Below are 110,549 nucleotides of genomic sequence, written 5' to 3' on the forward strand. Positions count from 1 at the left end.
CCGGCGACGCCCGGCCCGGCGACCCGCGTCCGGGTGAGCAGAACCCGGTCGACTTCCGTGATCGCCGCGACCCCGAGGACCCCGCAGAGCCCCCGGCGCTGAGCCGTTCGGCACCACCGAGGATGCCCCGCACGGCTGCCGCCGTGCGGGGCATCGCGTGTCTCGGGTGGCCGATCCGGCGGCCTCGTGTGTGAGAATGGCAGTCGGCCCGCGCTCGTGCGGCCGACAGCCGACACTGCCCCGAAGGAGGTGCTGTGCGATCCCCCATTCCCGACTTCCTCGATGAGACGCTCGAGCGTCATCGCCACGACCGCAGCGGTGCGATGGCCGACTACATCCCCGACCTCGCGGCCGCGGATCCGAACAAGCTCGCGATCAGCATCTCGACGCTCGACGGCGTCCTCTACGACTCCGGCGACTCCGATTTCGAGTTCTCGATCCAGTCGATGTCGAAGCCCTTCATCTACGGCATCGCCCTCGAGGCCCTCGGCATTCCTGCCGTCCTCGACAAGGTCGGCGTCGAACCCACCGGTGAGGCGTTCAACGAGCTCTCCCTCGACAAGACCTCGGGCAAACCGCTCAACCCGATGATCAACGCCGGGGCCATCACCATCCACTCCCTCCTCGGCGGGGAGAACGCGACCCTGGCCGAGCGCACGGAGATCGTCCGCGCCGGACTCTCCCGGTTCGCCGGCCGGCAGCTGCGCGTCGATGAGCACATCGCCGCCGGGGAATGGCAGCAGGCCTACCGCAACATAGCGATCGCCAACATGCTCCGGTCCTACGACGTCATCACCGACGATCCCGACGAGGTCGTCCAGGGCTACATCAACCAGTGCTCGGTCCTCGTCAGCGTCCGGGACCTCGCGATGATGGCCGCCACCCTCGCCGGCGGCGGGGTCAACCCGATCACCGGCGAGCGGGTGCTCTCCCCGAGGGTCAACCGGCAGGTGCTCGGAGTGATGATGACGTGCGGCATGTACGACGCCGCCGGTGACTGGATGACCGAGGTCGGGGTGCCCGCCAAGAGCGGCGTGTCCGGCGGCCTCTTCGGTGTCCTGCCCGGCCAGGTGGGCATCGCGACGTATTCGCCGAAGCTCGACAAGCACGGCACGAGCGTGCGCGGAGCGAAGATCTTCCGCTCGCTGTCGGCCGACCTCGGCCTCCACATCATGAACGCACCGGAGCCCGCCCGCTCGATCATCCGCCGCGATCGGCGCTTCGTCGATGCGAAGGGCGACATGGTCCGCATCGTCAGCCTCCAGGGGCTCATCCAGTGGAGCGGCGCGGAGAACGTCATGCGCGAGATCGCCTCCCCCGACGACGCCATCGACGTCTTCGCCCTCGACCTGCGCCGGGTGTACTCGATCAACGAGGTGGCCCGCCGGATGATCGTCGAGGCGCTGCGGCGACTCGGCGAGGAGGGCAAGCAGGTCGTCCTCCTCGACCCGGAGAACTCGATGGGCTGCAGCGGACCGTCCTCGGCGCTGCCCGGGGTCGAGATCCTCGAGTCGCCGAAGCAGCTGCGCGATCTCGACCTGCGCGGGCTGCGGCGGGTGCGCGACGACTTCGCCGATCAGGTGTCCTGACCGCCTCGCCGGCTTGCGGTGGCGCGATGCCGGCGACCACCTCGGCGGGATTTGCTAAGGTGAACCTAACTCCACCTACAGCGAAAGGCCCCCGCATGTCGACTCCCGCCCCCGCCCGGACGAAGCGCCCGGATCGCCCGCAGGCCATCCTCTCCGTCATCAGCACGGAGACGGTGAGCCCGCATCTCGTCCGGATCGTCGCCGGCGGCGAGGGGTTCGACGCGATCAGGAACAACGACTCGACGGACAAGTACGTCAAGATCATGTTCGCCGATCCCGCGCACGGCCTCACCCCGCCCTACGACCTCGCCGCCCTGCGGGAGACGGCACCGGAGACCCTGCCCCGCAACCGCACGTACACGGTCCGGGAGATGGATGTCGCGGCCAAGCGGGTGACGATCGACTTCGTCGTCCACGGCGACGAGGGCATCGCGGGCCCCTGGGCGAAGGCCGCGCAGCCCGGGGACACGCTCGTCCTCATGGGTGCCGGCGGGGCCTACCGCCCCGTTCCGGCATCGCCGTGGCATCTGCTCATCGGCGACCACACGGCGCTGCCCGCGGTGAGCTCGGCGATCGAGGCGATGGACGCCGAGGCGACCGGCCACGTCCTCCTCGCCGTCGCGCACTCCGCCGACCGCCTCCTCCCCGCGGTCCCGGCAGGACTGACCGTGACCTGGGTCGACTCCGATGAGGACCTCATCGCCGCGGTGAGCGACCTGCCCTGGGCGGCGGGGACGCCGCAGGTCTTCGCTCACGGTGAGCGGGAGACGATCAAGGCGATCCGGCGGATCCTCAAAGAGCGGGAGGTGCCCCGGGAGGCGCTGTCGATCTCCGCGTACTGGGCGCGCGGACGGGCCGAGGACCAGTTCCAGGCCGAGAAGCGCGAACCCATCGGCCAGATCGAGTGATCGACCCGGCCGATGGGCGGGATGGGGTTCTCAGCGCGTCAGTCGGATGTGAACGCGCCCTTGAGTTTTGACAGGGCCGCGGCGATCTCGGTGAGATCCTCGGCGGAGAGCCGCTCGAGGTAGCGGTCGACGAGGAAGTCCTCGTAGCTGACCAGCGCGTCGCGGTACTTCCTGCCGCGGTCCTGCAGCTCGAGGACCTGCACGCGCCCGTCGCGCTCGCTGCGGCGGCGGGCGATGTAGCCGCCCGCCTCGAGGACGCCGAGATGCTGGCTGATCGCCCCCTTCGTCACTCCGAGGTCGGCCGCGAGCTCCCCCGAGGTGATCTCGGGGTTGTTCGCGATCCGCTCGAGGACCGTGTGCTGCTGAGCGGTGAGCTCGAAGTCGTCGTACTGCGGACCCTCCCCTTCGGAGACGCGCCACAGTTCGACCAGGAGCGTATTGATCCGCGCGGCGGCCGCGCGGGCCTCGGCCTCATCCGGCATGACGCGCCTGCCTCACGGCACCGACCACGGCGGGCTTCGCCGCCGGGGCGTCGGTCGCCGTGTCGCTCGACGTGTCGGTCACCGTCTCGGCCGTCGTCTCACTCACCTCAGTCGCGGGCTTCTTCTTCCGGCGGAGGATCTTCGCCTTGATCGCCTGGAACGCCTCCTTGCCGACGCACGCGATGGCGAGCAGCAGGACGCCTTCCCCGGCGGCGAGGACGCCGGCCACGAGTCCGACCTTGCTGCCGGCGTCGATGGGCAGGAACGGAGCGATCGGGATGATGAGGAAGAAGAGCGGATAGAGGATGAGCAGGGCGATTCCGAACTTGAAGCGGAGTGGTTTCTTCGCTCCCTTTGCGGGAGCCTTGCGGGTGCGGGGTTTCGTTGTCATGTCATTTAGTTTAGTTGACTAAACTAAATGAGTCAACTCGGGTCAGCGCTTCCTCCGCGTCACGACGAATGCGACGACGCCGATGGCGATGAGTCCGACCGCAAGCGCCCCCATGAGCAGGTACTGCCCGAGGTCGGCACCGGTGCGCGGCAGCGAGCCCGCGTTCTCGTCGCCGTCGTCGGCAGAGTCAGCGCTCGCGTCCGGATCGGCGCCCGCTGCCGCTGAGGCCGATGAGCCGCTCGCGTCCGCTTCGGCGCCCTGTGCGTCCGCGCCGCTCCCCTTCGCATCCGATCCGTCGGCGTCCTGGCCGCCTGCGGTCGACCCGGTCGCCGCGGTGGTGCCCTCAGCGCCGGCGTCCGCCTCGGCGCCTGCGGTCTCGTCTGCGCCGGACGCATCCGCGTCGGACCCGGCGGTGCTGTCAGCCCCGGCGTTGTCGCCGGCCCCGGCATCCGCCTCGGCGCCGGCGTTGTCCCCGGCCCCGGCATTGTCATCGGCGCCGGCATTGTCATCGGCACCGGCGTCCGACCCGCCACCGCCGTTACTGAGATCGGCGATCGAGTAGATGCTCGTCGTGCCGGACACCTCACTGCCGACGACGAGGGCGGCCTCCCCGGACGGCGATTCGTCGGGGCTGAGGAACGTGATGCCCTCCGGGCCGAGGTCACCGGCGCTGGCGAGCAGGGCCGTCGGATCCTCGGCGGCCTCGATCTCGTCCTCGACGGAGACGGAGAAGTCGCGGTTGTTGAAGTAGGTCGCGAACTTCGGCTGCGCGGGATCGGTGAGGTCGTAGGCGGCGATGCCGCCGACGCGCTCGAAGCCGATGAACGCATACGTCGTTCCGCCGACCTCGCCGATCGTCAGCGCCTCGGGCTCCGGACCCTTGTCGTCGCTGCGTCCCTCGAGGTTCGACTCGGAGTGGTTGGAGTTGAAGAAGTCGGGATTCGCCTCGGCGGTGAGCCGCTCGAACTCGTCACCGGAATCGGCGACGAGCTCACCGTCGGTCGTCCACACCGCGAACGAGCGGGCGCCGAAGGAGTAGAGCTCCTCGTAGCAGCTGCCGTCCTCGCTGAGGCCGAGGTCGGTGATGACGTTGAGGCGTCCGAGCTCGTCATCGCCGAGCCGGTCGGCCAGCGGCGAGGACTCGCAGACCGGCGCAAGGCCGTCGTCGCCGAGATCCTTGGCGCGGGCGGCATCGGAGAAGTCTCCCCATTCGCGGGAGTCGCCCTCATTGGCGGTGACGAGGTAGTCGGTGCCGCCTGCGGAGAACGTCGAGATCGTGTCGGGCATGTAGGTGCCCTTGAGTCCCGGGTATTCGGCGATGTTGATCGTCGGGGCGTCCTCGGGATCGCGGTCGGAGGGATCGAGGCCGTTGCCCGGCTGCCCGTGGTCCTTGAAGCCGAGAGGGAGGATCTCGGTGACCTCGGCGGAGGCGATGTCGACGACGGCGACCGAGTTCGCCTCCTGCAGCGTCGCGTACGCCTTGTCGCCGGCCACGGTGATGTACTCCGGTTCGAGGTTCCGCGACACCGGCAGGTCGCCGTCGGGGTTGGGGCCGAAGACCCGGACGTCGGCGGGCAGGGTCTTGGAGCCGCCCTCCTCGAAGTCGTTGAAGTCCGCGATCCGCACCGCGTCCTGGGACGGGGCGGCCACCTCGGCGGGGAGATCGACGACGCCGATCGACCCTTCGGGGTCCGTCGAGAAGTCGTCGGCGGGTTCGCCTTCGTTCGCCGTCAGCGCCCGGGTGCCGTCGGGGGTGAGGGCGACCATGTCGGGCAGGGAGCCGACGGTGACCGAGCCGAGCACCGTCGCCTCGGGTGAGTTCGCGTCGAAGAACAGCAGCGTTCCCGGCTGGGTCTTGTCCGCGTCTTCGAGGGCGATGACGCCGAGGCCGTCGTCGCGGATCGCCACCGAGTTCGCGACCCCGGTCCCGGTGATCTCGCCGGTCTTCGTCGGGTTCGTCGGATCGGAGGCGTCGATGATGTCGACGGTCGCCGCCTGGGCGTTGACGGTGAAGACGGTGTCGCCGTAGGTCGCGGTGATCTCTGCGGCGGATTCGTCGAACTGGCCGGTCTCATAGGAGCCGAGGAAGCCGAGTTCGACTTCAGCGTCCGGTGCCGAGGAGCTGATCGGGTCGGGCACTTCCGCCGCACTCGCCCCGGCACCGCCGGTGACGGTGAGCCCAGTGGTGAGACCGGTGGTGAGGAGAAGTGAGGTGAGGGCGGCGGTGATCGTCTTCGTATGCGTCATCGGGTCTCCGAGTCGTGGCGGCGGCAGGCGGCAACGGCCCGCCCACCTCCATATATGGGCAGGGAGTTGTCTCCGGCCGGAACCTCAGATGGACGGCAGGTGAAGAGCCGGGGTCGGTCTGCGCGCCGGTGACGCTGTGACCGGCAGGCTCAGGCAGGGCCGGTTGCCGGTGTCTGCGGACCAGCTGCCGGCGGGGACCTCAGCGCAGACCGAGGGCGTCGACGACCTCGGCGGCTGCGCGCTTGGCCTCGGCGTCGAGCCCGTGCAGGGGTGCGGGCAGGCTGTCGCCGGTGACGAGGCCGAGGTGCTCGGCGATCGCCGCCCCCACCCGGAGGCTCCCGCCGTGGGCGGCGAAGAGGTCCCACAGCGGCTGGAGCTCGGCGGAGAGCTCGCGGGCGAGGTAGGCGTCCCCGGACTGTGCGGCGCGGGTGATCGCGAGCATCGGCTCGGGCAGAGTGCCCCCGATCGCGGAGAACCACGCATCGCAGCCGGCGAGGAGGCCGTCGGCGCCGTACGCGTCGACGGAGACGCCGATCGCTGTGCCCTCCGCGGTCGCCTCCCGGATGTCGGCGACCCGCTGCGTCCACTCCCCCTCAGACAGCGGCAGGCCGGGGATCTTGATCGCGGCAACGCCGTCGAGCTCGCTCAGCCGTCCGTAGAGGTCGGTCGTGAACGTGAAGTGCGTCGTCCCCGGATTGTCGTAGACGATGACGGGCAGGTCCGTCGCCGAGGTGACGGCGCGGAAGAGCTCGACGACCTCGTCCGCGGTGAGCGGGTGGTAGCTGATCGGGGCGAGGAGGAGTGCTGAGGCCCCGGCCTCCTCGGCCGCGGCGGCGTTGGCGAGCACATCGCGTTGGCTGAGCGCTCCGATCCCGACGATGACGGGGATGCCCTGGGCGCGCTCCACGGCGGCGCGGGCGACGAAGGCGCGGGTGCCGACGCTGAGGTAGGGGCCCACCCCGGTCGACCCGAGCGGGGCGATCGAATCGACGCCGGCGGTCACGAGGCGGTCGATGAGCCCGTCGAAGGCGACCTCGTCGAGGCTGCCGTCGCGGATGGGTGTGAGCGGGAAGGCGCTGAGGCCGGTGAGGGCGATCATGACGATGTCCGTTCTCTCGTCGTCGATGGGTCTCCGTCGAGGGTGGCGATGAGGTGTTCGAGCGGCGGGAAGGACGGTCGCGCGTCGGGACTGGCCACGGCGATCGCCCCGACGGCGTTGGCGACGCGCAGGGCGTCGGCGGCGGGGATGCCGGAGCGCAGGGCGATGGTCAGGGCCGCGCAGAAGGCGTCGCCGGCCCCGACGGTGCTCACCGGGGTGAGTGTCTCGGCGGGTGCGAACGCGATCTGCTCACCGTTCTCGAGCAGGGCCGATCCCTGCGCCCCGTAGGTCACGGCCACCCGGCGAGCCGTGGCCAGCTGCGGCAGCGCGGCGTACTCGGATTCGTTGACGATGATGAGATCAGCACGGTCGACGACCTCGGCGGGCAGAGGAATCGCGGGGGCGGCGTTGATGACGAACCAGCCGCGCACGGTGCGGGCGAGGTCGCTGATGACCTCGAGCGGGATCTCGAGCTGCGTGAGCACGGTGTCCGTCTCGTCGAACCTCAGTCCGGCGGCGCTGACCTGGGCGTTCGCCCCTTCGCACACGGCGATCGTGTTCTCGCCGCGGGCGTCGACGGTGATGAGCGCGGTCCCCGTTTCGGCGTCCACCTCGGCGATGGCACTGACGTCGACGCCGGCCTCACGCAGGTCCGCGGTCATCTCCCGTCCCGTCGGATCCGCGCCGACGGCCCCGACCATCCGGGTCACGGCGCCGAGGCGGGCCGCCGCGGCGCCTGGTTCGCGCCCTTCCCTCCGGGGCTGCGTGACAGCGTGCCGCCGCCGACGGTCTCTCCGGGGCCGGGCAGGCGGTCGGTGACCGCGGTGATGTCGGCGTTGATGCTGCCGACGACGGTGAGCGGGAGGGCGAATGCGGACACACCTCACTCTAACCCCCGCCTCGGACACGGGAGGTGTCCCGGCGCAGGGAGGTGTCTCGGTGCCGAGGCCGGGGTCGTGGGATGACGTATATTCGGGCCATGGCCGATGATTCGACGGAAGCGCGCCCGACGGTTCGGCGCTACGGGGCGGGACAGTGGATCAGCGGGGCGGCGCAGACGCTCATCGTCCTCACGTGCGTCCTCTACCTCGTCACCAACACCCTGTGGGCGCTGCTGCTGTGGGAGGCGGTGACGGTCGTCTACCTCGGCGTCGGGCTCATCGTCGTGTGGAACGGCAGCCGACAGCCCGAGGCCGGAGATCGCACGGAGGCCCGAGCGGTCGTCAAGTGGCTGTGGATTCCCCCGCTGCTCGCCGCGGTCGTCGGGGCGAATGCGGCGATCACCGCGATGGTCACCCAGGACTCCGCGGACGGCGGCGCCGACCAGACGACGATCCTGTTCGCGGCGAGCGCGGGCATCATCCTCTCGTGGCTCATGCTCCACATCGCGTTCGCCGAGATCTATGAGGTCACCGAGGCGGCCAATGACGAACGGGAGCTGCGCTTCCCGACAGCCGACCTCCCGACGACCCTCGACTACCTCTACTTCTCCTACACGATCGGCACGTCGTTCGCGACCTCGGACGTCGAGGTGTGCGGGATCGCCGCCCGCCGCATCGTCCTGCTCCAGAGCATCATCGCGTTCTTCTACAACGCGCTTGTCGTCGCCGTCGCCTTCCAGGTCCTCCAGAAGCTTGTGACGATGGCCTGAGGAGCAGGAGACTCAGGCGACGAACACGCAGAAGGGGTGGCCTGCGGGATCGGCGAGGACGTAGAGAAGCTCGTCAGGGTCGTCCGCGCGGTCGAGGAGCTGGCGCGCCCCGAGGTCGAGGGCCCGGGCGCGGTGGGTCTCGAGCGCTGCGGTGTCGGGCACCGTGAAGTCGAGGTGGAGCTGCATGGGCACGGCCGGATCGGGCCAGGTCGTCGGGGTGAGCTCGTCGGTCTGCTGGATCGCGAGCGTGCGCCGGCCCTCGGCGTCGACGAGGACGAGCCAGTCGGCGTCGTCGGGTCCGCCGTCGACGGGCGGCTCGTCGCCGCTGCGGTAGCGCAGTCCGAGGAACTGCCGGTAGAACTCGGCGAGGGACCGCGGGTCCTCGGCGTCGAGGACGGTGTGGAGCAGGCGCGGGAAATCGCTCATGTCTGAGCCTAACTCAGGAGGCCTCGTTGAGGAGGCCCTGCTCAGGAGGCGGGAACCTCGAAGTCTCCGCGGAACTCGGGGATCGTCTGGTCCTCGCCGAGGACCTTCGCCTCGGGGCGGACGTACGCGCCCTTGAGCGTGTCGGCGGTCTGGCTCACGTAGACGGGGATGAAGCCGGTGTGCTCGCCGTCGCGGCGCGGCGCGCGTTCGAAGTAGGTGAAGCCGGCGGCCGTGAGCTCGTCGTCAGCAGTCGAGGCATAATTGACCTCCTCGCCGGCACTGTCGAGGTAGAAGTCCGAGGCGCTGATCGTGCCGCCGTAGTCCTCACCGGGAACGACCTTGACCTCGAGGTAGACCATCTCACCGTCGGGGTTGTCGGAGGCTTCGTAGTATTCGGTGGGATTGTTGCGGACCGCGGAGACGATGGTGATGACATCGCCGGTCTCACTGTCGGTGAGCTCCTGGCCGATCTCGACCTGCGTGCCCTCCCCAGCCGGAGCAGCCGCCTCGGTGGACGAGGCTTCGGGGGCGGCTTCGGTGGTCTCCTCGACGGCGACGGAGCCGGCTTCGGAATCGGCCGACTCCTCCGCGTCTCCGGCGGCACCGCAGGCCGAGAGAGTGAGCAGGGCAGCGGCGGCGAGAGCGGCGGAGCGGGCGACGAGTCTGGTGGGGCGGTTCATGATGTCCCTTTCACGGAATGGTCGTCACCGGCTCTCGGCAGGCGACTGATCGAACGAGATCGACGTTAGCCGCGCACACCCTGCCCACAGGTGCTCAACAGGGCACAGACGGTGACAGGACTGGAACATCGGACGCCCGAGGCGACCACCTCGGTGCGGGACCACCTGGGCGTGGGCACGCCTCGGCACGGGACCACCTCGGTGCGGACATGCGAGAAGCCCCGTGGATCCAGATTCCTCAGGATCCACGGGGCTTTCCCATCGGGGTGAGTAACGGGACTTGAACCCGCGACATCCGCGACCACAACGCGGCGCTCTACCAGCTGAGCTATACCCACCACACAGCCCGCACAGAGGTGCAGACAGCAAGATATAGCTTAACCGCCCAGGCCGCTGCCGGGCAAACCAGCAGGCACGGACGGGAATAATGAGACGCAGATCTCCTGACGTGCAACGATTCCGTAGAGATGTATAACGGTTTCGGAAACTCGGTGGGAGGTGCACGACTCATTCACTAGGATTGTCACCGCCCTGCCGTCGACCTGCTCAAGGACCCCTATTACATGCCACGTGCGCTGATCTCTGTCTCCCAGGACGGGTATGCCTACCTGTCCCTCGATGGGGCGACGAGTCGCTACACCGACACCGGTCAGGCCATGGCGTACCTCGGCGACTATGCGCGCGCCACGGAGACTCCGGTGACCGTGACGATCGGCGACGGCGCCCAGGGAGTCGACGTCGAGATCGACGTAACCGGCAGGATCGTCCCGGCGCAGACCACGGAGACCGAACTCGGCGCGACGAGAAGCGCCGCGCCCGAGCCGACCCTGGGGACCACCTCGGCGCGGGCCGCCGACGACACCCAGCCGATCACCGTCCCCGCCAGGATCGACTCCGAGGTCGACTCCCCTGGTCAGGGGTCCACTCCGGACGCCTCCCCCGCATCCGCCCAGTCCTCGACGTCCGCGCAGTCCCCCGCCGAGGCGGACGCCGCCCACCGCGCGACCGACGGCCACGACCGCGCCACCGATAGCACCGGGCCGGCGACGACCGATGCGGGCTCGACCGCGGATGAGTATCCGCTCGGCACCCCGTACTCGGGTCCGGCCGCACAGGCGCCTGCGGCACCGAAGCAGAAGCCGCCGCGCAAGCAACCGCCGCGCACACGCGGGCCGCGGTCGGGAAAGACGCGACTGGGCAGGCTCACGGTTCCCGGCCTCGTCCTCATCGGCATGGCCATCCTCATGATCGGCGCGTTCGTCGTGCCCAACATCGTGCCGACGAACGCCACGGACTCCCCGCAGACCATCGCCTCCGACCAGCAGCTCAACCCCGCCTCCGACATCTCGGTGGAGAAGACCGACGACATCGTCCCGAGCTTCGCGAACACGCCGACGTGGCAGGCGAAGATCCCGGGCACCGCCTCGGTGACGGCCTCCGACCGCGGTGTCCTCGTCGTCGACGGCGGCAACCTCGAGGTCCTCGACGCCGCCGACGGCACGGTCCGCTACTCCGGACAGACCGATGAGGCCCCGACCTTCGCCGTCGACACCCGCATCGACGGCCGCGCCGCCCTCCTGTGGCAGGTCGGCGACTCCGCGCAGGCGCTCTTCGACGGCGAGAGCACCCCGAAGACCTACCAGCTGCCGACGAACGCGCGGATCTCCTCCGCGGGCACGAGCGTGCTCGTCAAGTCCGGCAACAAGCTCGCGACCTTCGGCCAGGACGGCCTCATCGACATTCCCACCCCCGACAGCGGGTCGACCCCGATGGCCGTCGAGAACGGCGAGCTCTACAGTGCCGACTACGACGGGCCCGTCGTGGCGACGAACATCACCAGCGGCGACGAGCGCAGCATCGGGCTCGAATCCCCAGCCGACGGCCTGCGCATCATCAAATGGATCTCCGCCGGCCACGGCAAGGTCATCGCCCTGTGGGGCGAGCAGGGGGCGTCGACGAACAGCGGTCACCGCATCCAGCTCGTCGTCCACTCCCTCGAGGACGGCTCGATCCTCTCGACGGTGACGACGACGACCGACATCGTCGGCGAGATGTCGTGGGTCCGCGGTCAGGGCGGGCAGCGCGCCTACATCGGCCCGTACCTCTTCGACCTCGAAACGGGTCTGCTCCTCGTCGACACCTCCGGCCGCGACATCAACCTCTCCGAGCCCAAGGGCACGATCGTTCCCTGCACGATCGACAGCGAAGCGGCATGCCTCCTTGCCGGACAGGCGGCGTACCGGTCCGACACGCGACTGCTCGCCGTCACGGACGCGGGCAATCTCGCCATCGTCGACGGCCCCGACTCGACGATCCGGGCCTACCCGAAGAAGCCCGCGACCCCGGGCGGCTGACCGCGCGCTTTTACAGCGTTCGCTCAGCCACTATGATGGTGGCCGGCGCGCCTTCGCGTCATGCCACCCTGAAGGGACGTTGACCGGAATCTCCACCCGAAGGACCACAGTGTCGATCACCACTCGAGAGCTCAGCCGCACCGTGGCCGCTTTCGGCACTGCTCTTACCCTCGTGGCGCTGCCGTTGACGCTCGCCCCCACCCCTGTGCATGCAGCTCCGGCCGTCGCCGAGGCGGATGCCGGGTCAGCGGCGACCGCTGACTCCGATGCGGGTGCGGATGGGGCGAGCGCGGAGTCCGGCGCCGAAGCCGATTCCGGCTCGGGAACCGACGGCACCGCCTCATCGGGCGGGTCGGCCGACGGCTCCACCTCGGCGGACGGTTCGACCGCGAGCGCCGATGGCACAAGCCAATCCGACGGCGTCATCCCCGGCCCCGATGCGGACAGTGACGGCGCTGCCGACGGCGGCGGGACCGATGACCCCAGGTGCGAGGACCCGACCACCGCGCCGGACGGCGAGCCCTGCGCGGCGAAGACCGTTCCGCTGCGCGCCGGTTGGGACACTGACACGAAGCAGCTCAAGCTCCCCGACGGTGACGCCGGCATGCCCGAGAGCTGGGTCGGCGCCCAGTTCTCCGGTCCCCCGTCGCGGGCTCGTGTGCCGGCGCAGTCGACCGAGGCGCCCTCCGATTCCGATGCCGGGTCGGACTCAGATGCCGGGTCGGATCCCGGTGCCGCCGGCGACTCCCCGGACACCGACACCGGCGCCGAGGCGAACGGTGAGACCGATGACAGCGGCAACCCCATCGACAACCGAGCCCCCGCCGCAGTGCCGACGACGTTCTCGCTCAACGCGGCCGGTGAGGTCATCGACCCGGCGACGGACCGCCCGGTGACGTTCGCGAACTTCACCAGTGATCCGGAATGGGACTTCGAGGTCAGAGACGTCAACGGCACGAACACGATCACCGTCACCGGGACGCCCTACCCTGATTCCGACGGCGGATCGACGGGGTCGAACGACGGTTCCTCGACCGCCGGGGGCGGCGGCACCTCGAGTGGCGGTTCCGACGGCGGCCGCTCCGACGGCGGCGATTCCTCGACGTCGTCCGACGCGAACTCACCGGGCGACGACAGCGGCGCGGGATCGGAAGGCTCCTCGGGCTCGGACGGATCCGGGTCCCGCGGGGATTCGTCGGCGACTGCGGACGGACGCGCCGAGGCGGGAGCATCGGCTGAGGGATCAGCGAACTCCGCCGCGAACGGCGGTGACGAGCGCCCGAGCCCGTCACCGAGCACCGGTGCCGACGGAGCCGACGCGAATGCCTCGTCCGGTGCCGACGGAGGCACTGGCGCCGGCGACGAGGAGAACACCGAAGCCCCGTCGACGGGCAACGGGCAGGGCACCGATCGCGATGTCATCCCCGGCGATGCGGGCGACAGCTGGGTGCCCGGCGGCGGAAGCGCACCGCACCCGGACTATTCGGACCCGGTCCCCCGCAATCCCGATGTCCCGACTCCCGAGGACGACACCGACCTCATCACCGGCGGCGACCAGACGGCACCGCGCGGCAACAATCAGCCGGCGAGCTCGTTCGGCGAGTCGCTCATCTCGACGATCGTGAGCTCGTGGCCGGTCCTCGTCCTCGCCGCGTTCGGCATGGCCGCTGTCGGCTTCATCCTCTTCCTCGTCGGCCGCCGCAACAAGCAGCAGGACTGAGCGGTGGAGCCCCAGGCCGCTGAGCTGCGCGTCATCGCCGCAGCCGAGGACCTGGTGACGATGCTCGGTGAGGATGCCAACCACACCGTTGCGGCAGCGGCCATGGACACGCGTGGCCGCATCCACCTCGGCGTCAATGTCTACCACTTCACCGGCGGACCCTGCGCTGAGATCGTGGCGATCGGTGCGGCGGCAACCGCAGGCGCGGGTCCGCTCGTGACCATCGCCGCGGTCGGGGATCGGGATCGCGGGCTTCTCGCGCCCTGCGGTCGATGCCGTCAGACGCTTCTCGACCTTCACCCCGACATCCTCGTCGCCCTCCCCGGCGATGATTCGTCGCACCGATCAGCCGCCTCGGCGACGGTCGTTCCCATCGCTGCGCTCCTTCCCACCTCCTACCGGCATCCTGATGCAGGTCCCCTCCGGGTGCTGAGGTTCAATGCCCGCTACGCCGAGGCGGTCGAGAACGGCAGCAAGACCGTCACGGTCCGCTGGGGAGAGTCCCCCGTCGTCGGACCCGCGCTTGCGTACTTCGAAAACACCGACCGCGATCCGGTGCCCATCGAGATCCACTCCGTCGAGCCGACACCGCTGACCGAACTGACGGAAGCCGGTCTCGGCCTGACCGGGACGACGACCGCCGACGACTATCGCACCAGTCTGCGCGGGCACTATCCGGACATACCGCGCGATGCCACAGTCGACGTCGTGAGATTCCGGCACTCCGAGCCGTGTATCTGACACCGGGAGAAGTCAACGGCTAAGCTGGACGGCAAGGTCCTGTGACGCCCAGTCACAGGTGAACAATGCATTCGCGACTCGGAGGATTCGACCCGATGACTGACAACGTCTACACCTCAGATGTGACCGTCGACAACGCCACCCAAGCACAGCTGGCCGAATCGATCCGGCTGCGCGAGGAGCGGCTGACCGGCAACATCGACGAACTGGTGGGACGCCTGCACCCGAAAGCCCTGCTCAACCGCGCCGTCGACAAGGCGAAGTCGACCGTCATCAATGAGGACGGCTCCCCCAAGACCGAGGCCATCGCCCTCGGCGCCGGTGCCGTGCTCGGCGTCGCCGCCCTCATCGTCGGGTTCTCCGGTCGGGACGAGCGTGCCTGACACTGCTCTGCCGATCCGAATGCTCCACGACCGGATCCTCGTCGATCCGGGTGAGGAGGCCGGTGAGCGCAAGTCGGCGGCCGGCATCGTCATCCCCGCCACGGCCACGATGGGCAGGCGGCTGGTCTGGGGCGAAGTCGTCGCCGCCGGGCCGCACGTGCGGCAGGCCAACCTCGGCGACACCGTGCTCTACGATCCCGAAGACCGCGCCGAGGTGGAGCTCGAAGGTCAGGCGTACGTGCTGCTGCGGGAGCGCGACGTCCATGCGATCTCCGAGCCGGCCGAGCAGTCGAGCGCGGGAATGTACCTCTGACCTGCGACCTCAGTCACAAAACCGGAAAATCCCCGGATTCGGTTTGCACGCGAGGCGGGCTCCTGAGTAGTATTAATTCTCGTTGCGCAACGTGCGCGGCACGCGCCTCTAGCTCAATTGGCAGAGCAACTGACTCTTAATCAGTGGGTTCCGGGTTCAAGTCCCGGGGGGCGCACAGCACACAGGAACCGCCGTTCGGATCATCCGAACGGCGGTTCTTCGCATTGTGAGGGTTAATGATCAAATTGTGTGTATAGCCAGGGCGTGTCGACACTGCTCCTTTCCGGGATCTGTGGCTTGTAGGCCAAAAAGTGTGTCTGTGCCGGGTGCGTCACCTACGTCGTCCGCCCCATCCTGACTGGATGCCGATCCCGTCTTCCCACGAGAACCCCGTGTCATAGACGGCGGGGACCTCTAGCTCCTCGACCGGCTCCTTCAGAGGCGTAGTCGCTATCGTGTTCGGTTGGGCCTTCGCCAAGCTCCATATGTCACTGTAGGCCTGGGTTCTGTCCCTATGAGTACCAATCCATGGCTCATCGACCGCGACCCTCGAACGGTCCGCAGTTGTTACTAGTGAGATGCAGGATGCCGACGTTGTTCCCACCTTCTGACGCATTCGTCTGGGTCAAACAAACTTCCAGCAGTCCGATACTCACTTGCGTATAGGATGTGCCGTTCCCATGAGTAGTCAGAAGCCCATCTCGCTCAGGGTCATCCATTTGGGAGCCTCAATAGTGTGCCTATGCTGCCAGGCGGGATGTCCGGGGTCGGAGCTAGTGTTCCACGCCTCCCATCTGTGAACCTCCATCCACCCTCCATTGCCAAATTGACTGGCGTAATAGAGTCGAACTCGGTTGTCTTGTTCATCCAAGTTTGACGCCACTCCCAGCTGGACGGTTGCTGACGTACTCGCATCTCCGCTGTAACTCACATGCTCACCTATCAGGCCCTTCTCCGGGTTTGGATCACCCAGTAGACGGTCGATCCAAGCTTCATGAGGCATGCCATCTTGAGTGTTCCAATTGACTCGAATCCGCGGAGCGACGAACGCGGACAAGTTCGAGATGGAAAGGTACACAGTTTCATTCGGCTGCAAGTAAGCACGTTGTTTCATCATCGGAAGCATATGAAGCGATAGCTGCGGTCGGGTCGCGGCAGCCAAAGCCTCATTCGCTTTCTGCGATTGCGCCCGGTTCTCTTTAGCAGTGCTCAATGCGAGAGCCGCAGCACCCAGCGTTCCCGCAGCTGCGAGCAACTGCGCCCATGAGCCGATCCGAACACTGAGCCCATTGCTTGAGTTGTGAACGATCAGCATCCATGTCACGACACTGCCGAATACGACGACAAGTGCCCAAACAAGCCAGGAGAGTTTCATACCGCAATGGTAGTCACCAGTCAGCAGAAGATCGCGGCCTATATCGGAGTGAGCGTCTAGCGTGACAGTTTCGCGGCTCGCTTGGCGGATAGCGCATTTTGCGAATTGCGATATTCGCGAGTGACTCTGCTCATCGGGCCACGAAACAACATGCCGGGGAACAGCTGCGGTTCAGTCCGTGGCTGAAAGGTGACTGCACTGATCAGAGCGGTACACGCTGCTTGCAGTTCAGTTGTAGCTCCGGTGCAAGAGGCGAGCTGGTCAAGTCGAGCACTCACCTGCATCTGCTTATCAATGTCACGCGCATTTGCGAACGATTCAATGAACTTGTCGAATGCCTCCCTCAGCTCGTCAGACTGCCGATCGATAGCGGCCACCCCGTGACTCTCACGAGCGATCAGCTGAGACGAATTCGCAGCCCGACCTGCCGCACGGTAAGCGACAATCGCTCCCGTGATGCTCGCCAAAGCTGCGATAACGGCCACAATGATCGTCACGAATGCTCCGACACTCATGCTTTCTCCCTTCGATCAACTACGTCTGTGTAGTTTATGACAGGCTCAGCCCCCCCCACCTTCACCCAGTTAGAACAATGAGTACCCAGAGAAACCCACGAGATCGATGAGCCCAATTCAGTGGGTTCCGGGTTCAAGTCCCGGGGGGCGCACAGCACACAGGAACCGCCGTTCGGATCATCCGAACGGCGGTTCTTCGCATTGGCGACCGGCGGGCCGTCAGCGGTGCGCCTCCTCGTGGAGCTCCATCGCCTCGGCGACCGCGTCGGGGTCACCGGATTCGATCGCCGTCAGCAGCGCACGATGACCCTCGACACGGGTCCGCTTCTGTGCCGGAGTCTTCGGCAGGATCGCCTCGGCGTGGCCGGCGATGTGGTCGAGCAGGCCACGGCAGATCGAGGCGAGGACCTCGTTGTCCGCGGCGGCATAGACCGCCCGGTGGAATCCCAGATCGCGTGCGCGAGACCGAGGTCCTCATCGACCTTCGCCTCGATGACCCGCATGCGCTCGCGGAGGCGCGCAAGGTCCTCCTCGGTCCGGTTGAGTGCGGCATCGAGCACGACCTCCGGCTCGAGCGCATTCCTCACCACGGCGGACTGGGCCACCGACCGCGCATCGTCGCGGACGCGGATCATCGCCTGGCCGATGTGGACGAACGGATCGGGCTCAGCGGAGAACACTCCGCCGCCCGGGCCGGTGCGCATCGTGATGAGACCCTGCGCCTCGAGCATGCGCAGCGACTCGTTGAGGGTGCCCGGTGCCACCCCGATCTCCTTGCACAGGCTCTGCTTCGTCCCCAGATGCGTATTGGGGTCGGCCTTCTGGGACCGCTGCGCAAGGAGGTCAGCCACCTCGACGGCCCGTGACCGTCCGCTGCCCGCACTCACCTGCACATTCATCTCCCGCGCCATGCGCCCTCCATCATCGTCTCCGCACGCACCGCCATGGCACGTGCCGCCCTTGCATTGTACGGAAGCGGGGACGCGGTCGCCGCCGACAGCGACGCCGCGGCCCCGCCCCCGACCTCAGGAGTGCTCGACGATCTCGTTGCGCAGCTTCCCGATCGATTCGACCTCGACTTCGACGACGTCACCGGGTCCGAGGTACCTCGGCGGGGTGAGGCCGAGCCCCACTCCCCCGGGCGTGCCGGTCGCCACGACATCGCCGGGCAGCATCGTCACGGTATCGGTGATGTAGGCGATGAGATCCTCGATCTTGAAGATGAGGTCGCGTGTATTGCCGTTCTGCATCACCTCGCCGTTGACGGTCGTCGTCACGGTGAGATTGTCGACGTCGCCGATCTCGTCGGGCCGGTAGAGCTCGGGACCGATCGGACCCGAGCGGTCGGCATTCTTGCCGAGTGTGAACTGCGTCGTCGCGAGCTGCTTCTGTCGCGCACTGATGTCGTTGAACGCGGTGTAGCCGAGCACGTGGCTGCGGGCGGTCTCCTTGTCGGCCATCCACACCGTGTCCTTCATGACGAAGGCGAGTTCGACCTCCCAGTCGAGCCCCTCGTTCGCCGGGACCGGCACCGTCGTGCCGTCGGTGACGAGCGTCGACTCCCACCGGCCGAAGATCATCGGGAACTTCGGCAGATCCTGGCCGGCGCCGCGCTTCGATTCCTCGGCATGGCTATGATAGTTGATGCCCACGCAGAAGACCCGTGAGGTCTCCGGCACGAACGGGGCTTCGGTGAGTTCGGCACGCGCGATCGGTGCGGCATCCTCGGCGGGGGCATCGACCTCCCCCGCGTAGAACGCCTCGACGGTGCCGATGGGGTAGACGTCGTCCCCGCGGACCTCGCCGATGTGGCGGACCCCGTTGTCGAGATATCCGATGAGTGGCATTGTCAGTCTCCTTCGTGTCTTCGGTGCTGCTGCTTGTTGGTTCGTGTCTGTGCCGGCCCCACTGTGAGGACCGCCGATCTGCTGTCGTCTATGACTCGGCCCCCGCCTCGGCGTCGCGGACCGCACGTCTCGTGCGGATGACCATGGGAATCGCACCGAGGATGCCGACGACGATCGCCCCCGGCAGAACGACCGGGTAGAGGGCAGCGATCTGCGGCATGAGCACCGCGTCAAGCGAAAGGGCGCCCTGTCCTGTGATCCCGAGCATAGCGACGACCGCGGCGATGAAGAAGGGGTATTCGCCCCCGCCCAGCGCATTCCAGAATTTGCCGCTCACTGCGCTGAGCGCGGATCCGGCGACGATCATCGTCGCGACCGCCAGTCCCAGCCCGATCGGAGTGAGCAGGCCGAGCAGCAGGCTGACCGCGGCGATGAGCTCGAACACCGAGGCGACCCGGACCATGACGTGGCCCGGCCGCTGCCCGAGCTTCTCGAAGAGTCCCGCTGTCGCGACGGGTCCCGATCCCGAGAACCATCCGCACAGCTTCTGCGTCGAGTGGGCGAAGAGGATGGCGGCGAGGATCACCCGCAGTCCGGCGATGCCCCAGTCCATGCTCGTCAGTTCCATGTCGATCACGGTCCTTCCGGGTTCAGGCCGGGAAACTCGATTCGGGGGCGAGCGCGGTGTTCTGTTCGACCCACTCGATCGGCGGCCGTGATCCCCAGAGGTCGACGAGCTTCCAGTTCGAGAGGTTCTCGCCGGGGTCGACGACCCGCGGCTCCGCGTAGATGTCGTCGATGACCTCCATCTCCGCGATGCATTCGATGAGGAAGTCCGAGGAGTTCGTGAAGTACATGAAGAGGTTGTCGCCGGCCCCGTGACGACCCGGACCCCACGTCAGGCGCCGTTCGTCGGGAATGAGCGAATCGGCGATCCCGCGGAAGTCCTGGAAGCTGTTGAACTCCCAGCTCGTGTGATGGAGGCCGCCGACATCGCTGGCGACGATCGCCACCGTGTGGTGCCGTCCGTCGGCCCCGCGCAGCCACGCGATCTCATGCCCGGTGCTGCGCTCACTGAGGAGGAAGCCGCAGGAGACGTTCATCTCGTGCGTCCAGCGCTCGGGGTCGGCGGCGGTGAAGTTGACGTGGTCGAGGCCCTTGGGGCGCATGCCCGGTCCCTTGTACCGCAGCGCCCGATCATGGCGCATCGGCGTGTGGACTTCGAAGACGTGGCTCTCGGAGGTCACGAAGGTCACCGACTTCTCGATCGCCTCCGATGACGGCGTCGTCGTCAGCACCTCGAGCCCGCCTTCCTCGCAGCGGCGCCTGACCTCGTCGATCGCATCGGCGCTGACGGCCTCGAGACCGCACTGCGCGTGCCGGTTCCCGTCGGCCTGCTTGATGATGTACTCGGCATGGCGCTGGTTGGAGGACATGAGGATCGTTCCGTCCTCGGCCCTCTCGACGACGCGCGCGCCGATCTTGTCGGCGGTGTCCTGCGCGAGCCCCTCGGGGTCCGCTGACTCCACCGTGACGTATCCCAGTCGCTGCACCAATGGTCTCATCGGGCCGCTCCTCTCTTCGGTCGGCGCCCGGGTTCAGCTGCGAACCACGGGGCCGATCACTTCGCTGTGATCCCTGACACGTCAATTAATAGTATTCAATATATTCAATGTCAAGGGGTGGGGGCGGCGACAGGGATGTCGGGAGCGCCTGTGCGCGGCCGCGAGGTGGCGGCGAAAGGTGGTGGCGACTGCAAAAGGTGGCGGCGCGTGCGAAAAGTGGTGGTGTCGGCAAATGCGAGGTGTTCGCGGAAAGTGCGGGCGTCGGCGAAAGGTGGTGGTGCCGGCGAGAAGTACATGAGCGCCCGACACCGCAGGCGAAAAATCGAAATGCCGGCGACTGGTCGAACGCATATCGACTTCTGGCCGACAGGGAGCCGGGCGCGTCGCGCACGCCGCCTCAGCCGCATCCCACCACTGCCCGCACCGCTCACCCCAAGAGCCGCGGCTCACCCCAGCAGGGGCACGTCACCCACGCCGCCTCAGCTTCGACTCACCCCTGGCCGGCGCGGGCGTAGGCGCCGAGGACCTGCCGCTCGGAATCGCCGAGGTAGGTGCCGAGCAGCGCAGCCGCCTGGGCCGGGCTGTCGTTGACGTAGGCATCGTAGACCTCCTCGTTGCGCTCGACGAACGGCGCGTGGAGGAAGTCGAGGAGTTCGACCTTGAGGAAGGCCAGCCGCAGCTCGGCGAGGACATTGCCGAACGAGCGCATGAGCCGCACGCTGTCCGAGAGCGCGACGACGCCGTTGTGGAACTCCATGTTCGACGTTCCCACCTGCAGCCAGTCGCCGGCCTCGGCCGCGGCCTTCGCCTCCTCGATCGCCCGGAGCATGCGCGCACCGGCCGGGTGTGCGCGGGGCGCATGGGCGAGCACGGTGCACTCGACCGCGCGGCGGACGCGGTAGATGTCGATGACATCGGCGGTGCTCGGCGACGCGACGGAGACCCCGCGGTTGGGGACGTGGTCGATGAGCCCCTGTTCGCCGAGGACCCGGAACGCCTCGCGCAGCGTGTTGCGCGAGACGTCGAACTCCTTGGCCAGCGCCGCTTCGGACAGGCGCGTCCCGGGTCGGAGCGAGCCTGCGATGAGGCGATCGGTGAGGCGATTGACCAGGGACGATTCGTGATTCACACCACCATCGTAGTCACTCACCTCACCGCACAGCCACACAGGCGCGGCCGAGTGCACGACAACCTCGGCGCCCGAATTGTGACGCACGTCTATTCTTGTTGAACAATCGGTGCTACATTGTTTACCAATATTCGGTGAACCTGTGGGGCACGACACAGCAGTCGGCTTCTGCGCGCGATCCGGAACCGCCTTCGAACTCACCGTGGAGAACGCATGTCACAGTCATCAGGGTCCCCGTCGCCGGATCCCGGTCCAGGTCCCGATCCCCGGCCAGCGCAGCAGAGCACCGAATCGGCCCACCTGCTCACGACCGCACAGACGGACTCGGCCGCGGCGGCGACGAAGTCCGCGATCAGCCGCAGCGCGATCGTCGGGGCGATCTTCCTCATGGCCACCTCGGCGATCGGACCGGGCTTCATCACCCAGACCGCGACGTTCACCGCGCAGATGGGGGCGGCGTTCGCATTCGCGATCCTCGTCTCGATCCTCATCGACATCGCCATCCAGCTCAACATCTGGCGGATGATCACCTCGTCGGGCAAGCGCGCCGCGCAGCTCGCCTCCTCCGCGGTGCCCGGCTCCGGCATCGTCCTCTCGATCCTCATCGTCGTCGGCGGACTCGCCTTCAACATCGGCAACATCGCCGGCGGCGGGCTCGGCCTCAACGCGCTGCTCGGGATCGACCCGAAGCTCGGCGGGCTGCTCACCGGCGTGCTCGCGATCGGCATCTTCCTCTTCAAACGCGCCGGCAAGGTCGTCGACGCCGTCGTCCTCGTCCTCGGCGTCGGGATGATCGTCCTCACCGTCATCGTCGCCATCGTCTCCCAGCCGCCCGTCGGCGAGGCCCTGCGCCAGAGCGTCCTGCCCGACTCGATCAACTTCGCGACCGTGACGACGATCGTCGGCGGCACCGTCGGCGGCTACATCACGTACTCCGGGGCCCACCGCTACCTCGACTCGGGCAAGACCGGACCGGAGAACGCGCCGTCGGTGATGCGCTCGGCGCTCTCGGGCATCGTCGTCACCGGCATCATGCGCTACGTCCTCTTCCTCGCGATCCTCGGCGTCGTCGCCTCCGGGGTCGTCCTCGACATCGAGAGCCAGGTCGCCAACCCCGCCGGTCAGGCCTTCGCCGCGGTCCTCGGCGATGCGGGCATCCGGATCTTCGGGGCGATCTTCTGGGCCGCGGCACTGAGCTCGGTCATCGGGGCGGCCTACACCTCGGCGACGTTCCTCTCCGCGTTCTCGAAGCGCCTCGGCGGCGGCTGGCCGCTGCAGCTGGCGACCGTGGCCTTCATCGTCGTCTCCCTCGTCGTCTACCTCATCGTCGGCACGGCACCGGCGACCCTGCTCGTCTTCGTCGGCGGCTTCAACGGCCTCATCCTCCCGATCGGTCTGACGATCTTCATGTACATCGGCTGGTTCCGCCCGCAGCTGCTGCGCACGGATTCCTACCCCAAGTGGCTGCTCGTCATCGGCACGGCGGCGACCCTGCTCACCTGGTACATGGCCGTTCAGTCGATCGGCCCCATCTTCGCCATGATCGGAATAGGAGCCTGATATGACGACCATCGACCTCAACTCCGACCTCGGGGAGAACGTCCCCGACCGGATCGTCAGCGACGACGATGCGATGCTCGGCATCGTCACCAGCGCGAACGTCTCGTGCGGGTTCCATGCGGGCAGTCCCGAAGGGATCAAGCACACCGTCGCCGAGGCGACCGACCGCGGCGTCATCATCGGCGCCCATCCCGGCTACGACGACTACGAGGGTTTCGGCAGGCGCCCCATGGACGTGCCCGCAGCGACCCTGCAGGCCCAGGTCGAGTACCAGATCGGCGCCCTCATCGGACTGGCCACGGCCGTCGGCGGCCGTGTCCGCTACGTCAAACCCCACGGCGGTCTCTACAACACGATCGTCCACGACGAAGCCCAGGCCCGTGTCGTCGCCGCCGCCGTCAGGGCCGTCGATCCGAGCCTCGTCCTCCTCGGCCTCGCCGGCAGCGTCGCCAACCGGATCGCCGCCGAGGCGGGACTGACCGTGGCCGCCGAGGCCTTCGCCGACCGCGCCTACAATCCCGACGGCTCGCTCGTCTCCCGCACCGAGTCAGGGGCCGTCCTCGACGATCCGGCGCTCGTCGCCGCCCGCGTGCTGCGCCTCGTCGAGACCGGGGAGATCGAAGCGATCGACGGGTCGACGATCACCGTCGACGCGCAGTCGATCTGCTTCCACGGGGATTCCCGCGGCTCGATCGAGATGGCCCAGGCCTCCCGCGACATCCTCACCGACGCCGGGGTGAGCATCGCCCCGTTCGTCGGAGCACAGCCGTGACACCGGCAGGGGCGGCGGCCGGGGCACCTCCCTCGACACCGGCGGAGACGTCGGCCGGGGCGGCGGCCGGGGTCGCGGCCCGCGCCCGCATCCGTGCCGGTTTCACCGGCCCCACCTCGGGGATGGCATCCGGGCTCGTCCAGGCCAACCTCATCGCCGTGCCCGCCGACTGGGCCTTCGACGTCCTCCTCTTCGCCCAGCGCAACCCGAAGCCGTGCCCGGTCATCGACGTCCTCGAGCCCGGCCGAGTCGAATCGGCGCTGGCTGCCGGCAGCGATCTGCGCACCGACCTTCCCCGCTACCGGGTGTGGGAGGACGGGCAACTGACCGCCGAGGTCGACGACGCCTCGTCCGTCTTCGCCGACCACCCGGACCTCGTGTCGTTCCTCATCGGCTGCAGCTTCACATTCGAGGCCGACCTCGCACGGACCGACATCCCCATCCGCCACCAGGAGGCCGGGCGCAACGTGCCGATGTACCGCACGTCGACCGCGTGCCGGCCCGCCGGGCGGATCTCCGGGGACATGGTCGTCTCGCTCCGGCCGATCCCCGCCGCACAGGTCGCCGAGGCGGTCCGCATTACCGACCGCTTCCCCGCCGTCCATGGGGCTCCCGTCCACATCGGCGACCCGGCGGCCCTCGGGATCCGCGATCTCGACGCCCCCGACTTCGGCGACCCGCCCGTCATCGAGGACGGCGACGTCCCCGTGTTCTGGGCGTGCGGGGTGACCCCGCAGGTCGCGATCGCCGAATCCGCCCCGCCGTTCGCCCTCACCCACTCCCCCGGGCGGATGTTCATCACCGACGCCCCCGAAAGCGACTACCGCCAGTGACCGTCTTCCGCACCGCCTCCCGCCGGCATCTCCTCGTCGAATCCGCCGACCTCGCCGCATCGATGCAGCTCAACCATGCCCTCGAGACGGCGGCGCTGCCCGGCGTCGTCGAACTCGTGCCCGCCGCGCGGACCGTGCTCATCCGCTTCGACCCGGCCCGCACCTCGGCGCCGGCCCTCGAGGAGGCCATCTCCGGACTCGACGTCACCGACTCCGCGACCGGGTCCGGGCGCACCGTGACCATCGACGTCCGCTACGACGGTGAGGACCTCGCCGAGGTGGCTGACCTCCTCGGCGTCTCCCCCGCCGAGGTGGTCGCCCGCCACCAGCGCGCCCGCTGGGAGGTCGCGTTCTCCGGGTTCGCCCCCGGGTTCGGGTACCTCGCCGGCGACGACCCGCTCTTCGACGTGCCCCGCCGGTCGTCTCCGCGCACCCGCGTGCCCGTCGGGGCGGTCGGCCTCGCCGGGGAGTTCACCGGGGTCTACCCCCGGGCCTCCCCCGGCGGATGGCAGCTCATCGGCCACACCGATGCCATCCTCTGGGACCTCGACCGGCAGCCCCCGGCGCTCTTCGTGCCCGGGACCATCGTGACGTTCGTCGACGCCGGGAGAGCGAGCGCGCGAGCGGCGGAGGCGCCTGCGTCGGCGGAGGCGCCGTCCTCGGAGGAGACGTCCGCGGCGGAGTCCTCAGCGTCCCACTTCCTCACCGTCATCGAGCCGGGCCTCCAGCTCCTCATCGAAGACCTCGGGCGCCCGGGTTCGCATCGATGGGCGCATCGAGCGCGGGAGCCGCCGACCGTTCCGCCCTCGTCGATGCCAACCGCCTCGTCGGCAACGCCGAGTCCGCCGCGGTCCTCGAGAGCTTCGGCGGCAGGGTCAGCCTGCGCGTCACCGGTGACGGGGTCGCCGCGGTCACCGGCGCCGGCGGCCCGATCACCGTGACCGCCGCTGACACAACGGTGTTCCGCCACCGCCTCGGCGAGGCGTTCTCCCTCGTCGACGGGGACATACTCGAGCTCGGGCCGACCGAGACGGGTGCGCGTCGCTACCTGGCCGTCCGCGGCGGGATCATCGCGGACACGGCGCTCGGCAGCGCCTCGGCGGACACGCTCGCCCACCTCGGGCCCGCCGCACTCACGGCCGGGGACACGATCGACCTGGGCGATCCGGTCACGGCCCCGCATCTCGTCGATCCCGGGCCCCGCCTCGGCGCGGATCGGGTTCTGCCGGCACCGGGTGACCTCGTCGAGCTCACGGTCGCCCTCGGTCCGCGGGACGACTGGTTCACGTCTGCCGGCATCGACACCCTGCTCACGCAGGAGTGGACGGTCACGCACGAATCGGATCGGGTCGGTCTGCGGCTGGCCGGGGAGGTGCCGCTCGAGCGGGCGCGGACCGGTGAGCTGCCGAGCGAAGGCGCGGTGACCGGTGCCCTGCAGGTCCCGCCGAACGGCCAACCGGTGCTCTTCGGGCCCGACCATCCGCTCACCGGGGGCTATCCGATCATCGCCAGCGTCGACGACACCGACCTCGCCGCGCAGCTGCCCCCGGGGGTGCGCATCCGCTTCCGTACGGCCGCAGCCGCCGATTCCACCTCCTCTGACCCCTCCGACGAAAGCTGAGCCATGTCGACCATCCTCATCGCCAACCGCGGCGAGATCGCCGTCCGCATCATCCGCGCGTGTGCCGAGAACGGGCACACCTCCGTCGCCGTCTATGCCGATCAGGACGCCACGGCCCTGCACGCACAGCTCGCCGATGTCGCCATCGGACTGCCCGGCACGACCGCCGCGGAGACCTACCTCAACATCACGGCCCTCATCTCCGCGGCCCAGGCCTCCGGGGCCGAGGCCGTCCACCCCGGCTACGGGTTCCTCTCCGAGAACGCCGAGTTCGCCGCCGCTGTCGAAGACGCGGGGCTGATCTGGATCGGGCCGAGTCCGGAGGCGATCACCGCGCTCGGGGACAAGGTCACCGCTCGGCAGCTCGCGCAGAAGGTCGGGGCACCGCTGGCCCCGGGCATCGACCGGCCGCTGACCGGCGCCGCCGAGGTCGAGGACTTCGCCCGCGAGGCCGGTCTGCCGATCATCATCAAGGCCGCACACGGCGGGGGCGGGCGCGGGATGAAGATCGTCCGCGATTTCGCCGAGGTGGCCGGGGCCTTCGAATCGGCGACCCGTGAGGCCGTCGAGGCGTTCGGTCGTCCCGAGTGCTTCGTCGAGAAGTTCCTCGAGCATCCGCGCCATGTCGAGGTCCAGGTCGTCGGCGACGGGCGGGGCACCGTCGTCGCCGTCGGTGACCGCGACTGCTCGGCGCAGCGGCGCAACCAGAAGCTCGTCGAGGAGGCCCCTGCGCCGAATCTCACCGCCGAGCAGCGGGACCGCCTGCAGCGCTCGGCGGAGGCGATCTGCGCCGAGGTCGACTATCGGGGCGCGGGCACCGTCGAGTTCCTCCTCGCCGCCGACGGCACGATGACGTTCCTCGAGGTCAACACCCGTCTCCAGGTCGAACATCCCGTCACCGAGGCGGTCACCGGGGTCGATCTCGTCACCGAGCAGTTCCGCATCGCCTTCGGTCAGGGGCTGTCGCTGACTGAGACGCCGGAGGTGCGGGGGCATGCGATCGAGCTGCGTCTCAACGCCGAGGATCCCGGTCGCGGGTTCCTTCCCACACCGGGGCGCATCGAGGCGCTCACCGTGCCCGGCGGGCCGGGAGTGCGCTGGGATACGGGAGTACGCGGCGGTGACACCGTGCAGCCGGCCTTCGATTCGCTCTTCGCCAAGCTCATCGTCCACGGCCCGGACCGGGCGACGGCGATCGCCCGGACGATCACTGCCGCGCGCGAGCTCACCGTCACCGGGCCCGCGACGGTGCTGCCGGCATCGCTCGCGATCCTCCGCCATCCTGCGTTCGCCGGCGATGTCATCGGCATCGACACGCAGTGGATCGAAGCGGAGCTGCTGCCCGAGTTCGGCCCGCAGGACCGGCCGGCGCCGGTCGCAGCCGAGGGCCTGACGCGGATGGACATCGAGATCGACGGGCGGATGACGACGATCGGTCTGCCCGAGTCACTGCTTGCGGCCCTCGGGTCGGTCGGAGGATCTGCGTCGGCGGGTGCGGACGCCGGATCTTCGCCTGATTCCGCGGGGAATGCGGACTCCAATGACGGGTCGGCTCCGGTCACGGCGCCGGTGCCGGGCAGCCTCGTCGACTTCCTCGTCGCCGATGGCGCCGAGGTGGCCGAAGGCGACGAGGTCGCCGTGCTCTCGGCGATGAAGATGGAGACCCGCGTGACCGCTCCGGCAGCGGGGACGCTGTCGCATATCGCGTCGGTCGGTGACACCGTCGCCGTCGGGGAGGCGATCGCCAGGGTCCGGTGACGGGCTGTCGATAGGGCCGGAACGGTGGGCTGGGGCGGTGCACGCCTCGGCGATGGTCGTGTCCTGCCGCGTGAGGGTCGTGTCCGGCGTCGCGGCTAGAGTGGAGGGGCAGCAACGATCGGATGCAACAGAGGAGATTCCATGCCACGTCTGTCAGTCGGCGACACCGCCCCGGACTTCACGCTCGTCGATCAGAACGGGAAGTCGGTGAGCCTGTCCGACTTCAGGGGTCAGCGGGTCGTCGTCTACTTCTACCCCGCAGCGATGACGCCCGGCTGCACGACCGAGGCGTGTGACTTCCGGGATTCGCTCTCGGCGCTCAAGTCTGCCGGTCTCGTCGTCCTCGGCGTCTCCCCCGATTCGCCGGAGAAGCTCAAGAAGTTCGAGGAGAAGGAAGGGCTCACCTATGAGCTGCTCTCCGACCCGGACAAGGCGATGATGGACGAGTGGGGTGCCTTCGGCGAGAAGAAGAACTACGGCAAGGTCGTCCAGGGCGTCATCCGCTCGACTGTCGTCGTCGATGCCGAGGGCAAGGTCGAACTCGCACAGTACAACGTCAAGGCGACCGGGCACGTCGCGCGGCTGCGCAAGGCGCTCGGCATCGACGCCGCCGCCTGATTCCCGTTCCGCCGCGTGCCCGTGCCCTGCTAGGCTTGGTGCGGCCTGCGCGCGAGTGGCGGAATTGGCAGACGCGCTGGATTTAGGTTCCAGTGTCTTCGGACGTAGGGGTTCAAGTCCCCTCTCGCGCACGTGAGGTGAACGGCTCCCGACCACGGTCGGGGGCCGTTCGGCGTCTCGACCCGCCTGGCGAGTCCGAGTTTGCGCCAGTTGGAACCGAGATGGCCAGTTCCTGCACTGTCCATCTCAGACGCGACTGGCGCAAATCCGATCGTCGCGTGCGGGATTCCCGCCCGGCGGCCGCCCGGTCAGCTCTCGCCGGCCACTGCCCGGGCCGTCGGCGGCGGAGCTCCGACCGCGGCGACGGGGATGTCGGTCGCCGCTTCTGCTGTGAGGTGCGCAGTGACGATCTGGTCGAGGACGAACCACCGGATGGCCTCACGCTCCCGACAGTGCGCGACGAGAAACCACCGCCTCGGCGCATCCCCTTCCCCCTGCTCTGCCCCGCCTTGCCGGCGGCTCTCCGCTCCACCCAATTCACTCATATCCATAAGTACAAATGAATATTTGTGTTATGGTGAGGGTGTCAGCGCATCCGATCACCGAGGACGGACATGAGTGCCGAAGCCGAACCCGAGCTCGACCGGGCGCTGCGTGCGCTCGCCGACGGGAACCGCCGGGCGATCCTGCGCGCGGTCCGCTCGGCACCGAAGCCGGTGGGAACGATCGCCGAGGAGGTCGGACTCTCCCAGCAGACGACGTCGCATCACCTCGGTGTGCTGGCGAAAGCGGGACTGACCACCGGGACCCGGGAGGGCACGCGCCACCTCTTCGCCGTCGACACCGACGGACTGGCGGCGGTGCGGTCGTATCTCGACGATTTCTGGCCGACGAAGCTCGCCGCCCTCAAGACCGCCGTCGAGAGTCGGGAGAGGGGCGGCAATGGCTGAGTTCACGGACTCCGTCGACATCGCCGCCGCGCCGGAGACGGTGTTCTCCTACCTGACGACGAACGAGGGCATGACGGCGTGGATGGGCGAGTTCGCCGACCTCGACCCTCGCCGAGGCGGTCGGTTCGCTGTCGACATCGCCGGCCATCCGGTGCGCGGCGAGTTCATTGATCTCGATCCGCCCCACCGTGTCGTCGTCTCCTGGGGTTTCCCCGGGAGTGCGGATCTGCCGGTCGGTGCCTCGACCGTCGAGTTCCGGCTCACGGCAACCGACTCGGGCACCCGCGTCGACCTCATCCATTCGGACCTGCCCGAAGCCGAGGTGCCCGGCCACGCCCACGGCTGGGCGCACTTCCTGCCGCGGCTCGTCGTCGCCGGCGCCGGTGCCGTCAACGACCCCGACGATTGGCGGCCGCTGCCGGGTTGATGATCGCACGGTTCGCTCGCCGAGTCACTCACGTTCCACCGCACAGGATCCACCACTCAGGTTCCACCACTCGAAGAGGAGAGAACAATGGCAGAGAACACCGCAGCGGACGTCGTGCAGCAGTACCACGATGCATGGACGAACAACCGGATCGACGAGGCGATGGCCCTCGTCGCCGACGACATCGTCTGTCGGGCACCAGGTCAGGACATCACCGGCATCGAGGCCTACACCGAGTTCATCGGCGGTTTCGCTCCGATGCTCACCGGCGTCGAGGAGATCGGCGAATTCTCCGACGGGGACCGCATCGTTCGTCTCTACTATCCGCAGACCGCTGAGACCGGCACGACTCCGGCGGCCGAGCTCTTCACCGTGCGCGACGGCAAGATCACGGAGACCGTGCTCATGTTCGACCGCCTCTCCTACGGCCCTCCCCCTCAGTGATGCTGCGCCGGAGATCGTCGTTGCCGTCATCGCCGGGTGTGAGCCGATGATGACCCCGGAGCAGACGCGCCTCGTCGACCGTGTGCGCACCGCGCTCGCCGAGGAATCCGTCGTGCGCGAGGTCTCGATGTTCGGCGGTCGCTCGTTCATGGTCCGCGAGAAGCTCGCCGTGTGTGCGCTGAAGTCAGGTGCCCTGCTCGTCCGCGTCGATGCCGATCGGCACGCCGAGCTGCTTGACCGCCCCGGAGCCGCGCAGGCCGAGATGGGTGCCGGACGAACAATGGGGCCGGGCTGGATCGAGGTCGCGGCGGCGGCACTCGACAGCGAGGCCGACCTCACCTGCTGGGTCGACGTGGCGCTCGAGCACAATCGGGCGGTCACCGGAACACGCGGCTGATTCCGGCGCGGAGCTGGCCCGACTCTTCCTCATCGGGCAGGTTCGGTCCTACAGTGACCTCATGAGTGCGAATGCAGAGGTGACCGTCCGCCCGGTCGAATCAGCCGATGAGGCCCGCTGGCGCGAGCTCTTCCGCGACTACCGCGAGTTCTACCACCTCCCCGAATCCGAGGACGTCGTCGCTCGGGTCTGGGGCTGGGTGAGCGATCCGTCCCACGAGAGCGAGAGTCTTGTCGCCGAGGCGGACGGTCAGATCGTCGCGATCGCCGACTACCGTCGCTTCTCCCGGCCCTCGACCGGCACGATCGGGATCTGGCTCGACGATCTCTTCACTGCACCCGAGGCCCGCGGCACGGGGGCCGGGCGCGCTCTCATCGCCCGACTCCAGGACATCGCCGCTGCCGAAGGACGGTCCGTCGTCCGCTGGATCACCGCCGATGACAACACACAGGCCCAGGCCCTCTACGACAAGGTCGCAACGAAGACGCACTGGCTCACCTACGACGCAGCTCCCACCGCATCATGACCGGCGCTGCCTCGGCAGAGATCCTGCTCTGCTGCCTGATCTGGGCACGTGAGGGCCTGGCCGATGACATGCATGCCTACGAATCCGACGTCCTGACGCTCATCCCCGAGAACGGCGGCGAGATCCTCTCCCGAGCACTCTGCGACGGTGCGGACGGCCACCCCGACGAGGTGCAGTTCTACCGATTCGCCTCGCAGGACGCCCTCGACTCCTACCTCGCCGATCCCCGCCGCGGCGGGCAGGCAGCTGAACGTGAACGCGTCGTCGCCCGAACGGAGCTCTTTCCCGTCCGGTTCGCAACCAGCGCGTGAGGCTCGCCTAGTCAGCGGCGAACACGAGCCGAAACCGTTCGCACACGACCGGCATGTCGGGCCGAAACCCGGCCGGATGGGCAGCTTGGGCACGCCAGAAATCCTCGTGCACGGCTCTCCAGTGAGCCAACGAACGATCACCCTCGCCTTCGGCCCACGCATGCTCCGCGGTCACCTCGGCGAAGGGAAGGATCTCCACCGCCGAGGTGACGATGACAGCCCGCGGTCGGTCCCGGCCATCGAGGACGATGCTCGCATCTCCAGCTCGGGGAACGGGCTCTCCGTCGACATCGTAGTCATCGAGGGCCGAGGCGGTCGCCGTCTTGACGCCGGCGAGGACGAGCGCGAGCAGGTCGTCGGCCTGCGCGGGACCCGCACCGAAGGCCCACGCCGCGGGAACGGCCGGGGGCAGGGACGGCTCGGCTGCCCGCGCCGTGGCCCAGAAATCGGCAAGCCTCGTGTCGTCCATGGAGCGACCCTACCCCGGTAATGTTGCTCCCATGCTTGAGACAGACCTCCTGCGATTCGTCGGCGCCGCCGTCAGCCTCATCGGGCTCGGCCTCGTCATGGGCATCAGCCCGACGACGATCGCCGAGTCCCTGCGCGTCCTCACCGACGTCCCGCGGGCGAAGCGTGCGATGGGCTTCATGCTCCTCGGTCTCGTCATCGGCGCCACCGTCATCCTCCTCGCCCTCCAGGTCATCGACCCGCACACGCTCGAGACCCTCGTCAGCCGCGACGTCGAGAAGGTGCTCGTGCGCCGCGGCGTCGACCTCGCCGCGGGCGTCCTCTTCCTCATCGCCGGCATCATCATGGCCCTCCGACTGCGCCGTCCGCCGAAGCCGAAGAAGCCGCACAAGAAGCCCACCGGCAAACCGTGGGCGATGATCGTCATCGGCGTCTCGAACACCGTCATCAGCTTCAGCGACTTCGCGACGATGTACATCGTCGCCCGCATCGTCCGTGCCGTCAGCGAGGACATCGCCGTCCGCGGCGTCACCTTCCTCGTCTTCATCGCCGCGATGATCGCACCGTACGTGCTCCTCACCTGGGCGTGGAACCGCTTCCCCCGGATCTCCGACCGCATCTCCGGGTTCTTCGCCCGCCTCGCCGAGGCGGACCTGCGACCGTGGGCAACCGGCTTCACGCTGCTGGCCGGTCTCGTCTTCCTCGCCATGGGCATCTGGGGCGAGCCGAAGCTCTGAGCGGCCGTTCGTGGTCGCAGAACCGAGCCCGCGTCACCGATTCGGCTGTTCCGCCTCGGTGTCGTGACCGCAAACCGTGCGTGGAGAGAGCCAGACGGCGTCCCACTCAGGCAGCTGCCGCCAACCGCGAGCGCAGGCCGTCACGTCGTGCCGCTTCCGGCGGCCGCCACCGCTCAGTCGAAGATCGTCAGGTCACCGCGCCAGCGCGGGTAGTCGGCGGGCAGACCGGAGCCGGAGAACTCGATGCTCAGGGCGGTCTCGATGTCGGTCTCGCTGAGCACGTTGATCGTCGGCAGGTCGAGGAGGAATGCGGCGTTCGCGGCCTCGAGCGCGGTCGCCGCCTCGGCGGTGTCGAAGGCCGAGCGGAAGGCCTCGTCGTCGAGGTCCTCCTCGATCGCCCGGACGACGAGGTCGAGGTGCTCGCGCGCGCCGATGAGCTTGAGTCCCTGCAGCGCGAGCTCCCTGGCGGTGCGGGGCACGCGGTCGCGGTACCAGGCCCACCCGCGTTCGGTCACCGCGGCCCGGTAGAGGTCGACGTAGCTGCTGCGGACGGAGTCACGGGAGAGATCCTCGATCGTCCCCGCACGGTCGAGCGAGCGGGCGACGAGTTCGCGATTGCAGTCGACGACCTCGGCCGGCGTTCCGTCCAGCGCCGCCTTCGTCAGCAGCACGGGATGCGAGGTGTCGGTCGTGCACTCGAGGATGTCGTCGACCTCGGTGTATTCGATGCGGTCGTAGGCCACGCTGTCGTCATTCATGCCCCGACGGTAGGCCTGCCACGTGAACAGCAGGTGACATGGACCACAATGCCGCTTGAGAGGACCGGTCAGTCGGCCGCCCGGCTGATGACGACCGTGAACTTCGCGGTGCGCGCCAGCTGCTCGCTCGGACCGATGAGCGACTCGAGCCGGTCTCGGTAGCGCAGATGCGAGTTGAAGACCGTGACCACCCGTCCTCCGGGCCGCAGGTGCGCGGCTGCGGTGCGGATGAGCTCGCCCGCCGTGTCCGTCTCGATCGTCGTGCCGTGGTGGAACGGCGGATTGAGGAGGATGAGGTCGAACTCCCCGGTGAGAGCATCGACGTCGGTGGCATCGGCGAGGATCGTCGCGACGTCGGATCCGTTGGCCGCTGCCGTCTCCTGCGCCGAGGCGACCGCCGCCCGGGAGATGTCGACGCCGACTCCCGTACCCGCCCCCGTCACGCGCAGTGCGGCGGTGAGCAGCCACCCGTTGCCGACGCCGAGGTCGAGAACGGAGGCCGGACGCGTCAGGGCGGCAGGCCCATCCGGGGCAGCGACCGCCTCGGCGAGGGCGGTGAGCAGCAGCGTCGACCCCTCATCGGCCTTCGTCCCGGAGAAGCACGCCCCGTGGGCGCTGACCTCGAGCGGGCCGGTCTCGGTCGTCTCGATCGTGCCGCGGCGCGGGAAGGCCGTCAGCGACGGCGTCGACAGCGGACGGCTGCCGATGATGAGGCGGTGCTTCCCGATGCCCGGGGAGACGTCGACCCGCCCGAACCCGCGCGCGAGCTCCTTGTTCACCGCCCGGCTCATGACGTCGCTGCGGCCGATGACGATGAGCGTCGACACGAGCGGCTGGAGCACGGCGACGACCTCGGCGAGCGCGCTCGTCGCCTTCGGCGCGTTGACGACCGCCCACACCTCAGGCTCCTCGTCGGCCTCGGACGAGTGTGCGGCGTCCACCTCGGCGAGCCGCGCGGACACGTATTCTCCCAGGTCAGCGACCGCCTCGGCGCTGGGAGCCGCAGCCGCCACGGCTCCCGCCTCATCGAGACGGTCGTTGAAGGTCGCGACGGGAGCGAACTCGGTGAGCACGCGCGCCTGCAGGCCGTGCGGATCGTCGACGACGATGATCCGGGCAGGGGCGTCGGCGGGCGAGACGTGCGTGCCGTCGGTCGTCCGACCGGAGACGTCGAGGGACCCGCCGCGGCGACCGATAACGTAGTCGGCGAGCAGCCTGGCCTGCGGCAGACCGGGGGTCTGCGCGGTCAGCGGCAGACGGGCGAGGATCTCGTCGCGGGTGCGCAGAGCCTGGGAATCGGGGGCGAGGAGGGAGCCGGGCATCCGCTCAGTCTAGTGCGGCGAGGTCACGGCCGCGCTGACGCCGCCGCTGCCAGGGTGAGATGTGCTACTAATTGAGGGAGCTCGAGTCCCCACACGCATCCAGGAGTGAACATGACCATCCTCGTCGGCTATTCCCCCTCGCCCGAAGGCAAGGCTGCGGTCGCATTCGGCATCGAACAGGCCCGCGCGTTCGACGACACCGTCATCGTGCTCAACGCCGGCATCGGTGAGACTCCCGACGAGCGGGGCGTGGCGACGAACGCCGACATGGATGAGCTCAAGACGACCCTGCGCGACTCGGAGGTCTCCCATGAGATCCTCCAGTTCCTCCGCGGCAACGACCCCGTCGAAGAGCTCCTGGCGCTGGCCGAGGCGACCGACGACACCCGCATGATCGTCATCGGCTCCCGCCGCCGCTCCCCTGTCGGCAAGCTCATCATGGGCTCGACGGCGCAGCGGATCATCCTCGAGGCCGAGGTGCCCGTCGTCTCCGTCAAGGCGCAGAGCTCCCGGTGACAGCCATGGACACGACTCCTGCAGTCGTGTATGGTCGGACTTCTGCGCCGCCTCGGTGCAGATGACACCCACCGCCGCGCCACCTCGGCGCGGCGGAGACACGAAGGATGACACTGATGGCCACTCTCGCCCTCAAGCGTGAGCAGAAGGGATCGACGCACGTCGAATCCCGCCGTCAGCCGACCCTTCGGTCGCGCGACATCTGACTCCGACGTCAGACTGCCCCGCACCGATCACCGGTCCGGGGCTTTCCTCTTCTCGCAGCTGTGTCCTCCTTGGCCTCTGCGGTGGTGATCGTCCCGGACATCACCACTGAAAATGCAAGGAAGGAACAATGGAGAAACTCGACAGACGGCTCATCTCCTGGGCCTCTCTCCTCGATGAGAGGACCCGGGAGCAGGCGCACCAGACGGCGCGCATGCCGTTCATCTACCCGCACCTCGCACTCATGCCCGATGCCCACCTGGGCAAGGGCGCGACCGTGGGGTCGGTCATCCCGACGCTCGGCGCGATCATCCCGGCCGCCGTCGGCGTCGACATCGGCTGCGGCATGATCGCGGTGCGCACCCAGTTCACCCGGTCAGAGCTCGCGGCACGCGACCTCACAGCGCTGCGGGAGGCGATCGAGCGCGCCGTGCCGACCTCTGCCGGTGCCTACAACCGGAAGATCGTCGCCACCGCGGCCCCGCGCATCACCGAACTCGAGGAGCTCGCGGAGAAAGCGGACTTCGACCCCGCCTCCTACGCCGGGCACTGGCGCCACCAGCTGGGGTCCCTGGGATCGGGCAATCACTTCATCGAGGTCTCCGTCGACGAGACCGACCGGGTGTGGATGTTCCTCCACTCCGGCTCCCGGGGCATCGGGAACAAGATCGCAACTCACCACATCAAGGTCGCCGCGAGGCTCAACCGGCAGTGGTGGATCGATCTGCCCGACCCCGATCTCGCCTACCTCGTCGAAGGCACCCCTGAGTTCACCGCCTACATCAGGCAGCTGAAGTGGGCCCAGCACTTCGCGCTGCTCAACCGCGAGGAGATGATGGATCGGGTGGCCAGGCAGCTGTCCGAGACGATGGGCGAGCCCGTCGTCGAGGCGGAGCGGATCAACTGCCACCACAACTTCACGCAGTCCGAGGAGCACTTCGGCAAACGGGTGTGGGTGTCGAGGAAGGGTGCGATCGAGGCCGACGCCGGGCGGCTCGGGCTCATCCCCGGCTCCATGGGCACGGCCTCCTACGTCGTTGTCGGCAAGGGCGACCCGGTGTCACTCAACTCCTCCCCGCACGGCGCCGGTCGGCAGTTCTCCCGGAGTGCTGCGCGGAAGACGTTCACGCAGGAGCAGCTGCGGGAGGCGATGGTCGGCATCGAGTACCGCGACACGGATGCCTTCATCGATGAGATCCCGCAGGCGTACAAGCCGATCGACCAGGTGATGGCCGATGCGGGCCCGCTCGTCGAGGTCCGGCACACCCTGCGTCAGCTCGTCAACGTCAAGGGCGACTGAGAGCGCCGAGGCGGGGCCTGCGCACTGTGACATATGTGCAGGCACCGCCACGGCGGTTGGGGTCAGCCCGCTTCCCGGGCCTCAGATCACGCGTCGCCGTCGGCGGCACCTGACTGCGCGAAGGACTGCCGATACTGGGACGGGCTCGTGCCCACCGCCCGTCGGAAGTGCTCACGCAGCTGGGTGGCCGAGGCGAACGACGACAACCGCATGATCGTCATCGGCTCGCGCCGCCGCTCCCCCGTCGGCAAGCTCATCACGGACTCGACGGCGCAGCGGATCATCCTCGAGGCCGAGGTGCCCGTCGTCTCCGTCAGGGCCGACGGGAAGAAGTAGATCTCTGCTCAGCCGTGGGGCTGGTGCCCGTCTCGTCGCCTGAGGAAACAGTCGTCGCAGGAGTGACAGCCGCCAGCAGACGATCGAGGGCAGCGTGCGAGTGCTCTCTGGCCTTGTCGGCATTGCTGTGCTGTGCGATCCAGAGTGCGGCCTCGTTCATCGCACCCGAAAGTTGAGCGGCCACTGCTTCAAGGAGGTCCTCATCGAGTCCGACCTCGCGAAGCGCTTCACGCAGGTGCCTGACTGAGTTCACATCATCCAGGCGACGCCATTCCTCCCACCCGAGAACCGAAGGCGCATCCACAAGGAGAATGCGCACCGCCGGCCCGGCGGTGATCGCATCGATGAACGCGTGCGATCCTGCGACCAGCTGCGCTCCGGGATCGGACCCCGCGGAGTCAGCCGCCTCGACCACAGCAATTGCGATTCTCGCTTGAAGCTTGGCAGCGACCGCCTGGAACACGCCAACCTTGTTCCGAAAATGGTGATAGACGGCCCCACGGGTGACGCCGGCGGTCTGGGCGACATCGCTCAACGAAACATCGGAGAAGCCACGCAGGGAGAACAGTTCTTCCGCGATATCAAGGATCTGCTGCGCGGTTCTCGCAGCGTCGGCTGCGGAAGCTCGAGGCATGGGGTTCCTTTACGTACATTGAGTATGTATTCTCGTGATATTACATACTCATTGTACGTAAAGGAGAGTCCAATGTCTGCGACCAGTTTCTACCCCGTGCTCATGTCCGATGATGTCGCCGCTGCCGTGGCCTTCTATCGCGACGAGCTCAGTTTCGAGATCACATACGAGTCGGATTGGTACACCAGTCTGCGTCTGGGCACGTTCGAACTGGCGATCCTTGCCCACGACCACGAGACCATTCCCGAGGGATATCGGACAACGCCACGAGGCGTGATCGTGAATCTCGAGGTCGACAATGTCGACGAGGTCTATGACCGCATGATTCGGGACGCCGAGAACGATCCGATTCTCACCCTGCGCGACGAGGCTTTCGGACAACGCCACTTCATCGTCGCAGCTCCTGATGGCGTTCTCCTCGACGTCATCCAGCCGATCCCGCCAAGCGCTGAGTTCGCGGCAGCATACTCGACGAACTGAGATGGGCCGCCGGAGAAGGATCGCGGCCTTTCAGAAGGCCGATCACCCGCCATGCTCGTCTGTAGCGTCAAGGCAGATCGCTCCCAGTGACATCGCTCCCCGCACGGCGCCGGTCGGCAGTTCTCCCGGAGCGCTGCGCGCAAGACGTTCAACCAGGAGCAGCTGCGGGAGGCGATGGTCGGCATCGAGTACCGCGACACGGATGCCTTCATCGATGAGATCCCGCAGGCGTACAAGCCGATCGACCAGGTGATGGCCGATGCGGGCCCGCTCGTCGAGGTTCGGCACACCCTGCGTCAGCTCGTCAACGTCAAGGGCGACCGAGAGCGCCGAGGCGGTTCGCCGTCGTCCGGACGAGGACCAGCTCACTCCCCGACGATCGCTGAGACGAGGGCGTCGACGTCCTCGGGCGTCGTGTCGAAGGCGCACATGAGGCGGACGACGTTCGGCTGCAGCGGCCAGTCGGCGAAGGCGAAGCGCTGCCGGGTGCGGGCGGCCACCTCGGCGGGCATGCGAACGAACACGACGTTCGCCTCCACCGCTTGGACGACGGAGAGCCCGGGCACACGGTTGTCGGCGGCCGCCTCGGCGAGTCGATCAGCAAGGTGCACGGCCATGTCGTTGGCACGGTTCGCCGAGGTGCGCCACAGCTCGCCGTCGTAGAGGGCGCCCAGCTGGGCGGACAGGAAGCGCATCTTCGACGACAGCTGCAGGTTCATCTTCCGCAGGAACCGCATCCCCTGCCCGATCTCCGGGTTGAGGACGACGACCGCCTCGGCGCCGAGGAGGCCGTTCTTCGTCCCGCCCAGGCTGAGGATGTCGACGCCGACGTCGGTGGTGAGCTCGCCGAGGCCGGTGCCGAGGAACGCTGCCGCATTGCCGAGGCGGGAGCCGTCGATGTGGAGGATCATGCCCTGGTCGTGGGCCGCCTCGGCGATCGCGCGGATCTCGTCTTGCGTGTACGTCGTGCCCCACTCCGTCGACTGCGCAATGCTCACGGCCAACGGTTGGGCGTTGTGCTCGCTGCCGCGGCCGATGACGGCGTCGGCGATGATGTCCGGAGTGAGCTTGCCGTCGACGGTCGGGGCGCCGATGATCTTCAGCCCGCCGACCTTCTCGGGGGCGCCCGTCTCGTCGTAGTTGATGTGGGCGCTGACCGCGGTGATGACGGCCGCCCACCGCGGCAGCGCGGACTGCAGTGCGAGCACGTTGGCGCCGGTGCCGTTGAACACGGGGAACGCCTGCGCGCCGGGACCGAAGTGCCCGCGCATGACCTCGTGGAAGTGCGCCGTCCACGGATCACCGCCGTAGGCCGGGGTGTGACCGACGTTCGCCTCGACCAGCGCCGCCATCACCTCGGGATGGGCGCCGGCCCAGTTGTCGGATCCGAAGTTGCGCGGGTGATCGGCGGGATCGGAGCTGACCACGGGCGCGGTGATGGAGGTGGGGTTCTTCTGTGCATTAGCGGATGCAGATGAGGTCGTGGCGTCATTGTTCACCCGCTCAGCGTATCGCTGACTGCACGCAGACAGCGAAGAGGGAGCGACCGCGGTCGCTCCCTCTTCATTCCCCCTCAGATGGTGCTCGGCTGGATCAGCTGTCTGCGCTGATCTTCCGACGCCGGACGAGTGCCATCGTCACGAGACCGGCCACGAGCAGGGCTGCGCCTGCGGCCAGCGTGCCGATGCTGTCGACACCGGTCCGGGGCAGGTCGCCACCGGGGCCGGGAGCCGTCGGCTTGTCGGACGGGGTGTCGCCCGGTCCGGGAGCCGTCGGGGTCTCGGTCGGAGTTTCCGTCGGGGTATCCGTCGGAGTCTCGGTGGGAGTTTCCGTCGGAGTCTCAGTCGGGGTCTCGGTCGGGGTCTCGGTCGGAGTTTCCGTCGGGGTCTCCGTGGGAGTTTCCGTCGGAGTTTCCGTCGGGGTCTCCGTGGGAGTTTCCGTCGGAGTGGGCTGCTCTTCGTCACCGTCGCCGGTGCCGCCGCCGCCCTGACGCACGACCTCGCCCTTCTTGATCACGGTCTCTTCGCCCTCGATCTCGAACCGCGCCGAGTTCGTGTACGAGTCGGACTTGCCGCCGTCGGTGACGGTCGTGCGGTAGATGACGGCGTAGACCCAGCCCTCTTCCGAGGTGAAGTTCACGGTCGCGCCATCGTCAGAGACGGTGTAGAAGTCCTGGGGCTTCGGTCCCCAGCCCACGGGCTGGCCGTTCTCGTTGAACGTGTTCGTGCCCGACAGACGGGTCTCGCCCGGGATCAGCTCGATGTTCTCGCCGCCGAGGTCGGTGACGGTGACCTTCTGGCCGCCCTTCATGCCGCCGGCAGGCGACTTGATGTTGACGTGCCACTGGATGTAGTTCTCGTCGTAGTTGTAGTTGCCCCACTTGTACGAGTCCTGTCCCTTCCACTCGCAGTCGCCGACGCACGGGCCATCGGGCGGAGTGACGGTCACGGTGTCCGAGACGTCGCCGAAGTCGTAGGTGACTTCCTTGGTCTCGGTGGTCTCGGTCTGCACCGAAACCCAGAAGTAGAAGGTGCCCTGGATGTTGAGCGGGTTCGCGTTGAGATAGTCCGAGTCGAGATCGCAGTAGAGCTGCGTCTCGGTCACGGTGCACTGTCCCATGGTCACGCCATCGGGATCCTTGAGTTCGAAGGAATCAGTGCGTCCCTGGAGCTCGTCGGGAAGATCGACGACGAAGCCGGCGGGCGTCTGAGGATTGTCGGGAAGGCTCCACGTGCCGTCGATGCGAGCAGTCGACCCGCTCTTGATCGACTCCTCGTGGAACTTCAGCGAATCGATGTTCGCGTTCGTCTGATATGGCGGTGCTGCCACAGCGGGGATCGCAATCAGCGCGGTTGCCACGAGGGCAAGCATCGCGAGGATTGCGGCAGCTGCGCGAGATGTCGCAGTTGTCATGTGATTCCTTTGTGTTGGTCGACGCAGACCGGCACCGATGGTGCAATCCGGGAGGGGGACCGGGGTCAGCGTCGAACGGGGACTGAGCTTCCAAGGTAACAACTTGGATACGATCTCCACAAATCATGCGAGTTTCCCGGGTGTGGCGGATCGCGATGCTCACGCGCGCCCGAAGTCGACCCCAACGTGGAGCTGCACAGACAACCCGTGCACACGGTGGATTCGGAGCTCCGGGTGCCTCTCGGCGAGCTACGGGTTGTGCATGACGCTGCGGGTGCGGAATGACGCTGAGGGTTGTGCGGGGCGCCGGGCGCGCACGGGACCGTCGACCGCCTCGGCGACGGATGCGCACAAGACTCGGCGACCGCCTCGGCGCAGCGTGCGCACGGAACCGGCGATTACGTCGGTGCAGAGTGCGCACGGGACCGGCGACCGCCTCGGCGAGGGTCGGCCCGGACAGCACGAAGCCCGCCTCCGGGTCAGCGGAGGCGGGCTTCGGACTGATCACCGCGGTGCGCACTGAGCGCACGCAGTGCGCACGTGGTGCACCGCGGCAGCGCCTGATGCCGCGGACGAACGGTCAGCGCATCAGGCGCGCAGGCTCACTTGGCGTTGAGGAGTTCGCGCATGAGCTCGGCGGTCTCGGTCGGGGTCTTGCCGACCTTGACGCCTGCGGCTTCGAGCGCTTCCTTCTTCGCCTGGGCGGTGCCCGAGGAGCCGGAGACGATGGCGCCGGCGTGGCCCATGGTCTTGCCCTCGGGAGCGGTGAAGCCGGCGACGTAGCCGACGACCGGCTTCGTCACGTTCTCCTTGATGTAGGCTGCGGCCCGCTCCTCGGCGTCGCCGCCGATCTCGCCGATCATGACGATCGCCTCGGTCTCCGGATCGGCCTCGAACGCCTCGAGGGCGTCGATGTGCGTGGTGCCGATGACGGGGTCACCGCCGATGCCGATCGCGGTCGAGAAGCCGAGGTCGCGCAGTTCGTACATCATCTGGTAGGTCAGCGTGCCGGACTTCGAGACGAGTCCGAGCTTGCCCTTCTTCGTGATGTTCGCCGGGATGATGCCGGCCAGGGACTGCTCGGGCGAGATGATGCCCGGGCAGTTGGGGCCGATGATCCGGGTCGCGTTGCCGGCCTTCTGGGCGCGGGCCCAGACCTCGGCGGAATCCTGGACCGGGATGCCCTCGGTGATGATGACGAGCAGGCCGATGCCGGCGTCGATCGCCTCGATCGCCGCGTCCTTCGAGAAGGCGGGCGGGACGAAGGCCACGGACACGTCGGCGCCGGTCTTCTCCATCGCCTCGGCGACGGAGGCGAAGACGGGAAGCTCGATGTCGTCGCCGTTCTTGTCGACGTGCTTGACGGTGGTGCCGGCCTTGCGGGCGTTGACGCCGCCGACGACGTTCGACCCGGCTGCGAGCATGCGGGCGGTGTGCTTCGTGCCCTCGCCGCCGGTGATGCCCTGGACGATGATCTTCGAATCGGAATTCAGGAAGATAGACATGGGTGTGAGAGACCTTTCCTTACTTGGCGGCTGCCAGTTCGGCGGCCTTGTCGGCTCCACCGTCCATGGTGTCGACCTGGGTGACGAGCGGGTGAGCGGCCTCGGCGAGGATCGCCCGGCCCTCTTCGACGTTGTTGCCGTCGAGGCGGACGACGAGCGGCTTGGTCGCCTGATCGCCGAGGATCTCCAGGGCCTTGACGATGCCGCGGGCCACCTCGTCACAGGCGGTGATGCCGCCGAAGACGTTGACGAACACGGCCTTGACCTGGTCGTCGCCGAGGATGACGTCGAGTCCGTTGGCCATGACCTCGGCCGAGGCGCCGCCGCCGATGTCGAGGAAGTTCGCGGGCTTGACCTTGTCGTGCTTCTCACCGGCGTAGGCGACGACGTCGAGCGTCGACATCACGAGGCCTGCGCCGTTGCCGATGATTCCGACCTCACCGTCGAGCTTGACGTAGTTGAGGTCGAGTTCCTTGGCCTTGAGCTCGAGCGGGTCCTCGGCGTCGATGTCGCGCAGCTCTTCGTGGTCGGGGTGACGGAAGTCCGCGTTCTCGTCGAGCGAGACCTTGCCGTCGAGGGCGAGGATGTCGCCGGCACCGGTCTTGACGAGCGGGTTGACCTCGACGAGCGTGGCGTCCTCCTTCTCGAAGACGGTCCACAGGGAGGTGAGCACGGGGGCGACCTTCGCCGCGGTCTCGGCGTCGAAGCCGGCCGCCTCGGCGATCTCCTTGGCCTTGGCATCGTCGATGCCGTCGATGGCGTTGACGGGGATCTTCGCAAGCGCTTCGGGGCGTTCGACCGCGAGCTGCTCGATCTCCATGCCGCCTTCCTTCGAGCACATGGCGAGGTAGGTGCGGTTGGAGCGATCGAGGAGAACGGAGAAGTAGTACTCTTCGGCGATGTCCGCACCTTCGGCGATCATCACCTTCTTCGTGATGTGGCCCTTGATGTCGAGACCGAGGATCTCTTTCGCACGTGCTTCGGCCTCGTCCGGATTCTTCGCGACCTTGACGCCGCCGGCCTTGCCGCGGCCGCCGATCTTCACCTGCGACTTGACGACGACCACGCCGCCGCCGAGCTCTTCAGCTGCCTTCTTCGCTTCTTCTGGTGTCGTGGCGACCTGAGCCTTGAGCACGGGCACTCCGTGCTTCTCGAACAGGTCACGCGCTTGATACTCGAAAAGATCCACGTGTCTTCCTTCGTTTCGTCTGCAGGGATTTTCCACCCAGCATTCGTACGGGGTCGTTTGGCCCCGCAAGAGCGTTGACGGATGCAACAACCACGCACCACTTTATTCCCAACAGCACCCGAGCATCCAAACACGCAGGCCGCGAACGTAACGAATATCTCGTCAAAAAGTATCTTGGTCGTCAAGATTCTTGATCTGGACGTAAAATCGGATCATGGATGAGGTGGATCGGATCGTCGCCGCGTGGCGACACGAACGTCCTGACCTCGATGTCTCCCCCATGGAGATCCTCTCCCGCGTGAGCCGGCTGTCGCGCCAGCTCGACCGCGCACGGAAGTCGAGCTTCTCCGACTACGGCATCGAGAGCTGGGCCTTCGACGTGCTCTCGGCCCTGCGCCGCTCCGGCGAGCCCTACCAGCTCTCCCCCTCGACGCTCCTGCAGGAGACGCTCGTGACGAGCGGGACCATGACCAACCGCATCGACCGCCTCGTCACCGCCGGCTGGGTCGAGCGCCTGCCCGATCCCGACGATCGCCGCGGGGTGCTCGTGCGCCTCACCGAGGCGGGGCGGGCGACCGTCGACTCCGCCCTCGCCGATCTCCTCGTCAAGGAGCGCGACATCCTCGCCGGGCTCACCCCGGCCGGCCGGCGCAAACTCGCCTCCCTGCTCCGGGAGCTCTCGACCGGCTTCGACGGCGACGAGGACTGAGAACGATGACCGATCCCTCTTCTGACGCCGAGGCGACCGCCGCCTCCTGCAGAACTGGACTCCAGTCGCGCCGCCTCGGCGGGAGACGATCGTCGGGACGTCCGTCGATCTCGTGCCGCTCGATCCCGCCCGGCACGGCGACGCCCTCTTCGCGGCGGCGATCGCCCCCGGCGCCGAGGAGCGCTTCGCCTACCTGCCCGAGCATCCGCCGCGCGATCGGGCGGAATTCGGCGCCTGGCTCGACACGGCTGCCGCCTCGGCCGATCCCCTATTCTTCGCCGTCGTCGACCGCGCGACCGGCCGTGCCGAGGGTCGTCAGGCCCTCATGCGCGTCGACACCGCCAACGGCGTCATCGAGATCGGCAACATCCTCTGGGGTCCGGCGATCGCCCGCACCCGTGCGGCCACCGAGGCGTTCTTCCTCACCGCCGATGCCGTGTTCGCGGCCGGGTACCGCCGGTTCGAATGGAAGTGCAACAACGCCAACGCACCGTGGAGCGGGCGGCCGCCGGTTCGGCTTCACCTTCGAGGGCGTCTTCCGCCAGCACCTCATCGTCAAGGGACGCAACCGCGACACCGCATGGTTCTCGATCCTCGACTCCGAGTGGCCCCAATTGCGCGAGGCGTTCGTCGCCTGGCTGGCTCCCGACAATTTCGATGAGACGGGCACTCAGCGTCGCCGGCTCGAGGATGTCAGGTCCGGCCGGCAGCGCTGATCGTCGATGACGGCCCTCCCAGCGCGTCCTGCCCCGGTGTGAGCCGACCGCCGATTACGCTGGAGGGCGGGGTCGGTCCTCGGCGCGGAACCGCAACGGATGCCGCGCCGTCCCCCGATGCCTCCCACCGGTCCCATCCGACCGCGTCCGCTTCCCACGACCCGCACGAGGAACCATGCGCTTTCGCTCTCTCGCCGTCCTGACCACCGCCGCCGTTCTCGCCACCTCCGCGTGCGTGCCCACGTCGAACGAGACCCGGCCGCAGCCGCGACCGTCGGTGAGCGAGGAGGAGGTCACCCCGATCGCCACGCCCGACGACGCCCCGGCCGTCACCGTCGTCGATTCCTCCCCCGGCGGCGCGAAGGACGCCGACCCGCTGTGGCAGGGACTCTCGACCGCCGCGGCGGACCAGACGCCTGCCTACCTCAAGGTCTGGGTGCGCACCGCGAACCCCGATCTCCCCGAGTCCGGCGAGGTCACCGTCACCTCGGACACGCCCAACAGCGTGAGCGTCACCGTCGACGGCGCGAACGTCAACCGCGACCGGTCGCCGTTCCTCCAGATCCACGGCCTCTTCGACGTCGAGGAGATCGGCGAGTCCGCGTACACGCTGACGACCGTCAACTCCGACGACATCCCCGAGCTCGACCCGCAAGGACCGAACGACGAGGCGCGCTGCACGGCCGATGACGCGCAGGATCGGATCTCCCTGGCCGCCGAGGACCTGTCGGCTGACCCGAGCAGGCGCGAGGAGTTCCGCCAGCAGTGGGGCGCCTCCCCGATGGTGTGGTGGGGCATCCAGAAGACCGCCCAGAGCCTCGGCGAAGAGGGCGGCGTCGCCGGCGACTTCCTCACCGAGGCGTGCGGGGAGTACCTCGGTCAGTGACGTCCGCTCAGTCGGCGAGCGCGCGGTTGTAGGCGTCGACGACCGGCGGGGTGAAGTAGCCGAGGATGACGGCGATGGCCGTGATGAGGCACGCGAGGCCGAACCACAGGGAACCGCCGATCGTGCTGAAGCCGAAGACGATGACGAGGAGCTCGAACGCGATCGCCGCGGGCCGGGCCCAGCGGTGCAGACGCCACGACCCGCGGGCGGCGGCGAGCAGGCCGGCGGTGAAGATGAGGAACATGACGGCGAGCCCGATGAGGGAGGTCGCCAGCGATCCCGCGGAGAACGCCGTGACGATGAACGACACCGCGGTGCCCGCGAGGACGAGGGCCTGAAGAAGCAGGACGATGACCGGGATGAGCATCGCCCGCGGCGTGGGAACGCCGTGTCCGGCGGGTTCGACTCCCCCGCCGATCCGGCGTCGGTGCTCCCCGGTCTCACACCGTCACCCGGGCGAATCCGGGGATGAGGATCTCGTCGAGCATGCGCTCGCGCACGTCGAGGGGAAGGAACGCCGCGGTCACGGCATTGACGGTGGCCCACTCGAGGTCGGTCTGCGTCCAGCCGGCCTCGTCGACGAGCAGCCGCATCTCACGGGTCATCGAGGTCCCGGACATCAGGCGGTTGTCGGGGTTGATCGTCACGGCGAAGCCGAGGTCCTTGAGCCCGGTGATCGGGTGGCTGGCGATCGTCCCGCCGATGTCGGTCTGGAGGTTCGAACTCGGGCACAGCTCGAGCGGGATCTGCTGGTCGAGGACCCAGGCGGCGAGGCTGCCGAGCTGACCCTCCCCGTCGACGATGTCCATGTCCTCGACGATCCTCGCCCCGTGCCCGATGCGCTGCGTATGGCAGACGGTGACCGCCTCGTGGATCGACTCCTTGCCGGCGGCCTCGCCGGCGTGGATGGTGAGCGGAACGTAGGCCTGGTGAAGGGCGTTGAACGCCGAGAGGTGCGCCGACGGCGGGAAGCCGTTCTCCGGTCCGGCGATGTCGAAGCCGACGACGCCGGTGTCCGCGCCCTTCTCCCGGTGGCGGATCGCGAGTTCGGCGATGGCCATCGAGTTGTCGGCCTGGCGCATCGCGGTGAGGATCTGGCCGACGGTGATGAGCTTGCCCTCAGCGGCCGCCTCGGCGACACCGGCCTCGAGACCCTCCTGCACCGCTTCGACGACCTCGTCGAGGTCGAGTCCCCCGGCGAGGTGCTGTTCGGGGGCCCACCGGGCCTCGGCGTAGAAGACGCCGTCGGCAACCTGGTCGAGCACCCATTCCCTCGCGACGCGGATGAGGCCCTCCCGCGTCTGCATCACCGCGGTCGTGTGGGCGAACGTCTCGAGATAGCGGACGAGGTCACCGGAGTTCGCTGAATCGGTGAACCACTGCGCCAGGGCGTCGGGCTCCGTGGCGGGCAGCTCGTGGCCGATCTGCGCGGCGAGTTCGATGATCGTCGCCGGCCGCAGACCGCCGTCGAGGTGATCGTGGAGGGAGACTTTGGGCAGCTGCAGGATCGGATCGTCGTGGGCGACGCCGGCGGGAGTATTCAACACGAGGCAAGTCTATCCGTCATCATCGCAGCAACGGGTCGTTCTCACTCCTGCGTCGGGTCGATGTCGCCGCTCTTGATCCGCTCGCGCAGGTCGGTGATGCTGCGCCCGGCATCGGAGACCCGGCTGAGGAAGCCGTCCTCGGCCGAGATCCCGATCCCGCCGTTGTCGATCGTGCCCTCGTACCGGCGTTCGGCGACGAGGATCCCGTTCATCTCCTCCGGGTCGACGTCGCCGGGTTCGACGATCTCGTCGGGGTTCTTGCTCTGCGGCCACTCGGGGAACATCGTGCGCAGGCCGCGGCGGATGTTCGGTTCGATCGTCGCGACGACGGCATCGCTGAAGCCCCCGGAGGCCCCGTACCAGATGAGCTTCGGCAGCACCGGCGGTTCGCCGTCGCCGGAGGGGTCCGGGGTGGCGGTGGCCGCAGCCGTTCGCGTCTCGTCGGCGGCTCCGAGGACGCCCATCGCCGCCGCCGATCCGAAGGGCACGATGACGTCGGCGTCGGCCCGGGACGCGGAGTCGAAGAACTCCCGTCCGCCCTCCTCGGTGTCGTCGACCGTGCGCGCGGCGATCCGCGAGTCACGGAACGAGGTGACGTCCGCGGTCTCCTCGTCGGCCTCCTCGTTGTAGAGGGCGACTCCCGCGTCGAAGGCGGAGAGGATCTCCTCGGCCTGGGGGAAGCCACGGGAGACGAACGCCGCGACCTCACCGGACTCGCTCGCCGTCGCCGCGATGTAGCCGGCGATGAAGGCCGGGGGCACGAGGTCGAAGTCGATGCTGAGCACATTGTCGGGCAGGTTCTCGCGCCCGCTCGCGACCCCGAGGAAGAGCGCCTCAGGGTTCTCCCGCGCGTAGGAGTCGAGTTCCTTCGCCCCGCCCGGTCCGACGACGGTTGTGAGCGTGCACTCCTCCCCCGGTGTGCGGGCGAGTGCCGCCGAGGTGGCCGAGACATCCGAGACCCGCTGGCTCGAGGTGGCGGTGAAGACCCCGGCCGAGCGGGCGAGCTCGGTCTCGGCGAGGGTGAGCGCCCCGGCGGAATGGTCCTCGAATCCGGCGGGTGCGGAGATCATGCAGGCCGTCGTCGGATCCGGGGCCGCGGCGGGGGTCGTCACCGAGCACGCACTGGCGCCGAGGAGGCTGAGCACGCCGAGGCAGGCGCCCACCCTGGTCACGAGCTTGGTTCTCATGACAGACAGGGTATCCGGCTGGGCTGAGTGCCGTCCGTCAGGCCGGTCGCGGGCGGGGAGGCTGGTGGTGGGCGGGGAGACTGGTCGCGGGCGGGCAGGCTGGTCCTGGGTAGGCCGGCGCTGCCCAGCGGACTGGAGGTGCCCAGCGCTATCCGGTTGGCTGGAGCGCCTCGCGCCGGCCGTCGAGAACCTTGAGCGCGGTGGCGGTGAAGATCCGTGCGGCGATCGGCACGCTTCCCTCGTCGATGAGGAGGTCGCCCTGGTGGATGTCGTACGTGATGCCGCCGGGGGTGCGGGTGCCCATGCGCACGAGCGCGCCGGGGCAGTGCGTGAGGTACCACGCGAAGTCCTCGCCGCCCATCGACTGCGGGGTCAGCTGCACGGAGTTCTCGCCGAGTTCGGTCCGCACGGCCGACTCGATGAGGGCGACCTGGTCCTCGGTGTTGACCACCGGGGGGACGCCGCGGCGGTGCTCGAGGTCGACCTTGACCCCGTACGGGCCGGCGATGCGCTCGACGAGCTCGGGGAGCACCTCGGCGACCTGATTCCATCCGTCGACGTCGAGGCACCGCAGCGTCCCGCGGAGGATCCCCTCCGAGGGCACGACGTTCGCGGCGTGACCGGCGCTGATCTCGCCCCACACGAGCGAGATCGCGTGGCGGGGGTCGATGAGGCGTCCGAGCGTCGAGGGCAGGTCGGTCGCGAGCTTGCCGAGGGCGTAGACGAGGTCCTCGGTGAGGTGGGGCCTCGAGGTGTGGCCGCCGTGGCCGGTGAGCCGGATGGTGACGGTGTCGCCGGCCGCGGTGATCGCGCCGATGCGCGATCCGATCCGGCCGACGTCGACGTTGGGGTCGCAGTGGACGGCGTAGATCTCCGGCACGTCGTCGAGGGCGCCCTGCGAGATGACGCGCAGCGCCCCACCCGGGGTGACCTCCTCGCCGGGTTGGAAGATCAGGCGCACCCGTCCGCCGAGGCCGCCCGGTGTCGTCTCGTGCGCCCTCTGCAGGGCGATGCCCGCGCCGAGGAGGCCGGTGAGGTGGACGTCATGACCGCACGCATGGGCGACCCCGGGCACGGTGGAGGCGAAGTCCTCGGTGATGAGGTCGTCGATGGGCAGGGCGTCGATGTCGGCGCGCAGGGCGAGCGCGATCGGTCCCTCGCCTACGTCGCAGACGAGCCCCGAGCCGTCGAGGCGTCGTGGGGTGAGTCCGGCGGCCTCGAGCCGGGCGGCGAGCTTGTCCGTCGTCGCGAACTCCTGGAACGACAGCTCCGGGTGCGCGTGGATGTCGCGGCGGAACTCGAGGAGCTCGGGCGTGAGCTCGGCGATCGCGGCTGCGGTGGTGGCGTCGGGGGCGGGGTGCGCGGCGTCGGTGCGGGCGACGTCGCTGCCAGCCGCGCTGGTGCGAGCGGCATCGCTGCCAGCCGCTTCGATCCCATCCGCATTCGGGCGCGCGGCATCGGTGTCGGCCGCATTCGGACGGGGGGCGTTCGGTCGGGCGGCGCCGGAATTCGCCGCCTCGGTGTGCGGTGCGCCGTCCGCGGTGCGGGGATCGGGGTTGAGTGACATTGAGGCCATGCTAGACACTCGGACGCGGGTGTGGGCCCCGGGTGACCAAATTCGACACGATCGGTGACGTCGAGTGACCGCCGGGATCGGCGGTGATCGACGGTTTGCGCCAGTTGAGTCTGAGATGGCCAAGGCGGCCTTGGCCACTTCGGATTCAACTGGCGCAAACTCAACCGGGACAGATTCACTCAGCCCATCGGGGTCGTTCAGCACAGCGTGATTGCGCAGCCAGGGCACCTGACGCTCAGGCCGGTTGGGTCTGATGGCCGGTCGTCTGCAGGCGGAGTTCGCAGGTGGTCGCGGTGAGGAACGGCTGGACCTCGGCGACCCGCAGCGGCCCCGGCACCTGCGCGAGGACGTCGTGGAGCAGGCGCGCATGCACGGCACACGCCATCGTCCGCTCGTCCCCGACGAGCTCGAGGTGCGGACAGGCGGCCAGCGCGATGCCCAGACCGGTGTCGTCGGCGACGGGCTCGAGCCCCGAGTCGTCGAGATGATCGACGAGCGCGTCGAACTGCTCCCCCGCCCCGTCGCCGAGCCTCCGCACGGACTCGGGCACACACGAGTAGCCGACCCGCGCGAGCACCGGTCCGAGCGCCTTCGCCCGCTCGATCCGACTCTTCGCCGCCGGGTTCATCTCCGCATCGTCGACCGCGCGGTAGACCGTCGGCGGCCTCCCCCGCATTCCCGACGGTTGCGGCCGTGCGCTGACGAGCCCTTCGTCGATGAGGACGCCGAGGTGGTCCCTGGCCGTGTTGATATGGAGGCCGACCGCCTCGGCGAGGTCCTTGAGCGTGCGGTCGGGCCCCTGCTGGACGGCTCCGAGCAGGCGGACGCGACTGAGTTCGGTGAGACCGCGGTAATCGGTCGTTCTGCGCGGCATGGGGACATCCTCGGAGTCGGAGAGTCGTGCACTGCACCTGTGATTCTACGTCGTGTAGAAAAGTGTGGCCAGCCTCGCAGGTGACGCTGCCCGCGCACTCCGCACCGTCACGTGCGGACGAATGAACACCGGCACGCGTGGACGAATAAACACGGTCGAAACCTGCGCGGGCCGCCTCGGCGCACCGGCACTCTGGAACCATCGGAGCGACCGACACCGGCGGAACCGTCCGCCGCGGCCGCTCCCGGGAGCCCCGGAACCCCACGCCTCCGCTCCCGTCAACCAGCATCTCCCCACGTCACCCGGGCGCCCACCCAACGCCCCCGCACTGACCGAGAAGGATGACCATGGAACTCAGCCCCCGCTCCCACGAGGTCGTCGTTGCGACCGCCGGCGTCGTCGCCGAGCACGCCGACGAGATCACCTCGGTGTTCTATCCGACGATGTTCGAGGCGCACCCGGAGCTGCTCGGCATCTTCAACTTCGCCAACCAGGCGATCGGCGAGCAGCCGAAGGCGCTGGCCTCCTCGGTGGTCGCGTTCGCCGTCCAGCTCATCGATCCCGACGCCACGGACTTCACGCCCGTCCTGCGGCGGATCGCGCACAAGCACGTGTCCCTCGGCGTCCGCGCCTCCGAGTACCTCATCGTCGGCCACTACCTCCTCGGCGCGGTGAGAACCGTCCTCGGCGATGCCGTCACCGAGGAGGTCGCCGCCGCCTGGGACGAGGTCTACTGGCTGTTCGCGACCGCGCTCATCGCCGAGGAGGCCCGGCTCTACGCCCTCGGCGGCACCGAGCCCGAGCACCCGTGGCGGAACTTCCGGGTCGTCGAGCGCTTCGACGAGTCCGACGAGGTCTTCTCCCTCCTCCTCGCCCCCGTGTCCGGCGCGGTCCCGGCCCACCTCACCGGGCAGTATGTGGCGATCCTCGTCGAACTGCCCGACGGATCGACGCAGCCGCGCCAGTACACGATCTCCTCCGGCCCGCGCGGCGACACGCTGCGGGTGACGATCAAGCGGGTGCGCGGCGTCGGCGGTGCCCCGGACGGCGTCGTCTCGGGGTGGCTGTTCGACAACGCGCAGCCGGGCAGCGTGCTCAAGGTCTCCCAGCCCGCCGGCGACGTCGTCCTCGAGGAGTCGGACGCCCCGCTCGTCCTCGTCTCCGCCGGCATCGGGATCACCCCAATCGCCGCGATCATGGAGGACCTCTCCCGGCGGCAGCCGCACCGGACCGTCCGCCTCTACCACGCCGATCGGTCGCATGCCCATCATGCGCTCTACGCCGGCCTGCGCCGGCAGGTGCTCGCGATGGCCGACGCGCAGGCGATCAACTGGTACGAGGAGGGCGCGACCGAGGCTCCGACCCTCCATCCGGCCCGCAGCGGTTTCATGGATCTCAGCGGACTCGCCGTGCCCGCCGAGGCGGAGGTGTTCATGTGCGGTCCGCTGCCGTTCATGCAGGCCGCCCGCGCCGAGTTCATCGCCAAGGGCGTGCCCGCCGAGCGGATCCACTACGAGGTCTTCGGCCCCGACCTCTGGACCCAGAGCCCGGCGTAGGGGCCACGCGCGCGCGTATGGGGAGGTTGCCCCTCCTGAGAGTCCTGCGAGTGCCTTCCGGCTCACCTTGTTTTCGAGGGCTCTGTTTCTGACCAGAGCTCTCGATAACAGGGTGAGCCGGACCGCGCATGCCTGGCTGCGAGGCGCCCTTTCGGCGCAAATGAGGCTCCTCAGACCGCCCGAGACTCCTCAGACCGGCCGCGACTGCGCTGACCACCAGAGACCCGGCTGACTGCCCGAGACCCCTCCGACCGACACCCCCTCCTCAGAGCAGGTCGTCGAGTCCCCGCTCGCCGGCCAGGGAGACGGCCTTCTTGACGTCCTGCGCGTGGGAGCGGGAGGTGATGAGGAGGACGTCCTCGGTGTCGACGACGACGAGGTCCTCGAGGCCGACGATCGCGACCGTGCGGGGCTGCTCGGAGAAGACGACCCCCGAGGCGTCGACCTCGAGGAGGTCGCACGAGCCGCCGATCGAGATGACCCCGCGCGGCTCCCCGGGCACGGGCTGGCGGAGCCGGGCTACGGAGTCGAAGTCCCCGACGTCGTCCCACCCGAAGTCGCCGGGGATGACGATGACCCGACCGGCCTCGGCGGCGGGTTCGGCGACGACGTAGTCGATCGCGCGCTTCTCGAGCCCCGGCCACACCTCGGCGAGGACGGACTCCTGGGCATCGGTCCCCCACGCCTCGGCGATCCGGGACAGGCCGGCGAAGAGCGTGGGATCCTCCTCGGCGAGGATCTCGAGGAGTGCTGAGGCCTTGGCGATGAACATCCCGGCGTTCCACCGGTAGCGGCCCGAGTCGACGTAGCGGCGGGCCGTGCTCGCCGCCGGCTTCTCCGCGAACGCAAGGGCGCGGCGGGCGGTCGGGGCACCGGCGATGCCGAGGAGGCTGCCGGTCTTGATGTAGCCGTATGCGGTCGCGGGGTTGCGCGGCATGATGCCGACGGTGACGATGTCGCCGGATTCCGCGGCGACGCACGCCTGTTCGATGACGGAACGGAATTCGTCGACGTTCGTGATCGAGTGGTCGGCGGAGAAGGACCCGACGATCGCCTCGGGGTCGGTTCTGTGGATGAGGAGGGTCGCGAGACCGATCGCGGCGGCCGAGTCCTTCGGGGAGGGCTCTGCGACGATGCGGCTCGGGCACAGCTGGGGAAGCTGCTCGGCGACCTGCTCGGCGTGGCTCTCACCGGTGACCACCCAGACCTTGTCGTCGCCGACGAGCGGGGCCACTCGGTCCCAGGTCGACTGGAGGAGGCTGCGACCGGTGCCGAGGACATCATGGAGGAATTTCGGGGACGCCTTGCGGGAGAGCGGCCAGAGTCGGGTGCCCGATCCGCCCGCGGGGATGATGGCGTGGAAGTGCGTGTTCACCCCCTCAGTGTCTCAAAGTTCGGGCATGACATCACCGATGTTGTCCGCCGTGTCGGGGTGAGGAGAACCAGAACACATCGTCAACGGAACACCCGCGTCAGACCGGGTCACCGCCTCGGCGACAACGGATTTCGCACCCCCGGTCCGCGCCCGCGATTTACCGCACACGTTTGTGCGGTAATTGTTCGCCGTGAGACGCGGTGTGACCGATTGTGAGAGAACTGCCAGGGTGACAATGTGATCCAGCCCGCTCAATGGGGAGCCGACTGGCAACTGGGCGGTCTTCGGCGTACTTTCATGATGTACATCGTCGATTCATCCAAGATGGAGGATGCTCCGTGGCCCAAGCGTCTACGAGCACTCTGTACCGAGGTGGAGAAGGAATGTGGTCCTGGGTCGCGCATCGCGTGACAGGGGTCGGGATCTTCTTCTTCCTGTTGGTTCACGTGCTTGACACTGCACTCGTTCGCGTTTCCCCCGAGGCGTACAACGCCGTCATCGGAACCTACAAGACTCCGGTCATGGCCTTCGGGGAGATCGCACTCGTCGCCGCGATCGCCTTCCATGCGTTCAATGGCCTGCGGGTCATCCTGATCGACTTCTCCAAGGGCGGCCCGAAGAACCAGCGGAAGCTGTTCTGGGGTGTCATGATCCTCTGGCTGATCATCATGATCGCGTTCGTCCCTCGCCAGCTGATGCACACGTTCGGAGGCTGACATGAGCACAACATCGATTCCGGCTCCGCGCACCGGGTACTCGCGCAACAAGTCCACGAGCTCGAAGTTCGAGATGTTCGCGTGGCTGTTCATGCGCATCTCGGGCGTCATCCTCGTCGTCCTCATCTTCGGTCACCTCTTCGTCAACCTGTGGGCCGGCGAAGGCGTCCAGCAGATCGACTTCGGCTTCGTCGCCGGCAAGTGGGCCAGCCCGTTCTGGCAGATCTGGGACCTCCTCATGCTGTGGCTGGCGATGCTGCACGGCACCAACGGCCTGCGCACGATCATCATGGACTACGCCGAGAAGCCGCGCACGAGCATGGCGCTCCAGCTCATCCTCTACATCGCCTCGGCCGTCGTCCTCGTGCTCGGCACGCTCGTCATCTTCACCTTCGATCCCTGCCCGGCCGGAGCCGACCCCGCTCTGCTCGCGTCGTTCTGCCAGGCCTAAAGGAGAAACATGCAGGTTCATCACTACGACGTCGTCATCGTCGGCGCCGGTGGCGCTGGCATGCGCGCCGCCATCGAGTCGGGCCAGCGGGCACGCACCGCGGTCCTGACCAAGCTCTACCCCACGCGTTCCCACACCGGCGCCGCCCAGGGCGGCATGTGCGCGGCACTGGCCAATGTGGAAGAGGACAACTGGGAATGGCACACCTTCGACACCGTCAAGGGCGGTGACTACCTCGTCGACCAGGATGCCGCCGAGGTGATGGCGAAGGAAGCCATCGACGCCGTCCTCGATCTCGAGAAGATGGGGCTGCCGTTCAACCGCACGCCCGAGGGCAAGATCGACCAGCGCCGCTTCGGCGGTCACACCCGCGACCACGGCAAGGCGCCGGTGCGCCGCTCGTGCTACGCGGCCGACCGCACCGGCCACATGATCCTCCAGACCCTCTACCAGAACTGCGTCAAGCACGGCGTCGAGTTCTACAACGAGTTCTACGTCCTCGACCTCGTCATGACCGAGGTCGACGGTGAGCGCCGCCCCGCCGGCGTCGTCGCCTACGAACTCGCCACCGGCGAGATCCACGTCTTCCAGGCGAAGTCGGTCGTCTTCGCGACCGGCGGCGTCGGCAAGGTCTTCAAGACCACGTCGAACGCCCACACCCTGACCGGCGACGGTATGGCCGTGACGTACAACCGCGGCATCCCGCTCGAGGACATGGAGTTCTTCCAGTTCCATCCCACGGGCCTCGCCGGACTCGGCATCCTCCTCTCCGAGGCGGCCCGCGGCGAGGGCGCGATCCTGCGCAACTCCGAGGGTGAGCGCTTCATGGAGCGCTACGCCCCGACGATCAAGGACCTCGCCCCGCGTGACATCGTCGCCCGGTCGATGGCCAACGAGGTCCGCGAAGGCCGCGGTGCGGGACCGAACAAGGACTACGTCCTCCTCGATCTCACCCACCTCGAGCCCAAGCACATCGACGAGAAGCTGCCCGACATCACCGAGTTCGCCCGCACCTACCTCGGTGTCGAGCCCTACACGGAGCCGGTGCCGGTGTTCCCGACCGCGCACTACGCGATGGGCGGCATCCCGACGAACATCGAGTCCGAGGTGCTCGCCGACAACGACACCGTCATCCCCGGCCTCTTCGCGGCCGGTGAGTGCGCGTGCGTGTCCGTCCACGGCTCGAACCGCCTCGGCACGAACTCGCTGCTCGACATCAACGTCTTCGGCAAGCGCGCGGGCATCGCCGCCGCCGAATACGCCAACCGCGCCGAGGTCATCGAGCTGCCCGAGGACTCGCAGGCCGACACGGTCGCCGTCCTCGAGCGCCTGCGCAACTCCGACGGGCCCGAGCGCATCGGCGCGATCCGCAAGGACCTGCAGGAGATCATGGACGCCAACGTTCAGGTGTTCCGCACCGACGAGACGCTGCGTGCGGCTCTCGCGGAGATCGAGAAGCTGCGTGAGCGCTACGACAACGTCGGCATCCAGGACCGCGGCAAGCGCTACAACCTCGACCTCCTCGAGGCCGTCGAGCTCGGCTTCCTGCTCGAACTCGCCGAGGTCATCACCGTCGCGGCCATCCACCGCAAGGAGTCCCGCGGCGGACACTTCCGCGAGGACTTCCCGAACCGCGACGACGAGGGCTTCATGCACCACACGATGACCTACCTCGACCCGGATTCGGAGGCCGAGGGAGTCCCGGGCATGCGCCTGGAGACCAAGCCCGTCGTCGTCACCCGTTACCAGCCGATGGAGCGTAAGTACTGATGAGCACCGATACCGAAACCCCGGAGCCGGCATCGAAGGTCGACCTGCCCTCGCACCTGAGCGGTGAGGGCGGGGAGATCCCGTCCTTCGACTGCACCTTCCGCATCGCGCGCTTCGACCCGGAGACGGACGAGGCACCGCACTGGGAGGAGTACAACGTCACGATGTACGGCACGGACCGCGTGCTCGATGCCCTCCACAAGATCAAGTGGGACATCGACGGTTCGCTGACCTTCCGTCGCTCGTGCGCCCACGGCGTCTGCGGCTCCGATGCGATGCGCATCAACGGCCGCAACCGCCTGGCCTGCAAGACCCTGCTCAAGGACCTCGACACGTCCAAGCCGATCACCGTCGAGGCGATCAAGGGCCTGCCGCTGGAGAAGGACCTCATCGTCGACATGGAGCCCTTCTTCCAGTCGTACCGGGAGATCATGCCGTTCCTCATCACGAGCGGACACGAGCCCACCCGTGAGCGCCTGCAGTCCTCCGAACAGCGCGAGGCCTTCGACGACACGACGAAGTGCATCCTCTGCGCCTCGTGCACCTCGTCGTGCCCCGTGTTCTGGACCGACGGGCAGTACTTCGGTCCCGCGGCCATCGTCAACGCGCACCGCTTCATCTTCGACTCGCGTGACGAGGGCGGGGACATGCGGCTTGAGATCCTCAACGACAAGGAAGGCGTGTGGCGCTGCCGCACGACGTTCAACTGCACCGATGCCTGCCCCCGCGGCATCGAGATCACCAAGGCGATCGCCGAGGTCAAGCAGGCGATCCTCCAGCGCGCATTCTGAGTCCGCGCTGAGGTCGACCTGACCCCAGCAGCGCCGAGGCGGCCGTGCACTTCACCGTGTGCGGCCGCCTTCGTCGTCCCGGAGTTCTCCTCCCGGTCACGGAGTCTGAGGATCCGCGACGCCCGGGATCCGTACACTGGTGCGCATGCGTTCTCCGTCCTCGTCTCCTTCCTCGGCGCTGGCTCACCTGCGCACCGCGCGCGCGCACTCGCGCTCCTCCTCGTCGTCGCCTCGCTCGTCCTCTTCCCCGGCACTGCCCAGGCCGCACCCGAGCCGACCGAGAAGATCTACGTGAGCCCGGACAACCTCGGCGATGGCGCGCAGCCGCCCCAGCCGATCGGCACATCATGGCTCGTCGGCGACCTCGACACCGGTGAGCTCCAGGTCGCGGAGAACATCGACGTCAAGCACGCGCCGGCCTCGACGATCAAGCTGCTCACCGCGCTCGCGCTCATCGACGTCCTCGATGACCCCGAGCAGAAGGTCGAAGCGGAGTTCGAGGACATGGAGATCGACGGGACGAAGGTCGGTCTCATGCAGAAGAACGACTACACCGTCGACACGCTCTTCCACGCGATGCTCATGTCGAGCGCCAACGATGCCGCGAACGCCCTCGGCCGTGCCGCTGGGGGCCAGGAGAAGGCCGTCGCCCTGATGAACGCGAAGGCGAAGTCGCTCGGCATGACGAACACGAATGCGATGAACACCTCCGGCCTCGACGACCCGAACCAGTACACGACCGTCGCCGACATGGCGAAGCTCGCGTACGCGGTGACGGAGAATCCGACGCTCATGGAGATCATCGGGACGACGACGTACTCGTTCCCGGGAGGCACGAACCCGGAGACGAAGGAGAAGTTCAAGGGCTACGAGATCCAGAACCACACGCAGATCGTCGGCAACGTCGAGGGCGGGCTCGGGCTGAAGAACGGGTACACGACGACGGCGAAGGGCTCCTACATCGCCGTCGCCGAACGCGACGGCAAGCGCGTCGTCTCAGCACTCCTCGGAGCGGAGAACAATTCGCGTCAGGCCGCCGTCGACCTCCTCGAATGGGACTTCGCGCAGACGTCTCCGGAGACCGTGGCGACGGTTCCCGTCGGCGCCGCTGCCGCCCCGACGCCGACGGCCACCGCCTCGGGCAGCGGCAGCGATGCGGGAGACAGCTCCGACAGCCAGGCGGACGACGCCGGCGCGGCGAGCGATTCCTCGGCCTCGGCGACCGGGGGCGTCGACCTGCTGCCGCTCGGCCTCCTCGGCGGGGGCGTCATCATCCTCGGGCTCGCGGGCCTGCTCTGGTTCCGGCTGCGCAAGCGCCACCGCACGCAGTGATGGGAGCGGTCGTGCGGGCTCCACGGCGCCCGTTCTGCCGCCGCTTCGGCCCGGCGCCGCCGCCGTTTTGACTTCGCCGCCCGCGCCGCGTTATGGTTATCTCTTGCGCTGACGTCATCGGCCCAGTTCATCGGAGTGCATCGACCGATCGGGCAGCGACGGCAGGCCGCTCAAGACGGCCGCCGGATCCGCTCCAGCCGACTGACATCGTGTCTTGTCTCAGCGCATCTCCCCCACCGTGAGGGACTGACCCAGATCACGGCGACCTCCCACAGGCCACTTCGTCGTCGACGTCCTGTGAGGTCAGGCGACTCCCCCGTCGCCACCGCAGACCACCTGGCGAAACGGCATGCGTCGACGCATGTCCGTTCGCGACGAGAGAAAGGAATGGAACCCATGACTGAGTTCCCACAGTGGGTGCAGCGTGCCGTCGAGCACGCCGGCCTCATCGACCCGGAGATCAGCACCGCGGACGGAGAGGTCACGATCAGTGACTCGACCGGTCGCACCGTGCTCTTCACGGGGTCGTCGCTGCGTGAGACCACGCCGCTGGCCGCCTGAGAGATGTCCCCGGTGAGCCCGCGACAGGGTCTGTGCTGCCGGGTTTGACGCAGCACTGACCCGACGGGCTTCACCTGAGCGCCCGGCTTGCACTCCTCCCAGCGAGGGGTGCAAGCCGGGCGCTTCTGTCTGCTTGCGTTCCCGATTATAAGTAAGTTACCTTGTTTTCGGCGCATCCTCACGGCGGGCTTTCGCACGGTGCCGGAAGCCCGCCGAGGTGGACCGCAGCCGGCCCCGGCCCGTACCGCTGACCGCGGTGCTGACCGTGCAGCAGACCGCGGTGCTGACCGTGCAGCAGACCGCGGTGCTGACCAGCAGTGCTGGCCTGCGCTGCGCCGACCCCGAACACTGCGCGAAAGCGAGGCGGCCTCCGTTTATGACCTCACCTCCCAGCGGCATCATCGAGTTCTTCCGTCGGCCCGAGGTCGTCACCGATATGCTCCAGATCGCCAAGACGGTGATCGCTGCGACCCTCGGCTGGTGGCTGTCGGTGTGGGTGCTCGACTCGCAGATGCCGTTCCTCGCCCCGTGGGCGGCTCTGCTCACCGTCCATGCCACGATCCATCGGACACTCGCCCGTGGGGCGCAGACCATGGTCGCCTCCGTCGCCGGTGTCGCCCTGTCCTTCGTCGTCGGCCACTTCCTCGGCGTGAGCCTCTGGACCTTCGGCTTCGCAATGCTCGCCGGGGTCGTCCTCGCCCGCGTCCCGTGGATCAGGGATGAGGGCATCGCGATTGCGACGACGGCGATCTTCGTCCTCGGCAGCGGGTTCGGCAGTCAGCAGCCGTTCCTCGACGAACGCCTCATCGAGCTTGCACTGGGCGTCGGGGTGGGCGTGGCCGTCAATCTACTCATCGTCCCACCGCTGCGCGATGAGCAGGCGGCTATCCACATCGACGGCATCAACCGCCGGATCGGCGAGGTGCTGACGAACATGAGCGACGAGTTCTCGACCTCGTGGGACACCGACCGCGCGCACGTCTGGTTCGTCGAGACCGAAGCGATGAGCAGAGATCTCGACGCAGCGTGGCAGACGGTCAACCTGGCCAACGAGAGTCGCCAGGCCAACCCGCGTCCGCGGCTGCGATCCCTGCGCCGTGCGGTGCTCCGCAGTCGCGACGCAGACGCCGTCGAGGAGGAGCTCAGTCCCGAGAACATCCTCCGGCGCCTCGACGAAGGCGTCTCCCACCTGCGCCACCTCACCCGCACCTTGGAGGCGGCCACCTATGACGACAGCAGATGGGATGATCGGTTCCGCACCGAATGGGCGGACATCGTCCGTGCGGCCGGCACCGCGATCGCCGACCCGGACATCGGCGTGGACTCGATCCATGATCGCCTCGACGCGCTGTCGGTCGGGATCGCCGATGGCGACGACCTGCCGAAGACAGCGTGGCCGCTCTACGGCGCACTCATCACGAGCGTGCGCCACATCGCCGTCATCGTCGACGATGTCGCCACTGCGCGCGAGGTCCGCAGCACAGCCCGCCGAGGCGGGTGACCGCAGGCAGATGCGCGCCACCTGCCTGCGGTCAGCAGCTCAGGACTGCGGGTGGTCCTCGTCGTCGAAGCCGACGTCGATCGACTGCTCGGCCACATCGGCGATATCGGCCTCGACGACAGCAGGTGCCGACCCCGTCGGTTCGGCATCCTCACCGGTGAGGACCTCGGTGGACTCGATGTCCTCGGACTGCTCCTCCCGATCGGCTTCGGGCACTTCGCTCAGCGACGGATCCGTACTCACGATCTCCTCCTCGGTGCGGGGCCACGGCCGCGCCGCCGCAGAACGCAGCGACGGCGGGTACTCGTGATGGTAATCGTGTGGGTGCGCATGTCAAGGACGACCGCCCCCACTCAGCACTCACTCCTCGTAGGCGATGACGCTCATCATCCCGGCCTCACCGTGGTAGATGTTGTGGCAGTGCGTGAGCCACCGGCCCGGATTGTTCGCATCGAACTCCACGGTCAGCGTCTTTCCCGGCAGGACGATCGCCGTGTCCTTGCGCGGTCCCCCGCCGGTGAGCTGGAACGTGTGCCCGTGGAGGTGGAGGGGATGCCACATGTCCGTCTCGTTGACGAAGGAGAGGCGCACCCGCTCCCCCTCGGCGACCGCCTGCGCAGTGTCCATCGGCTTCTCGTGGTCATACGGCGTCTCGTCGAACGCCCAGTCGTAGGCGGCCATCGACCCGGTCAGCCGTAGGGTGAGCTCCCGGTCGGCGGACTTGGCCGGCAGGGCGACATCGCTGCGGGCTTTCAGCGCCTCGGCGGACAGAGGTGCGGCCGCAAGTTCCGCGACGTTCCCGTCGGTCGGCGGCGCCTCGCCGGACCCCGTGCGGACGACGGCGTGGACGCGCTCCTGCTTGCCCTCCGCCTCGGCGACAAGAGCGAACACGCCGTCGCCCAGCGTCACGACTGCGTCATAGCGCTCCCCCATGCCGAGGAGGAGCGACTGCGTCTCGGCGGCCTTCCCGTCGACGGGGAAGCCGTCGGTGTGGGTGACCGTGAGCGAGTGCCCGGTCAGGGCGAGGCGGAACGCGGTGTCGCCACCGGCGTTGATGATCCGCAGCCTCACCTTCGCGCCCGGCTTGGCCTCGAAGGTCGCTGGGTCGTCGGCGGGCCGACCGTTGATGAGGTACGTGGGGTAGTAGACGTCGCCGGCGTCGCCGCCGAGGACGTCCGAGGCGGCGCCCATGAGCATGTTGCCCATCCGCATCGGCCCGCCCATGCCGCTGTGGTCCATCCCGCCCATGCCGCTCATGTCGCCTGAGTCTGAGCCGCCCATGTTCCCGTGGTCCATGCCGCCCATGTCGCCCGAACTGGAGCTCGAACCGCCCATGCCCTGCCGGAGTTCGGTGAGCACCTCGGCGGGAGTCGCGGTCACTCCGTCGAGCCAGTCGTCGAGGATGATCACCCACTCGTCGTCGTACTCGAGCTGTTCGTCGGGGTCGTCGACGATGAGCGCGCCATAGAGGCCGCGGTCGATCTGCGCGCCGACGTGCGGGTGGAACCAGTACGTGCCCGGGTCGGGGGCGATGAAGTCGTAGGTGAACGACTGACCGGGGGCGACGGGGTCCTGGGTGAGCATCGGCACGCCGTCCATGTCGTTGCGCAGCGCGAGACCGTGCCAGTGGATCGTCGTGTCCTCGGTGAGGTCGTTGGTGAGTGTGGCTTTGAGCCGGTCTCCCCGGCTCATCCGGATGACCGGGGCGGGGATCTCCCCGTAGCTCCACGTCTGTGCGGTGGTCGTGCCGAGCTTGAGCGCCGAGGCGGCCGCCGTGAGGGCGACCTCCACTGTCTTTCCCGTCGTCTCACGGTCGTCCTCGACGTCGGCGACGCGTTGGGAGTCGGGCATGAGGAAGGCTCCTTCTCCCCGCGGGTGCATGCGGCCAGGGCGAGCACGCTCAGCGATCCGACGAGGAAGCTGCGGCGGCCGGGACGGCGTGACGGGCGTGCGGGGTGGACGTGCTCGGGGGTTGTCGGGGTCGCTTCCGTGAGCGATGGACTGGTCGGCAGTCCGTCGAAGCGGCGTTCGGTGGTGTTCTCTGATGAGTGGTTCACGGTGTGTGCTCTGCTTTCGTTCGCAAGCCCATTCCGCGCATGCCTTCGTTCCAGGAAAGAGCGTCTGAGGGCGCTCAGGTCCGTGGTGCCCAGCGGGGCGCAGGTTGCGCGCGCTCAGGTCAGCCGTGGTCGCAGTCGTGTGCGATCACGGTTTCGGCTGGTCGGGGACTGGCGCGAATGGGCCGAGTTCATCGGTCGGCTGATGCATCGAGAAGCCTCGATGCGGGGACGCCGGCCTACGTGCGACTGATGCAGAGGTCGGTGATACTCGGCGCGCGGGCGTGCCCAGGTGCCGGGTTCGGTACGAAGGGGGTGGCGCAGTGCCACAGGCCGGCGCGGGGAAGCAGAATCGCGGTGCGCCGCAGCATCCGCAGGGCGATGATGAGCAGGACGACGCCGACGATGCACATCGTCGCGAGTGCGCAGACCATCACACTGTCACCGCATCCCGAACCGGTGCACTGGCCGGAGGCGGCGTCGTCATCGGCCGCCACGCCGGGGTCACTGTCGGGGGCCTCGCCCGCGGGCGGTTCACCGTGGGCAGGCATGGCGTCCATCGCCATCGAGTCCGCGCTGTGGCCCATCGCCGCAGGTGACTCAGTGCCATCCCCGTTCGTCGACGAAGCGCCCATCGGGGATGCATGCGACATGCCCATCGAGGCACTGGGTTCCATGCTCATCCCCATGCTGATGGGGAGCACGACGATGCCGATGACAGCGGCGACCGCGGCGACGAGGTTGAGGATCGCTCCGGCGAGCTGAGGTCGGGTGCGTCGACGATCCTGCATCGCGCCCTCCTCCCGCCGATTGCCTGAATACCCTCTGAGGGTATCGTCTCGGATTCCGCCGGGCAACGTCGGCACGCCGTAGCCGGGACGCCCTGTCGACGGTGCCCGGCGCGGTCCGCGCAGCGACGCACTCCCTCGTGTGAATGCGGCAGCGGCCCGCCGCGAGCAGAGTCGCTCGCCACGGGCCGCCGGTGATGATCAGAGACTCAGAAGTCCCAGTCCTCGTCCTGGGTGTTCTCGGCCTTGCCGATGACGTAGGACGAACCCGAGCCGGAGAAGAAGTCGTGGTTCTCGTCGCTGTTAGGCGAGAGCGCCGCGAGGATCGCCGGGTTGACGTCCGTGACCTCCTTGGGGAACATCGCCTCGTAGCCGAGGTTCATCAGCGCCTTGTTGGCGTTGTAGTGGAGGAACTTCTTGCAGTCCTCGGCCAGCCCCACCGAGTCGTAGAGCTCGTGGGTGTAGGAGACCTCGTTCTCGTAGAGCTCGAAGAGGAGGTTCATCGTGTAGTCCTTGAGCTCCTGACGGCGCTCAGCGGACTCCTGCTCGAGACCCTTCTGGTACTTGTAGCCGATGTAGTAGCCGTGCACGGCCTCGTCGCGGATGATGAGGCGGATGAGGTCGGCGGTGTTCGTCAGCTTCGCGTGCGAGGACCAGTACATCGGCAGGTAGAAGCCGGAGTAGAAGAGGAACGACTCGAGCAGCGTCGAGGCGACCTTCCGCTTGAGCGGATCATCCCCGCGGTAGTAGCTGAGGATGATGTCGGCCTTCTGCTGCAGGTACGTGTTCTCCCGCGACCAGCGGAACGCCTCGTCGATCTGCTTCGTCGAGGTCAGGGTCGAGAAGATCGACGAGTACGACTTCGCATGCACGCTCTCCATGAACGCGATGTTCGTCAGCACCGCCTCCTCGTGCGGGGTGACCGCATCGGGGATGAGCGAGATCGCACCGACGGTGCCCTGGATGGTGTCGAGCAGGGTGAGACCGGTGAAGACGCGCATCGTCAGCGTCTTCTCCTCCTCGGTCAGCGTCGCCCACGAGGGGACGTCATTGCTCAGCGGCACCTTCTCGGGCAGCCAGAAATTGCCGGTGAGGCGATCCCAGACATCGTCATCGACCGGGTCGACGACGCGGTTCCAGTTGATGGCATCGACGTGCGAGGCCAGGGTCAGGTTTTCCAACGCGATCTTCTCTCTGTCTTCGAAAGGTGGTGCGAGGTGCCGCGGAGTCGGCGTCAGCCGACCCGCGGCACACCAGCGGATGTCACACGGTCACAGCATGCAGGAGACGCAGCCGTCGACCTCGGTGCCCTGCAGCGCGAGCTGGCGGAGGCGGATGTAGTAGATCGTCTTGATCCCCTTGCGCCACGCGTAGATCTGCGCCTTGTTGATGTCGCGCGTCGTCGCCGTGTCCATGAAGAACAGCGTCAGCGACAGGCCCTGATCGACGTGCTTCGTCGCCTCGGCATACGTGTCGATGATCTTCTCGTAGCCGATCTCGTACGCGTCCTGGTAGTACTCGAGGTTGTCGTTGTCCATGAAGGGCGCCGGGTAGTACACCCGCCCGATCTTGCCCTCCTTGCGGATCTCGATCTTCGAGGCCACCGGGTGGATCGACGAGGTCGAGTTGTTGATGTAGGAGATCGATCCCGTCGGGGGCACGGCCTGGAGGTTCTGGTTGTAGATCCCGTGCTCGGCGACCGCGGCCTTGAGCTCGCGCCAGTCGTCCTGCGTGGGAATGTGGACGCCCGCCTCGGCGAAGAGCTCGGCGACCCGCGCGGTGCGCGGCTGCCAGACCTCCTCGGTGTACTTGTCGAAGTACTCGCCCGTCGCGTACTTCGAGCGCTCGAAGCCGGCGAACGTGCGTCCGCGCTCCTTCGCGATCTCCATCGACGCCCGCACGCAGTGGTAGGCGACGGTGTAGAAGTACATGTTCGTGAAGTCGAGCCCCTCGTCCGATCCGTAGTAGACGTGCTCACGGGCGAGGTAGCCGTGGAGGTTCATCTGCCCCAGCCCGATTGCATGCGACATGTCGTTGCCGCGGGCGATCGACGGCACCGACTGGATATCGGAGGTCTCGGCGACGGCGGTGAGGCCGCGGATCGCGGTCTCGACGGTCCGGCCGAAGTCGTCGGAGTCCATCGTCAGGGCGATGTTGAGCGAGCCGAGGTTGCACGAGATGTCCTTGCCGACGACGTCGTAGCCCAGGTCCTCGTCGTACTGGCTCGGTTCGGAGACCTGGAGGATCTCCGAGCAGAGGTTGGACATGATGATCTTGCCGTCGATCGGGTTCGCCCGGTTCACCGTGTCCTCGAACATGATGTACGGGTAGCCGGACTCGAACTGGATCTCCGCGAGCGTCTGGAAGAACTCACGCGCGTTGATCTTCTTCTTCCGGATCGACGCGTTGTCGACCATCTCCTCGTACTTGTCGGTGACGTCGATGTCGGAGAACGGCACCCCATAGACGCGTTCGACGTCGTAGGGGCTGAAGAGGTACATGTCCTCGTTGCGCTTCGCGAGTTCGAACGTGATGTCGGGGATGACGACGCCGAGCGAGAGGGTCTTGATGCGGATCTTCTCGTCCGCGTTCTCCCGCTTCGTGTCGAGGAAGCTGTAGATGTCGGGGTGGTGCGCGTGGATGTAGACGGCACCGGCGCCCTGACGCGCACCGAGCTGGTTGGCGTAGGAGAAGGAGTCCTCGAGGAGCTTCATCACGGGGATGACGCCCGAGGACTGGTTCTCGATCTTCTTGATCGGCGCACCGGACTCGCGGATGTTCGTCAGGCTGAAGGCCACGCCGCCGCCGCGCTTGGACAGCTGCAGGGCGGAGTTGATCGAGCGGCCGATCGACTCCATGTTGTCCTCGATGCGCAGGAGGAAGCACGAGACGAGTTCGCCGCGCTGCTTCTTCCCGGCGTTGAGGAACGTCGGGGTCGCCGGCTGGAAGCGGCCGGTGATGATCTCGTCGACGAGCTGTTCGGCGAGCGTCTCGTCCCCGCGGGCGAGGAAGAGCGCGACCATGACGACGCGGTCCTCGAAGCGCTCGAGGTAGCGCTTGCCGTCGAAGGTCTTGAGCGTGTACGAGGTGTAGAACTTGAACGCGCCGAGGAACGTCTGGAAGCGGAACTTCTGCGCATACGCGCGCTTCGACAGGGCTTCGATGAACTCGAACGAGTACTGCTCGAGGACCTCGGGCTCGTAGTAGTCCTTCTCGACGAGGTAGTCGAGCTTCTCCTTGAGGTCGTGGAAGAAGACGGTGTTGTTGTTGACGTGCTGGAGGAAGTACTGGCGAGCGGCCTGCTTGTCGCGCTCGAACTGGATCCGCCCATCCACGTCATAGAGGTTCAGCATGGCGTTGAGCGCATGGTAGTCGAGATCCGTCTCTTCGCGGATGATGTCCTCTACATTGCGGTCTTCAGCGAGCTCACGCACAGTTTGTCCAATCCTTGATTCACAGCTGCGACGTCCTCGGGGGTCCCGAGGAGTTCGACCCGATAGAGCACGGGCACTTGGCATTTCACGGCGATCTTGTGCGCCGCGCGGCAGTATTCTGCGCCGAAGTTCGTGTTTCCGGCGCCGATCACGCCGACGAGGTGCCGGCGATTCGATTCGATATTGAGGAACTTGACCACCTGCTTGGGGACGGCCCCGCGGTTGGGACCGGCCCCGTAGGTGGGGGTGACGAGCACGAACGGCTCATCGACCAGCAGCGTCTCGTCCTTCGTCAGCAGGGGCAGACGGCGGGCGGGATGATCGAGTTTTCCGACGAAGCGGTGGGTGTACTCGGAGCTGCTGGAGTAGTAGACCAGGAGCATCTCAGGCCACGACGGTCGCCGTCGTCTGCTGGCCGGCCAGGGCGGCGATCTTGTCCGGACGGAATCCCGACCAGTGGTCGTTGTCGGTGACGACGACCGGAGCCTGCATGTAGCCCATGGCCTTGACGACGTCGAGGGCGTTCTCATCGACGCTGAGATCGACCGAGGTGTACTTCAGGCCCTTGGCATCGAGCGCGCGGTAGGTGGCGTTGCACTGGACACAAGCGGGCTTGGTGTACACGGTGATCATGATGACTCCTCGATTCTGTGCTGCGGCTTGGGTTTCCCACGGTCGGCCACGCCGTTTCCGCGGCCTCCCGACGTGGGAGGGATCACGGTGAAGGGGACCGGCTGTGACCACTAGATGTTGTGTTCGGGTAAAACCCTACCCCTATATCCAGTGTTACACCAGTGTCATTTACACCATCCACAAGGTGTGTTCTCAGCCCTCCACAGTCGTCCACAGGGTGTGAACGACACCTGTGTAGTTCGGTCACCTGCGCGGACACGGGCGACACCGCGGATTCCGCCGAGATCCCGACCGCGCCGGCCCGAGGTTATCCACCGTCGTCCACAGGAAAAATTCCTCCCTGTGGGCATGTCGTTCGGCGTGTCGGATTCGACCGCGACGTGATCGGTTCCACCCCTCTGACCACCCCTTTCCGTGGTAGCCGACCACCGAGCCGACGGACCCTGCCAACCGGGCGACCGCCTCGGCGATTCCTCTGTTCCCACGTGTCCACACTATGTGTCGGTACTGACACGGATTCACCCAGTCACATGTCAGGGTCGGCCCATATCCTTGTGGAGACGGCCATCACAGCACCGGCCGCCGCACCACGACGACACCGAGAGGGCCTGAAGACGCATGACGGCAACGGCAACGGCCAACACGCAGGAGATCGCGCACGCCAAATCCCTCCTCAGCGGACTCGAGTCCTATCTTGACCACTTCGTCGTCGGCCAGCAGCGACTGCGCGAATCCCTCCTCATCGGTCTCCTCTCCGGCGGGCACCTCCTCCTCGAGAGCGTCCCCGGTCTCGCGAAGACGACCGCGGCGGCGGCTCTGGCCAACGCCGTGGACGGGAAGTTCTCCCGCATCCAGTGCACCCCCGACCTGCTGCCGGCCGACATCATCGGCTCGCAGATCTACAACGCCCGCGAAGGCTCGTTCAACACGGTGCTCGGACCGGTGCACGCCAACATCGTCCTCCTCGATGAGATCAACCGGTCCTCGGCGAAGACACAGTCGGCGATGCTCGAGGCGATGCAGGAGCGGCAGACGACGATCGGCGGGCAGCGCTTCGACCTGCCCAAGCCCTTCCTCGTCATGGCCACGCAGAACCCCATCGAGCAGGAGGGCACGTACCAGCTGCCCGAAGCGCAGCTCGACCGGTTCATGATCAAGGACCTCCTCACCCATCCCAGCCCCAACGAGGAGGTCGAGATCCTCTCCCGGCTCGACTCCGGAGTCTTCGACAAGGACTCGGTGCCCGCAGCGAGCTGCACGCTCGAGGACGTGATGACGATGCAGCGCTACGCCCGCACCATCTACATCGACCCGTCGATCACCCGTTACCTCGTCGAACTCGTCCACGCGACGCGGAACACGCAGAAGTACCTCGGCCGGCTCGCCCCCTACATCGAGTACGGTGCGAGCCCCCGCGCCTCGATCGCGTTCACCAACGCCGGCCGGGCGCTCGCGATGATCCGGGGCCGCAACTACGTCATCCCCGAGGACATCAAGGACCTCGCCCACCGCGTCCTCGCCCATCGCATCCAGCTCAACTTCGAAGCCGCGGCGGAGAACATCACGAGCGCCCAGGTCGTCGATGCCCTCCTCATGGCCGTGCCGACCCCGTGACCCGGTGACGACATGACGGCTCTGCTCAATCGGATCAAGGCGCGGATGACCATCCACGCCCACCGGCGCACGCGCAGACTCCTCGACGGCGACTACTCGTCGGTCTTCCACGGCCACAGCCTCGACTTCGACGACCTGCGCGACTACATCCCCGGCGATGAGATCCGCGACATCGACTGGAAGGCCACCGCCCGCCACGCCGATCCGCTCGTCAAGCGCTACGTCGCCCACCGCCGCCACATCCTCGCCCTCGTCGTCGACTCCTCGCGCGGTTTCGACGCGATCACCTCGGCGGGCGCGGACAAACGGCACCTCGCGATCCTCATGGCGGGGATGACCGGCTACCTCGCGGTGCGCCACGGCGACGACGTCATGCTCATCCACGGCAACGCCGAGCAGACCATCGCCTCGCCTCGCAAGGGCAGCGAGGCCCACCTCGAGAATCTCCTCCAGCAGATCCTCGCCGAGTCCGGCACCGCGGTCGACGGGTCGATCAACACCCAGCTCAAGTGGATCGCCGACCACATCACCCATCGCATGCTCGTCGTCGTCATCTCCGACCAGGCCCCGCTCGGACCTGAGGAGGAGGCGACGATCAAGCGCCTGCGCGCCCAGCACGAGATGCTGTGGATCACGATCACCGACGCCGATCTCGCGGAGCTCGCGACCGCCTCGGCGCCCTATGACGTCGCCCGCGCCGAGGTGGGGCTGCCGATCTCGGTGATGTCCGATCCGAAGGTGCGCGGGGAGTTCGTCGCCGCCGAGGCGGCCCGCCGGCGCCAGCGTCTCGACCTGCTCACGAAGCTCGGCATCTCCCACACCGAGGTCGCCGACCCCGAGCAGGCCCTCGGCAATCTGCACGCACTGCTCTGGAGGCATCGTCGTGGGTCCCGCTGAACTCATCGGTCCGCTGCAGATCTCGGTGTGGTGGTACGTCGCCGCCGCCGTCGTGCTGCTCGCGGCGCTCATCAACTTCTCCGCCCCGCTGCTGCGCGCGGCCTCCGGTGCCGGAGTCCAGAAGCCGTCGCGGATCCCCATCCCCGTGCGCAGCACGTACATGTCGCGGATCTCCGCCGTCGAATCCGACCTCGCCGCGGGCAGGACGGATGTGCGGGAGGGCGCGAAGGAGCTGGCGAAGATCGTCCGCGAGTTCGCCCGCGACGCGTGGGGCGTCAAAGCCGAGCACCTCACCTACCGTGACGCCGCGGTCGCCGGGCTCGACGACCTCGCCGATTCCCTCTGGGGCCTCTACGAAGCCGAGTTCGCCGAGGACGAGGCGACGGACCTCAGCCCGCAGATCGCCGAGGCGAGGAAGCTGGTGGCGCGATGGTCCTGATGCTCTGGTGGCTGGCGCTGGGCCTCCTCGTCCTCGCCGGCATCGCCGTCTTCGTCTTCCGCCGTCCACGGCGCACCGAGTCCTCCCTCGCCGTCGCCCACAGCGGCCGGATGACGCAGCTGCCCGGCTTCCGCCGGGCGATGCGCCGGAAGTTCCTCACCACGGCCGCGTTCCTCGGGGTCATCGCCATCACCGGACTCGGCGCGCTGGCCGGGGTGGCGCGTCCGGCGTGGGTCGAGACGGTCAACCCCGAGAAGAAGCTGCGCGACGTCATGCTCTGCCTCGACGTGTCCGGGTCGATGCTCGGCTATGACGCGGATCTGCTCGCCGCCTACCAGCAGCTCGTCGACCGCTTCGATGGCGAGCGCATCGGGATGACGGTGTTCAACGCGACCGCGGTCTCGGCGTTCCCGCTCACCGACGACTACGACATGGTGCAGAACTACCTCGAGGAGGCCGAAGAGGGCTTCCGGACCTGGGGATCGGAGGGCACCGACTACTCGTGGTCGACCTCGCCGCCGAACATCGGCGGATCCTCGCTCATCGGCGACGGCCTCGTGTCCTGCATCGACAACTTCGACCGCAAGGACGAGGACCGCTCCCGCTCGATCGTCTTCGCCACCGACAACATGCTCGCCGGCGAACCCCTCTTCGAACTCGACGAGGCGACGACGATCGCCATCGACGCCGGCGTTCGCGTCTACAGCCTCTCCCCGCCCTCGATCCTCGCGACGACCCAGACCCAGGAGCTGCGCTCGGTCTCCGACCGGACCGGCGGCGAGCAGTTCGAGATGGGCTCGGCGACGACGATCGACAGGATCGTCTCGGAGATCCAGAGCCAGGAGGCGGAGAACACGCCGGGACGCTCGTACACGATCGTCCACGACATGCCCGCCGTGCCGCTGGCGATCGCCGTGTTCGGGCTCATCGGCGTCTTCGTCCTCGCATGGAGGGTGCGCTCATGATCTTCGACCCGCTCTTCGGCTGGATCGGCGTCGGCGTCGTCGTCGCGATCCTCCTGGCCCTGTGCATCATCCCGCTCGTGCGCGGGGACGGTCCGCGGTGGAAGTGGGGCGCGCGCATCGGCGTCGTCGCCCTCCTCGGACTCGCCCTCGCCCGGCCCGGCTTCCCCGTCGAGTCGACGACCGAGGAGTACGAGGCCGCCGCCGACGCCTACTTCCTCGTCGACACGACGACGTCGATGGCAGCGGAGGACTACGACGGCGACGGCACCCGCCTCGACGGCGTCAAAGAGGACATGCTCGAACTCGCCGAGCAGCTGCCCGGTGCGCGCCTGAGCATCATCACCTTCGCCTCGACGGCCTCGACGGCGATGCCGCTGACCACCGACCATGCCGCGTTCGCCTCCGCCGTCGACGTCCTCTCCCCCGAGATGTCGCAGAACTCGAACGGGTCGTCGATCACGGAGGCCGGCGACGAGCTCGAGGAGCGGATGAGCGCGAACGCCGAGGACCGTCCCGACAACCAGACGCTCGTCTTCTACTTCGGCGACGGCGAGCAGACGGCGCAGGGCAGCCCCGATTCGTGGTCGTCCTTCGCCTCCCGCATCGACAGCGGCGCCGTGTTCGGCTACGGCACGAGCCAGGGCGGACGGATGAAGGAGACCCAGCCCTTCGGCTACGGGCCCGGCGGCAGCGGTCACGACGGCACGGGTCAGGGCGGCGACCAGGGCGGCACCGAGGAGTACATCCGCGACGCCCAGGGCAATCCGGGGATCTCGCGGATCGACGAGGGCAACCTCCAGCAGATCGCCTCCGACCTCGGCCTGCCCTACCACCTGCGCGACGCCTCGACACCGCTGGCCTCGGCCTACACCGCTCCGACCTACGATCAGCGGCTCGTGCAGAAGGACGGCCGCCTCACCGTCGACGAATACTTCTGGGTGCCGCTCATCCTCGTCTTCGCGTGGATCGCCGTCGAGATGGTCTTCGGTGTCCGCGAGCTCATCCGCGTCCGCTCGGTCATGCCCCCGCGCCGAGGCGGTCGCCGGGCGCACGCAGCACCGCCGCACCCGGGTGGTCCGGGACCCGGCGGCACCGGCTGGGGCGGTCCCGGTGGCGCGGGTCCTGGCGGCGCGGGTCCCGGCAATCCCGGTGCCGGAGGCGCACCTGCCCGCACTCAGCCTGAGCCGGCGAACGGAGGACGGTCATGAACAGGATCACGGGTCTGTGGACGCGACGGCGCCTGGTGACGAAGGTCAATCTCCTCATCGGCACCGTGCTCACCCTCGTCTTCGCCTATATCGCGACCATCGTCTACTTCGGGGCCTCCTCCCAGGTCCGGTACGACTCGAACGACTTTCCCGGGGCGGAGCGGGCCGCGACGACGTTCCTCGCCCTCAGTCCGCTCGAGCGTCACATCGGCTACTTCAACCGCGGCACCGCGAAGGCCGCGGTCGGCAGCTTCGAACCGGCGCAGGAGGATCTCGAGACCGCGCTCGACCTCACGCCGCCGCGCGACGAGTGCGCGGTGCGCATCAACCTGTCCTACGTCTACGAGAAGCTCGCCGACCAGGTCGTCGACCAGGACGAGAAGAAGTCCGGCGAACTCTACGACCAGGCCCTGCAGACGCTCGCCGACGCGCCCGCCGAATGCCGCCCCGACAACAGCGAATCGCAGCAGAAGAGCGACGAGGCCACCGAACGCGTCCAGGACAAGAAGGACGGCGGCCAGTCGCAGGATCAGAGCTCCGGCGGCGACGATTCGCAGGACTCGCAGGGCGATGACCAGCAGAACGAGGGTGACAGCTCGGACGGTCAGACCGACCAGGGCGATCAGGGTCAGAACGACCAGGACAGCGAGGACCAGTCGGAGAACAGCGACTCGGGCCAGCAGACCGAGGAGGAGCAGAAGCGCGACGAACTGCGGCAGCGCGGTGAGGATTCGAACCGCGAACAGCAGCAGCAGGGACCGTTCGGCAGCGGAGGACGGACGACGCCCGACAAGCCGTGGTGAGCGTGTGCCATCATGAGTCCATGACGACTCCCGAGCCCTCCGTCGAGCCTGCCCGCCTCCCGCATCTGCGAGCAGCCCTCGAGACCTTCCCGCCCTACATTCCCGGCCGCCAGCCGCAGGAGGTCCCGGGGCTCGCACCGCTCAAGCTCTCCTCGAACGAGAATCACCTCCCGCCGCTGCCGGCCGTCAGTCAGACCATCGCCGAGCACGTGTCCTCCCCCGCCTCCTACCCCGACGACGCGGCCACCGCACTGCGCACGGGCCTGGCCGACCGCCTCGGCGTGGGCGTCGACAACCTCATCGTCACCACCGGTGCCAGCGAACTCCTCGTGGCCCTCACGCAGATCACCTCCGATGCGACGACCGAGGCGATCTACCCGTGGCCGTCGTTCGAGATGTACCCGCAGACGACGGGGCTCGCCGGAGCCACCCGCGTCGAGGTGCCGCTGCGACCCGACGGCACCCACGACCTCGCGGCGATGGCGGAGGCGATCACCGAGGCGACGACGCTCATCATCCTCTGCTCCCCGAACAATCCGACCGGGCCCGCCCTGCGCGAGACCGAGGTCCGGGAGTTCCTCGCCCAGGTTCCCGATCGCGTGCTCGTCGCCCTCGACGAGGCGTACTGGGAGTTCGCGACCGCCGAGGGCGTCGTCGACGGGCTCGGCCTCGTCGCCGACTTCCCCAACGTCGTCCTGCTGCGCACCTTCTCCAAGGCCCACGGCCTCGCCGGGCTGCGGGTCGGATACGCTGTCGCCGCACCCGGCATCATCGCCGGTCTGCTCAAGGCCGTCATCCCGTTCGGCGTCACCGACCTCAGCCAGGCGGCGGCCCTCACCTCGCTGCAGCACTGGGACGAGGTGATGGCCCGCGCAGCCGAGATCGCCGAGCTCAGGGACTGGTTCGCCGCCGAGCTGCGGGGCCAGGGCTGGGACGTGCCGGAGGCGCAGGGCAACTTCGTCTGGCTGCCGCTCGGCGAGCTCTCCGACGCCTTCGAAGAGGCCAGCGTCGCCCGTGCGGTGGCCGTGCGCAACCTCGGCGACGGGGTGCGCATCAGCATCGGCGACCGCGCCGGTCTCGACCGGGTCCTCGAGATCACCGCGGACTTCCGCGCCGCGCACTTCGCCTGAGCGCTGCAGGTCCAGCGTCACGGGATCGCGGCGCGGCGACCTACCGGTATAGCGGGATCGCGGCGCCGCGAGCTACCGACGCTATGGGCTCACAGTTCCGCGAGTTCGAGGGCGATCGCGACGGCATGGACCGTGTCGGGACGGGAGAGGTCGCGGCCGAGGAGCCGTTCGATCCGCTGCAGCCGCGCCCGCACCGTGTGCCGGTGGATCCCGAGTTCGGCGGCCACGGCATCACGGACCCCGCCGGAGGCGATGAACGACCGCAGGGTGACCAGCAGGTCCTGACCGTCCTGCGAGGCCAGCAGAGCACCGAGGACCTCATCGACGAAGCGCACCGCCGCCGCCTCGTCGATCACCGACAGCAGGGCCCTGACATCGGAGTTCACCGTGTCGTTCTGGGTCCGCCACACCGTCCACGTGTGATGGACCTGCGTCAGCGGCAGCGACTTGACGAACAGCCGGTCGACCCCGGTCACCTCGGCGACCCGGGCGACGAGGGGATCGCCGGAGTGGAGGACGCCGATCATGGACCCGGCCCGGGCGGTGAGCGTGCCGCCCCCGAGATCGCCGAAGAGCTGCTCGGCGACGTCCCCGCGGACCCCGCCGACGATCGTGAACTCGGCACGCGAGAGCGCCGGGGTGCCGGTGCGCAGCACCCATTCGGCGCGCGCCTCGGATGCCGACAGGGTCGTCGAGAACAGCGTCGACTCCCCGCGGCGCAGCGGCTGGTCGATCACCGAGAGGCCGAGGAGCGCGGCGGCGGTCGCGAGCAGCAGTCCCCGGGTGCGCGAAGCCACCGCCGCGTCCCGCCCTGCGAGGATCCACCCGCTGACCCGGTCGTCGCCGATCGGCACCGCCTCGTAGCGACGCCGGCGGCACGGAGCAACCGCGGGGCCAGTGACGTCCCGACCGCCTCGGCGATGAGTTCGGCACGGACATCGGCCGGCGCGTTCTGCCCGGTCAGCCCCCTGCCGGTGGGGGAGACGAAATGGACCTCGGAGCCCAGGGCGGCGGAGAGCTCGGCGACGAGCGCGGCCGGACCCTGCCGCGCGAGCGCCGTGGCGAACCGCCGGCCCGCGCTCCCGGCCCGGCTGACTTCACGGTTCGACTCCTCCTCCCGCATCCGCGTGAACGCGTCGACGACGGCGACGAACGGCACGGGTTCGGGCACGCCGAAGAGCGCGAGGTCGTGAGCGCGGGCGTGGTCGACGAGCGAGGGCGGCAGCTCCACCGACGGCAGGTCGCGCCCCAGGCCGATGCCGAGGGCATGGACGCCCACTCGCTTGAGTCTCGCGATGTAGTCGCCGGCGGAGTCCGCGGTGAGATCCTGGCCGACGCCGATCGTCAGGAGCACCTCTCCCCCGGCCAGCCATTCGTCGACCTCCGGCAGCTCGGAGGAGTGGACGATCGTGACCTCCCGGGACCGGGCTCCGACCGGGTCGACGGCGATCTCGAGGGCGAGTTCGCGCCGCGCCCACAGCTGTCCCAAGGTGACCATGACGCCCAGTCTATCCACTGTGGACATCCGAGGTGTCGCTTCTGTCCAAGCTGGATATCTGTGACCGGGATGACACGTCCTAGGCTGATGGCACATCAGTCCCGAACCGCGCCGGTCTCCCCGGCGTCGTGCCCGCTGCAAGGAGAGTCAATGCCGTCTCAGCCCCTCGGCCCCGCCGACTACAGCCAGACCCCGCGCTTCGCCGGACCCCCGACCTTCGGACTCCTGCCGCGCCTCGACGAGGTCGAAGCCCAGCGGCCGGGCGAGAAGATCGACGTCAAGGTCGTCGGCATCCCCTTCGACGCCGGAGTCAGCTACCGGCCCGGCGCCCGGTTCGGACCGGCCCATATCCGCCAGTCCTCGAAGCTGCTGCGCCCCTACAACCAGGCCACCGGCGTCCACCCGTTCACGTGGCAGCAGGTCGCCGACTGCGGTGACCTCGGCGTCAACCCCTTCGACATCGAAGAGGCGATCGCCACGGTCGAGGAGAACGCCGACGCCCTGCGCGCCGACGGCGCGAAGGTCCTCACCCTCGGCGGCGACCACACCCTGGCCCTGCCCAATCTGCGCTCGCTGCACAAGACCCACGGCAGGATCGCCGTCCTCCACTTCGATGCCCACCTCGACACGTGGGACACGTACTTCGGCGCCCCCTACACGCACGGCACCCCGTTCCGCCGCGCCAGCGAAGAGGGACTCATCGACCTCACCGCCTCGATGCACGTCGGCATCCGCGGGCCCCTCTACGGCAAGAAGGACCTCGAGGACGACGACGTGCTCGGCTTCCAGATCATCCGCAGCGACGACTACCAGTTCACCTCGGTCCAGGACGTCGTCGCCCGCATCCGACGCCGCCTCGGCGACGCCCCCGTCTACCTCTCGATCGACATCGACGTCCTCGACCCGGCGGCCGCCCCCGGCACCGGCACCCCCGAGGCCGGCGGCATGACGAGCCGTGAGCTGCTCAACACGATCCGCGGCCTGCAGGGGCTCAACGTCGTCGGGGCGGAGATCGTCGAGGTCGCTCCCGCCTACGACCATGCGGAGATCACCGGCATCGCCGCCGCCCATGCCGGCTACGAGATCCTCTCCCTGTGGGCGGCCGACGCCAACGGGATGACCGAGCCCTCGGGTCCGAGCGGAGGAGTCCACAGTGCCTGAGGCCGATCGCTTCCGCAACGGCGGCAGAGCCGTCGTCGCCGCACTCGCCGCCCACGATGTCGACACGATCTTCGGGATCCCCGGCACCCACAACCTCGAGTTCTACCGGCACTTGCCGGAGTTCGGGATCCGCGCGGTCACGCCCCGCCACGAGCAGGGCGCCGGCTACGGGGCCGACGGCTACTTCCTGCTCTCGGGCAAGCCCGGGGTCGTCATCACGACCTCGGGACCGGGGCTGACGAACGTCGTCACCGCGGCGGCGACGGCGTATGCGGAGTCCCGCCCGATGCTCATCCTCTCCCCCGGTGTGCCCACCGGGCTCGAACGCGCCGACATCGGAATGCTCCACGAGACGAAGGACTCCTCCGGGGCGCTGTCGCACCTGCTCGTGTCCTCCCAGCGCACCCGCACCGCCGAAGGTGCGGCCCAGGCCGTCGCCGAGGCGTTCGCGCTGTTCGCGTCATCCCGTCCCGGTCCCGTCCACATCGAGGTCCCCCTCGACGTGCTCGAGGGCGACTGGCACGGCAGTGTGCCCGCGCCGATCCCGGCGAGGCGACCCGAACTCGACCGCCAGGCCGTCACCCGTGCCGTCGACGCGATCCGCACCGCCGCCCGTCCCCTCATCGTCGCCGGCGGGGGTGCGCGCTCGGCTGCCGCTGAGGTCCAGGACCTCGCCGAGGCGATCGACGCTCCCGTCGTCACGACCGCCAACGGGAAGGGCATCGTCGCCGAGGACCATCCGCTCTCGCTCGGATCGAATGTCCGCTTCCCGAGCGTCCAGGCCGAGTCGGCTGCCGCCGATGTGCTCATCGTCGTCGGCTCCGAACTCGCCGACTCCGACCTGTGGGGCGGGGTGATCGGCGCGCAGACGGCTCCCGGGGTCCGCGACGACCGGGCTGAGCAGGTCGTCATCCGCTGTGACATCGACCCCGACCAGTTGGGGAAGAACCTCCGCGGGGACATCCTCGTGTGCGCCGACGCCGGGGAGTTCCTCTCGGCTCTCATCACCACGCTCGACGACGCTCCCGAGACCGAGTCGGGGACCGCCTCGGCGGGGGAATCCGGGGCCGAGCGCACGGCTGCGCTCAGAGAATCCGGGGCCGATGATTTCGATGCCGAGTCGATCGGGGCACGGGTGACCCGCCTCGTCGCCGACGGCGCAGGATCCGATGTCGTCATCGCCGGGGACTCGTCCCAGGTCACCTACGACGGGACGGTCCACGCGCTCGAAGCGCACACCCCCGACCAGCTCCTCTACATGCCGGGCTTCGCCACCCTCGGGTACGGGATTCCCGCCGCGATCGGGGCGAAGCTCGCCGCTCCGGACCGACCGGTCGTCTGCCTCCTCGGCGACGGGGCGGCGATGTTCTCCATCCAGGAGATCATGACGGCGACCGAACTCGGCCTCGGGATCCCCTTCGTCATCGTCGACAACGGCGGGTACGCCGAGATCGAGGCCCAGATGGTCGACCGGGACATGATGCCCTTCGCCGTCGAACTCGCCCGCCCCGACTTCGCGAAGCTCGGGGAGTCGATGGGCGGGGTCGGGGTGACGATGGCCGAGTCGCAGATGCCGGCCGAGCTGCCCGACGCCGTCGCCGCGGCACTGTCCCGCACCGTTCCCACGATCATCCACATCACCGTCGGCACCTGAGCCTGCGGCACCGAAGAACCCACACGGAAAGAAGGAGTCACCGTGGACTCACTCGTAGTCATCGTCTACCTGGCCGCAATGGTCGGCTTCGGCATCTGGGGCCGATTCAAGGCGAAGAACCAGGACGATTTCCTCGTCGCCGGCCGCCGGCTGGGCGGACTGCTCTACACGGGCACGATGTCCGCCGTCGTCCTCGGCGGGGCCTCGACGATCGGCGGGGTGGGCCTCGGCTACACCGCGGGCCTGTCGGGGATGTGGCTCGTCTTCAGCATCGGCCTCGGTATCATCCTGCTCTCGCTGCTCTTCGCCCCGAAGATCCAGAAGCTCGAGATCTACACGGTCTCGCAGATGCTCGAACTGCGCTACGGCAAGGGCTCACGGCTCGTGTCGGGGGCGATCATGACCGCGTACGGGCTGATGATCTCGACGACGTCGACGGTGGCGTACGCGACGATCTTCCACGCGCTCTTCGACCTCGACAGGTTCTGGTCGGTCATCATCGGCGGCGGCATCGTCATCACGTACTCGATGCTCGGCGGCATGTGGTCGATCACGCTCACCGACTTCGTCCAGTTCCTCATCCAGACCGTCGGCATCTTCCTCATCATGCTTCCGCTCGTCCTGCAGCGGGCCGGCGGCCTCGGCGAGCTGTTCTCCGTGCTCCCGCCCGAGCAGACGTCCCCGGTGGGCATCGGCTGGCAGGCGATCCTCGGCTACATCCTCATCTACACGCTCGGTCTCCTCATCGGCCAGGACATCTGGCAGCGCGTGTTCACCGCCCGCACACCGGCCGTCGCCCGCTGGGGCGGGCTGTCGGCAGGCGTGTACTGCCTGCTCTACGCCGTCGCCGGTGCGCTCATCGGCATGGCCGCACTGCGCATCGTGCCCGGCATCGCGGTGCCCGACGATGTCTTCGTCGCCGTCGTCGATGCCTCGATGTCCCCGGTCGTCGCCGGCTTCGTCCTCGCCGCGGCCCTCGCGGCGATGATGTCGACGGCATCGGGGTCGCTGCTGGCCGCGTCGACCGTGTGCCGACAGGACATCGTCGAGCCGCTGCTCGCGAAGCGGCAGATCGTGCCGGTCGCGCAGACCGCGGAGGGGACGGGCGGTGCCGATGCGGCGGCCTCTGCCGGAACGACGCGCACGATCGCCCAGTCGCTCGTCCGCGAGACCGGTGACGAGGTGCGCGATTCGCGCATCTACCTCATCGGACTCGGCATCGTCACCCTGGCGCTCGCGCTCATCATGCCGAGCGTCGTCGAAGCCCTCACCGTCGCCTACAACCTGCTCGTGGCCGGACTCTTCGTGCCGATCCTCGGCGGACTCGTCTTCCGCCGCGGCACCATCGTCGGCGTCATGGCCGGAATGATCCTCGGCTCCGTGACGACGATCGTCATCATGATCACCGTCGACATCTACGCCAACGAGGCGATCTACTTCGGCCTGCTCGCCTCTCTGCTCGGCTACCTCGTCGGCTCACTCGTCTCGAAGCCGACGTCGCCGGAGATCATGGCCGCATGGCGGGAGCGTCTGAGCCGGTAAGGGGCTGAGCCGGTGCTCAGTGCCGGCCGGAGCCCTTCCGCTTCGGCCGGCAGACCTCCCACACCGCGTAGGCGATGAGGAGACCGGCGACGATCCAGATACCCGTGCGCTTCTGGTCGGGAGTCGTCAGCTGCGCGACATAGCCGACGAGCGGGACGTGGTAGCGGACGACGCCGCGCACCTGCACACTGCGCACCGGGTCGGGGTCGGGAGCATTGTTCGCATCTCCCTGCGTGCGGTAGACGGTCTCACCGTCCACCTCGGCGACGTCGATGATCCGGTGGGTGATCATGTCGTCCGTGCCCGGTTTGCGCAGGTACGTGATGATCTGCCCCTTCGTGAGCCCCTGGGTCTGCTCCGGCCGCAGGGGTTTGACGACGACCTGCGACCCCGGCGGGATCGTCGGCTCCATCGACCCGGTGAGCACCGTGAGCGGCACCCAACCCATGGCGAGCGGCACGACGACGGAGGCAAGGAGCACCCCGATGATCGCGGTCAGCAGCACCCCGCACAGCCAGGAGATGACGGTCCGCAGGCGGCGCTTGGGTCGGGGCCGCCTCTCCACCGGGTCGGCGTCCGGGTTGACGGGGGCGGCGCCGAGGCGGTCGGCACTTCCGTCCGCGTGAGCGACCTCGGTCGGTTTCACGGTCATGTCGTCGTCTCTCCCTTCTCCGCGCGCGTCGGCGGGCGCCGGCGATGAGGACTGCACCGAGTCCGATCGCGATGCCCGCGAGCGCGACGAGTCCTGCGCTCTCGAGACCGGTTCGCGGCAGCGCCCCTCCCCCGTCGCCCGTGCTCGTCGCCGAGGCGTCACTGGCCGTAGCCGCCTGCGACGAGGTGGTTCCCCCGGCGGCCGCGGAAGCGTCGGTTCCGTCGGCGTCGGCTGCGGCACCGGCGGTGTCGTCGGCATCGGCCGTATCGTCATCGCCTGCCGTGTCATCGGCACCGGCATCGGAATCCGCCGACGACGCTGCATCCGCGCGGACGTCGGCCTGCGCGTCTTCGTCGGCCGTGGCTACGCATTCGCCACCGGCGCCGACCCCGAGGGTGAAACGCAGCGGCCACGTGCGCTTCTGCGTGTCGTTGTCCCGCTCCTCGACAGCCGGCAGTGCGACGTCGACGGCAAGGGTCTCGCGGGCGCCGGGCGCGAGGGAGCCGAGCTCAATGCTCGTTCCGACGATGTCGCGGTAGGTTCCCTCGGCGACGGTGCGACCAGCCCACGTGATCGTCACCTGGAGGTCGCGGTCGGGGTTCTCCACCGGCGTCGTCTCCGGTGCGACCCGGAGCGTCGCGGTCACCGGCACCTCGGCGATCGAGCGGATCGCCAGCGCATCGTCGGCACCCGCACCGGGGGCGAGCAGCTCGGGCACATCGGGGAAGGCCCGAGCGAGATCGCCGGGCGCGGTCTCCTCGCCCCCGTCGGTCTCGGACACCCGGATCGCGTCATCGATCGAAGACGGACAGGCAACCGCCGAGGCGGGGGCGGGGACCAGGGCGAGCGCCCCGGCGACGGCCAGCGAGATGAGCACGGTCACCGTCCTGCGCAGCGCCCTCGCGGCGGAAAGGACATCGCTGATGTGCTGAACTCCTCTCATAGCGACGCCAGACTGACGCTGCAGGTGGGGAAGAGGCTAAAGGGCTCACGCTTCATCGACAGGATGTACACCGGCGACTGGGTGGCTCGTTCGCCGTTCGGGCCGGGCACATGGCTCCCGGCTCCCCCGGTTCCGCGGATGACGAAGGTGAACTTCAGGTCGTAGCCCGCTCCGAGTTCGAAAGGCTGGCGGACGACCTCGACGCTGGTGCCGGTGAATCCGGACCCCACATCGGGAATCGGCGCGTAGGACCCGTAGTTGCCCGGGTTCGAGCCCTGCAGCTCCCGGGCCGTCTTCGCCAGTCCGCTGTAGGCCGCCAGCGTCGACGTGTTCACCGAAAACGTGTGGGAGAGATCGAAGTTGTCGGTCACACTGCAGGCACCTGTGGTGTTCGATCCGGTCGCCACCGTGACCACGGGTCGCTTCACCGTCGCGGCGACGCCACGGCACTCCTGCGCTGCGGTGGCTCCGGCCGGGCATGCCGCCCGGTCGCCGGGATTCGGGCCGAGGGCACCGTGGGGATAGAGCTCGGCGGTCTCTGCGCTCGAGAGTCCGTCGACGCGCCAGTTCACAGCGAAGCGGAAGTCGAACTTCGCCCCTGCGGCTCCGACGAGACGCTGATAGAGGAGCTGAGTCGAGTTCGATTCGACGCCGACGACGATCTTCTGGCTGGCTCCCGGCGCGAGCGTCCAGCTGAGGTTCGCCTCGGGGAACTGGGTCGTCGACCGTGTCGTCGTCACGCTCGAGGCGATCTGCTGCTTCGCGCCGTTTCGGTCGATGACGTACGCCCGCGCTTTCCCCGACGCCTGACCGGTGTTCGCTCCCGTGAGCGCCACGGATCCGATGGCGACGGTGGCGACCATCGACGTCGGTGACGAGTTCGTCACCGTCAGCGAGGTCTCGTTGGTCTGTCGGTCGAACCAGTTCCAGTCGCCGTAGTCAGGCGTGATGATACCCGCGGTCGTCGCCGCAATCTGCTGGGAGGACAGGGTCGATCCCGAGGAGTCACCGGCCTCGTCGAAGAACCGCGCGAACGTGGCACCGCTGGGCACGAGCGCGACGGCGACGACCGCGGCGACGAGAGCGAGCACGCACACGGCGGCGAGCACGCGGGCCCTCGGGCGCTGTCTGTCCGACATCTGCGATCTCAACGGTCCTCCTGAATGGCTTGCACAGCGATGTCGGGAACCGTGACGTCGCCGAAGGCCCCAGCCCAGTCTCCGGCGCCGACGGGTCCGGAGAACTCGAGTGTGCGCTCGACTGTCACGGTCTGCGCACCGGTGAGCACACCGCCCGGTGTGACCGTGTCCTCACTCGTCCACCCTGGTGAAGGGGTCTGCGGCAGCGGCGTCACCGTGATCGCATACCGCAGATTCGTCCCGGTCGCCGTGACGTCGAATCGGGATTCCACGGTCAGCCGGTCCCCCCGCATGAAGCGGAAGTCCCGGACCTGGGCAGCACTCGCCTCGGCGCAGTGCGCGAAGCCCTGCGGAGCGGTGCACGCGGTCAGTCCCTCGAAGCGGGTGTCGGTCGGGTACCTGCCGAGGATCCGATAGGAGACGTCGCTCGAGGCGATGCCGAGTTCGCCGGAGTTCACCGTGATCGGATCGTCGGCGAAGCGCAGCTCCTCATACCACCTGGCACTCGTGCCGAGCCCGCTCGAGAGCAGCACCAAGGCGGCCGCAAGGGCCACGATCACGCGCACTCTCATCCGACAGCTCTCATCCGGTCACCGACGACAACGTCGTCCTCCGGCCGCTGCGAGCCGGAGGACTGTCCGTCAGCGGTCGTTCTGCACCAGCTGCAGCTTGATGTCGCCGGTGTTGAAGGAGTAGTCCGTGTTCTGGTTCTCCTCGCCCCACCACTGTGCGGTGTCGGTGCCGGGGTTGTCCCGGTTGAGGGAGTTGTCCACGGAGTCCTTGAACTCCTTGAAGTAGATGGAGAAGCCGACGTCGAAGGTGTCGCCGTCGTTGGCGGCGGTGAGCACGATCGGGTCGCTGCTGCCGTTGACGGTCGCCTTGAGCACGGCGAAGTCGTCGTCGACGAGCTGCGCGAGGGCTCCGGTGGGCACTGCGGTGAGGGTGGCCCGCAGGTTCTTGCCCTTGATGTTCGTCACGACCTGCGAGCTGCCGGTGCACTCCATGGTGTCGCCGGGCACGACGAGGTCACCGGGGACGACGTTGTCGCCGCCGTTGGCCCACTGGCAGGAGAGGTTGTCGATGGAGAAGTTGAGCTCACCGGACTGGACGTTGGCCGCCTCGTTGCCCAGGGATGCTTCGTCGTACCAGCGTGCGAAGGTGAGGCCGCCTCCGATGAGGAGGACCGCGGCGGCTCCGCCGGCGAGGACGGCTTTCTTGTTGACATTCATCGATGTGTCGCTTTCCGGCAGAGGATATTGCCAATAAAGGGTGTTGGAATGAGAGGGTGGGTGCGGGCACTGCGTTCTCGATAACGCATACCTGTCACAATGAGATTAACATTCATTTCAGTTAGCGAGAAACTCTCGTTATCGTTTCGTAACAATCAATGACTGTTTCATTGCGTGAATCACACCTGCAATGGCAATGTTGTCAAACAATTCATTTGTCAGAACAGCTGAACGGATACCATGCCTGATCACAAGGCCACTGACCATCCGACACAGGCTCGTCGGCGCACCGTCCGCACGGCCTCGACACGCCTGAAGATCGCCGCGCGAATGACAGTCGAGGATATTTCGACAAGGCACCTGGAGGTGCGGCGGCGCACAGCCGATTCCCGCTGAGCGCACCGCCTTGTCGACGATCAAAGCGCCTTTCAGGTGGATTGATCAGGAGTTCTATACGGTAATTGAAATATCTATCACAGACTTTATCAGTGCGATTTCATGATGCCGTTCAACGAGAATTCACTTGTTAATTGCGCACCTGATCGGTGCACATTCATTCACCTCGGTTCGCCTCCCCGGACTTGGCGCAGACGACTGCTTCGCCCTATATTCGTACCTGTCAGGTTCCCGGCGCTGCGCCTCAATCAGCGTCCCGGGGGCCGGTGCTCGAAAAAGGAGCGCGAAGCCTCACGCGAGACATATATGGACCACTCTCCATATCTCTCGAAAGGCCCTCTCTTGGCGCACACCTCGGCGCACGTCGCGCACACGCTCTCCCGGCACATCGACGACGTCTTCGGACTCATGGGCAACGGCAACGCCCACTTCCTCGATGCCCTCCTCACCTCCACCTCGGCGACCTACACCGCGGTCCGGCACGAAGCCGGCGCCGTCGTCGCCGCCGATGCCCACTTCCGCACCTCGGGTCGCCTCGCTGCGGCGACGACGACGTACGGTGCCGGGTTCACCAACACGCTGACCGCGCTGGCCGAAGCCGCGCAGGCCCGCGTTCCGCTCGTCCTCGTCGTCGGCGACGAGCCGACCTCGGGTCCCCGCCCATGGGATGTCGATCAGATCGCGATGGCGTCAGCGGTCGGGGTGCGCACGTACACGGTCGGGCGGGTCGATGCCGCTGCCGCGACGGTGACGGCCATCGAGCATGCTCTGACCTACCGGGTGCCCGTCGTCCTCGCGATCCCCTATGACGTCGCGACGCTCGAGATCGGTGAGATCCCCGAGGTGCCGGGTCCGGGAAGGCCGAGTCCGCTCGCGCCCGGCGGTGAGTCCGCCGGTGCCGCCCTCGACCGTCTCGCAGCGGCCCTGGCCTCAGCGCAGCGCCCGCTCCTGCTCGCCGGTCGGGGCGCGTGGCTCTCCGGCGCCGGTGCCGCCCTCGGGGACCTCGCCGAGGCAGCCGGTGCGCTGACCGTGACGACGGCGCTGGGACGCAACATCTTTCCCGCCGCCGAGCACGACCTCGGCGTCGCCGGGGGCTTCGGGGCGCCTGCGGCGATGGCCCGCGTCCGCGAGGCCGACGTCGCCGTCGTCATCGGCGCCTCGCTCAATCAGTTCACGATGCGGTTCGGGGAGCTCTTCGGCCCGACCACCTCGGTGTGGCAGGTCGACGTCGACGACCGGGCGACGCACGCCCGCGTCGGCGGATTCATCCGCGGTGACGCGCGGCTGACGGCGGAGGCGCTGACGGAGCGGGTGCGGGGACTGACCGGCCCGACGGAAACGTGGCGGGGCCGGGTCGACACCGCCGCTGATCGGGTCTATGACCGGGGTGGGGAGTTCGGCTCCGACGGCCGCCTCGATCCTCGGGCCGCTGCCGCCCGCCTCGGCGAGCTCATGCCTGCCGATCGGGTCGTCGTCTCCGACGGCGGGCACTTCATCGCGTGGGCGAACATGTTCTGGGAGCCTTCGGCACCGGAGCGGATCGCCATGGTCGGCACGGCCTTCCAGTCGATCGGGCTCGGCTGGCACAGTGTTGCCGGCGCCGCCCGGGCGAACCCGGAGGCGACGATCGTGCTCACCACCGGCGACGGCGGTGGGGTGATGGCGCTGTCGGACCTCGACACGGCGATCCGCTCAGCCGGCGGCCGGGGCATGGCCGTCGTCTTCAACGACGCCGCCTACAGCGCCGAGGTGCACCTCTACGGGCGCAAGGGCCTCGCCACTCCCCCGATGCTCATCGACGAGATCGACTTCGCGGCGCTGGCGACCGCGGCCGGCGCCCAGGGTGTCGTCGTGCGCTCGCTCGCCGACCTCGACGTCGTCGCCGAGTGGGCGGCCGCACCGGTCGAGCAGCGACAGTTCCTCGTCCTCGACCTCCGCGTCTCGGGCACCGTCGTCGCGCCGTACCAGGAGGAGATCATCCGCGTGAACTCGTGACGGACCGGGGTCGGCCGACCTCCGTTGCCCGGCTCGGCGAACACATCCTGTCCGCGGCGCCTGATGGGACGACAACGGCCCCGGCAGCTCGGATTCAACCGAGCTGCCGGGGCCGTGACATGAGTGGAGATGGCGGGAATCGAACCCGCGTCCGTCGGCAGATTGTCAGGACTTCTCCGGGCGCAGTTCGTGAGGCAGTTTCTTAGGTTCTGGTCATCGCACGAACACGTAGACCAACGAACGGAGTTGGGTAAGAGTCCCTCAGATGCCCCCAACGTGCATCTGAAGCAGTGGCCTCTTAAGCGACGCCAGGATCTAGAGCAGAGGCAACTCTAGGCTGACGGATTCGCAGCTCGCGCTCTATCAGGCAGCGAGGGCGAAATCGGTGCGGTTTTCAGATTTAGCACCTATTGTTTTGCAGAGGACATTAACGAGATGACTCTGCATTCTCGGCCCGCTTCTCCCGACGCAGTGTCCAACGTCGAAACCGATCATCCCCATATTCTGTTGCCAATCCTGCTCACCGACATCACCTGGACGAACAGGCTCTGCCGCCGGGCAGGAACACCAGCATACTCTCTCAACACCGACCGGGCCAATTGCATTCCCGGGTGGGTCCGGTGAAGGACTCAGAGGTACTGCTTGGACTTCATCGCCCGCTCGGCCTCGCGCTTGTCCTGGGCTTCGCGCAGCGACTGCCGCTTGTCCCAGTCGCGCTTGCCGCGGGCCAGAGCGATCTTGACCTTGACCCGCGACCCTTCGAAGTAGAGTTCGAGCGGGATGAGGGTGCGCCCCGATTCCTTGACCTTCTGCGAGATCTTGAGGATCTCCTCGCGGTGGAGCAGCAGCTTGCGCCGACGCCTGGCGGCATGGTTCGTCCACGTGCCCTGGAGGTACTCGGGGATGTAGACGTTCTCCAGCCACGCTTCGTTCTGGAAGATGAGCGCGAACCCGTCCGTCAGCGACGCCCTGCCCTCACGCAGCGACTTCACCTCGGTGCCGGTGAGGACGAGGCCAGCCTCCCACGTGTCCTCGATGTGGTAGTCGTGGCGTGCCTTGCGGTTCCTCGCGATGACCTTCTTCCCGGTGTCCTTCGGCATGACCGGCCTCCTCTCTCCTCTTGTCCGATGCTCTCGTGCAATGCTCGTGTCCGACGTGCTCCACCGGCGGTCCGACGACCGCCGCCGACCTGCACACGCAGACCCACCAGTCTATCCCATCTGCAGTTCCGGCGCACTCGCCCTGACTGCCCGAAGGTGCGGATTACGAGATGAACGGCATCGCGTTGACGTAGCCGCCGTTCTCCATGATCTCGAAGTGGAGGTGGCAGCCGGTCGAGGCGCCGGTCGTGCCCGACTGGGAGATGACGTCGCCCTTCTTCACCTTCTGCCCGGCCTTCACGCTCAGGCTCGTGTTGTGGTTGTACGTCGAGGCGATCGACTTGCCGCCGATCTTGCCGTGGGAGATGACGACGCGGTTGCCGTAGCCGCCGGCCCAGCCGGCGCTGACGACGACTCCGTCACCGGCCGCCCGGATCGACGTTCCGCAGGGCACACCGAAGTCGGTGCCGGTGTGCAGCTTCCGGTTGCCCGTGATCGGGTGGATGCGGTAGCCGAACTGCGAGGTGATCGGGAAGCCCTCGGCGGGATTGGCGAGGACACCGTCGCCGTAGACGAAGTTGCCCTTCGCCTCCTGCTCCTTCTCCCACTCGCGGACCTCCTTCGCGAGCCGATCCTGCTCCGCCTTCTCATCGGCGAGCTGCTGCTCGGTCTTGTCCTTGTTGTCCGAGATCGTCTGCTCGGCGTCGTCCTTGGCGGAGATGAGGTTGTTGAGGTCGTCGGCCTTCTTCTTCGCGTCGGCCTGGGCGGCCTCCTTCGCGATGACCGCCTCGGCGGCCTCATCCTTGAGATCGGAGATCTCATCGGTGACCCCGGAGAGGCGCTCCTCGTTGTTCTCGTTGAGCGCACGCTGCTCCGAGAGGTCATCGATCGTGCGCTGCTGGGAGCGCACCGCGGAGTCGACGCGGCCGATGCCGCCGTCGGCGCTCGTGCCCTCGGCCATCTGCAGCAGCATCGCGAGGTCGGAGGTGATGCCGGAGTTCTGGTACGCCTGCCGGCCGATCCGCGCCGCGGCCGTGCGGTTCTGCTCGATCTCGTCCGTGCCCTGCTGGATCTCGTCCTTGAGGTCGGACTGCGCGTTCTCCGCCGAGGTCAGACGGGCGGCGAGGTCCTCATCCTTCTGCACCGCCTCGGCGAGGGCGTCGTCGGCTTTCTGGGACGCCTCCTCCGCGGCGGGCAGGGCCTCCTGGGCTTCGTCGCGTTCGGCGATGACCCGGGCGAGGTCCTCGTCGAGGCCCTCGAACTCCTGCTGGAGCTCCTTGACGCGTTCGTCGACCTTGTTCTTGTCGTCGCGCGGGTTGGCCGTCGCCGAGGTGACCGGCATGACGACGGCGAGCACAGCAGCCGTGACGAGAAGGGGAAGCCTGCGTTTCATCTCAGACCTTCGTGTACTTGTTGAGTGTGATGAGCGACGAGGCACCGGCCATGACGATGCCGATGACGAGGAGGATCGGGGCGACGATGAGGACGTCGACGCCGGAGATCAGACTGAAGCCGGTCGCCTGGTCCTGCAGCCAGCCGCTCACCCCGAAGTGGACGAGCAGGCCCAGGGAGCCGGCAGCGAGTCCCGCGCCGATCGCTGCGGCGATGACCCCTTCGAGGAGGAACGGGAGCTGGATGAAGGAGTTCGAGGCGCCGACGAGGCGCATGATCCCCGTCTCCCGGCGTCTGGCGAACGCGGAGAGGCGGATCGTCGTGGCGATGAGCAGCATCGCGCACAGCAGCATGATGCCGGCGATCGCGATCGCAACGACGGTGGCGACGTTGAGGACCCCGAAGAGGCGGTCGAGGAGCTGATTCTGGTCGACGACCTCTTCGACGCCCTGGGTCGAGGAGAAGTACTCGTTGATGATCTGGTACTGCTCGGCGTCCTTGAGCTTGACCCGGAAGGACTCGTTCATGTCCTCCTCGGGCACGGTGCCCTCGAGGCTCGTGCCGGCGAACTGGTCCTGGAAGCGCTGGTAGGCCTCGGCCTTGTCCTCGAAGTAGACGGTGTCGACGTACGGGGAGAGATCGGAGCTGGCGAGCGCGTCCTCGATGTTCTTCTTCTGCGTGTCGGTGACCTCGCCGTCGACGCAGTTCGTCGCCTCGGAGTCCGGCGGGCAGAGGAAGATCGAGACCTGGACGCGGTCGTACCAGTAGTCCTTCATCTGCCCGACCTGCATCTGCAGGAGGATCGCGGCGCCGACGAAGAGGAGGGAGACGAAGGTGACGAGGACGACGGAGAGGACCATCGAGAAGTTCTTCTTCAGGCCCGATCCGACCTCGGAGAGGATGAAGCCGGCCCTCATGAGGCGACTCCGTACGTGCCGTGCTCGACGTCGCGGACGATGCGGCCCTCTTTGAGTTCGATGACCCGCTTGGCCATCCGGTTGACGATCTCCCCGTCGTGGGTGGCCATGAGCACGGTCGTGCCGTTGCGGTTGATCTTCTCGAGCACCGACATGATGTCAGCGCTGGTCACGGGGTCGAGGTTGCCCGTCGGCTCGTCGGCGAGGAGGATCCCGGGCTTGTTGACGACGGCGCGGGCGATCGCGACGCGCTGCTGCTCACCGCCGGAGAGCTCGTACGGGTAGCGCTTCTCCTTGCCGGCCAGGCCCACGGTCTCGAGGACGTCGGGCACGAGCGTCGACATCGACGCCCGTGACTTGCCGATGACCTGGAGGGCGAAGGCGACGTTGGCGAAGACCGTCTTGTTCGGCAGCAGCCGGAAGTCCTGGAACACCGTGCCGATGCCGCGGCGCAGGTAGGGGACCCGCCAGGAGGGCATCTTCACCACGGACTTCCCCGCCACGGAGATCCGCCCCTTCGTCGGCACCTCTTCGCGGAGGATGAGGCGGATGACCGTCGACTTGCCCGATCCCGAGGCTCCGACGAGGAACACGAATTCCCCGCGGTCAGCCTCGAACGAGATGGAGTCGAGGGCCGCCCGGGTGCGGGTGTCGTAGGACTTCGAAACGGAGTCGAATGTGATCAAGAGGGTCTTCAATCGTGTCGCGGATGGCTCGGCCGCTTCCACTGTACGTAACAGTTCCGTGATGTGCGCGGAGGCGGCGGGGCGTGTGTTGCGCATCTGATGAAGTTCACAGTCCCACCACGATGCGTTCACCCGCGCCGAGGCGGTGGTGCCGTGGGGTCGGTGCGCCGAGGGGGTGGGTCGGAGAGGTCACTCCTCCTCGGCGTTCTCCTGCTGCTTGCGCCAGCGGATGCCCGCTTCGATGAGTCCGTCGAGGTCGCCGTCGAACACGGCTTGGGGATTGTTGACCTCGTACCCGGTGCGCAGATCCTTGACCATCTGGTAGGGGTGCGTGACGTACGAGCGCATCTGATCGCCCCAGCTCGCCTTGATGTCGCCGGCGAGCTCCTTCTTCTGCGCGGCCTCCTCCTGGCGCTTGCGCTCGAGGAGCCGCGACTGGAGGACGCGCATCGCGGCCTCCTTGTTCTGGATCTGCGACTTCTCGTTCTGCATGCTCACGACGACGCCGGTCGGAAGGTGCGTGATGCGCACAGCGGAGTCGGTCGTGTTGACGGACTGGCCGCCGGGCCCCGAGGACCGGTAGACGTCGATGCGCAGGTCGTTCTCGTCGACCTCGATGTGGTCGGTCGACTCGATGAGCGGGACGACCTCGACGGCGGCGAAGGAAGTCTGGCGGCGGCCCTGGTTGTCGAAGGGGCTGATGCGCACGAGGCGATGCGTGCCGGCCTCGACCGACAGCGTGCCGTAGGCGTAGGGGGCGTTGACCTGGATCGTCGCGGACTTGATGCCGGCGCCTTCGGCGTAGGAGGTGTCGAGTTCCTGAACGTTGTAGCCGCGGCCCTCGGCCCAGCGGATGTACATGCGGATGAGCATCTGCGCCCAGTCCGTCGCGTCGTCGCCGCCGGCACCGGAGCGGACGGTGACGACCGCCGAGCGCTCATCGTATTCGCCGGAGAGCAGGGTCGAGATCTCGAGCTCGCCGAGCTGATCCTTGAGCTTGGCGATGTCGCGTTCGGCTTCGACGAGCGAATCCGAGTCGCCTTCGGCCTCGGACATCTCGATGAGGAGTTCGGCGTCGTCGATGCGCTCCCCGAACTTCTCGAGCTTCTCGAGCGTGCCCTGCTTGTGCGAAAGCTTCGCCGAGGTCTTCTGCGCCGAATCGGGGTCGTCCCAGAACGTCGGGGCCGATGCTTCCTCGGTGAGCTCGGCGACCTCGTCACGCAGAGTCGGCAGGTCGGAGACGTCGAGGATCGCCTGATAGGTGCTGCGGAGGTTGGCGATTTCGGAAGCGTGATCAGTCGTGGCCATAATGCCTCGATTCTAGTCCATGGGGCACAGCCCCTCGGAACCGCCGAGCGGACGGACGCGGACGGCGGACGGATCAGGCCGGATAAAACCTCACCGAATCGCCTCCTTAACTACATCTATGACATTTATCCGATGTCACCAGAAGTTATCCACAGATTGTGAGAAAGTCTGGATAAATGGGAATTTCGCGGATACATTGACAACCTATTGCCCGCCGCTCACACCGACGGACTCGCCGATCGCCACCGAGGGATTCACCGTGGAAGCCACCGAGGTCATCACGAGCGAGGTCCACAAGAGGATCCGAGACCTCGACGTGGATCCCCGCACCGATGTCCAGCGCTCCCGCGAAGTCATCCGCTCGGTGATCTCCGAATACGACGAGCGCAGTCTCACCGCGGACCTTCCGCCGCTGACGGACAAAGAGGCGACGTTCCGATTCATCGACAATCAGCTCTCCGGCTACGGCGCCCTTCAGGACTACTTCGAGGACCCCCGCGTCGAGGAGATCTGGATCAACTCGCCGAGCGAGGTGTTCATCGCCGTCGACGGTGTCCACCAGCTCACGACGACGAAGCTGACCAGCGGCGAACTCGACGACCTCATCGAGCGGATGCTGCGCACCTCGGGTCGCCGGGTCGACCTCTCACAGCCCTTCGTCGACGCCATGCTTCCCGACGGCTCCCGGCTCCACGTCGTCCTCCCCGACATCACGCGCTCCTCCCCGGCAGTGAACATCCGCAAGTTCATCCAGCGGCCCCGCAACCTCGCCGCCCTCGTCGCCCAGGGCTCGCTCACTCCCCCGGCGGCCCGCTTCCTCGACGCCGCCGTGAGCTGCGGTGCGAACATCCTCGTCTCCGGCGCCACCCAGGCGGGAAAGACGACGATGCTCAACGCTCTGGCCGGGTCGATCCCCGCCCGCGAACGCATCGTCAGCTGCGAGGAGGTCTTCGAACTCAACCTCCCCAGCCGCGACTGGGTTCCGATGCAGTGCCGCCAGCCCTCGCTCGAAGGCACCGGCGCTGTGACCCTCCGCGCACTCGTCAAAGAGGCCCTGCGGATGCGTCCGACGAGGATCATCGTCGGGGAGGTCCGGGAAGCCGAGAGCCTCGACCTCCTCGTCGCCCTGAATTCGGGGCTGCCCGGCATGGGCACGATCCATGCGAACTCCGCGCGTGCGGCGATCACGAAGATCTCGACCCTTCCGCTGCTCGCCGGGGCGAACATCTCGTCGTCGTTCGTCGTCCCGACGGTGGCGGTGAGCATCGACGTCGTCGTCCACCTGCGACGCGACAACAGCGGGGTCCGCCACGTCAATGAGATCTGCGCGGTGCCCGGCGGAGTCGAAGGCGACGTCATCGAACTCGACACCCTCTTCCATTCCCCGCACGGGACGCTGGTGCGCGGACAGGGGTTCGGCCACCTCGGCGAGCGCTTCTCCGCGATCGGCAAGGACCTCCACCAGATCTTGGAAGCGGCATGAGCTACTCGCAGCTGAGCCTGCTCGTGGGAGCCTGCCTCGGCGCGGGACTGCTGCTCATCTGGATGTCCCTGTGGGAGCAGACGGCGAGGCGCCGGCAGCAGCGGCGGTGGATCCGCGAACTCGACGACATGCTCACGGGTGCGGGATTCCCGCGCCTGCGCCCCCTCCACCTGCTCCTGCTGACGATCGCCGTCTTCCTCACCGTCACCGTCGTCGCCACCGTGCTCACCCGCTCGTGGGCGATCGCCCTGTGCTTCGGTCTCTTCGCCTCGTGGCTGCCCTACCGGTACCTCCAGCACCGTGCGCGCTCGAAGCAGGTGCTGCGTCGCGAACTCTGGCCCGAGACCCTCGACCATCTCAATTCCGGTGTGCGGGCGGGACTCTCACTGCCCGAAGCGCTGAGCTCGCTCGCCCACCGCGGACCCGAGCCGCTGCGGCCGCTCTTCGAGGTCTTCGCCGAGGAGTATCGCGCAAGCGGCTCCTTCGCGATCGCCCTCGAACGCTTCCGCCAGGTCAGCGCCGATCCTGTCGCCGACCGCATCGTCGCGGCCCTGAGCGTGACCCGGCAGGTCGGCGGCAGCGACCTGGGCACGATGCTGCGGGCTCTGGCCCAGTTCGTCCGCGACGACGCCCGCACCCGCAACGAACTCTCCGCCCGCCAGCAGTGGACCGTCAACGGTGCCCGCTTGGCCGTCGCCGCCCCCTGGGTCGTCCTCGCGTTCCTCTCGACCCGCCCCGAGACCGCTGCGGCCTACAACTCACAGGCCGGGCTCATCCTCCTGGCCGCGGGCTTCGTCGTCTCCCTCCTCGCCTACCAGGCGATGAAGCGGATCGGCCGACTTCCGCAGGAACCGCGCGTCATCGAGGGCTCCTCCCTGGCCCGGTCCCCGTTCCACCGCAGCGCCGAGGCGGGTGAGGCCTGATGACCGACCCGCTCACTCTCCTGCTCCTCGGCGCATTCAACGGCGTCGCCCTCACCGTCTTCGTCCTCGCCCTGCCTCCGCTGCGGCGCCCGACCCTGTCGTCGCGCATCGCACCGTACCTGCGCGATCAGGAGGCGCTCGTCGACGTCTACGCCCCGCCGACACCCCGGAAGGAGGGCCTCCTCGGGGCACTCCGGCAGGCTGCCCTGACGGCGACGACATGGGTGACCTCGCGCATCACCACCGATGCGACCCTCAGCCTGCGCATCGGCCGCCTCGGCGGGAGAGCGACGATCGAGCGGTTCCGGACGAATCAGATCCTCAGCATCCTCGTCGGCATGATCGCCGGCGGCGGCCTCGCCGGTCTCATCAGCGCGCAGCGCGGGTTCTCCCCCATCGTCGTCATCGTCCTCGTCGTCAGCGGCGGGGTCGCCGGCCACATCGTCAACGACTGGCGTCTCAGCCAGGCGATCGCCCGCCACGAATCCCGCATCCTCGCCGAGTTCCCCACCGTCGCAGAACTCCTCGCCCTCTCGATCACCGCAGGTGAGGGGATCGTCGAAGCACTCGAACGGGTGTGCCGGACCTGTTCGGGCGACCTCGTCGACGAACTGCGCACCGCGCTGTCGGCGACCCGGACCGGCACTCCCCTCGTCGAGGCCCTCGACCAGATGGCCACGCGCATCGCGATCCCGGAGATCGTCCAGTTCGTCGACGGACTCGCCGTTTCGATGACCCGCGGCACCCCACTCGCCGAGGTGCTGCGCTCCCAGGCCGCCGACGTCCGCGAGCAGTCGCGGCGGCGCCTCCTCGAGCTCTCCGGACGCAAGGAGATCGGCATGCTCGTGCCCGTTGTCGTCTTCGTCCTGCCCGTCACCGTGATCTTCGCCGTCTTCCCCTCCCTCGCCGTCCTCGACCTCAGCCCCTGACCGAGACGCCCAGCCGCTTTCCGCTCCCCTGTCCTCATCCGCCCCGACGCCATTGCTCCCCCACCCGACCTCCCCAGCCATCGACCGTCGCAACGAAGAAGGAGACATGATGTTCCACCGGTTCATGACACACCTCACCCTGCTCACCCTCGGGTGGATCGGCGACGACACCTCCCCACCGGCTGCCCGGCACGGCGCCGGTGACGACGGGCACCGCGGCGACCGTCCCGATCGCGGCGATGTGCCCGGCTGGGTGCTCATCACACTGATGACCGCGGGACTCGTCGTCGCCCTCTGGGCGCTCGCCGGCGAAGCCTTCACCTCGATGTTCGAGGACGCGATGAACAAGGTCCGAGGTGCCGGGTGAGCCGAGCACAGCGCGGCGATGCCCCTGCTGCTGCCTCCCCGCCGACAGGAGGCGCGGCCGGTGGCGGCGCGGCCGGCAGCGGTGCGGTCGACGGTGACACGGCCGATGCGGGCGCGCGCTCTGAGAACGGTGCGGTCGGCGGCACGGACACCGGTTCCGCGATCGCCGAGTTCGCCCTCGTCGCGTCTCTGCTCGCCCTCGTTCTCGCCGGCGCCCTGCAGATCGGTCTGGTCATCCACGTCCGCAACACCGTCATCGACTCGGCCATCGCCGGTGCCCGGCAGGCGGGACTCGCCGATCAGACGGCCGGCGACGGCAGGCGGCTGACCGCGCAGCTCATCACGGCCTCACTCGGCGAACGGTACGCCGAGGCGATCTCCGTCGACACCGAGAGCAACGGGAACGTCGAGATCGTCGAAGTCCGGGTCCGCACTCCGCTGCCCGTGCTCGGACTCTGGGGACCCGCCGAGGTGTGGGACCTGCGGGGACGCTCGATCGTCGAGGACATCGACCGTGACTGAACCCGCTGTCCTCCCCTCCGTCGGGCCTGCCGACCCATCCGTCGGCCCTGCCCACCCATCCGTCGCCCAGGACACCGAGGCGGAGGTCCGGTTCGCTCTCCCCGATGCCGGGACTGCGGTCATCGAGTTCATCTTCGCCGCGGTCATCCTCCTCATCCCCGTCGTCTACCTCATGCTCGCGCTCTCCCAGCTGCAGGCGGCCGGCTACGCGACGACCTCGGCGGCGGTGTCGGCCTCCCGGATCGCCGCCCGCGACGCTAACCCCTCGCAGCAGCGCGCCGAGGATGTCGCCGCCATGCATTTCACCGACTTCGGGCTCCGGGATGTTCCCATCACCATCACCTACTCATGTTCAGGACCCTGTGGACGCGCTGGCTCTCTCGTCACCGCTGACGTCGAAACGCGGATTCCGCTGCCGGGGATCCCCTGATCTTCGGTTCGGAGAACTCCCCGCACATCACCATGCGGGCCTCGCATTCCGATGTCGTCGCGACCACCGGGAACGGATGAGTCGACGATGTCCCTGACGACGAGGTCCACCGCTCCCGGTCACCGCCCGGCCGACGAGGGGTCGATCACTCCCCTGGCGATCGGCTTCGTCATCATCGCGCTCCTCCTCGCGTTCCTCATCGCCGCCCTCACGGACCTGCACATGGCCCGTCGCGAACTCCAGGCGATGGCCGATTCGGCAGCCCTCGCGGCCTCCGACTCGTTCGAACCCGCCCCGGACGGAGAACCCGGACTCGTGTTCTCGCCGCCGGCGGCGCAGCGGGCGGCGGCGCGCTACGTCTCGGCCGTCCCCTCGCCCGAGGGCCTCGACAACGTCGGCATCCGCGCCGACGTCGACGGCGAGGCCTCGGTCGTCATCCGTCTGCGCGCCGACTACACCCCGGCGCTGCTCTCCCCCTTCGTTCCCGGACTCATCGAACTCAGTGCCACCGCCTTGGCGCGAGGGTCACTGCGGATCTCATGACAACCGTGCCTGCGGACTCGTGTGCCGGAACCTGTGGACAGCGGATGGACTCGCGTGCTGTGAGCCTGTGAACGCTCAGCGCTCGTCCACAGGGGGCGGATGACGGCTTGCCGACCGGCACCGGTTCACCAGACTCTGATGCGATGAAGGTCAGCGGAGTCGTCCAGCGGGTCGAAGTCAGCGGTGCCGTGCGCACGGACGTCCTCGACGCCGACGGCGAGCAGCCCGTCCTCGATGTGCTCCGCTCGGTCATCGATGAGCCTGTCACCGTCGACGATCTCCTCGCCTCCAACCCGGGCTCCGCTCCACCGCCCGATGATCCATCGGCCTGGGTTGAGTCGATAACGTGGGGCCAATGGCGCGGACTCCACCCGGTCACCCTCCTCGGCGCCGGTGCCTTCGATCGCGGCTGCGGCAGCACGACGGTGTCGGTGCTCGCCGGCCCCGATTCGGGATTCACCCTCGCCATCGACCCACGCCAGACCCTCATCGCTCGTGTACCGTCTTCCGACGGCCTCCTCATCGCCGACCCCTGCCTCTCGCGCGCTCCGGTCAGACTCCGCCTCGCTCCTGCGGGACTGCGCACGCAGAGCCTCGTCGGATCCACCGTGTTCCTCCCCGAGCTCGACCGCGATCAGCTGCCTGAGGCACCGACCGGTGGGACACTGAACACCGCCGGCAGCGAGACGATCCATGTCGCGCCGCACGCGGTCGACGAACCGCGCGCGGCCCGTCCGCCGCAGTGGTGGGCGTTCCTCATTCCCATCGGCATCGGCATCGCCCTCGCGCTGCTCACCGGCATGTGGTGGTTTCTCCTCTTCAGCCTCTCGGCGCCCCTGTCGGGCTACATCGCCCACCTCGTCGAGAAGCGCCGTTATGCCCGGGACGTGGAGACGCACCGGATCGAGCGCGCACACGCGATCGACGACGCCTCGACGAGAGCCCTCCGGCTCATCGCGCAGCGACAGCGCACGGCACGCGCCTCCCCGGGCCTGTGTCTGGGGTTCGGCGCGATCCTCAGTCGCATCTCACTGGCACCCGAGATCGACGACCGCGTCGATCGCTGCGACGACCATGCCGTCGTCAGCGACGTCCCCATCTGCATCGACCCGCGATCGACCGCGGTGGTCGTCACCGGTGAACGCGCTCACCTGCTGCCGATGATGCTCGCCTGGCTGGCCGACCGCCGGTGGGCGTGGGCACCGTCGGCCGAAGTGCGCGAGCTGCCGGACCTCGTCGGCGCGCTCGATCGGGACGAGCCCGCCACCGCGGCGACCCACCCCTCGGAGCGCATCAGCGTCGACCTGCGGACCGAGGGCACTGTGACCACCCTCCGCCTCGGGGCACCCAAGCCGAAGAGCACTGTCTCCCTCGTCCTCGGCGATCTCGCGCAAGCGCGGACGACGACGTCGACGGCGCTCGAGGGCCCGGTGCCCGGCCGAGCGTTCACGGCGACCCTGATGCCACCGGCCCGGTTTCTCACGCTCGTGCGCACCGGGATGCCGGCGACCGGTGCCGACTCGTTCCCCTGCCACGGCCTCGGCGAGCACTGCGATGATGACCCCGAACGCACCGCGAACCGCTGGCGGCAGCCGCATTCGGGGGCCGTCCCCGTCGGCCGCGGACCTCTCGGGGCGGTCGGCATCGATCTCTTCGGCGACGGCCCGCACGCTCTCGTGGCCGGCACCACCGGCAGCGGCAAGTCGATGCTCCTCCAGTCGTGGCTGCTGTCCCTGGCCCTGCATCACCCACCCGAGCGGTTGACCTTCGTCCTCATCGACTTCAAGGGCGGAGCGACGTTCGCACCCCTGTCACGGCTGCCGCACACCGACTGCGTCCTCGACGACTTCGACTCGGCTGCGGCCTTCCGGGCGCTCGTCGCCGTCCGTGCGGAGATCACGCGGCGCGAACGGCTGCTCGCCGACCGCGGGTGCGCCGACATCCTCGACCTCGATGTCCCTCCCCCACGGCTCGTCGTCGTCATCGACGAGTTCCACGCCCTCATGACCGCGCATCCCCGGGCCGCGGACCTGCTCGAGCATCTTGCCGCCCTCGGCCGGTCTCTGGGCGTCCATCTCATCCTCGCGACCCAACGGCCGCTGGGCATCGTCACCGGGCACATGAAGGCGAACATCAGCATTCGGATCTGCCTGCGCGTGCGCGACGACGCCGACTCCTCCGATGTCATCAGCGTCGCCGATGCCGCGCGTCTTCCGCCGGACCGGCCCGGGGCCGCTCTCCTCGATGCGGGGTCCGCGCTCGTTCGCTTCCGCGTCGCCGTTCCCCTCACCGACGAGCCGCCTGAACCGACCGCTCAGCGTCCCCGACTGCGACCGTGGCAACCCGGTCGTGCCGTGCAGACGAGCTCCGCCCTCACCGGAATCCGCATCGACAATCTCCTCACCGCGGCGCACGCGCACACCGTCGATGCGCCGCGGTCCGTCGTGCCCCCGCCGCTGCCGACGGTTGATGACGTCCCGGGTACTGCGGCGAGCGCGTCGTCGCAGCAGCCTGTCACCGGGATCATCGACCTCCCCGCCGCACAGCGGCAGATCGACTGGTCCTATGATCCGGCGCAGGACGGGTCGACCATCGTCGTCACCGACGACGATCCCACCGCCGTGCTCGTGACGCTGGCGGCGTCGGCAGCCGTCACCCACCGCATCGTCGCGCTCGGTCGGATCGCCGAGGTCATCGACCAGGCGGCGATCTCCTGCGGGATGCATGCCGGGTGGCGCCTGCATGCGATCCTCGACCATCTGGGTCGCCCACCGAGTTCGGGTTCCGCCGGCAGTGCGCGGGCGCGACCGTCGACGCTCGTCGTGTGCGGGAACTGGGGTGAGCTCGTCGATTCCCTCGACCATCACACGGCGGCGGCGTTGGAGGGCCTCCTCTCCCATTCCCGCGATCTCGGACTCACGCTCCTCCTTGCCGGGTGCCGGTCGGGGCTGCGCATCTCCTCCCAGTTCCGCTCTCACCTCATCTTCCCGCCGAGCGCCGGCGGGGACGGTCTCAGCGTCGGTCTCTCCCGCCACCGGTTCCTCGGAACGTGGCCGCGTCTGCGTGCCGTGCTCGTCGGCCCGCGCACCGCTGAGTGCGGCGGCGACGGCGCCGACGTCCAGCTCTTTCCCCCTCGTGGTGGTGCAGGCTCGTCGGCCTTCTCACCGGGGTGGCGGGGACTCGACGAACCGGGTGACGTGAGGGAAGCGTCGCCGAGACGGAGGGAGGACGGAACGATTCCGCTCGGCATCGACGCCTTCGGGGAACCCGTGTCCTGGGACCCGGCACGTGACGGTTCCGTGCTCACTGTGCGCGGGTCGGCGCAGAGCGGGAAATCGTCTCTGGCCCGGGCGTTCAGCAGGTGCGAGCAGGCGGACCTGACGATCCACGACGACGCGCATCGCGAGGAGCCTGCGACGCTCGACGTCACGGCCGGTGGGCTCCACGTGGTGACGATGCCGCTGCGTTTCACTCCTGGCTACGGCTCGCCGCTGGCGAGCGCCCAGACGCTCGGACCCACGCTCATCCTCGGCAGTCACACTGCTCAGGACCTCGCGACTCTCGGGTTCACCCGCCTGCCGCCACTCGACGGCACCGCCGGGACGGGCTGGTTCGTCACCGACTCCCGAGCACGAGCGATCAGGGTCGTCGGGTCACCGACGCGGGGCGAATCAACCGACTCCGGGGTCGACTCGACTCACTGCGTGTCCGCGGGAGGTCCCGAAAGTGTCTCGTAGCGGTAGAGTTCGCTCGCCTGGCCCGCGGCGAGGAGCCGGTCGGCGAGCGCTGAGACCACGGGCATGCCGCTGGTGACCTCGATGACGACATCGGCGTCGACTGACAGCCTGGCCAGCAGCAGCTCGGCATCGGCGATGGCCGCCTCGAACTGCTCAGGGGAGGCGTCGGCGACGTCCTCACGGGTCTCGAACATCGAGCCGAGGATGAGTTCGGTCGCCGGCTCGTCCTCCGCAGTCCCGTGCAGGTTCGCCGCGGCATCCTGGGCCCCGCCGACCGCAGCCGGGTCGGCCTCCCTGGCGTAGGAGACAGCGAAGGCGCTCAGCCCGCTGCCCGACCCTGCGTCACCGGAACCAGTCGCCGCGGAGTCGCTCATGAGCATCGCCGCACCATGGGCACCGGCCGCCTCGGAGAGGAACGCACTGCTCACCTGCCCGATCGTCAGCGGCGCGACCGCATCGTCGCGGTTGACCGCGGTGTACCACTCGAGGAACGCCTTCGTCAGCTTGACCGACCCGGTCGAGACGATCTCGAGGTCCTCGGCGCGACCGCCGCCGCTGGGCGGCAGGGCCCCGGCGGAAACCTTGATGACCCGCGTCGTCGTCAGCGGGGTGAAGCCGAGCGCCTCGGCGAACTTCTCCCCCACGCTGCCGGCCTCGACCCGAGCCCGCAGGTCAAGGCCCTCCAGCGGGGTTCCTGCGGTCTCCGCCGACACCGCCTCGAAGAGCTCACGACCGAGACCGTGGCCGCGCTCCTCGGCGGCGACCTCGACGTTGACCCACGCCCGGTACGGGTGGAGCGGGGACTCCGCGATCGCCGCCGCGCCGACGGGAACCTCGGGGACCACCTCGGCGATGACCGACCGCAGCAGCGGGGACTCCGCGGCCGGACGGAACAGGGACCGGGCCATGTGACCGGCCGGAGTCGCCGCGTCGGAGAACACCTCGTTCAGTCGCAGATCGTCGCCGTCGGCAAGTGGTCTGATCGGCATGGTGAGCGCTCCTTGCGGCATGTCAGATGTTGATAATCTTGGCGTCATGACTGACTTAAGCGATCCTACCGCCGCCGCGCAGGCAGCGGCCACGACCATCAACTCCGCCGCTGGGATCGAGTCCCACGACATCGCCCTCGTCCTCGGATCGGGATGGGGCGGAGCGGCCGAGCTGCTGGGCGAGACGATCAGCGAAGTCCCCGCCGCCGAGGTCCCCGGATTCCACGCCCCGGCCGTCGCCGGCCACGTCCCCACGCTGCGCACCGTGCGCATCGCCTCGAGCGGGAAGCACGCCCTCGTCCTCGGATCGCGCACCCACTACTACGAAGGCAAGGGCGTGCGCGCCGTCGCCCACGGGGTGCGCACCGCCGCCGCCGCCGGCTGCACCAGCCTCGTGCTCACCAACGGCTGCGGTGGGCTCAACCGCAATTGGGCCCCGGGCACCCCGGTCCTCATCTCCGACCACATCAACCTCACCGGCACCTCCCCCATCGAAGGTGCGAACTTCGTCGACCTCACCGACCTCTACTCGCCGCGGATGCGGGCCATCGCCAAGGAGATCGACCCGACACTCGACGAAGGCGTCTACGCCCAGTTCCGCGGCCCCCACTACGAGACCCCGGCCGAGGTGCGGATGGCAGGCATCCTCGGCGCCGATCTCGTCGGCATGTCGACGACGCTCGAGGCCATCGCCGCCCGGCAGGCCGGGCTCGAGCTCATGGGCATCTCGCTCGTGACGAACCTCGCCGCCGGCATCCAGGAGACCCCGCTCTCCCACGCCGAGGTCATCGAGGCCGGAGCCGCCGCAGCCCCGCGGATCTCCCAGCTGCTCGCCGACATCGTCGGAAAGCTCTGAGGCCGGTGAGCGAATCGATGAGCGAATCGAACACCAGCCCGGTCCGGGTCGCCGACCGCTTCACGACGGGCTTCGACGCCGACATCGTCCGCGCGTGGATCGCCGATGACCCCGATGCGCAGACGGCGACGTCGCTGACGGCCATCCTCGCCGAGGCGGAGGCCGGTGACGCAGCCGCGCGCGCCGACCTTGCAGATCGGTTCTCCGGACCCTTGGTCTTCGGCACCGCAGGCCTGCGCGGGGAGATCGCGGCCGGGCCCAACCGGATGAACCGCTCCGTCGTCATCCGCGCCGCAGCCGGACTCTCGGCGTTCCTCAACGACACCGTCGGCCCGGGCTTCCGCGTCGTCATCGGCTGCGATGCCCGGTACAAGTCCTCCGACTTCGCCCGCGACACCGCGGCCGTCGTCACCGCCGCCGGCGGGGTCGCCATCCAGCTGCCCGAACAGCTGCCGACTCCGCTCACGGCGTTCGCGCTCACCCACCTCGGCGCCGATGCCGCCGTCATGGTCACCGCCAGCCACAACCCGCCCGCCGACAACGGCTACAAGGTCTACCTCGGGGAGCGGCCGCTGCTCGCGATCGAACCGGACCCGGCCACCGCTCGTGCAGGTGCGGGCGCGCAGATCGTTCCCCCCGCCGATGCGCTCATCGCCGAGAGGATCGCCGCCGTCCCGTCCGTCGCATCGGTGCCGCGTGCCGAATCGGGTTGGGAGCACCTCGATGACTCGATCATCGAGGCCTACCTCGAGAGCATCGAGGCCCTGGGCGTGCGCGCGAGCGCGGACCTGTCGATCGTGCTCACTTCGCTCCACGGCGTCGGGGCGACCGTCGCCGAGGCGGCACTGGCGCTCACCGGGTTCGAGAATCTCCACCCGGTGGCCGTTCAGCAGAAGCCGGACCCGGACTTCCCGACCGTCGCATTCCCCAATCCCGAGGAAGCCGGCGCGCTCGACGAGGCGTATGCCTTGGCCAGAGAGGTCGGCGCCGATCTCATCATCGCCAACGACCCCGACGCGGACCGGTTCTCCGCGGCGATCCCCGATCCTGCCGCCCCCACCGGGTACCGCCAGCTCACCGGCGACGAGGTGGGGCTCCTCCTCGGCGAGGACATCGCCTCCCGGCTCGCGGCCTCCGCCTCGGCCTCGGCGTCAGGGACCGCCGATGGCGCGACCGCCGGTGGAGCGACCGCCTCGGCGAACGATTCCGACACCGCCGGGCCCGTCTTCGCGAACTCGATCGTCTCCTCGCGCGGTCTTGCCGCCGCTGTGCGCGCCCACGGCTTCCCCGCCGTGCAGACGCTCACGGGCTTCAAGTGGATCTCCCGGGTGCCCGGCCTCGTCTTCGGCTACGAGGAGGCGCTCGGCTACTGCGTCGACCCGACCGTCGTCCGCGACAAGGACGGAATCTCCGCGGCCGTGACCTTCGCCGCGCTGGCGTCACGCCTCAAAAGAGACGGGTCAACGATCGATGCCGAACTCGACCGCATCCGCACCCGCGACGGCGTCTTCGCGACGGCACCGCTGAGCTTCCGCCTCGACGACGTCTCCCTCATCGCCTCGGCGATGGACAAGCTGCGGCAGGCTCCGCCGACCGCGCTGGCCGGGTCACCCGTCACCGAGGTTCACGATCTCTCGACCGGGTACGACGGCCTGCCGCCGACCGACGGCATCCTCCTGCTCTCGGAGGCGAACTCGCGGGTCATCGTCCGACCTTCGGGCACCGAGCCCAAGCTCAAGTGCTACCTCGAGGTCGTCGGCGCCCCCGCCCTGGGGCCGTCGCTGCAGGAGAGGCTGGCGACGATCACGACCGAGCTCAAGGCCTACTTCGGACTCTGAGGTCGGCACGGGGGCTTCGGCTCGGGGGCTATGAGAGCGCTGGCGCACCTCGATCAAGCGCTGGTGCGGATCGAGGGCCGTGCACGCGCCCGCATCCGCACTGCCGCTTGATCGAGCGTCACTGGTCTCGGTGTATTGCACCGTGACATTCATGGTCGAGCAATGGCGAGGTGGCATGCCAGCGAGGCGTCCTAATCACCCAATGGAGTCGACGGAGCAACCCTTGCGCAGCTCGGCATCCATCTCAGGCGATAGTCTGGACTGGACAACGGGCGACTCCCGAGCGTGCGATGCGAACATCTGCGGTCACGAGCGTCAGGTCGTGCGATTCAGCGACGGCGACGTACCCGGCATCGTAGGTGCTCAAGTTGGATCTGAGTTCCCACATCCTCGCGATGTGCGGGCCGGTGGGAGCGGTCATCACGACCAGCCGAGCCACCCAGTCAACCGCGCGTTCAGCGTCAGCGGCGTCGAGTTTTCCTCCCAACGTCAGTCCTCTCATCACCGAGAGCACCTCGGTGCGCCAATGCTCGGGAACCATCCACGCGGGATCGCCGCGGAGAATCTCGATGGCCGAGGTCCGTCGGGGTTCGGTCTCCGGATCTGCGAACATCAGCGCCACCGCCGAGGCGTCTGGAACGATCATGATCGTCAGGCCGACCGACCGGTATCGATGACATCGAGAACATCGTCGACGCTGAAGCTCCGCTGCCCCTTCCACGTCGAGATCTCGTCGATGACACGCGCATTGTCGGCGAACCGTGCTTCCCGGATGATGACGTCGCGGAGGTACGAGCTCAGACTCTGGCCCTTCTCGCGCGCACGAGCGGCCAGCTGATCGCGAATCTCGGGCGGTACGTCGCGGATCTGGATGGCAGTCATGACAGGATCATACGCGTCTTGCATGCAGATTGCATGCACAGTGCGCCAGAACCGGCAGAACATCGGATATACCCGAATCCGCCAGCGCTCGATCAAGCGCGGGTGCGGATCTAGGGGCGTGCACGCGCCCGCATCCGCACTAACGCCTGAACGAGCGGCCGACGATCCACTGGCGCGCCTCACGCGCTGCGGCGCGTCAGTCGGAGCGCTGGGTCGTGCCGGTCCGCGAGCGCCTGGGCGTGCCGATCAGTCGGAGAGTCCCGCGAGGATCGCGGCGGACCCGGACAGGCCGAGGCGCGAGGCACCGGCAGCGATCATCTCCTCGGCCGCCTCGACGGTGCGGATTCCGCCGGAGGCCTTGACGCCGAGGCGGTCGCCGACGGTCTTGCGCATCAGCGCCACCGCGTGCGCACTGGCCCCACCGGCCGGGTGGAAACCCGTCGAGGTCTTGACGAAGTCGGCTCCGGCCGCCTCGGCGCGCCGGCTGACCTCGACGATCTGCTCATCGGTCAGTGCCGCGGATTCGATGATCACCTTGACGAGCGCGTCGCCGCTCGCCTCGACGACACCGCGGATGTCGGCCTCGACGGCGTCGAAGTCCCCGGCGATCGCCTGCCCGATGTTGATGACCATGTCGACCTCAGCGGCGCCGTCGGCGACGGCCCGCTCGGTCTCGGCGGCCTTGATCTCCGGCTTCACCTGACCGCTGGGGAACCCCACGACGGTCGCGACGACGAGGTCACCGGTGTCGGTGAGCGGCAGCATCGACGGTGAGACGCACACGGCGAGGACGCCGAGGTCTCTCGCCTCGGCGACGAGCGCGTCGACGTCGGCCCGCGTCGCCTCCGGCTTGAGCAGGGTGTGGTCGATCATGGCGGCGACGTCGGAGCGGCTGGTCATGGTGTCCTCCAAAGAATGTGTACGGGAATGCTGTGTGCGGTGGTGCAAGGGCTGGGCCGGTGGCAGGTCAAGCCAGCGGCGACGGGCGCAAGCCTACGTGATCGTCTCGAGGACGATCGAGTCCGGCACGGCGGCGGCATCGCCGCCGATCTCGTAGGCCCCGACGAGGGACTCGAGGGCGCGCTCGAAGCGCTCAGGCGTGTCGGTGTGCAGGGTGAGCAGCGGGTCGCCGGCGGCGACGGTGTCACCGGGCTTGGCATGGAGTTCGATGCCGGCGACCGCCTGCACCGGGTCCTCCTTGCGTGCGCGTCCAGCACCGAGCCGCCACGAGGCGACCCCGACGGAGAGCGCATCGAGCTTCGTCAGCACCCCGGATTCGGGGGCGAAGACGACCTCGGTGTCGGACGCAACGGGCAGCGGGGCGTCCGGATCCCCGTTCTGGGCGCGGATCATCGCCTTCCACTTGTCCATCGCCCGACCGTCGGTGAGCGCGGCCCGGACGTCGACGTCGGTTCGTCCCGCGAGCCGCAGCATCTCCTCGGCGAGAGCCACGGTGAGGTCGACGACATCGGCGGGCCCGCCTCCGGCGAGGACCTCGACGGACTCGCGCACCTCGAGGGCATTGCCGACGGTGAGCCCGAGCGGCGTCGACATGTCCGTGAGCAGCGCCGAGGTCTTCACTCCGGCGGCCTTCCCGAGCCCGACCATGGTCTCGGCGAGCCGGCGTGCCTTCCCGATGTCCTTCATGAACGCCCCGGACCCGACCTTGACGTCGAGGACGAGGCCCGCGGTGCCCTCGGCGATCTTCTTCGACATGATCGACGAGGCGATGAGCGGAACGCAGTCGACGGTGGCGGTCGTGTCCCGCAGGGCGTAGAGCTTCTTGTCCGCCGGGGCGAGCCCGGAACCGGCGGCGCAGATGACGGCCCCGATGTCCTCGAGCTGCGTGAGGATCTCCTCGTTCGACAGGTTCGCCTGCCAGCCGGGGATCGCTTCGAGCTTGTCGAGCGTGCCGCCCGTGTGTCCGAGGCCGCGCCCGGACAGCTGCGGGACGGCGACGTCGAAGACCGCAACGAGAGGCGCGAGCGGCAGGGTGATCTTGTCCCCGACACCGCCCGTCGAGTGCTTGTCCGAGGTGGTGTGCGTCAGCGACGAGAAGTCCATCCGCTCCCCCGAGGCGATCATCGCCTGCGTCCAGTCGGCGATCTCGTCGGACCCCATGTCGTTGAGGAAGATCGCCATCGCGAGCGCCGCCATCTGCTCGTCGGCGACGACCCCGCGGGTGTAGGCGTCGATGACCCAGTCGATCTGGTCCTTGGACAGCGCCCGGCCATCGCGCTTGGCGGCGATGACGTCGACGGCGTCGAATGACTCTACGGTCACAGTTGGTGAACCTCCGGTGGTCGGTGGGAAGTGGTCAGTGCTTCGGGTGCCCAGTGCCCTCGCCGAGGCTGCCTGCCCCGAGGTCGTCGGGACCGAAGGCGTCGGGCAGGACCTCGGCCATCGTCTTCCGTCCCGAGGGCATGTTGAGGACGAGGTCGGCTCCCCCGTGTTCGAAGAGCAGCTGGCGGCAGCGCCCGCACGGGGCGAGCGTGGTGCCGTGGCCGTCGACGCAGTCGAAGGCGACGAGCCGGCCGCCGCCGCTCATGAACAGATCGGAGACGAGTGAGCACTCGGCGCACAGGGTCACCCCGTACGAACTGTTCTCGACATTGCAGCCGGCCACGATCCGACCGTCGTCGACGAGGGCCGCGGCCCCGACGGGGTACCGCGAATACGGGGCGTAGGCCCTTCCCATGGCGGCGACCGCGGAGGCGCGCAGCAGCTCCCAGGACTCCTCGGTCACCTCGGCGGGGATCACCTTCGCCACCGGCTCACACCAGGTGGGATCGTCCCCGAACGCGTGTGCTGTCGTCATCGCATCCTCCGATCTCCGTCACACTGTCATGACTTCACGTAGGGCACGCCCTCGGCGGCCGGCGGGCGGACCCGTCCGACGAATCCGGCGACGGCGAGGATCGTGACGATGTAGGGCAGCATGAGCAGCAGTTCGTTGGGCACGGGCGTGCCGATCGACTGCAGCGTGTTGCCGAGGCTCTTCGAGAAGCCGAAGAGCAGGGCGGCGAAGAGCGCGCCCTTCGGGTTCCACTTGCCGAGGATCATCGCGGCCAGCGCGATGTAGCCCTGTCCGGCCGACATCTCCTTGCCGAAGGCGAGTCCGGAGCCGACGGTGAAGAACGCGCCGCCGAGGCCGGCGATCGCCCCGGCCATGATCGTGTTGCGCACCCGCGTGAAGTTGACCTTGATGCCGACGGTGTCGGCGGCCTTCGGGTGCTCGCCGACCGCCCGCATCCGCAGTCCCCACTTCGAGCGGAAGACGAAGATCTGCAGGGCGATGACGACGACGTACATGATGTAGACGAGGATGTTCTGATCGAAGAGCACCCGCCCGAGGATCGGAATGTCCGAGAGCAGCGGGATCGGCAGGTTGGGCAGCTTCTGCCGGGAGTTCCACAGCTCGGGGTTCTCAGTGAGCACCGTCGAGTAGAGGAAGTTCGTCAGGCCGACGACAAGGACGTTGAGGACGACGCCGATGATGATCTGGTTGACCCAGTACTTCACGGCGAAGAAGGTCAGCACCACGGCGACGAGGGCACCGGCGATCGGGGCGGCAAGCAGCCCGGCGTAGGGGTTCTTCACCACCGAGGCGACGACCGCGGCGAGGAACGCACCGGCAAGCAGCTGACCCTCGATCGCGATGTTGATGATGCCCGAGCGCTCTCCGATGAGACCGCACATCGCACCGAAGATCAGCGGCACGGACAGAGCCAGGGCGCCGGCGAGCAGGGTGGTCAGCGGGATGACGCCGCCGCTGCCGCCGCCGGCCCACGCGAGGAACGAGAGCACGAAGACGATGCCGAAGGTGACGGGGAACCACGAGCCGAGGTCGTCCCGGCGGGTCGCGAACCAGATGCTCACGGCCGCCATGACGACGAGGATGAGCGAGAGCACGAGGCCCGTGGCCTTCGCGG

At 68.2% G+C, this 110,549-nt stretch carries 113 protein-coding genes, 3 tRNA genes, 1 other RNA gene and 3 pseudogenes (1 of these 120 running past the window's edge); 63 read left to right on the forward strand and 57 right to left on the reverse strand.

The window, feature by feature from the left end; all coding sequences use genetic code 11:
- The 3 genes from AC2W7K_RS04495 to AC2W7K_RS04505 form a co-directional block, all read left to right on the forward strand.
- On the forward strand, window positions 1-194 hold a 194-nt coding region (locus tag AC2W7K_RS04495; RefSeq protein ID WP_486005789.1), incomplete at its 5' end, for a hypothetical protein.
- 60 nt (window positions 195-254) lie between these two features.
- Window positions 255-1,589, forward strand: coding sequence for a glutaminase (locus AC2W7K_RS04500; RefSeq protein WP_211978967.1), 1,335 nt, complete (start codon window positions 255-257; stop codon window positions 1,587-1,589).
- Between the two features lie 95 nt (window positions 1,590-1,684).
- Window positions 1,685-2,497 carry a siderophore-interacting protein gene (locus AC2W7K_RS04505; protein WP_211978966.1) on the forward strand — a complete coding sequence of 271 codons (813 nt, stop codon included), beginning with the start codon at window positions 1,685-1,687 and terminating at the stop codon, window positions 2,495-2,497.
- 38 nt (window positions 2,498-2,535) lie between these two features.
- Here the strand turns inward: AC2W7K_RS04505 and AC2W7K_RS04510 are convergent, their stop codons facing one another.
- The 6 genes from AC2W7K_RS04510 to AC2W7K_RS04535 all read right to left on the reverse strand — a co-directional run bounded on the left by AC2W7K_RS04510 (window position 2,536) and on the right by AC2W7K_RS04535 (window position 7,596).
- Window positions 2,536-2,979, reverse strand: a complete 444-nt coding sequence (locus AC2W7K_RS04510) for a MarR family winged helix-turn-helix transcriptional regulator (RefSeq protein WP_211978965.1) — start codon at window positions 2,977-2,979, stop codon at window positions 2,536-2,538.
- The gene (locus AC2W7K_RS04515; protein WP_211978964.1) at window positions 2,969-3,370 is read right to left on the reverse strand and encodes a transporter suffix domain-containing protein; all 402 of its coding nucleotides are present in this window, start codon (window positions 3,368-3,370) and stop codon (window positions 2,969-2,971) included. Before AC2W7K_RS04515 ends, AC2W7K_RS04510 begins: the two co-directional genes overlap by 11 nt.
- A 42-nt stretch (window positions 3,371-3,412) precedes the next feature.
- Window positions 3,413-5,617, reverse strand: a complete 2,205-nt coding sequence (locus tag AC2W7K_RS04520; protein WP_211978963.1) for a choice-of-anchor I family protein — start codon at window positions 5,615-5,617, stop codon at window positions 3,413-3,415.
- Window positions 5,618-5,816: 199 nt separating this feature from the next.
- Window positions 5,817-6,716 carry a dihydrodipicolinate synthase family protein gene (locus AC2W7K_RS04525; protein WP_211978962.1) on the reverse strand — a complete coding sequence of 300 codons (900 nt, stop codon included), beginning with the start codon at window positions 6,714-6,716 and terminating at the stop codon, window positions 5,817-5,819.
- A complete protein-coding gene (locus tag AC2W7K_RS04530) occupies window positions 6,713-7,417 on the reverse strand; it encodes a PfkB family carbohydrate kinase (protein ID WP_486005808.1) in 705 nt (234 codons plus the stop codon). The genes AC2W7K_RS04525 and AC2W7K_RS04530 overlap by 4 nt, the downstream gene beginning before the upstream one ends.
- A gap of 5 nt (window positions 7,418-7,422) precedes the next feature.
- Window positions 7,423-7,596 (reverse strand): hypothetical protein, encoded by a 174-nt coding sequence (locus tag AC2W7K_RS04535; RefSeq protein WP_486005790.1) that lies wholly within the window; start codon window positions 7,594-7,596, stop codon window positions 7,423-7,425.
- Window positions 7,597-7,695: 99 nt separating this feature from the next.
- Between AC2W7K_RS04535 and AC2W7K_RS04540 the strand changes: the two genes are divergently transcribed.
- Window positions 7,696-8,367 (forward strand): DUF1345 domain-containing protein, encoded by a 672-nt coding sequence (locus tag AC2W7K_RS04540; RefSeq protein WP_198499256.1) that lies wholly within the window; start codon window positions 7,696-7,698, stop codon window positions 8,365-8,367.
- Between the two features lie 12 nt (window positions 8,368-8,379).
- Here the strand turns inward: AC2W7K_RS04540 and AC2W7K_RS04545 are convergent, their stop codons facing one another.
- The 3 genes from AC2W7K_RS04545 to AC2W7K_RS04555 form a co-directional block, all read right to left on the reverse strand.
- Window positions 8,380-8,793 carry a VOC family protein gene (locus tag AC2W7K_RS04545; protein WP_211978960.1) on the reverse strand — a complete coding sequence of 138 codons (414 nt, stop codon included), beginning with the start codon at window positions 8,791-8,793 and terminating at the stop codon, window positions 8,380-8,382.
- Window positions 8,794-8,834: 41 nt separating this feature from the next.
- A complete protein-coding gene (locus tag AC2W7K_RS04550; RefSeq protein ID WP_211978959.1) occupies window positions 8,835-9,473 on the reverse strand; it encodes a hypothetical protein in 639 nt (212 codons plus the stop codon).
- Window positions 9,474-9,738: 265 nt separating this feature from the next.
- Window positions 9,739-9,811 (reverse strand) — tRNA-His (locus tag AC2W7K_RS04555).
- 225 nt (window positions 9,812-10,036) lie between these two features.
- Here AC2W7K_RS04555 and AC2W7K_RS04560 point away from each other — a divergent pair.
- From AC2W7K_RS04560 to AC2W7K_RS04585, 6 genes are all read left to right on the forward strand, one after another.
- Window positions 10,037-11,827, forward strand: coding sequence for a hypothetical protein (locus tag AC2W7K_RS04560; RefSeq protein WP_211978958.1), 1,791 nt, complete (start codon window positions 10,037-10,039; stop codon window positions 11,825-11,827).
- Window positions 11,828-11,936: 109 nt separating this feature from the next.
- Window positions 11,937-13,547 (forward strand): hypothetical protein, encoded by a 1,611-nt coding sequence (locus tag AC2W7K_RS04565; protein ID WP_211978957.1) that lies wholly within the window; start codon window positions 11,937-11,939, stop codon window positions 13,545-13,547.
- A gap of 3 nt (window positions 13,548-13,550) precedes the next feature.
- Window positions 13,551-14,288, forward strand: coding sequence for an ASCH domain-containing protein (locus AC2W7K_RS04570; RefSeq protein WP_249121038.1), 738 nt, complete (start codon window positions 13,551-13,553; stop codon window positions 14,286-14,288).
- A 95-nt stretch (window positions 14,289-14,383) separates the two neighbouring features.
- On the forward strand, window positions 14,384-14,671 hold the full coding sequence (locus AC2W7K_RS04575) for a DUF3618 domain-containing protein (RefSeq protein WP_137826388.1): 288 nt from the start codon (window positions 14,384-14,386) through the stop codon (window positions 14,669-14,671).
- The gene (locus tag AC2W7K_RS04580) at window positions 14,664-14,984 is read left to right on the forward strand and encodes a GroES family chaperonin (protein ID WP_140954658.1); all 321 of its coding nucleotides are present in this window, start codon (window positions 14,664-14,666) and stop codon (window positions 14,982-14,984) included. Before AC2W7K_RS04575 ends, AC2W7K_RS04580 begins: the two co-directional genes overlap by 8 nt.
- Window positions 14,985-15,086: 102 nt before the next feature.
- Window positions 15,087-15,159 (forward strand) — tRNA-Lys (locus tag AC2W7K_RS04585).
- A 513-nt stretch (window positions 15,160-15,672) separates the two neighbouring features.
- Here the strand turns inward: AC2W7K_RS04585 and AC2W7K_RS04590 are convergent.
- The 7 genes from AC2W7K_RS04590 to AC2W7K_RS04620 all read right to left on the reverse strand — a co-directional run bounded on the left by AC2W7K_RS04590 (window position 15,673) and on the right by AC2W7K_RS04620 (window position 21,415).
- Window positions 15,673-16,359, reverse strand: a complete 687-nt coding sequence (locus tag AC2W7K_RS04590) for a hypothetical protein (RefSeq protein WP_486005791.1) — start codon at window positions 16,357-16,359, stop codon at window positions 15,673-15,675.
- A gap of 56 nt (window positions 16,360-16,415) precedes the next feature.
- A complete protein-coding gene (locus AC2W7K_RS04595; protein WP_198499262.1) occupies window positions 16,416-16,874 on the reverse strand; it encodes a hypothetical protein in 459 nt (152 codons plus the stop codon).
- Window positions 16,875-17,093: 219 nt separating this feature from the next.
- Complete coding sequence (locus tag AC2W7K_RS04600; RefSeq protein ID WP_486005809.1) at window positions 17,094-17,324, reverse strand: FCD domain-containing protein; 231 nt, start codon at window positions 17,322-17,324, stop codon at window positions 17,094-17,096.
- A gap of 575 nt (window positions 17,325-17,899) precedes the next feature.
- The gene (locus AC2W7K_RS04605) at window positions 17,900-18,721 is read right to left on the reverse strand and encodes a fumarylacetoacetate hydrolase family protein (protein WP_211978954.1); all 822 of its coding nucleotides are present in this window, start codon (window positions 18,719-18,721) and stop codon (window positions 17,900-17,902) included.
- Between the two features lie 88 nt (window positions 18,722-18,809).
- Window positions 18,810-19,349 (reverse strand): DoxX family protein, encoded by a 540-nt coding sequence (locus AC2W7K_RS04610; protein WP_211978953.1) that lies wholly within the window; start codon window positions 19,347-19,349, stop codon window positions 18,810-18,812.
- A 22-nt stretch (window positions 19,350-19,371) separates the two neighbouring features.
- Window positions 19,372-20,286 (reverse strand): VOC family protein, encoded by a 915-nt coding sequence (locus AC2W7K_RS04615; RefSeq protein WP_211978952.1) that lies wholly within the window; start codon window positions 20,284-20,286, stop codon window positions 19,372-19,374.
- Window positions 20,287-20,776: 490 nt separating this feature from the next.
- On the reverse strand, window positions 20,777-21,415 hold the full coding sequence (locus AC2W7K_RS04620) for a GntR family transcriptional regulator (protein WP_198499267.1): 639 nt from the start codon (window positions 21,413-21,415) through the stop codon (window positions 20,777-20,779).
- Window positions 21,416-21,628: 213 nt separating this feature from the next.
- Here AC2W7K_RS04620 and AC2W7K_RS04625 point away from each other — a divergent pair, with 213 nt between their 5' ends.
- The 8 genes and pseudogenes from AC2W7K_RS04625 (at window position 21,629) to AC2W7K_RS04660 (ending at window position 28,708) form a co-directional block, all read left to right on the forward strand.
- On the forward strand, window positions 21,629-22,975 hold the full coding sequence (locus AC2W7K_RS04625; RefSeq protein ID WP_249121037.1) for an NRAMP family divalent metal transporter: 1,347 nt from the start codon (window positions 21,629-21,631) through the stop codon (window positions 22,973-22,975).
- Between the two features lies 1 nt (window position 22,976).
- Window positions 22,977-23,747: a LamB/YcsF family protein gene (locus AC2W7K_RS04630; RefSeq protein ID WP_211978951.1), complete on the forward strand. Its 771-nt coding sequence runs from the start codon at window positions 22,977-22,979 to the stop codon at window positions 23,745-23,747.
- Window positions 23,744-24,580, forward strand: coding sequence for a putative hydro-lyase (locus tag AC2W7K_RS04635; protein ID WP_211978950.1), 837 nt, complete (start codon window positions 23,744-23,746; stop codon window positions 24,578-24,580). Before AC2W7K_RS04630 ends, AC2W7K_RS04635 begins: the two co-directional genes overlap by 4 nt.
- A gap of 62 nt (window positions 24,581-24,642) precedes the next feature.
- Window positions 24,643-25,092 (forward strand): annotated as a pseudogene (locus tag AC2W7K_RS04640) (5-oxoprolinase subunit B family protein); the annotation flags it as partial.
- A 254-nt stretch (window positions 25,093-25,346) separates the two neighbouring features.
- A complete protein-coding gene (locus AC2W7K_RS04645) occupies window positions 25,347-26,201 on the forward strand; it encodes a 5-oxoprolinase subunit C family protein (RefSeq protein WP_486005792.1) in 855 nt (284 codons plus the stop codon).
- A gap of 3 nt (window positions 26,202-26,204) precedes the next feature.
- A complete protein-coding gene (locus tag AC2W7K_RS04650) occupies window positions 26,205-27,959 on the forward strand; it encodes an acetyl/propionyl/methylcrotonyl-CoA carboxylase subunit alpha (protein ID WP_211978948.1) in 1,755 nt (584 codons plus the stop codon).
- A gap of 141 nt (window positions 27,960-28,100) precedes the next feature.
- A complete protein-coding gene (gene bcp / locus AC2W7K_RS04655) occupies window positions 28,101-28,577 on the forward strand; it encodes a thioredoxin-dependent thiol peroxidase (protein ID WP_198499273.1) in 477 nt (158 codons plus the stop codon).
- Window positions 28,578-28,626: 49 nt separating this feature from the next.
- A tRNA-Leu gene (locus tag AC2W7K_RS04660) sits at window positions 28,627-28,708 on the forward strand.
- Between the two features lie 177 nt (window positions 28,709-28,885).
- On the opposite strand, the gene AC2W7K_RS04665 is transcribed toward AC2W7K_RS04660, so the two are convergent.
- Entirely contained in the window at window positions 28,886-29,128 is a 243-nt protein-coding gene (locus AC2W7K_RS04665) for a WYL domain-containing protein (RefSeq protein WP_486005793.1), read from the reverse strand.
- Between the two features lie 63 nt (window positions 29,129-29,191).
- Here AC2W7K_RS04665 and AC2W7K_RS04670 point away from each other — a divergent pair, with 63 nt between their 5' ends.
- From AC2W7K_RS04670 to AC2W7K_RS04695, 6 genes are all read left to right on the forward strand, one after another.
- On the forward strand, window positions 29,192-29,527 hold the full coding sequence (locus tag AC2W7K_RS04670; RefSeq protein WP_211978946.1) for an ArsR/SmtB family transcription factor: 336 nt from the start codon (window positions 29,192-29,194) through the stop codon (window positions 29,525-29,527).
- Window positions 29,520-29,954 (forward strand): SRPBCC family protein, encoded by a 435-nt coding sequence (locus AC2W7K_RS04675; RefSeq protein WP_211978945.1) that lies wholly within the window; start codon window positions 29,520-29,522, stop codon window positions 29,952-29,954. Before AC2W7K_RS04670 ends, AC2W7K_RS04675 begins: the two co-directional genes overlap by 8 nt.
- Before the next feature lie 87 nt (window positions 29,955-30,041).
- The gene (locus tag AC2W7K_RS04680) at window positions 30,042-30,398 is read left to right on the forward strand and encodes a nuclear transport factor 2 family protein (protein ID WP_111437581.1); all 357 of its coding nucleotides are present in this window, start codon (window positions 30,042-30,044) and stop codon (window positions 30,396-30,398) included.
- 49 nt (window positions 30,399-30,447) lie between these two features.
- Window positions 30,448-30,795, forward strand: coding sequence for a TfoX/Sxy family protein (locus tag AC2W7K_RS04685; RefSeq protein WP_211978944.1), 348 nt, complete (start codon window positions 30,448-30,450; stop codon window positions 30,793-30,795).
- 61 nt (window positions 30,796-30,856) lie between these two features.
- Entirely contained in the window at window positions 30,857-31,321 is a 465-nt protein-coding gene (locus tag AC2W7K_RS04690) for a GNAT family N-acetyltransferase (RefSeq protein ID WP_211978943.1), read from the forward strand.
- On the forward strand, window positions 31,318-31,632 hold the full coding sequence (locus AC2W7K_RS04695) for a hypothetical protein (RefSeq protein WP_211978942.1): 315 nt from the start codon (window positions 31,318-31,320) through the stop codon (window positions 31,630-31,632). Before AC2W7K_RS04690 ends, AC2W7K_RS04695 begins: the two co-directional genes overlap by 4 nt.
- A gap of 7 nt (window positions 31,633-31,639) precedes the next feature.
- On the opposite strand, the gene AC2W7K_RS04700 is transcribed toward AC2W7K_RS04695, so the two are convergent.
- Window positions 31,640-32,101, reverse strand: a complete 462-nt coding sequence (locus tag AC2W7K_RS04700; RefSeq protein ID WP_211978941.1) for an ASCH domain-containing protein — start codon at window positions 32,099-32,101, stop codon at window positions 31,640-31,642.
- A 31-nt stretch (window positions 32,102-32,132) separates the two neighbouring features.
- Between AC2W7K_RS04700 and AC2W7K_RS04705 the strand changes: the two genes are divergently transcribed.
- Window positions 32,133-32,837 carry a hypothetical protein gene (locus AC2W7K_RS04705; protein ID WP_119296932.1) on the forward strand — a complete coding sequence of 235 codons (705 nt, stop codon included), beginning with the start codon at window positions 32,133-32,135 and terminating at the stop codon, window positions 32,835-32,837.
- Between the two features lie 173 nt (window positions 32,838-33,010).
- Here the strand turns inward: AC2W7K_RS04705 and AC2W7K_RS04710 are convergent, their stop codons facing one another.
- Together AC2W7K_RS04710 and AC2W7K_RS04715 are read right to left on the reverse strand one after the other, a co-directional pair.
- On the reverse strand, window positions 33,011-33,595 hold the full coding sequence (locus tag AC2W7K_RS04710; RefSeq protein ID WP_211978940.1) for a DMP19 family protein: 585 nt from the start codon (window positions 33,593-33,595) through the stop codon (window positions 33,011-33,013).
- Window positions 33,596-33,663: 68 nt separating this feature from the next.
- A complete protein-coding gene (locus AC2W7K_RS04715; RefSeq protein ID WP_211978939.1) occupies window positions 33,664-34,917 on the reverse strand; it encodes a class I SAM-dependent methyltransferase in 1,254 nt (417 codons plus the stop codon).
- Between the two features lie 111 nt (window positions 34,918-35,028).
- Here AC2W7K_RS04715 and AC2W7K_RS04720 point away from each other — a divergent pair, with 111 nt between their 5' ends.
- The 3 genes and pseudogenes from AC2W7K_RS04720 to AC2W7K_RS04730 form a co-directional block, all read left to right on the forward strand.
- Window positions 35,029-35,433 carry a universal stress protein gene (locus AC2W7K_RS04720; protein ID WP_211978938.1) on the forward strand — a complete coding sequence of 135 codons (405 nt, stop codon included), beginning with the start codon at window positions 35,029-35,031 and terminating at the stop codon, window positions 35,431-35,433.
- A 334-nt stretch (window positions 35,434-35,767) separates the two neighbouring features.
- Window positions 35,768-36,937 carry an RtcB family protein gene (locus AC2W7K_RS04725; protein ID WP_211978937.1) on the forward strand — a complete coding sequence of 390 codons (1,170 nt, stop codon included), beginning with the start codon at window positions 35,768-35,770 and terminating at the stop codon, window positions 36,935-36,937.
- 210 nt (window positions 36,938-37,147) lie between these two features.
- A pseudogene (locus tag AC2W7K_RS04730) lies at window positions 37,148-37,273 on the forward strand (universal stress protein); the annotation flags it as partial.
- Here the strand turns inward: AC2W7K_RS04730 and AC2W7K_RS04735 are convergent.
- On the reverse strand, window positions 37,251-37,907 hold the full coding sequence (locus AC2W7K_RS04735; protein ID WP_211978936.1) for a TetR family transcriptional regulator: 657 nt from the start codon (window positions 37,905-37,907) through the stop codon (window positions 37,251-37,253). The pseudogene AC2W7K_RS04730 and the gene AC2W7K_RS04735 sit on opposite strands and share 23 nt — an antisense overlap.
- 72 nt (window positions 37,908-37,979) lie before the next feature.
- Between AC2W7K_RS04735 and AC2W7K_RS04740 the strand changes: the two genes are divergently transcribed.
- Window positions 37,980-38,387, forward strand: a complete 408-nt coding sequence (locus tag AC2W7K_RS04740; RefSeq protein ID WP_211978935.1) for a VOC family protein — start codon at window positions 37,980-37,982, stop codon at window positions 38,385-38,387.
- 96 nt (window positions 38,388-38,483) lie between these two features.
- Window positions 38,484-38,708: pseudogene (locus tag AC2W7K_RS04745) on the forward strand (RtcB family protein); the annotation flags it as partial.
- Between the two features lie 44 nt (window positions 38,709-38,752).
- Here AC2W7K_RS04745 and AC2W7K_RS04750 read toward each other — a convergent pair.
- From AC2W7K_RS04750 to sucC, 4 genes are all read right to left on the reverse strand, one after another.
- Window positions 38,753-39,826 (reverse strand): threonine aldolase family protein, encoded by a 1,074-nt coding sequence (locus AC2W7K_RS04750; protein ID WP_344251188.1) that lies wholly within the window; start codon window positions 39,824-39,826, stop codon window positions 38,753-38,755.
- Between the two features lie 154 nt (window positions 39,827-39,980).
- Entirely contained in the window at window positions 39,981-41,300 is a 1,320-nt protein-coding gene (locus AC2W7K_RS04755; protein WP_486005794.1) for a collagen binding domain-containing protein, read from the reverse strand.
- Between the two features lie 602 nt (window positions 41,301-41,902).
- On the reverse strand, window positions 41,903-42,805 hold the full coding sequence (gene sucD, locus AC2W7K_RS04760; RefSeq protein WP_198499292.1) for a succinate--CoA ligase subunit alpha: 903 nt from the start codon (window positions 42,803-42,805) through the stop codon (window positions 41,903-41,905).
- A gap of 19 nt (window positions 42,806-42,824) precedes the next feature.
- Window positions 42,825-43,994, reverse strand: coding sequence for an ADP-forming succinate--CoA ligase subunit beta (sucC, locus tag AC2W7K_RS04765; RefSeq protein ID WP_198499293.1), 1,170 nt, complete (start codon window positions 43,992-43,994; stop codon window positions 42,825-42,827).
- 214 nt (window positions 43,995-44,208) lie between these two features.
- Between sucC and AC2W7K_RS04770 the strand changes: the two genes are divergently transcribed.
- The 3 genes from AC2W7K_RS04770 (at window position 44,209) to AC2W7K_RS04780 (ending at window position 46,305) form a co-directional block, all read left to right on the forward strand.
- Window positions 44,209-44,703 (forward strand): MarR family winged helix-turn-helix transcriptional regulator, encoded by a 495-nt coding sequence (locus AC2W7K_RS04770; protein ID WP_137827097.1) that lies wholly within the window; start codon window positions 44,209-44,211, stop codon window positions 44,701-44,703.
- A 112-nt stretch (window positions 44,704-44,815) separates the two neighbouring features.
- Window positions 44,816-45,364: a GNAT family N-acetyltransferase gene (locus tag AC2W7K_RS04775; RefSeq protein WP_486005795.1), complete on the forward strand. Its 549-nt coding sequence runs from the start codon at window positions 44,816-44,818 to the stop codon at window positions 45,362-45,364.
- A gap of 230 nt (window positions 45,365-45,594) precedes the next feature.
- Entirely contained in the window at window positions 45,595-46,305 is a 711-nt protein-coding gene (locus tag AC2W7K_RS04780; protein ID WP_198499295.1) for a hypothetical protein, read from the forward strand.
- 7 nt (window positions 46,306-46,312) lie between these two features.
- Here AC2W7K_RS04780 and AC2W7K_RS04785 read toward each other — a convergent pair whose 3' ends face one another.
- The 5 genes from AC2W7K_RS04785 to AC2W7K_RS04805 all read right to left on the reverse strand — a co-directional run bounded on the left by AC2W7K_RS04785 (window position 46,313) and on the right by AC2W7K_RS04805 (window position 51,489).
- Window positions 46,313-46,672, reverse strand: a complete 360-nt coding sequence (locus AC2W7K_RS04785) for a hypothetical protein (protein ID WP_198501014.1) — start codon at window positions 46,670-46,672, stop codon at window positions 46,313-46,315.
- 73 nt (window positions 46,673-46,745) lie between these two features.
- A complete protein-coding gene (locus AC2W7K_RS04790; protein ID WP_198499296.1) occupies window positions 46,746-47,852 on the reverse strand; it encodes an adenosine deaminase in 1,107 nt (368 codons plus the stop codon).
- A 41-nt stretch (window positions 47,853-47,893) separates the two neighbouring features.
- On the reverse strand, window positions 47,894-49,039 hold the full coding sequence (locus AC2W7K_RS04795; RefSeq protein ID WP_211978932.1) for a BMP family ABC transporter substrate-binding protein: 1,146 nt from the start codon (window positions 49,037-49,039) through the stop codon (window positions 47,894-47,896).
- Window positions 49,040-49,187: 148 nt separating this feature from the next.
- Window positions 49,188-50,606, reverse strand: coding sequence for an amidohydrolase (locus AC2W7K_RS04800; RefSeq protein ID WP_249121034.1), 1,419 nt, complete (start codon window positions 50,604-50,606; stop codon window positions 49,188-49,190).
- 244 nt (window positions 50,607-50,850) lie between these two features.
- A complete protein-coding gene (locus AC2W7K_RS04805) occupies window positions 50,851-51,489 on the reverse strand; it encodes a helix-turn-helix domain-containing protein (RefSeq protein WP_211978931.1) in 639 nt (212 codons plus the stop codon).
- A gap of 347 nt (window positions 51,490-51,836) precedes the next feature.
- On the opposite strand from AC2W7K_RS04805, the gene AC2W7K_RS04810 reads away from it, so the two are divergent.
- Window positions 51,837-53,045 (forward strand): globin domain-containing protein, encoded by a 1,209-nt coding sequence (locus AC2W7K_RS04810; protein ID WP_211978930.1) that lies wholly within the window; start codon window positions 51,837-51,839, stop codon window positions 53,043-53,045.
- Between the two features lie 265 nt (window positions 53,046-53,310).
- Here the strand turns inward: AC2W7K_RS04810 and AC2W7K_RS04815 are convergent, their stop codons facing one another.
- A complete protein-coding gene (locus tag AC2W7K_RS04815; protein WP_198499300.1) occupies window positions 53,311-54,420 on the reverse strand; it encodes a mannose-1-phosphate guanylyltransferase in 1,110 nt (369 codons plus the stop codon).
- A 338-nt stretch (window positions 54,421-54,758) separates the two neighbouring features.
- On the opposite strand from AC2W7K_RS04815, the gene sdhC reads away from it, so the two are divergent.
- The 7 genes from sdhC to AC2W7K_RS04850 all read left to right on the forward strand — a co-directional run bounded on the left by sdhC (window position 54,759) and on the right by AC2W7K_RS04850 (window position 61,542).
- Entirely contained in the window at window positions 54,759-55,136 is a 378-nt protein-coding gene (gene sdhC, locus AC2W7K_RS04820) for a succinate dehydrogenase, cytochrome b556 subunit (protein WP_137826173.1), read from the forward strand.
- Between the two features lies 1 nt (window position 55,137).
- Window positions 55,138-55,587 (forward strand): succinate dehydrogenase hydrophobic membrane anchor subunit, encoded by a 450-nt coding sequence (locus tag AC2W7K_RS04825; RefSeq protein ID WP_198499301.1) that lies wholly within the window; start codon window positions 55,138-55,140, stop codon window positions 55,585-55,587.
- Window positions 55,588-55,596: 9 nt separating this feature from the next.
- Window positions 55,597-57,357 carry a succinate dehydrogenase flavoprotein subunit gene (gene sdhA / locus AC2W7K_RS04830; RefSeq protein WP_198499302.1) on the forward strand — a complete coding sequence of 587 codons (1,761 nt, stop codon included), beginning with the start codon at window positions 55,597-55,599 and terminating at the stop codon, window positions 57,355-57,357.
- Window positions 57,357-58,148 (forward strand): succinate dehydrogenase iron-sulfur subunit, encoded by a 792-nt coding sequence (locus AC2W7K_RS04835; RefSeq protein WP_137826170.1) that lies wholly within the window; start codon window positions 57,357-57,359, stop codon window positions 58,146-58,148. The genes sdhA and AC2W7K_RS04835 overlap by 1 nt, the downstream gene beginning before the upstream one ends.
- 291 nt (window positions 58,149-58,439) lie before the next feature.
- Window positions 58,440-59,480: a D-alanyl-D-alanine carboxypeptidase family protein gene (locus AC2W7K_RS04840; RefSeq protein WP_486005796.1), complete on the forward strand. Its 1,041-nt coding sequence runs from the start codon at window positions 58,440-58,442 to the stop codon at window positions 59,478-59,480.
- Window positions 59,481-59,876: 396 nt separating this feature from the next.
- Window positions 59,877-60,041 carry a hypothetical protein gene (locus AC2W7K_RS04845; RefSeq protein ID WP_198499304.1) on the forward strand — a complete coding sequence of 55 codons (165 nt, stop codon included), beginning with the start codon at window positions 59,877-59,879 and terminating at the stop codon, window positions 60,039-60,041.
- A gap of 376 nt (window positions 60,042-60,417) precedes the next feature.
- Complete coding sequence (locus AC2W7K_RS04850) at window positions 60,418-61,542, forward strand: FUSC family protein (protein WP_198499305.1); 1,125 nt, start codon at window positions 60,418-60,420, stop codon at window positions 61,540-61,542.
- Between the two features lie 39 nt (window positions 61,543-61,581).
- Here AC2W7K_RS04850 and AC2W7K_RS04855 read toward each other — a convergent pair whose 3' ends face one another.
- From AC2W7K_RS04855 to nrdH, 7 genes are all read right to left on the reverse strand, one after another.
- Window positions 61,582-61,785: a hypothetical protein gene (locus AC2W7K_RS04855; RefSeq protein WP_198499306.1), complete on the reverse strand. Its 204-nt coding sequence runs from the start codon at window positions 61,783-61,785 to the stop codon at window positions 61,582-61,584.
- A 117-nt stretch (window positions 61,786-61,902) separates the two neighbouring features.
- On the reverse strand, window positions 61,903-63,393 hold the full coding sequence (locus AC2W7K_RS04860; protein ID WP_198501016.1) for a multicopper oxidase family protein: 1,491 nt from the start codon (window positions 63,391-63,393) through the stop codon (window positions 61,903-61,905).
- 442 nt (window positions 63,394-63,835) lie between these two features.
- Entirely contained in the window at window positions 63,836-64,387 is a 552-nt protein-coding gene (locus tag AC2W7K_RS04865; RefSeq protein WP_198499307.1) for a hypothetical protein, read from the reverse strand.
- A gap of 206 nt (window positions 64,388-64,593) precedes the next feature.
- Window positions 64,594-65,565 (reverse strand): class 1b ribonucleoside-diphosphate reductase subunit beta, encoded by a 972-nt coding sequence (gene nrdF / locus AC2W7K_RS04870; RefSeq protein WP_137826161.1) that lies wholly within the window; start codon window positions 65,563-65,565, stop codon window positions 64,594-64,596.
- A 90-nt stretch (window positions 65,566-65,655) separates the two neighbouring features.
- Window positions 65,656-67,782, reverse strand: a complete 2,127-nt coding sequence (nrdE, locus tag AC2W7K_RS04875) for a class 1b ribonucleoside-diphosphate reductase subunit alpha (RefSeq protein WP_198501017.1) — start codon at window positions 67,780-67,782, stop codon at window positions 65,656-65,658.
- 5 nt (window positions 67,783-67,787) lie between these two features.
- Entirely contained in the window at window positions 67,788-68,201 is a 414-nt protein-coding gene (gene nrdI, locus AC2W7K_RS04880; protein ID WP_137826159.1) for a class Ib ribonucleoside-diphosphate reductase assembly flavoprotein NrdI, read from the reverse strand.
- A gap of 1 nt (window position 68,202) precedes the next feature.
- Window positions 68,203-68,451, reverse strand: a complete 249-nt coding sequence (gene nrdH / locus AC2W7K_RS04885) for a glutaredoxin-like protein NrdH (RefSeq protein ID WP_284710982.1) — start codon at window positions 68,449-68,451, stop codon at window positions 68,203-68,205.
- Window positions 68,452-69,069: 618 nt separating this feature from the next.
- Between nrdH and AC2W7K_RS04890 the strand changes: the two genes are divergently transcribed.
- The 7 genes from AC2W7K_RS04890 to AC2W7K_RS04920 are packed head-to-tail and all read left to right on the forward strand — an operon-like array spanning window position 69,070 to window position 75,507.
- Window positions 69,070-70,065 carry an AAA family ATPase gene (locus AC2W7K_RS04890; RefSeq protein WP_211978929.1) on the forward strand — a complete coding sequence of 332 codons (996 nt, stop codon included), beginning with the start codon at window positions 69,070-69,072 and terminating at the stop codon, window positions 70,063-70,065.
- A 12-nt stretch (window positions 70,066-70,077) separates the two neighbouring features.
- Window positions 70,078-70,962, forward strand: a complete 885-nt coding sequence (locus AC2W7K_RS04895; protein WP_137826157.1) for a DUF58 domain-containing protein — start codon at window positions 70,078-70,080, stop codon at window positions 70,960-70,962.
- The gene (locus AC2W7K_RS04900) at window positions 70,949-71,401 is read left to right on the forward strand and encodes a hypothetical protein (protein ID WP_249121033.1); all 453 of its coding nucleotides are present in this window, start codon (window positions 70,949-70,951) and stop codon (window positions 71,399-71,401) included. Before AC2W7K_RS04895 ends, AC2W7K_RS04900 begins: the two co-directional genes overlap by 14 nt.
- A complete protein-coding gene (locus tag AC2W7K_RS04905; RefSeq protein WP_198499310.1) occupies window positions 71,392-72,366 on the forward strand; it encodes a vWA domain-containing protein in 975 nt (324 codons plus the stop codon). Before AC2W7K_RS04900 ends, AC2W7K_RS04905 begins: the two co-directional genes overlap by 10 nt.
- On the forward strand, window positions 72,348-73,574 hold the full coding sequence (locus AC2W7K_RS04910; protein WP_486005797.1) for a vWA domain-containing protein: 1,227 nt from the start codon (window positions 72,348-72,350) through the stop codon (window positions 73,572-73,574). Before AC2W7K_RS04905 ends, AC2W7K_RS04910 begins: the two co-directional genes overlap by 19 nt.
- The gene (locus AC2W7K_RS04915; protein ID WP_211978927.1) at window positions 73,571-74,377 is read left to right on the forward strand and encodes a tetratricopeptide repeat protein; all 807 of its coding nucleotides are present in this window, start codon (window positions 73,571-73,573) and stop codon (window positions 74,375-74,377) included. Before AC2W7K_RS04910 ends, AC2W7K_RS04915 begins: the two co-directional genes overlap by 4 nt.
- A 20-nt stretch (window positions 74,378-74,397) precedes the next feature.
- Window positions 74,398-75,507, forward strand: a complete 1,110-nt coding sequence (locus AC2W7K_RS04920) for a histidinol-phosphate transaminase (RefSeq protein WP_211978926.1) — start codon at window positions 74,398-74,400, stop codon at window positions 75,505-75,507.
- An 89-nt stretch (window positions 75,508-75,596) separates the two neighbouring features.
- Here the strand turns inward: AC2W7K_RS04920 and AC2W7K_RS04925 are convergent, their stop codons facing one another.
- Both AC2W7K_RS04925 and AC2W7K_RS04930 read right to left on the reverse strand, forming a co-directional pair.
- Window positions 75,597-76,304, reverse strand: a complete 708-nt coding sequence (locus AC2W7K_RS04925; protein WP_486005798.1) for a PucR family transcriptional regulator — start codon at window positions 76,302-76,304, stop codon at window positions 75,597-75,599.
- Window positions 76,241-77,005, reverse strand: a complete 765-nt coding sequence (locus AC2W7K_RS04930; protein ID WP_486005799.1) for a PucR family transcriptional regulator ligand-binding domain-containing protein — start codon at window positions 77,003-77,005, stop codon at window positions 76,241-76,243. Before AC2W7K_RS04930 ends, AC2W7K_RS04925 begins: the two co-directional genes overlap by 64 nt.
- A gap of 150 nt (window positions 77,006-77,155) precedes the next feature.
- Here AC2W7K_RS04930 and speB point away from each other — a divergent pair, with 150 nt between their 5' ends.
- Genes speB through AC2W7K_RS04945 form a run of 3 tightly spaced genes read left to right on the forward strand, consistent with a single transcriptional unit; the run spans window position 77,156 to window position 81,362 of the window.
- Window positions 77,156-78,166: an agmatinase gene (gene speB, locus AC2W7K_RS04935; protein ID WP_211978924.1), complete on the forward strand. Its 1,011-nt coding sequence runs from the start codon at window positions 77,156-77,158 to the stop codon at window positions 78,164-78,166.
- The gene (locus AC2W7K_RS04940; protein ID WP_211978923.1) at window positions 78,159-79,820 is read left to right on the forward strand and encodes a thiamine pyrophosphate-binding protein; all 1,662 of its coding nucleotides are present in this window, start codon (window positions 78,159-78,161) and stop codon (window positions 79,818-79,820) included. The genes speB and AC2W7K_RS04940 overlap by 8 nt, the downstream gene beginning before the upstream one ends.
- Window positions 79,821-79,862: 42 nt before the next feature.
- Window positions 79,863-81,362, forward strand: coding sequence for a sodium:solute symporter family protein (locus AC2W7K_RS04945; RefSeq protein ID WP_249121032.1), 1,500 nt, complete (start codon window positions 79,863-79,865; stop codon window positions 81,360-81,362).
- 16 nt (window positions 81,363-81,378) lie between these two features.
- On the opposite strand, the gene AC2W7K_RS04950 is transcribed toward AC2W7K_RS04945, so the two are convergent.
- Window positions 81,379-82,014 carry a signal peptidase I gene (locus AC2W7K_RS04950; protein WP_211978922.1) on the reverse strand — a complete coding sequence of 212 codons (636 nt, stop codon included), beginning with the start codon at window positions 82,012-82,014 and terminating at the stop codon, window positions 81,379-81,381.
- A gap of 569 nt (window positions 82,015-82,583) precedes the next feature.
- On the opposite strand from AC2W7K_RS04950, the gene AC2W7K_RS04955 reads away from it, so the two are divergent.
- On the forward strand, window positions 82,584-82,946 hold the full coding sequence (locus tag AC2W7K_RS04955) for a hypothetical protein (protein ID WP_486005800.1): 363 nt from the start codon (window positions 82,584-82,586) through the stop codon (window positions 82,944-82,946).
- Window positions 82,947-82,953: 7 nt separating this feature from the next.
- Here AC2W7K_RS04955 and AC2W7K_RS04960 read toward each other — a convergent pair whose 3' ends face one another.
- The 3 genes from AC2W7K_RS04960 to AC2W7K_RS04970 form a co-directional block, all read right to left on the reverse strand.
- Window positions 82,954-84,096: a hypothetical protein gene (locus AC2W7K_RS04960; RefSeq protein ID WP_211978920.1), complete on the reverse strand. Its 1,143-nt coding sequence runs from the start codon at window positions 84,094-84,096 to the stop codon at window positions 82,954-82,956.
- Between the two features lie 8 nt (window positions 84,097-84,104).
- A complete protein-coding gene (locus AC2W7K_RS04965; RefSeq protein WP_211978919.1) occupies window positions 84,105-84,656 on the reverse strand; it encodes a hypothetical protein in 552 nt (183 codons plus the stop codon).
- Between the two features lie 81 nt (window positions 84,657-84,737).
- Window positions 84,738-85,325, reverse strand: coding sequence for an alternate-type signal peptide domain-containing protein (locus AC2W7K_RS04970; RefSeq protein ID WP_211978918.1), 588 nt, complete (start codon window positions 85,323-85,325; stop codon window positions 84,738-84,740).
- A gap of 738 nt (window positions 85,326-86,063) precedes the next feature.
- Here AC2W7K_RS04970 and AC2W7K_RS04975 point away from each other — a divergent pair.
- Window positions 86,064-87,716: a thiamine pyrophosphate-binding protein gene (locus AC2W7K_RS04975; protein ID WP_211978917.1), complete on the forward strand. Its 1,653-nt coding sequence runs from the start codon at window positions 86,064-86,066 to the stop codon at window positions 87,714-87,716.
- 121 nt (window positions 87,717-87,837) lie between these two features.
- On the opposite strand, the gene ssrA is transcribed toward AC2W7K_RS04975, so the two are convergent.
- From ssrA to prfB, 6 genes are all read right to left on the reverse strand, one after another.
- Window positions 87,838-88,215, reverse strand: a transfer-messenger RNA (tmRNA) gene (gene ssrA, locus AC2W7K_RS04980).
- Window positions 88,216-88,345: 130 nt separating this feature from the next.
- Complete coding sequence (gene smpB, locus AC2W7K_RS04985; protein ID WP_211978916.1) at window positions 88,346-88,816, reverse strand: SsrA-binding protein SmpB; 471 nt, start codon at window positions 88,814-88,816, stop codon at window positions 88,346-88,348.
- 163 nt (window positions 88,817-88,979) lie between these two features.
- Window positions 88,980-90,209, reverse strand: a complete 1,230-nt coding sequence (locus AC2W7K_RS04990) for a M23 family metallopeptidase (RefSeq protein WP_198499323.1) — start codon at window positions 90,207-90,209, stop codon at window positions 88,980-88,982.
- Window position 90,210: 1 nt separating this feature from the next.
- Window positions 90,211-91,125, reverse strand: coding sequence for a permease-like cell division protein FtsX (gene ftsX / locus AC2W7K_RS04995; protein ID WP_198499324.1), 915 nt, complete (start codon window positions 91,123-91,125; stop codon window positions 90,211-90,213).
- Window positions 91,122-91,811, reverse strand: coding sequence for a cell division ATP-binding protein FtsE (gene ftsE, locus AC2W7K_RS05000; protein WP_137826750.1), 690 nt, complete (start codon window positions 91,809-91,811; stop codon window positions 91,122-91,124). The genes ftsX and ftsE overlap by 4 nt, the downstream gene beginning before the upstream one ends.
- 189 nt (window positions 91,812-92,000) lie before the next feature.
- Complete coding sequence (gene prfB / locus AC2W7K_RS05005; RefSeq protein ID WP_137826753.1) at window positions 92,001-93,119, reverse strand: peptide chain release factor 2; 1,119 nt, start codon at window positions 93,117-93,119, stop codon at window positions 92,001-92,003.
- A gap of 259 nt (window positions 93,120-93,378) precedes the next feature.
- Between prfB and AC2W7K_RS05010 the strand changes: the two genes are divergently transcribed.
- From AC2W7K_RS05010 to AC2W7K_RS05045, 8 genes are all read left to right on the forward strand, one after another.
- A complete protein-coding gene (locus AC2W7K_RS05010) occupies window positions 93,379-94,602 on the forward strand; it encodes a TadA family conjugal transfer-associated ATPase (protein ID WP_211978915.1) in 1,224 nt (407 codons plus the stop codon).
- Entirely contained in the window at window positions 94,599-95,525 is a 927-nt protein-coding gene (locus tag AC2W7K_RS05015; protein ID WP_211978914.1) for a type II secretion system F family protein, read from the forward strand. Before AC2W7K_RS05010 ends, AC2W7K_RS05015 begins: the two co-directional genes overlap by 4 nt.
- On the forward strand, window positions 95,525-96,454 hold the full coding sequence (locus AC2W7K_RS05020) for a type II secretion system F family protein (RefSeq protein WP_211978913.1): 930 nt from the start codon (window positions 95,525-95,527) through the stop codon (window positions 96,452-96,454). Before AC2W7K_RS05015 ends, AC2W7K_RS05020 begins: the two co-directional genes overlap by 1 nt.
- 109 nt (window positions 96,455-96,563) lie before the next feature.
- Window positions 96,564-96,821, forward strand: a complete 258-nt coding sequence (locus tag AC2W7K_RS05025; protein ID WP_211979258.1) for a hypothetical protein — start codon at window positions 96,564-96,566, stop codon at window positions 96,819-96,821.
- Window positions 96,818-97,342, forward strand: a complete 525-nt coding sequence (locus tag AC2W7K_RS05030; protein ID WP_211978912.1) for a TadE/TadG family type IV pilus assembly protein — start codon at window positions 96,818-96,820, stop codon at window positions 97,340-97,342. Before AC2W7K_RS05025 ends, AC2W7K_RS05030 begins: the two co-directional genes overlap by 4 nt.
- Window positions 97,335-97,772 (forward strand): hypothetical protein, encoded by a 438-nt coding sequence (locus AC2W7K_RS05035; RefSeq protein ID WP_486005801.1) that lies wholly within the window; start codon window positions 97,335-97,337, stop codon window positions 97,770-97,772. Before AC2W7K_RS05030 ends, AC2W7K_RS05035 begins: the two co-directional genes overlap by 8 nt.
- An 87-nt stretch (window positions 97,773-97,859) precedes the next feature.
- Window positions 97,860-98,315, forward strand: coding sequence for a pilus assembly protein TadG-related protein (locus AC2W7K_RS05040; protein WP_211978911.1), 456 nt, complete (start codon window positions 97,860-97,862; stop codon window positions 98,313-98,315).
- A 143-nt stretch (window positions 98,316-98,458) separates the two neighbouring features.
- Window positions 98,459-102,052, forward strand: a complete 3,594-nt coding sequence (locus AC2W7K_RS05045) for an FtsK/SpoIIIE domain-containing protein (RefSeq protein WP_211978910.1) — start codon at window positions 98,459-98,461, stop codon at window positions 102,050-102,052.
- Here the strand turns inward: AC2W7K_RS05045 and AC2W7K_RS05050 are convergent.
- Window positions 102,013-103,041: a GNAT family N-acetyltransferase gene (locus AC2W7K_RS05050; RefSeq protein WP_211978909.1), complete on the reverse strand. Its 1,029-nt coding sequence runs from the start codon at window positions 103,039-103,041 to the stop codon at window positions 102,013-102,015. The genes AC2W7K_RS05045 and AC2W7K_RS05050 overlap by 40 nt on opposite strands.
- A gap of 46 nt (window positions 103,042-103,087) precedes the next feature.
- On the opposite strand from AC2W7K_RS05050, the gene AC2W7K_RS05055 reads away from it, so the two are divergent.
- Both AC2W7K_RS05055 and AC2W7K_RS05060 read left to right on the forward strand, forming a co-directional pair.
- Window positions 103,088-103,897: a purine-nucleoside phosphorylase gene (locus AC2W7K_RS05055; RefSeq protein WP_211978908.1), complete on the forward strand. Its 810-nt coding sequence runs from the start codon at window positions 103,088-103,090 to the stop codon at window positions 103,895-103,897.
- Between the two features lie 17 nt (window positions 103,898-103,914).
- Window positions 103,915-105,735: a phospho-sugar mutase gene (locus AC2W7K_RS05060; RefSeq protein ID WP_211978907.1), complete on the forward strand. Its 1,821-nt coding sequence runs from the start codon at window positions 103,915-103,917 to the stop codon at window positions 105,733-105,735.
- 244 nt (window positions 105,736-105,979) lie between these two features.
- Here the strand turns inward: AC2W7K_RS05060 and AC2W7K_RS05065 are convergent, their stop codons facing one another.
- The 6 genes from AC2W7K_RS05065 to AC2W7K_RS05090 form a co-directional block, all read right to left on the reverse strand.
- On the reverse strand, window positions 105,980-106,381 hold the full coding sequence (locus AC2W7K_RS05065; protein WP_211978906.1) for a type II toxin-antitoxin system VapC family toxin: 402 nt from the start codon (window positions 106,379-106,381) through the stop codon (window positions 105,980-105,982).
- A 5-nt stretch (window positions 106,382-106,386) separates the two neighbouring features.
- The gene (locus tag AC2W7K_RS05070; RefSeq protein WP_211978905.1) at window positions 106,387-106,617 is read right to left on the reverse strand and encodes a FitA-like ribbon-helix-helix domain-containing protein; all 231 of its coding nucleotides are present in this window, start codon (window positions 106,615-106,617) and stop codon (window positions 106,387-106,389) included.
- Between the two features lie 246 nt (window positions 106,618-106,863).
- Window positions 106,864-107,517, reverse strand: a complete 654-nt coding sequence (gene deoC, locus AC2W7K_RS05075) for a deoxyribose-phosphate aldolase (protein ID WP_211978904.1) — start codon at window positions 107,515-107,517, stop codon at window positions 106,864-106,866.
- A gap of 93 nt (window positions 107,518-107,610) precedes the next feature.
- On the reverse strand, window positions 107,611-108,900 hold the full coding sequence (locus AC2W7K_RS05080) for a thymidine phosphorylase (protein ID WP_211978903.1): 1,290 nt from the start codon (window positions 108,898-108,900) through the stop codon (window positions 107,611-107,613).
- Between the two features lie 34 nt (window positions 108,901-108,934).
- Window positions 108,935-109,435, reverse strand: a complete 501-nt coding sequence (locus AC2W7K_RS05085; RefSeq protein ID WP_211978902.1) for a cytidine deaminase — start codon at window positions 109,433-109,435, stop codon at window positions 108,935-108,937.
- 26 nt (window positions 109,436-109,461) lie between these two features.
- On the reverse strand, window positions 109,462-110,549 hold the 3' portion of the coding sequence (locus AC2W7K_RS05090; RefSeq protein WP_198499340.1) for an ABC transporter permease. Its footprint extends 199 nt past the window's final position; 1,088 of the gene's 1,287 nt are visible here — the last part of the coding sequence; its start codon lies beyond the right edge, outside the window — the gene reads right to left on this strand; it ends in the stop codon at window positions 109,462-109,464.

It is taken from the genome of Brevibacterium sp. LAARM2_SD2 (assembly GCF_057364785.1).

What these genes read in the sequence shown, in the direction of transcription:
- AC2W7K_RS04505 (WP_211978966.1), top strand. Translation starts at nt 1,685, where the DNA reads ATGTCGACTCCCGCCCCCGCCCGGACGAAGCGCCCGGATCGCCCGCAG.
- AC2W7K_RS04510 (WP_211978965.1), bottom strand. Translation starts at nt 2,979, where the DNA reads ATGCCGGATGAGGCCGAGGCCCGCGCGGCCGCCGCGCGGATCAATACG.
- AC2W7K_RS04515 (WP_211978964.1), bottom strand. Translation starts at nt 3,370, where the DNA reads ATGACAACGAAACCCCGCACCCGCAAGGCTCCCGCAAAGGGAGCGAAG.
- AC2W7K_RS04520 (WP_211978963.1), bottom strand. Translation starts at nt 5,617, where the DNA reads ATGACGCATACGAAGACGATCACCGCCGCCCTCACCTCACTTCTCCTC.
- AC2W7K_RS04525 (WP_211978962.1), bottom strand. Translation starts at nt 6,716, where the DNA reads ATGATCGCCCTCACCGGCCTCAGCGCCTTCCCGCTCACACCCATCCGC.
- AC2W7K_RS04530 (WP_486005808.1), bottom strand. Translation starts at nt 7,417, where the DNA reads ATGGTCGGGGCCGTCGGCGCGGATCCGACGGGACGGGAGATGACCGCG.
- AC2W7K_RS04540 (WP_198499256.1), top strand. Translation starts at nt 7,696, where the DNA reads ATGGCCGATGATTCGACGGAAGCGCGCCCGACGGTTCGGCGCTACGGG.
- AC2W7K_RS04545 (WP_211978960.1), bottom strand. Translation starts at nt 8,793, where the DNA reads ATGAGCGATTTCCCGCGCCTGCTCCACACCGTCCTCGACGCCGAGGAC.
- AC2W7K_RS04550 (WP_211978959.1), bottom strand. Translation starts at nt 9,473, where the DNA reads ATGAACCGCCCCACCAGACTCGTCGCCCGCTCCGCCGCTCTCGCCGCC.
- AC2W7K_RS04560 (WP_211978958.1), top strand. Translation starts at nt 10,037, where the DNA reads ATGCCACGTGCGCTGATCTCTGTCTCCCAGGACGGGTATGCCTACCTG.
- AC2W7K_RS04575 (WP_137826388.1), top strand. Translation starts at nt 14,384, where the DNA reads ATGACTGACAACGTCTACACCTCAGATGTGACCGTCGACAACGCCACC.
- AC2W7K_RS04590 (WP_486005791.1), bottom strand. Translation starts at nt 16,359, where the DNA reads ATGAAACTCTCCTGGCTTGTTTGGGCACTTGTCGTCGTATTCGGCAGT.
- AC2W7K_RS04595 (WP_198499262.1), bottom strand. Translation starts at nt 16,874, where the DNA reads ATGAGTGTCGGAGCATTCGTGACGATCATTGTGGCCGTTATCGCAGCT.
- AC2W7K_RS04605 (WP_211978954.1), bottom strand. Translation starts at nt 18,721, where the DNA reads ATGCCACTCATCGGATATCTCGACAACGGGGTCCGCCACATCGGCGAG.
- AC2W7K_RS04610 (WP_211978953.1), bottom strand. Translation starts at nt 19,349, where the DNA reads ATGGAACTGACGAGCATGGACTGGGGCATCGCCGGACTGCGGGTGATC.
- AC2W7K_RS04615 (WP_211978952.1), bottom strand. Translation starts at nt 20,286, where the DNA reads ATGAGACCATTGGTGCAGCGACTGGGATACGTCACGGTGGAGTCAGCG.
- AC2W7K_RS04625 (WP_249121037.1), top strand. Translation starts at nt 21,629, where the DNA reads ATGTCACAGTCATCAGGGTCCCCGTCGCCGGATCCCGGTCCAGGTCCC.
- AC2W7K_RS04630 (WP_211978951.1), top strand. Translation starts at nt 22,977, where the DNA reads ATGACGACCATCGACCTCAACTCCGACCTCGGGGAGAACGTCCCCGAC.
- AC2W7K_RS04645 (WP_486005792.1), top strand. Translation starts at nt 25,347, where the DNA reads ATGGGCGCATCGAGCGCGGGAGCCGCCGACCGTTCCGCCCTCGTCGAT.
- AC2W7K_RS04650 (WP_211978948.1), top strand. Translation starts at nt 26,205, where the DNA reads ATGTCGACCATCCTCATCGCCAACCGCGGCGAGATCGCCGTCCGCATC.
- bcp (WP_198499273.1), top strand. Translation starts at nt 28,101, where the DNA reads ATGCCACGTCTGTCAGTCGGCGACACCGCCCCGGACTTCACGCTCGTC.
- AC2W7K_RS04665 (WP_486005793.1), bottom strand. Translation starts at nt 29,128, where the DNA reads ATGGATATGAGTGAATTGGGTGGAGCGGAGAGCCGCCGGCAAGGCGGG.
- AC2W7K_RS04670 (WP_211978946.1), top strand. Translation starts at nt 29,192, where the DNA reads ATGAGTGCCGAAGCCGAACCCGAGCTCGACCGGGCGCTGCGTGCGCTC.
- AC2W7K_RS04675 (WP_211978945.1), top strand. Translation starts at nt 29,520, where the DNA reads ATGGCTGAGTTCACGGACTCCGTCGACATCGCCGCCGCGCCGGAGACG.
- AC2W7K_RS04680 (WP_111437581.1), top strand. Translation starts at nt 30,042, where the DNA reads ATGGCAGAGAACACCGCAGCGGACGTCGTGCAGCAGTACCACGATGCA.
- AC2W7K_RS04685 (WP_211978944.1), top strand. Translation starts at nt 30,448, where the DNA reads ATGACCCCGGAGCAGACGCGCCTCGTCGACCGTGTGCGCACCGCGCTC.
- AC2W7K_RS04690 (WP_211978943.1), top strand. Translation starts at nt 30,857, where the DNA reads ATGAGTGCGAATGCAGAGGTGACCGTCCGCCCGGTCGAATCAGCCGAT.
- AC2W7K_RS04695 (WP_211978942.1), top strand. Translation starts at nt 31,318, where the DNA reads ATGACCGGCGCTGCCTCGGCAGAGATCCTGCTCTGCTGCCTGATCTGG.
- AC2W7K_RS04700 (WP_211978941.1), bottom strand. Translation starts at nt 32,101, where the DNA reads ATGGACGACACGAGGCTTGCCGATTTCTGGGCCACGGCGCGGGCAGCC.
- AC2W7K_RS04705 (WP_119296932.1), top strand. Translation starts at nt 32,133, where the DNA reads ATGCTTGAGACAGACCTCCTGCGATTCGTCGGCGCCGCCGTCAGCCTC.
- AC2W7K_RS04710 (WP_211978940.1), bottom strand. Translation starts at nt 33,595, where the DNA reads ATGAATGACGACAGCGTGGCCTACGACCGCATCGAATACACCGAGGTC.
- AC2W7K_RS04715 (WP_211978939.1), bottom strand. Translation starts at nt 34,917, where the DNA reads ATGCCCGGCTCCCTCCTCGCCCCCGATTCCCAGGCTCTGCGCACCCGC.
- AC2W7K_RS04720 (WP_211978938.1), top strand. Translation starts at nt 35,029, where the DNA reads ATGACCATCCTCGTCGGCTATTCCCCCTCGCCCGAAGGCAAGGCTGCG.
- AC2W7K_RS04725 (WP_211978937.1), top strand. Translation starts at nt 35,768, where the DNA reads ATGGAGAAACTCGACAGACGGCTCATCTCCTGGGCCTCTCTCCTCGAT.
- AC2W7K_RS04735 (WP_211978936.1), bottom strand. Translation starts at nt 37,907, where the DNA reads ATGCCTCGAGCTTCCGCAGCCGACGCTGCGAGAACCGCGCAGCAGATC.
- AC2W7K_RS04740 (WP_211978935.1), top strand. Translation starts at nt 37,980, where the DNA reads ATGTCTGCGACCAGTTTCTACCCCGTGCTCATGTCCGATGATGTCGCC.
- AC2W7K_RS04755 (WP_486005794.1), bottom strand. Translation starts at nt 41,300, where the DNA reads ATGACAACTGCGACATCTCGCGCAGCTGCCGCAATCCTCGCGATGCTT.
- sucD (WP_198499292.1), bottom strand. Translation starts at nt 42,805, where the DNA reads ATGTCTATCTTCCTGAATTCCGATTCGAAGATCATCGTCCAGGGCATC.
- AC2W7K_RS04770 (WP_137827097.1), top strand. Translation starts at nt 44,209, where the DNA reads ATGGATGAGGTGGATCGGATCGTCGCCGCGTGGCGACACGAACGTCCT.
- AC2W7K_RS04780 (WP_198499295.1), top strand. Translation starts at nt 45,595, where the DNA reads ATGCGCTTTCGCTCTCTCGCCGTCCTGACCACCGCCGCCGTTCTCGCC.
- AC2W7K_RS04785 (WP_198501014.1), bottom strand. Translation starts at nt 46,672, where the DNA reads ATGCTCATCCCGGTCATCGTCCTGCTTCTTCAGGCCCTCGTCCTCGCG.
- AC2W7K_RS04795 (WP_211978932.1), bottom strand. Translation starts at nt 49,039, where the DNA reads ATGAGAACCAAGCTCGTGACCAGGGTGGGCGCCTGCCTCGGCGTGCTC.
- AC2W7K_RS04800 (WP_249121034.1), bottom strand. Translation starts at nt 50,606, where the DNA reads ATGTCACTCAACCCCGATCCCCGCACCGCGGACGGCGCACCGCACACC.
- AC2W7K_RS04805 (WP_211978931.1), bottom strand. Translation starts at nt 51,489, where the DNA reads ATGCCGCGCAGAACGACCGATTACCGCGGTCTCACCGAACTCAGTCGC.
- AC2W7K_RS04810 (WP_211978930.1), top strand. Translation starts at nt 51,837, where the DNA reads ATGGAACTCAGCCCCCGCTCCCACGAGGTCGTCGTTGCGACCGCCGGC.
- AC2W7K_RS04825 (WP_198499301.1), top strand. Translation starts at nt 55,138, where the DNA reads ATGAGCACAACATCGATTCCGGCTCCGCGCACCGGGTACTCGCGCAAC.
- sdhA (WP_198499302.1), top strand. Translation starts at nt 55,597, where the DNA reads ATGCAGGTTCATCACTACGACGTCGTCATCGTCGGCGCCGGTGGCGCT.
- AC2W7K_RS04835 (WP_137826170.1), top strand. Translation starts at nt 57,357, where the DNA reads ATGAGCACCGATACCGAAACCCCGGAGCCGGCATCGAAGGTCGACCTG.
- AC2W7K_RS04845 (WP_198499304.1), top strand. Translation starts at nt 59,877, where the DNA reads ATGACTGAGTTCCCACAGTGGGTGCAGCGTGCCGTCGAGCACGCCGGC.
- AC2W7K_RS04850 (WP_198499305.1), top strand. Translation starts at nt 60,418, where the DNA reads ATGACCTCACCTCCCAGCGGCATCATCGAGTTCTTCCGTCGGCCCGAG.
- AC2W7K_RS04860 (WP_198501016.1), bottom strand. Translation starts at nt 63,393, where the DNA reads ATGCCCGACTCCCAACGCGTCGCCGACGTCGAGGACGACCGTGAGACG.
- AC2W7K_RS04865 (WP_198499307.1), bottom strand. Translation starts at nt 64,387, where the DNA reads ATGCAGGATCGTCGACGCACCCGACCTCAGCTCGCCGGAGCGATCCTC.
- nrdI (WP_137826159.1), bottom strand. Translation starts at nt 68,201, where the DNA reads ATGCTCCTGGTCTACTACTCCAGCAGCTCCGAGTACACCCACCGCTTC.
- nrdH (WP_284710982.1), bottom strand. Translation starts at nt 68,451, where the DNA reads ATGATCACCGTGTACACCAAGCCCGCTTGTGTCCAGTGCAACGCCACC.
- AC2W7K_RS04890 (WP_211978929.1), top strand. Translation starts at nt 69,070, where the DNA reads ATGACGGCAACGGCAACGGCCAACACGCAGGAGATCGCGCACGCCAAA.
- AC2W7K_RS04895 (WP_137826157.1), top strand. Translation starts at nt 70,078, where the DNA reads ATGACGGCTCTGCTCAATCGGATCAAGGCGCGGATGACCATCCACGCC.
- AC2W7K_RS04905 (WP_198499310.1), top strand. Translation starts at nt 71,392, where the DNA reads ATGGTCCTGATGCTCTGGTGGCTGGCGCTGGGCCTCCTCGTCCTCGCC.
- AC2W7K_RS04910 (WP_486005797.1), top strand. Translation starts at nt 72,348, where the DNA reads ATGGAGGGTGCGCTCATGATCTTCGACCCGCTCTTCGGCTGGATCGGC.
- AC2W7K_RS04915 (WP_211978927.1), top strand. Translation starts at nt 73,571, where the DNA reads ATGAACAGGATCACGGGTCTGTGGACGCGACGGCGCCTGGTGACGAAG.
- AC2W7K_RS04920 (WP_211978926.1), top strand. Translation starts at nt 74,398, where the DNA reads ATGACGACTCCCGAGCCCTCCGTCGAGCCTGCCCGCCTCCCGCATCTG.
- AC2W7K_RS04930 (WP_486005799.1), bottom strand. Translation starts at nt 77,005, where the DNA reads ATGGTCACCTTGGGACAGCTGTGGGCGCGGCGCGAACTCGCCCTCGAG.
- speB (WP_211978924.1), top strand. Translation starts at nt 77,156, where the DNA reads ATGCCGTCTCAGCCCCTCGGCCCCGCCGACTACAGCCAGACCCCGCGC.
- AC2W7K_RS04950 (WP_211978922.1), bottom strand. Translation starts at nt 82,014, where the DNA reads ATGACCGTGAAACCGACCGAGGTCGCTCACGCGGACGGAAGTGCCGAC.
- AC2W7K_RS04960 (WP_211978920.1), bottom strand. Translation starts at nt 84,096, where the DNA reads ATGTCGGACAGACAGCGCCCGAGGGCCCGCGTGCTCGCCGCCGTGTGC.
- AC2W7K_RS04970 (WP_211978918.1), bottom strand. Translation starts at nt 85,325, where the DNA reads ATGAATGTCAACAAGAAAGCCGTCCTCGCCGGCGGAGCCGCCGCGGTC.
- smpB (WP_211978916.1), bottom strand. Translation starts at nt 88,816, where the DNA reads ATGCCGAAGGACACCGGGAAGAAGGTCATCGCGAGGAACCGCAAGGCA.
- AC2W7K_RS04990 (WP_198499323.1), bottom strand. Translation starts at nt 90,209, where the DNA reads ATGAAACGCAGGCTTCCCCTTCTCGTCACGGCTGCTGTGCTCGCCGTC.
- ftsX (WP_198499324.1), bottom strand. Translation starts at nt 91,125, where the DNA reads ATGAGGGCCGGCTTCATCCTCTCCGAGGTCGGATCGGGCCTGAAGAAG.
- prfB (WP_137826753.1), bottom strand. Translation starts at nt 93,119, where the DNA reads ATGGCCACGACTGATCACGCTTCCGAAATCGCCAACCTCCGCAGCACC.
- AC2W7K_RS05015 (WP_211978914.1), top strand. Translation starts at nt 94,599, where the DNA reads ATGAGCTACTCGCAGCTGAGCCTGCTCGTGGGAGCCTGCCTCGGCGCG.
- AC2W7K_RS05020 (WP_211978913.1), top strand. Translation starts at nt 95,525, where the DNA reads ATGACCGACCCGCTCACTCTCCTGCTCCTCGGCGCATTCAACGGCGTC.
- AC2W7K_RS05025 (WP_211979258.1), top strand. Translation starts at nt 96,564, where the DNA reads ATGTTCCACCGGTTCATGACACACCTCACCCTGCTCACCCTCGGGTGG.
- AC2W7K_RS05040 (WP_211978911.1), top strand. Translation starts at nt 97,860, where the DNA reads ATGTCCCTGACGACGAGGTCCACCGCTCCCGGTCACCGCCCGGCCGAC.
- AC2W7K_RS05045 (WP_211978910.1), top strand. Translation starts at nt 98,459, where the DNA reads ATGAAGGTCAGCGGAGTCGTCCAGCGGGTCGAAGTCAGCGGTGCCGTG.
- AC2W7K_RS05050 (WP_211978909.1), bottom strand. Translation starts at nt 103,041, where the DNA reads ATGCCGATCAGACCACTTGCCGACGGCGACGATCTGCGACTGAACGAG.
- AC2W7K_RS05055 (WP_211978908.1), top strand. Translation starts at nt 103,088, where the DNA reads ATGACTGACTTAAGCGATCCTACCGCCGCCGCGCAGGCAGCGGCCACG.
- AC2W7K_RS05060 (WP_211978907.1), top strand. Translation starts at nt 103,915, where the DNA reads ATGAGCGAATCGAACACCAGCCCGGTCCGGGTCGCCGACCGCTTCACG.
- AC2W7K_RS05065 (WP_211978906.1), bottom strand. Translation starts at nt 106,381, where the DNA reads ATGATCGTTCCAGACGCCTCGGCGGTGGCGCTGATGTTCGCAGATCCG.
- AC2W7K_RS05070 (WP_211978905.1), bottom strand. Translation starts at nt 106,617, where the DNA reads ATGACTGCCATCCAGATCCGCGACGTACCGCCCGAGATTCGCGATCAG.
- deoC (WP_211978904.1), bottom strand. Translation starts at nt 107,517, where the DNA reads ATGACCAGCCGCTCCGACGTCGCCGCCATGATCGACCACACCCTGCTC.
- AC2W7K_RS05085 (WP_211978902.1), bottom strand. Translation starts at nt 109,435, where the DNA reads ATGACGACAGCACACGCGTTCGGGGACGATCCCACCTGGTGTGAGCCG.